This window comes from Cupriavidus sp. GW822-FHT03E04, assembly GCF_058801495.1.
In genome coordinates this window covers 115,344-227,436 of record NZ_JBXANI010000008.1, presented here as the reverse complement: position 1 = coordinate 227,436, position 112,093 = coordinate 115,344, and the positions used below count along the sequence as shown (strand labels likewise).

Genomic DNA, 112,093 nt, shown 5'->3' with positions numbered 1-112,093 from the left:
CCTTGCCCTGCCGGCGGCAGGGTGCGGATGGTCAGCCGATAGCCATCGCGGTATTGCTCGAACTCGATCGTTTGCGGGTCCGGATAGCGCACCTGCGCCACCACCTCGCCACCCGCGCGCAGCACGCGCCGGCCGGCCTCGACCTCCAGGCGCCAGCCCGCCGGCAAGGCCGCGGCAATCGCCTCGACCGGCCACAACGACAACTGCATTTCACTCAGGATACGCTCCGGCACCAGCTCGGCCGGCGCCCAGGGCGAGCGCACCACGCGCAGGTCCTGCCCATCCCAGTCGAGCCGCGCCAGCACCTGCCCGCCGGCCAGCGCGGCCAGCCGCGTGTGGGTGGCATCGGCTTCCAGCAAGGCCTGGATCTCGCGGCGCTCCTCCCCGCGCGGGGTCCGGTACACCACGGTGATCTGCTGCTGCAGCGCCAGCTCGCGGCCCAGCGATGCCGGCGGCAGGCGCAGCAACGGCACGGGCTGCTGCTCGGCGGGCAGGGTGGGCGAGGCAGGCGGCGAAGCGGAACCTGCCCCCGCTCCCGGGCCGGCGCAGCCCGCTAACAGCAAGGCACACGCGGCAACACCCAGCAGCATCCGCGCCGGCACGGCGCCAATGGAGGGATGCCTGGCGATCAGGCTTCGCAAAGCTGCTCCAGCACGCCAAGGCGGCGCCGCGACTCGGTGACGAACGGGTTGGTGCGGTCCCAGGCATAGCCCGCCAGGATGGCCGAAATCATGCGGCGGATTTCCGGCGTGGCATTGGGATGGAAAATCAGCTTCTGGAAGCGGCCTTCGTACCACGCTTCCACAAAGGTGCGGAAGCAATCCACGCCGTCCTTGAGCGGGCGGCCGTAGTCGGCCTGCCAGTCCACCGTCTCGCCATTCAACTGGCGCGCCAGGCAGGCCGTGGCCAGGCTGGCGGACTTGAAGGCAATGGTGACGCCGGACGAGAACACCGGGTCGAGGAATTCGCCCGCATTGCCCAGCAACGCATAGCCCTTGCCCCACAGCGATTTCACGTTGGCCGAGTAGCCGACGATCTGTCGGGCCGGGGTGTCCCAGCCGGCGTTGGCCAACAGCTTGGCAAGGCCGGGCTCCTCGCCCACCAGCGCCTGCAGCCGCTCGGTCTCGGTCCCTTTGTACTGGTCGAGGAAGCGCTTTTCCGCCACCACGCCCTGCGAGCAGCGGCCGTCCGAGAACGGAATGGTCCAGTACCAGACATCGACATGCTCCGGATGCACGCTGACGCGGATCTTGTTGCGATCGAAGGTGCCCAGCGGGATGCGGTCTTCCACGTGGGTGAAGATGGCGCTGCGCACGGGGAAGTGCGACGGCGACTCCAGGTCCAGCAGGCGCGGCAGTACGCGGCCGAAACCCGAGGCATCCAGCAGGAAACGCGCCCGCACCTGGTACGCCTTGCCATCCGGGTCGCGCACGGTGACGCAAGGCTGCTCGCCCTCCAGGTCGACGGCGCTCACCTGGTGCTTGAAACGGACCTCGGCGCCCTGCTTCTGCGCCTCGCGGATCAGCACGTCGTCGAAGCGCGCGCGCTGGACCTGGTAGGTGGTACCCCAGCCGGCGGAGAACTTGTCGCGGAAATCGAAATCCGTATAGCGGTCGCCACGCACGAAGGCAGCGCCGTTCTTGTACTGGAAGCCGGCTTCGACCACCGCCTGCAGCATGCCCGCCTCTTCGATGTAGGCCATGCTCTGCGGCAGCAGGCTTTCCCCGATCGAGAAGCGCGGAAAGGTCTCTTTCTCGATCACCAGCACATCAATGCCGCGCTTGCGTAAAAGGCCCGCCGCCACGGAGCCCGCCGGGCCGGCGCCGATGATAAGGACATCCACCTGTTCGGTATTCATTTGCAACCCTGTTTGACTCGTTGATCTTGTTGGTTTTATTTGTCTTGCTATTTGTCTTGCTGCGACTTCAACATGAAGCTAGTGCGCATGCCCATGCGGCGCGTGGGGCCGGAACCATGGCGACAGCACCCATACCGCCCCCACGCCGGACAGCATGGTCATGCCAAAGGCATGCAGCGCCGGCGTGGACGACAGCGCCAGCAGGCCAAAGGCCAGCAGCGTGCTGGCCGCGCCAAGCACGATCGCCGTCCATGACTCGCCATCGCCGGGATGCTCCAGCAGGAAGATGCCGTAGTCCACGCCCACGCCAAGCAGCAACGCCAGCGCAAGCACGGAGAACAGCTGCAGCGGCACATGCAGCCAGCCCAGCAGCGCCACGCTGAATACCCCCGCCAGCAAGGTCGGCACCAGCGCCCGCCACGAGGCCCTGCCATAGCGCCATGCCAGCAACAGCGCCACGCCCAGCGCGCCGGCGCCCAGCAGCCAGGTCATCAGCACGCGGTAATGCTTGAGCAGCGAGGACAGGTCGGCCACGCGGTCCACCCACTCGACGCCCGGCACCATGGCCGCCGCCGCCTCGATCAGCGCAATGGTGGTGGGCTTGTCCAGCCCGCGCAGCAGCATGACGCTGGCGTAGCCCTGGCCCTCGCGATCCAGCCAGAGGTGACGCAACGTCTCGGAAACCGGGCTCGCAAGCCACGCCGGCAACGTCAGCACGCGGTCAGGCGCAGCGGCATTGGGCGCGCCCACGGTGCCGCCCACCGCACGCGCCACGCGCTCGCGCACGGCGGCCTCCAGGCCGTCCGTCAGCGTGGCATCGGCATGCTGGCGGGACGCCGATGGCACCCAATCGGAGATGGCCAGGAAGCCCTCCAGCTCGCCGCGCGCCACCACGCCCGCCAGCGCCGCCTTGACCGCTTCCTCGCGCGCCAGCACCTGGTCCGGCGAGTCGCCGCGCACCAGCAGGAACTGGGCGGGGCTAGGTGTGCCCAGCAAGCGCCCGGCGGTGCGCTGCGCCTCGATCAGCGCCGGCGGCGAGCTTTGCAGCTGGCGCACGTCATCCGCCACCTTGACCTGCCATAGCCCCGGCACGATGAACAAGGCCAGGGCGCCCAGCAGCAGCATCGAAGCGCGATCCATGCCCACGCGCGGCCAGCGGGCCAGGCTGGCGGTCAGCCAACTCGACAGGCGCGTCTGGCGCAGCTGGCCGCGATCGAGCAGCGGGAACCAGAACACCACGGTCAGAAAAGCCGCCACCAGCCCCACGGCCGAGAACAGCGCCATTTGCCGCAGCCCCGGGAACGGCGCGATGCCCAGCGCCAGGTAGGCCACCACGCTGGTCGACAGCGCCAGCGCCATGCCCGGCAGCAGCCTGCGCATCACCTGCGGCGGCGACAGGCCAGGGCTGGCCTGCCGCGACACGAAATAGTGAATGCCGAAGTCCTCGGCCACGCCCACCAGGCTGGCCCCGAACACCAGGGTGATCAGGTGGACGCGGTCAAACACCAGCGCGGTGGCGGACACCGCGGCAGCCGTGCCGATCAGCAGCGACAGCCCCACCAAGATGATCGGGCGCAGCGAACGGAAGGCCAGCCAGACCAGCAGCAAGACCGCCGCCAGCGAGCCCCAGCCGATCACGTTCATCTCCAGGTTGGCCTGGGATGCGGCGGCTTCCGCGTGCAAGGGAATGCCGGCGGCCACCACGTGCACGCCGTCGTCGCCCTGCGCGGCGGCGCGCTCGCCCAGCTGCAGCACATCGCCGTAGTCCGTATTGCCGCTTACCGAGAACGCAGGCTTGGTGATGCGATACGTCAGCAGCACCCACTCCTTGCCCTCGGCGCTGAGCGCCGCGCGGCCATCACGCTCATGCACGCGCGTGATGGCCGCGCGCGACAGCCACCAGTCCTGCCAGAGCCCGATCGGGTCAGCCGCCCAGTCGGTCAGGCGCGGGCCGGTGGAAAGCTGGTAGAGCCGGGTCAGCGCCTGCTGGGACAGTACATCGGGATCCGCCTGGCGCAGCATGGCGCGCTGGCTGTCGGTAAGCAGGCGGTCGCGGTAAGGCCGGTAGAAGGCCAGCGCGGCGTCGAGGTCGAAACTGGCGATGCGGTCCACTGGCTGCAGCAAGCTCGCCTGCGGTTTCGCGGCCGTGCTGAAGCGATCGGCGGCGGCACGGGCGCGGGCCCAGTCGGGCGCGCCGACCAGCACCACGATCTCGCGCGAGACGCCGTCGGCCAGCCGGCGCAGCACGCGGTCGGCGGTGGCGGTGCGCTGGCTGGTGGGCAGCAAGGCCATCACATCGGTGTCGAGCCGCGAGGCGCGCCAGAACTGCAACTGGTGCGCCGTCAGCGCGATCACCAGCAACAGCCACGCCACGGCCAGCACCCGCTCCAGGGTGCTGAGCCCGTGCGCGGGCTTGCCAGTGGCCGCGGCGGCCTTAGCCACCTTTGCCGCCTTACTCAAAGCGCTTCTCCTCATCCGCACCGAGTTTGGCGGCCGCACTCGGGTCGATCATCTTGACGGTGGTGCTGTCGCCGCTGCCTTCTTCCAGGCGCACGTTGCGCACAAAGCGATCCCCGGCCAGCTCGATGCGGGTGAATACGCGCCGCATGCCGGCATCGGTCGGCGTCAGCGTCAGCGTCCAGCCGCTCTTGCCAACCAGCTCGCCGGCCACCTCGAAACGTGTGGACAACGCGCGCAGGTCGCCGCGCAGCACGGCAATCACCGATTCGCCCACGACCCGCATGGCGGGCTGGGCGTCTGCCTGCAACTGTTGCTGCACGCGGCCATCGGCACCGCGCATGACCAGCCGGTCCGGGGTGACCAGCAGGCTGGACGCAAACGGCTCACGCGTGCTCCACACCACGCCACGCTCGCGCGCGAGCACGAAGTCGCCGCGTGAGACCAGCGGATTGGCAAAGCCGGACAGGCGGCGGATCTGCTCGAAGCGTCCGTGGATGACCGGGGCATCGGACAAGCGCGCAGCCACCGAGGCCAGCAAATCCGGCGCGGCCGCGGCGGCGAGGCCCGGGCCAGCCAGCACGGCGCAGCAAAGCGCCTGCAACAGGCGGCGGCGCATCATGCCTGGCGATCCGGCTGCGCCCCGTCTTGCACGCCAAGGCACGCCAGCAGGACCGGCGGGCAGACATACTGCATCTCGCCATTGGCCATGTCCACCGCCACCTGAATGGTGTAGCCCTTGGTCAGGCGCCGGCCGCTGGCGGCATCGCGGACCACGTACTCGATCTTGAGCCGGTTCTCCCACTCGACGATGGTGGCGCGGACGATGAACGACTGGCCATAGGTAAGCGGCCCGACATACTTGACGCGCATGTCCACCACCGGCCACGCATAGCCCGAGTCTCGCATGGCGGGGTAGTCGTAGTGGTAGCGCGCCAGCAGCGCGCAGCGCGCCTGCTCGAAATAGCGCACGTAGTTGCCGTGCCAGACCACGTTCATCGGGTCGAGGTCGTGGAAGGCCGCGCTGAGCGTGATCTCAAAGCTGAAGTCCTGGGAGGCTTGGGGCATAAGGTTGGGTATCGCGATATCCGGATTCAGGTCAGCTTTCAATGGGCGCGGCGCTGGCGCGCGCCGCGTCCGGCACGGCGCCGCCCTGCCCCCAGAAATCGTAAAAGTTGAACCAGTCGTAGGGCGACTCCACCAGCAGTTGCGAAAGCCATTGCGCATAGCCGGCCGCATGCTCGGTCAGGATCGCGTCGCGCCGCGCGCGCGGCAGGCGCACTTCGCGGGCCAGTTCGGTAAAACGCAGCAGGTGGCCCTTGCCCGAACGCACGCAGCCCATGGCGAACAGCGGGCATTCCAGCAACGCCGCCAGCACATAAGGCCCCACGGGAAAGCGCGCGGGCGCGCCCAGGAACGGCACCGTCACGGCGCGGCCGCCATGCACCGGAACCCGGTCGCCCGCAATCGCCACGAACTCGCCCGCGCGGACCTTCTCGGCCAGCAGCAAGGCGGTGGCCGGCGAAATATCGTCGACCTGGAACAGCTGCAGCCCGGAGCGCGGGTCCAGCCGCGACAGGATGCGGTTGAACTGCGCCGCGTGCGCGGTATGCACCAGCACCGTCAGGCGCAGGCCGGCGCGCTGGTTGGCCAGCACCCGGCACAGCTCCAGGCAGCCCATGTGGGCGGTCACGATGATGCCGCCCTGCCCGCTGGCGATCTGCGCCAGCATCACCTCGGCGCCTTCGCGCCGCACCGCGCCGTAGCGGTAGCCGCCGCCGATGGCAAGCAGCTTGTCCAGCAGCGTGTCGGCAAACGAGAACAGGTGGCGCAGGCTATGGCGCAGCCCCGGCATCATGCCCGCCGGGCCGACCGCGCCCGTGGCGGCCTGGATGCGGCGCAGATAGTCGAGCGACGCATGGCGCGCCAGCGGCTTGGCAAGCCAGTAGTAGGTCACCACCGGGTACAGCACCGCGCGGAACAGCACGCGGCCGCACAGGCGATACAGCCAGTACAGGCTCCACACGCCCCATACGCAAGTGGATTCGCGGATCTGGCTCCAGTGACGGGCCATGCGTCCGGGTTGCGTCGCTTGGGCGCCTTGGGTGGCTTGGGGCGTGCTCATGCCGGCCGCACCTTGCGCCACAGCAGTACCGGCAAGCGCTTGAGCATGCCGAAGAAGAGCCGTGTATGCATGGAAGAGATCAGCGCGTTGTCGCGCCAGACCTGGAAATGGGAAACGCCGTCGGTGGGATACGTCACGCGCGTGGGTACGTTGACGATGCGCACGCCGCGCCAGACCAGGTGCACCAGCACCTCGGTATCGAACTGCATGCGCCGGCCCAGCTTGACCTGGCGCACCAGCGGGAGCACGTGTGCGAGAGGATAGACGCGCAGGCCGCACATCGAATCGCGCACGGCGAACGACAGCGTGTTGATCCAGACCCAGACGTGGGTCAGGTAACGCGCCAGCAGCCGCACGCGCGGCACCGATTCGTCGTAGACCGGGCAGCCGCAGATCATGGCGTGCGGGCTGGCCTGCGCCAGGGCCAGGAACTGGGGGATGCAGCCGGCATCATGCTGCCCGTCGGCATCGATCTGCAGCGCATGCGTAAATCCCATGCGCGCGGCCTCCTCGAAGCCCGCCATGATGGCCCCGCCCTTGCCCTGGTTCTGCGCCAGGCGGATCAGCTGGACCCGGTCGGCATGGCTTGCGGCAAGCTCGCGCAGCACACGCTCGCAGGCCGGGCTGCTGCCGTCGTCCACCAGCAGGCACGGCAACGGATGCGCGAGAATGGCCTGCACCATCGCGCCGATGGCACGTTCGTGGTTGTAGACCGGGACGAGCGCCACGGGCTTAAACATCCGCCTCTCCAAAGATGATGCGCCCGCTGGCGTGCGGGCCGCGCGCCGAGCTCAGGCGAAAGGCCAGCGCGCCGCGCTCGGGCTGCCACGCCAGCGTCATGTGCACCAGGGTGCCGGGCGTGATCACGGCCTGGAACTTCAGAATCTCGATCCGGCGAAAACGCGCGCGCGGCGGCACCGGCAGCCGCTCGGGCGCCAGCGCCATCACCCAGTCGACCTGCGCCACGCCCGGCACGATGGGGCTGCCCGGGAAATGCCCGTCGAACACGGCCAGGTCCTCGCTGACCTCCAGCTCGGCGGCGGCCGACAGCGCATCCTCCGCGGCCTGCCAGCGCACGGCCGGCAGCACGCGGCGGAACACGTCGCGCAGCATGGCTTGCGTGGTCTTGCCCTGCGCGTTGCAGGGCAGCGCCTCGGCAAAGCTCCAGCGCCGCGGCAAGGCCACCGCGTCCACGGCATCCGCAAGGCGGGCGCGCAGCGCGGCAAGCAGGGCCGCGCGGCCCTGCCCGGCCAGCATGGCCGCGCCGCTCTCGCTGGGCACCACCACGGCGCCAAGGCGCGTGCCGACATCCAGCTCCAGCAACACCACGCGCGCCTCGCGCACCAGCGGCGACGCGGCCAGCGCCTGCTCGACCTGGGTCAGCGATACGCGCTTTTCCTCGATCTTGACGATGCGGTCGGCGCGGCCCGCCAGGGTGAAGCCGCCATCCGCGGCGGGCAGCACATGGTCCGCGCACAGAAACCAGCCGTCGTCCGGAAGGTGCGCGGAGCGCACCGCCAGGAAGCCGTCCTGCAAGCGCCATTGCACGCCCGGCAGCGGAGTCCAGCGGTCTTCGTGGCGGGCACGCTGCCGCCAGGCGATGCCGCCGGTTTCCGAGCTCCCGAACACTTCGATGGGCGCTTGTCCCAGATGGCGCAACGCATCGGTCGCGGCCTCCGGCGGCAAAGGCCCGCCGGACGAGAACACGGCGCGCAGCACGCCGCGGGCGGCAGACCAGTCGAGCGCTTGCGGCATGCGCCGCAGGTGCGCCGGGCTGGTGACCAGCAGCGCCGGGGCATCACCGCAAGCGCGCACGATTTCCTCATGGAACGCGAGACGATCCGCCGGCATGGCGCGCGCCGCCGCGAGCGGCCACAACACGCAGAACAGCAGGCCGTAGATATGCTGGTGCGACACCGTTGCCAGCACCCTCACCTGCGCCGGCAGCTCCGCGCCGAACGCGGCCTGCAGCGCCTGCACTTCCGCGTCGAGCTGCGACAGGTGCTTGACGATGGCACCGGGCACGCCGGTGGAACCCGAGGTGAACATCGTCACCAGCGTGTCGCTTGGCGCCAGCGCAGGCCAGTCCATGCTGCCGTTGGCCGGCTCGATCGATGCTTGCGGCCACAGGCCATCGGGCAACTCGCCGGCGCAGCCATCGGCGCACTCGCGCAATGCCGCCAGCGTTTCGGCGCGCGTGTCGCCGGGCAGCACCACGTGCTTGCCCGCGTGCCAGGCGCCGAACAGCGCCGCCGCGAACTCGGAGGTCGATTCGATGTAGAGCGCCCAGGACTTCCCCGGCGCGGCGGTAAACGCTTGCCGCCAGGCGGCCACGCGCCGCACGAACTCCGGTGCAGTGGTCGCGCCGGCCGCGCCATGCGCGACCACGTGCGAGCGCTGCGCCAGCGCCGCCATCAACCCGCTTACGCCCAGCCACTCAGCCATGCCGCCCCCTTGCCATCACACGCTGGCGCACCAGCCATTCGCCGGCGAACATGGCGCCGATCAATCCGTAGGCGATGCCGCCGTTGTAAAGCGCCCAGATGCGGTCGCTGGCCAGCACGGCGGTCAGTGCGGCTACCGTGCCGTTGCACACGAAGAACACGCACCAGGCTTGCGTCACGCGGCGCGTGTACGCAACGCCCGACGGCGGCAAGTCCGGCTCGCGCAGCCGCGCCAGCCGCTCCACCAGGCTGGGCGGGTGCCGCAGGCTCCAGCCGAACAAGCCCAGCATCGCGGCATTGACCAGCACGGGATACAGCTTGAGGGGCAGCGCGTGATTGGACGCGGCCACGATCGCGGCCAGCACGGCGGCGGCCACGGCAAGCAGGCGCCAGCCGGCCTGGCGGCTGGTCAGGGCGCGCAGCAGCGCCAGTGCCACCAGCGCCAGCGCCATCACGCGCGGCGACCAATGCTGCAGGCCAAAGTAGATCGCCACCGGATAGCACAGCGTCAACACGCCGAGCAGCAATTTGCGCACGGGCATGCGCGCTCAGGCCGTGGCGGGCGAGTCGATCAGCAAGGCCAGCGCCTGCACCACGTCCTGCACGGTGCGCACGGCCTTGAACTGCTCCGGCTTGATCGGCTTGTTCAGCATCGGCTTGAGCTTCACCAGCAGGTCGACCGCGTCGATGCTGTCGATGTCCAGGTCGTCGTAGAGACGGGCTTCGGGACGAATGCGGGCCGGGTCGATCTCGAAGGTTTCCTCGAGCACCGCGGCCACCCGCGCAAAGATTTCGTCATGGGTCATGATGGGCTTCCCCCTGTTCGGCTATGACCGGCCGTGGTTGCCGGCCTGGCAAGTGGTATGTGGATCCTTGGTGTGTCGTGGGCGGGTTCAGGCAGAAGCCTGGCCAGCACGCTGAGATGCGACGAACGTGGCCAGCGCTGTCACGCTGGCAAAGCGCGCACGCATGTCTTCCTTGTCGCCGTTCATGGTCACGCCGTAGCGCTTTTGCAGCGCCAGCCCGAGTTCGAGCGCATCGATCGAATCCAGGCCCAGCCCTTCGATGAACAACGGTGCGTCGGCGTCGATATCGTCCACGCCGATATCCTCCAGCGACAACGATGAAATGATCAGTTCCTTGATTTCTTGCTCAAGCGCCTTCACGGCGGACCTCCCTGGAAAAAAACTCGGATAGCGATTGGGTCAGGTGCCGTACCGCCAGCGCGTCGTCCAGTCCGGACGGCACCATCTGGGCGACACTGACATCCTCTCGCACGTCAATGATGTAACGAGGCCTGCGGGCCGGCACGCGGTACCACTTCTCACCCTTGGTGAGCGTGGGCGGCTCGCACCGGATCACCACAGGCGTCAGCGCAAAGCCGCCGCGCACCGCGACATTGGCCGCACCCCGTTGCAGGCGCAGCGGGCCATGCAACGGCGTGCGCGTGCCCTCGGGGAAGATGACGAGATTATTGCCCGTGCGCAGCGAGGCAATGCAGTCATCCACCATGCCCGCGCCGGAGTCATTGCAGACGTAACCGGTGGCGCGCACCGGGCCACGGGTAAACGGGTTGCGGGCCAGGCCGGAGCGCACCACGCAATCGGCCTGGCGCGTCAGCGCGATCAGAAAGACGACATCGATCAGCGACGGATGGTTGGCCACGATCAGCAAGCCCTGGCGGCGCAGCCGCTCAGGATGCAGCACCTCGTAGCGGATCACCCCGACCGAGCGCATCAGCCACAGGAAAAGCCGGAATGCGTAATGCACCACGTTCTTGCAGACCCGCTGCCGGCGCGCCGAAGACCACAGCAAGACGGCAAGCAACGGGAACACCAGCACCCGCAGCACGAGCCCGCCGACGCCGAAGCTGGAAAAGCACAGCCCGGTCGCGCAGACGCGCCAGGCCCGGTCCAGGCGCTCAACCATGTCGTTGCCACCTCCAGCCGGCACGCTCGCCGGCGTGGCGCAACTCGGCGTCGCCGGAGAGCATGAAGCGCAGCACCTCCAGCCCATGCGGCAGCGTCACGCCGGCGCCGGCCGGCAGGGTCTCCCCCACCACCTCAAGGCTGAGCACCGGTTGCCCCGCCTGCGGCATGCCGACCCGCCACGCCCACCCGAACAGGCACTCCGGTTCGTCCGCGAAGACGGCATAGGCCTCGGGCAGCGGCGCCTCGTAATGCACCAGCAAGACTTCCGGGGCGCCGTCGGCCAGCAAACCGCACGCTTCCACCACCGCCGCTTCCACCGTATCGCGGCCCGCGGCCAGGGCTTGCAGGTTGCCCGGATCGCCCCGGTCGATCGAATACAGCGCGCCGATGGCGTTATGCACGGACAGGCCGAAGGCTGTGGGCGACAAGGGCTCGCCGTCGGCAAGGTCGCCAAGCATTTGCAGCGGGCGCAGGGTGTCACCGTGGCGCGATGCAAAGATGACGGGAATGCCGTCCACGCCCGGCTGGCAGGCATAGGCGGGATGCAAGGCAGCGCGGCCCAGCGCGGTGATCCTGCGGCGCAGCATCGGGGCCATGGCGGCCAGCGTGGGCAATGCGTCGCCTTTGGGCAGCCAGGGCGCGCGGCTCCAGGCCTGCCAGGCTTGCTGCGTTTCTAGTTGTGCTGCACATGCCGCCCATGCGCGAATACCAAATTCCATTGCCGTGCCGTTCGCGTAGGGTGGATGAAAAGGCGGGTCGCTGCCGGCCCGCGGGTGATGCACGCCGGCGCCAGCAGACACGCAGGCGTTTCGCACACATCACGAATCACGCCCGTTGCCGAATTTTGTGGGCAGATACCGCCTGTTTGCCCTGATTTTCCGCTCGATTGCTACTTGAATACTTTTTTTGCACTGACTCCGGGGCCGCTGCCGTGGCGGACATGGCTGCCTGCTGGCAAATGACGTTGCCCGTCAGCGAGTCGGTATTAAATCGGTGTTAAATAGGTGTTAACGACCGAAAACCCGCAAAACTGACCCCAGGCGACCCATCGGCATCAGCCGCGGGACAATCAAAACATCATTTTTGGCAGGAATGCCGAACTTTGACTCGCCCTTTTTGTCAGGGCCGAATTCTCGCACAAAGGCGCGGCAACAGGGGATGCAAGAAGGTTAAGAAGGTTGTCAATTGTAACGGCGCGCGCCTGCCGGCCATGCGGTGGCGTAGCCATGCCTGTCAAGGCCGGGAGGGAAACGGGGGGATGAGAGCGGGAGGGAGTGTGAGCGGGTTATCCCCCGCCCGGCGTAGCGCGGCGGGGGCCCGTGGCAAAACGAGCGTGATGCGGCTTACAGCGCGGGCAGGATCTTCCCTGCCACCTCGCCAAAGCCGACGCGATAGCCGTCGCCCTGGCACCAGCCGGCCATGACCACTTCGTCGCCATCTTCCAGGAAACCGCGCTTGCTGCCGTCCGCCAGCGTCAAGGGCTCGGCGCCGTTACGGGTCAGTTCCAGCAGACTGCCATAGGAATCCGGCGTGGTGCCGCTGATGGTGCCGGAGCCCATCAGGTCGCCCACACGGACATTGCAGCCGGACACGGTGTGGTGCGCCAGTTGCTGGACCATGGTCCAGTACATGGCCTTGAAGTTGGTGCGGCAGACGGTGGTGGCTTGCTCCGCGCCTTCGGGGCGCAGCGAGACTTCCAGTGCGATGTCATAGGCATTGCGCTCGGGCTGCTGCAGATACGCCAGCGGCTCGGGCGATTGCACCGGATTGTCGCGGCGGAACGGCTCGAGCGCGTCCATGGTGACCACCCATGGGGAGATCGAGGTGCCAAAGCCCTTGCTGTTGAATGGGCCCAGCGGCACGTACTCCCACTGCTGGATATCGCGCGCGCTCCAGTCGTTGAGGATCACCATGCCGAACATGTGTCCGGCGGCCGCAGCGGTGCTGACCGGCTCGCCCAGGGTCGACGGCTTGCCGACGATGAAGGCCATTTCCAGTTCGTAGTCGAGCTTCTGGCAAGCCGTAAAGACCGGGCGCGGCGCGTTCGGCGGCTTGATCTGCCCCTTCGGGCGGCGCAGTTCCGTGCCGCTCACCACCACAGAGCTGGCGCGGCCGTTGTAGCCGATGGGAATCTCCAGCCAGTTGGGCAGCAGCGCATTGTCCGGATCGCGGAACATGCGGCCGACGTTGGTGGCGTGCTCGCGCGAGGAGTAGAAATCGGTGTAGCCGGGGATGTCCACCGGCAGGTGCAAGGTAGCCCAGGCCATCGGCACCAGGGCCTGCTCATGCAGGGCCGACTTGGGATGCAAGGTGGTGTCGTCCGCCGCCAGCATGGACGTCAGGCGCTGGCGGGTTTCAGTCCATGCCGGCTTGCCGAGCGCGATGAAGGCGTTGAGCGTGGCGCCGCTAAACACGCCTTTGACGGAGGCAGGCAGCAGGCCCGCCTCGTCCAGCACGGACAGGTCGAGAATGAAGTCGCCGATGGCGACGCCTACGCGCGGGCCCTGCCCGTTCGGGGAAAAGATGCCGTAGGGCAGGTTCTGCAGCGGGAAATGCGTAACGCCATCATTGGCGGATTCGATCCAACTCTGCTGGACAGTGGTCATCGGGGGCTCCGGAGGGCAATGACAAGGGTGCCGGCGACATGCGCCGCGCGGGCACCCTGGATTCATGATGGTCGGCCGGGTGAAACCGGTCTTGGGACTTGAGGATCAGCGCTCGCTGGGGTTGAAATGCTTCTTCAGGCCTTGCCAGCACCTGTAGTAATCGTCCTGCAACTGCGCCGACTCCGCTGCATACGGCGTCGGCCGGATCACGGCCGGCGTCTCGAACATGAACGCCATGGTATCGCCGATGCGATGCGGCTGCGAGGTATCCGCGGCGGTGGCCTGGGCAAACGTCTCGGCATCCGGGCCGTGGCCGCTCATGCAATTGTGCAGGCTGGCGCCGCCAGGCGAGAAGCCATCGGCCTTGGCATCGTAGACACCCTCGATCAGGCCCATGAACTCACTGGCGATGTTGCGGTGGAACCAGGGCGGGCGGAAGGTGTTCTGCATCGCCAGCCAGCGCGGGCCAAAGATGACGAAATCGATGCTGTCCACGCCCGGGGTGTCGGACGGGCTTTGCAGCACCAGGAAGATCGAGGGGTCCGGGTGATCGAAGCTGATCGAGCCAATGGTGTTGAAGCGGCGCAGGTCGTACTTGTACGGCGCGTAATTGCCATGCCAGGCCACCACATCCAGCGGCGAGTGCCCGATCGCGGCGCGCCACAGGTTGCCCTGGAACTTCGCCACCAGCTCGAAATCGCCCTCACGATCCTCATACCAAGCATGCGGCGTGAGGAAGTCGCGCGGATTGGCCAGGCCATTGGAGCCGATGACGCCCAGGTCGGGCAGGCGGAACAAGGCGCCATAGTTTTCGCAGATATAGCCGCGCGCCTCGCCATCCGGCAGCTCCACGCGAAAACGCACGCCGCGCGGGATCACCACAATCTCCTGCGGCTCGACGTCCAGCAGGCCCATCTCGGTCGCCAGGCGCAGCCTGCCCTGCTGCGGCACGATCAGCATCTCGCCGTCTGCATTGTAGAAGAAGCGATCCGTCATCGACCGGTTGGCCAGGTACAGATGGATCCCGCAACCCGACATGGCCTCCGGGCCGCCGTTGCCGGCCATGGTGATGATGCCGTCGACAAAGTCGGTGGGCTCCTTGGCCATCGCCGGCGGGCTCCAGCGCATCTGGTTGGGCGATGGCGGCACCGCATCGAAATGACTGACGATGCGCGACTGCTCGACCCGCGTGAACGGCTCATGCATCGCCGCCGGGCGAATGCGATAGCACCAGCTGCGCCGGTTGTGCGCGCGCGGCGCGGTAAACGCCGTACCGGAAATCTGCTCGGCATACAGCCCATACGGCGCGCGCTGGGGCGAGTTCTGCCCCACCGGCAACGCACCGGGCAGTGCCTCGGTGGCGAACTCGTTGGCAAAACCGGATTGGTAGCCGGGCGTGCCGTGGTCGGGCGCCTGCCCTTTCACGTTCACAAGGTTCAATGGCGTCTGCGTCATATCTTGGGTCTTCCTCTTACGCTTGCGATTTCGCTTTCGATGAATCGAGCACGCCCGCGCGGGCTAGCTCCATGGCTTCCTGCAGAACAGCAAGATCGCCGATGTGATTGGCCAGCAGCAGGATCAGTTGCGCGTTGGCGGCCTGGCTCTGCGCGTCGGAGAGATCGCGATGCATGTCGATCAGCGCCTCGTAGAAGTCGTCCGGACGGGCAAGGTTGGGTTCGGTACTCAGCGGCATTGGCTTGTCTCCCTACTCAGGCCACTGCCGCAGCGGGCATAGTGGACGAGTGATCACACTGGCGGTGTCTTTCGAACGCCGGATCGTGAATTTCACAATCCGTAATTGATTTACTATATCGTAATCGCAGGCCTCGGACGTGTCAAACCAGTATCGGCCCTTATTTCTCCGCGGACGGCGAAAACCGGCGGACACCACGTTTGTAGGTTAGGCGCGAAGGACAGGGTGAGACAAAGACGTGACGCCAGACGGCGCACAAGCGCAGGCAGCCAGAGCAATGTCAGGCGGAGAAGAGAAACAAGTACGACAGGGAGAAAGCGACAGGCTCGACAGGCAAACGCACGACCCGGCCTCGGCGCGGGGCCGAGGTCGTCAAAGACAGACGGATGCCGCCAGGCGCGGCATCCGGCCATCCATGTAAAGCAGGCAAAACCCCAGCAGCAGGCACGTGGGGGCGTGCCCGCTGCTGGTATGACAAGCGCGCGCCAATCCGGCCGCAGACCCGGCCGGAACCAGCGCGAGTGCTCAGGCTGGCTTGTGACCTTCGCCCGGGCTCGACGCGAAGCCTGTGCTGACCGGGGTGGCCGGTGCAGGGCTTGCGGCGGTAGGCGTTGCGGCAGGCGCCTGCCCGGCCATGGAAGCGGCCGTGACGCCGCCATTGCGGCTGGCAATAAACGCGTTGACGTCGGCAGCAAGATGCTGGGGTGCCAGCACCACTTCCAGGCCAAGCGCCTCGCAAGCCGCTAGGAAAGTCGACATGCGGGGGTCGGCCTGACCCGATTCTGCCCGCAAGTAAGCTTCCCGGGAGATCCCGGCCTTACGGGCGACGTCTTCCTGCTTGAGCTTTCGCGCTCGGCGCAACGCCCGCAGTTGCCGGAACGGTTCGCTAGCGCCTCTAGGCACGGCTGTACTGTTCATGTCGGTCTCCAGTCACCAATGAAAAAAAAGTGCGCGGACGTGCATTCGAGTATAGAGCACGCAAAGCGTTCCGTATGTAATCAGGGCAACACTTTGTGCAGATTTCTTGTTGGCACCCTGCGCAGGCTAATCCTAGCCTGTCAATAGGTCCGATACAGCACAATTATCTGCCTCCGTGGTGACATAACGGGCGGCAGTGAAATAGGTTGACGAAAACGCACAAGCGCGAAGTTGACAATACGACCGGTCGTGCTATTCTTTCGACATGCAGAAAGGACAACTTACCCGCGCAGCCATCATCGAGCAGGCCCTGGACACCGCCGCCCAGATCGGGTTCGAGCAGTTGTCGCTCGCCACATTGGCCGCCGACACCAGCATGTCCAAGAGCGGGCTCTATGCGCACTTCAAGTCAAAAGAAGCCTTGCAGCAAGCAGTTTTGGCGCTCGCCCTGGAGCGCTTTTCGGACGTCGTCTTCAGGCCGGCCATGCGCCTGCCGCGCGGCACGCGTCGGGTGCAAGCTCTCTTCGAAGGGTACATGCTCTGGCTCGGTGGATCCGTCAATAAAGGCCGCTGCCTGTTCATGGCGCTAGGCCAGGAATACCGCGACCGCCCCGGTGCCGTTAGGGATCAGGTGGTGCAATCGCTGAAAGACTGGCATAGCCTTATCGCCAGGGCCGTGACCGACGCGATCGAGGAAGGCGATCTTTCGCCGGCACAAGACGCGCGGCAGTTCGCCTTCGAGATGGTCGGCATCGGCATGTCCTTTCAACAGTCTTACAAGCTGCTGGGCCGCGAAGACGCCGAGACCATGGCCCGCCGGGCGTTCGAGGCATTGCTCCGCCGGGCCGAGCTTGCGCAGCCCGTGCGCAAGTAGCCAAGGACGAGGAGGCACCTGCGCGAGGCGCCTCCCGCAAGACAGATCGGGATAAATTTCAAGACGGCAGGATGTCGTCTTTTTTTGAAATAAAAAATAGCACGACTGGTCGGTCTTACCGGAGGGGTATCGCCTCTCCCCGATGCCCCGGCCAGGAATGCCAGAAGTCTTCGCTAGAGGTGACCGCCGTGACGCAAGCGATTTACTCATCCACCAAAACCCGCCAGGCCGCGCCGATATCCGGGGCGCCAATGCGCTTGGGGCGCCTTGGCTGGCAATTGGCCGAGCTGCTTTATCCGGCCGGCGTAGCGCGCGCGCTCGAGCACGCATGGTTCCGTCCGCCCCATGGCAACGGCCCGGATGGCGCTGGCCGTGAACTGCTTGACCGTGCGCGCGCGGACTGGGCGCTCGTGACCGGCCAGGGAGCGAGCCGGCGCGTGCGCGTCTATCGATGGGGCAATACCGGGCCGACCGTCTTGCTGGCCCACGGCTGGGGTGGCCATGCCGCCCAGTGGCAACCGCTGGTTGCACCGCTGCTGGCGGCTGGCATGCGCGTGGTCGCCTTTGACGCGCTCTCGCACGGCGGCTCCGACGCGGGTGCACGCGGCGCGGGCCAGACTTCTGTTGTGGAAATGTCACATTCGCTGTTGGCCACGGCGTGGCACGCCGGCCCGGTCCACGCGGTGATTGCGCATTCGCTCGGCAGCGCCGCGCTGGCGCTGGCCGTGCGCGAAGGCTTGCATCTGCAGGCTGCCGTGATGATCGGCCCGCCGGCCGACATGCACACTGCCGCCGCGGCATTGGCCTGGCGGCTCGGCATTGGGCCCGGCGCACTGGCCCGCATGCAGCGCAACAGCGAGCGCTGGCTGGGCATGCCGTGGTCTGCCTTCAACGTCCCGGCCATCGGGCGCGCCCGCCCGGTGCCGCCCACGCTGGTGATCCACGACCGGCAAGACAAGGAAGTGGGCTGGGAGAGCGGCGCTGCCATTGCCGGTGCATGGCCTGGCGCGCAGTTGATGGCCACGGACGGACTGGGCCATCGCCGTGTCCTGCACGACGCACAGGTCATCGCACGGGCGGTATCGTTCATCCGCGGCGCCGCGGACGCGCCCGGGCTTGCCGAGGCAACTCGCAGGATGCAGGCCCAGGCCGATGCCTGAATCACTCCCAAACCCTGCTTGCGGCAGCGATTATGTGGCATGCCACATAATCGCCGCTGGCGGTGTGGGTCCGAGCTTGGCGGTTAATTGCTGATTAAACGAAAAAAGAAGACCGGCTGGCACCTCGCCAGCCGGCCTCCTCCTTGGAGACCTGTCAGAACCCTGCGTCAGAACCCTTCCAGCACCAGCTTGCCGATGGTCCGCCCGCTCTCCAGCATGGCATGGGCGCGGCGCAGGTTGGCCGCATCGATCCGCCCGAGGTTCTCGCCCAGCGTGGTCCGCAGCCGGCCGGCATCGACCAGCCGTGCCACCTCGTTGAGCAAGAGATACTGCTCGATCATGTCCGGCGTGCCGAACATCGAGCGGGTGAACATGAACTCCCACACAAAGGTGGCGCTCTTGCTCTTCAGGTCGCCCACGGCCAGCGGGCCGCTGTTCTCCACGATCGAGCAGATCTTGCCTTGCGGCGCAATCACGGTCGCCATGGCAGCAAAGTGGCGGTCCGTGTCGTTAAAACACAGGATGTAGTCGACCTCGGCAAAGCCGAGCTTGCGCAACTGGGCCGGCATGTCGCCACGGTGATCGATGGTGTGGTCAGCGCCCAGCTCGCGGCACCAGGCAGCGGACTCCGGCCGCGACGCGGTGGCGATGACCGTCAGCCCCGCCAGCGTCTTGGCCAGCTGGATGCCGATGGAACCCACGCCCCCTGCTCCGCCGATAACCAGCACGGAGCGCCCGGCATGCTTGCCCTGCGGCGAGACGCCCAGGCGATCGAACAAGGCTTCCCACGCCGTAATGGCGGTCAGCGGCAACGCGGCGGCCTGGGCGAAATCGAGCAATGCAGGCTTATGGCCGACAATGCGCTCATCCACCAGGTGGAACTCGCTATTGGCGCCAGGCCGGGTAATGCTGCCAGCGTAGAAAACCGGGTCGCCCACCTTGAACAGGGTGACATCCGGGCCCACCGCGGCCACTGTGCCAGCTGCATCCCATCCGAGCACGCGCGTGACAGGCTCGACCTTATCCTTGGGCGCGCGCACCTTGGCATCCACGGGATTGACCGAGATGGCCGCCACCTTGACCAGCAGGTCGCGGCCTTCGGGCACGGGGGTGGCGATGTCCACGTCGACCAGGGATTGCGGGTCGTCGATCGGCAGGTAACGGGTCAGGCCAACGGCTTTCATTGCGGGTTCCACCAAGTCAATCAAGCAGGTTCTGCGGCACGGGATTGCGCCATGGCCACAGCGTAGCCCCACTGCCGTGCATTGATTAGCCGGAAAATCCAACAATCAATTTCCCGATTTCCCGGAAAATCTAGCCGTCTCCTTGTTTGCTGCCAGCCGCAAGGATCTGTCCGCCCCCAAAACTAGACTGCCGCGGCACCTCGCCACCCAGCGTGATGCGGATCGCGCAGTACTTGAATTCCGGGATCTTGCCAAAGGGGTCCAGCGCCGCGTTCGTCAGCTTGTTGATGGCGGCCTCGTAGTAGCAGAACGGCACGAACACCGCGCCGCGCGGCGTGCCGTCGTCCACCCGGGCAAACAGCGATACCTGGCCCCGGCGCGATGCGAGCGTCACCACGTCGCCCGGCTGGCCACCGATGGCGGCAAGGTCGAGCGGATGCACCAGCGCCACCGGCTCCGGTTCGATGGCATCCAGCACGCCCGCGCGCCGGGTCATGCTGCCGGTATGCCAGTGCTCGAGCTGCCGGCCGGTGATGAGCACGACCGGGTACTCCTGGTCGGGCCGCTCGGCCGCGGGAATGATGTCGGCCGGGACGAATCGGGCCCGGCCCGAAGCCGTCGGAAACGCGTCCGTAAAGATGACCGGCTCCCCCGGGTCGCCCTCAGCGCGGCAAGGATAGGTCACCGCGTCCTCCCGCTGCAAGCGCTCCCAGGTAATGCCGCCGATGCTGGGCATGGCATGGCGCATCTCGTCGAACACGTCGGCCACGCTCGCGTACGACCAGTCCAGCCCCAGCCTGGCGGCCATCTGCTGGATAATCCACAGGTCCTGCCGCGCTTGCCCGGGCGGATCGATCGCCTGGCGGCCAAGCTGCACCGTGCGGTCAGTGTTGGTAAAGGTGCCCGTCTTCTCAGGGAACGCCGACGCCGGCAGCACCACATCGGCGAGGTAGGCGGTCTCCGTCAGGAAGATATCCTGCACCACCAGGTGGTCCAGCGCCGCCAGCGCCTCGCGCGCGTGCTGGGCATCGGGATCCGACATGGCCGGGTTCTCGCCCATGATGTACATCCCGCGCACTTCGCCCCGCTCGATGGCCTGCATCACTTCGACCACGGTCAGCCCCGGCTGGCGATCCAGCGGCATGCCCCACAACGACTCGAAGCGCGCAACAGCCTCGGGATCGTCGACACGATGGTAGTCCGGATACATCATCGGGATCAGTCCGGCGTCGGAGGCGCCCTGCACATTGTTCTGGCCGCGCAGTGGGTGCAGCCCCGTGCCCGGCCGGCCGATCTGCCCCGTCATCAGCGCCAGGGCGATCAGGCAGCGGGCATTGTCGGTGCCGTGGATATGCTGGGAGATCCCCATGCCCCAAAGGATCATCGAGGCTTTGGAACTGGCATATAGCCGGGCCACATAGCGGATGGTGTCGGCATCGATGCCGCAAACCGGCGCCATCAGCTCCGGGCTGTAGGCCGCCACATTGCGCTGCAGTTCCTCATAGCCGATGGTGCGCCTGGCGATGAAATCCTGATCGACCAGTCCTTCGGCCACGATCACATGCATCATGGCGTTGAGCAGCGCCACATCGGTATCGGGCTCGAACTGCAGGAAGCGATGGGCGAAGCGCGCCAGGTCGGAGCGGCGTGGATCGGCCACGATCAGCTTGGTGCCATTTTTTACCGCGTTCTTGATCCAGGTTGCCGCCACCGGATGGTTCACCGTTGGATTGGCGCCGATCACGATCACCACCTGCGCGCGTGCCACATCCATCACCGGGTTGGAAACCGCGCCCGAACCGATGCCTTCGAGCAGCGCCGCCACCGACGACGCGTGGCAAAGCCGCGTGCAATGGTCCACGTTATTGCTGCCGAAGCCGGTGCGCACGAGCTTTTGAAACAGGTAGGCCTCTTCATTGCTCCCCTTGGCGGAGCCAAAGCCGGCCAGCGCGCGCTTGCCGTACGTGTCGCGGATGGCCGACAGGCTGGTGCCCGCAAGCGCGAGGGCCTCATCCCAGCTGGCTTCGCGGAACACGTCCATCACGCGCGCGGGATCCATCACGAAATCGCCACGCTTGGGGGCGCCTTCGCGCCGCACCAGCGGTACCGTCAGCCGGTGCGGATGCTGGGCGTAATCGAAGCCATAGCGGCCCTTCACGCACAGGCGCATCTGGTTGGCCGGCCCAAAACGCCCTTCGACAAACAGGATGCGGTTGTCCTTGACGTTGTAGGTGAGCTGGCAGCCCACCCCGCAGTACGGGCAGACCGACTCCACCTGGCGATCCGGCACCGGCAACGCGGCGTCGCGGGCCGGCATCAGCGCGCCGGTCGGGCAGGCCTGCACGCACTCGCCGCAGGCGACGCAGGTGGAGGCGCCCATCGGGTCGCCCATGTCGAACACGATCGCGGCCTGGTCGCCGCGAAAGGCCAGCCCGATCACATCGTTGACCTGCTCCTCGCGGCAAGCGCGCACGCAGCGGGTGCACTGGATGCAGGCATCGAGATTGACGGCGATGGCCGGATGGGACAAATCGGCTGGCACGGCGGCGCGCGGCGCAAAGCGCGGCTTGCCGACGTCCAGCCGGGCGGACCACTGGTCCAGCTCATTGTTGCGCGTGTAACGCGCCTCAGGCATATCGGACTGCAGCAGCGCCAGCACCATGCGCTGCGCGCGCAGCGCGCGCTCGGAGGCGGTCTGCACCTCCATCCCCTGCGCAGGGTAGCGGCAGCACGACGGCGCCAGCACGCGCTCGCCCTTGATCTCCACCATGCAGGCGCGGCAGTTGCCGGCGGTGTCCAGGCCGTCCTTGTAGCACAGGTGCGGGATGTCGAACCCCTCGCGCTGCGCCACCTTGAGCAAGCTCTCGCCCGGCCCGGCGCACACGTCCCGGCCATTCAGGCGGAACGTCACCGTGGTATCCGAGGAGGCCTCCACTTGCGCGCGCTCGGCGCGGGTCAGTGCACTCATATCGTCCTCGCGGCTCAGGCCAGCTCCTGGGGAAAGTACTTGATCACGCAATCCACCGGGTTGGGCGCGGCCTGCCCCAGCCCGCAGATCGACGCATCCCGCATCACCGCAGACAAGTCCGCCAGCGCGGCCAGGTCCCATGCCGGCTGCGCGATCACGTCCAGCGCCTTGGCCGTGCCCACGCGGCATGGTGTGCATTGCCCACAGGACTCATGCTTGAAGAAGTGCATCAGGTTGCGCGCCACGGCCACCGCGCTGTCCTGCTCGGAAAACACCACGATGGCGGCCGATCCGATAAAGCAACCGTGGGGCTGCAGCGTATCGAAATCCAGCGGAATATCGCCCAGGGACGCCGGCAGGATGCCACCCGAGGCGCCACCCGGCAGGTAGCCGTAGAAGCGATGGCCGTCCTGCATGCCGCCGCAGTATTCCTCGATCAGCTCAATCGCGGTGATCCCCGCCGGCGCCACGTGCACGCCGGGCAGCTTCACGCGCCCCGACACCGAGAACGAGCGCAGCCCGTGCCGGCCATGGCGTCCCTGCGCGGCGAACCAGCCCGCGCCTTTTTCAAGGATCTCGCGGACCCAGTAAAGGGTCTCGAAGTTATGCTCCAGCGTGGGCCGGCCGAACAAGCCGACCTGCGCCACATAGGGCGGGCGCAGCCTGGGCATGCCGCGCTTGCCTTCGATCGATTCGATCATGGCGGACTCTTCGCCGCAGATATACGCGCCGGCGCCACGCCGCAACTGGATCTCCGGCATGCCCGGGATCGGTGGGTCGGCCTGCAGGCGGCGCAGCGCTTCGCCAAGCACGGCACGGCAGCCTGCGTATTCGTCGCGCAGGTAGATGTAGATCGCGCCGACCTGGGTCACCGCGGCGGCGATCAGCATGCCTTCGAGGAAGCGATGCGGATCGCGCTCCAGGTAGACGCGATCCTTGAAGGTACCGGGCTCGCCCTCATCCAGGTTGACTGCCATCAGGCGCGGCGCCGGCTCGGCCATCACGATCCGCCATTTGCGCCCGGTGGGGAAACCCGCGCCACCCAGCCCGCGCAAGCCGGAATCCTCCATCGTGCGCAGCAAGGATTCGGAATCACGCTCACCCGAGGCCACTGCGCGGAGCAACTGATACCCGCCTTGCGCGCGATAGTCGTCATAGCCCAGATGGGCTTCGGGCGCGTGATGCACGGCGCGTGCGGCCACCGTGTCCACAATGGTCTGCGCGCTCGCAAGATCCACCGGGTTCTGCCCGACCAGCGCGGCGGGCGCGCGCTCGCAGCGGCCGATGCAGGGCGCTGCCACCACCTTGACTTCGCTGCCCAGCAGGGCCGGCAGCCGGGCGAGCAGGTCGCGCGCCCCGCCCAGCTCGCAGGCGATGCCTTCGCACACGCGCACCGTCACCGCGGCCGGGGGCCGGATGGCGCCGTCCTCACCCTCGCGCACGACATCGAAATGATGGTAGAAAGTGGCGACTTCATAGACCTCCACCATCGACAATCCCATCTCCTGCGCCAGCGCCACCAGGTGCGGGATCGCCAACTGGCCGAAGTGGTCATTGATGGCATGCAGGTGCTCGATCAGAAGGTCGCGCCGGCGCGGTACGTCGCCCAGGACGGCCTGGACTTCGGCCAAGGCTGCCGGGTCAGGCTGCCGCCCCTTTGGCTGGCGGCGCTTGCGCGCCTTGCCGATATCCTGGACCGCGATGGGAATGACGACCTGGTTCATGGCATTCTCGAAAAGCTGTCTCTTGGGGGGGCCGGATGGAACGGGGCACGCGCTACAAGTGCTTGCCCGCCGCTCTGGTCTTATCTTGCACTGCACGCGCCTCGCAACATGCAGCGGGAGTCGCGGGAGGGGTTTCGTTTTTGCTTTCGCCTTCGATCATATCCCTATTCCCGCGGCGCATTGACCGCGCCGATCCACGCCGGCAAGCCCGTCAGGTCAGGTCCTCCGGCACCGCGCGATATCCCATCGGCGGCGTGGTACTGGCATGCACATACTTCTTGGCGTGGGCTTCGCGCATTGGCTTGAGCACGAACAGCGCCAGGAAGGCGGACAGCGCTGCCATGCCCGAGGCGAGCATGAAGACCGCGTGCCAGTCGCCGGTGGCGGCGGTGATGACGCTGGAGAACGGCACCAGCAGCGCAGCCGTGCCCTTGGCGGTATACAACAGGCCAGCATTGGTGGCGGCGAACCTGGGCCCGAAGGTGTCGCCGCAGGTTGCCGGGAACAGGCTGTAGATCTCCCCCCAGGCGAAGAACACGACACCGGTCAGCACCACGAAAGCGATAGGATCCTGCCCGTACTTAGCCAGCAGCAGAATGCCCACCGCCTCGATCGCAAAGGCCAGGAACATCGTGTTCTCCCGGCCGATGTTGTCCGAGATCCAGCCAAAGAAGGGACGCGTCAGCCCATTGAGCACGCGGTCGATGGTGAGGGCGAAAGTCAGCGCGGGCAACGTCAGGCCGAGCAGCGATACCGGCACGCCATCGAGGCCGAAATCCTTGGCGATCGGGCCCAGCTGGGCGGTCGCCATCAGGCCGCCGGCCGCCATCATCACGAACATGGCGTACATCACCCAGAAGATCGGCGAGGACAGGACCTGGCGCGGCGAGGCGTTGTAGGCAGCCGTCTTGACCGCGGACGTGACCTGGTTCAGCACCTTGGCCGAAGGGGGATAGAGCGCCATGCCCAGGAAGAAGACGATCAGGCCCTGGCCCAGGCCGAACCACAAGAACGTGGCCTCGTAGCCGCTGGTCTTGATCATGTTGGCAATCGGCACCACGGTCAGCGCCGAGCCCGCGCCAAAGCCGGCGGCGGTGATGCCTGCCGCCAGCCCGCGCCGGTTTGGGAACCACTTCAACGCATTGCCCACGCAGGTGCCATACACCGCGCCCGCCCCCACCCCACCCAAGGCTGCCGCGAAGTAGAGCATCGGCAGAGACGAGGCCACGGAGTTCAAGGCCCAGGCAATCGCGCACAGCAGGCCGCCACCCACCACGACCGGACGCGGGCCGTACTTGTCCACGAGGTAACCCTCGATCGGCACCAGCCAGGTTTCCGTAACGACGAAGATGGTGAACGCCACCTGGATCGCCGTGCGGCCCCAGTGGTACTTGTCGTCAATCGGGTTAACGAACAGTGTCCAGCCATATTGCATGTTGGCGATCATCGCCATGCAGATCACGCCAAAGGCGAGTTGAACCCAGGGTGAGGCAAAGCGTGACTCGGGCGCGTTTTGCTGATGTTCCATGGTGTCTCCTTATGGCGGGCGGGGCCGCCTTATGTGGAAAGGGCGTCTTCGGACACCTCTTTTGGGACGGCACCGCTTGTGCTGCATCCCAGATACTGCCGTCGTTTCAGTGCTATACAGTATGTGATATATCAATATAGTCAAGACGCTTTTAGCCCACTTGGCGGACCATGAAACTGCCCGGAAATGGCGATGGCAATGCACCGGAAAGCGGCACGAAGGTTACTCGTGCGCCACGCGCATCAAAGCGGGCGAGCAGTGCAAGCCGGCTTGCTGATGGATCAAGGACTTAGGGCGTCCCGCTTCATTAATGGCGCACGTGGACAAGCGGCTATCTGCCAGTACAAATGGGTCCGGGGAACCGGCCGGCGCAGCGCCTCAAAGACGATCCTCGGGAAAGTCCCTAGATTAAGTCAGGCAGACTGGGGCATCAATGTACTAAATGTCTGGCCCTTCAGGACAGAAGAGCGGAGGGAGCGAACAAGGAACTTGCGATCCGCAGAACAGCAAAAAGGTGCCTGGGAAGGCTTGGCGCAAGCGAACCCAGCAATCAAACCAAGGGAATCTGGCGGGGGATGGCCCCTATTCCAGCGCAGCGGCAGCGATTGGCGGCCATGCGGCCCGCCAATCGCACCACGCGAGCATCAGGCGCGGGCCAGGTTGGGTTGCGCGCTCACGCCAGACGGAGCCGGGCTGGCGCGGCCAATGCCGGCGGTTTCCTGCGAGGCGCCAAGGCCGGCAAAGCGGCCATGTTCCTGGGCACGGGCGAGCACAGGGGTCGGCACACGGGTAGCAATCAGGAAGGTAACACCAACGCCGAGGGCAATCAGACCAAAGGCAAGACCGAGAAGAAGTGCGCTGTCCATCAGAAAACTCCGGTAGGGATGGTGAGTAGGAGTTTTCATTATATGCTGCGGCGCACTATGTGTAAATATCCTGTATGTAATATATCATGAGATTTTGGGCGCTGACGCAACAGTCGTTCGCAACGCCATTCCCCTACCCTACGCGCGCCAGCAACGTCTGGTCCGGCTCCATGCCGCGCAGCGCGTCCCAGATGGCAGCAGCATTGGGCTTGAGCGACCGGCTCTTGCGCCGTACCAGCATCACCGAGGACGTGACCTGTGGCCGCAATGGCCGCATGACGGCGGCGGGGCCCAGCCCGGCTGCCTGGGCGCGCGATGGCACGATGCCGATGCCCAGCCCCAGCGCCACCATGCCGAAGATCGCGGCGAAGTGGCCAAGCACCTGCAGCGAGCCGGCGCGCACGTGATACACGCCAAAGGCCTGCTCTACGGCCGGCTGGATGCCCGAGTGCTGGTCCAGCATCAGCACATTGGCATCGTTCAGGTCGCCCCACCCTACCGTCTCGCGCGTGGCCAGCGGATGCTGCGATGGCAACACGGCATGGAACGGATCGACGCACAGGCCCTCGCAGTAGAGATCGTCCCCGGATTGCGGGTTCGTAGCGATGCCGAAGTCCACCTCGCCGCTGCGCACGCACTGCAGCACCGCCTCATGCGAGCGGTCTTTCAGGCTGATGCCGATGCCCGGCCAGGCCGCACGGCAACCCGCGAGCCAGCCCGGCAGCGACATCGACGACAGCACCGGATCGGACGCGATCTGCACCGCGCCCTGGCACGGCCTGGCCGCGCCCTGGCTCTCGCGCAGCGTCTGCTCGACTTCCTCGATCAGGTGGCAGATGCGCTGCGACAGGTGCTCGCCGGCGTCGGTGAGCTCGACCTGGCGCGTGGTGCGGTCAAACAGCCGCTGGTCGATCTCGTCCTCCAGCTCGCGCACGCTGCGGCTGATGGCGGACTGCGTCAGCCCGAGCTCAGCCGCGGCGCGGGTAAAGCTCTTCTGTCGCGCGACAGCCGCGAAGGCCTTGAGCTGGGGAAGCGAAATATTCATGGTCACCCCTCCTGCATGCATTGGGCATTGGGCGCGGAGAGCGGCTTTGCCATGCCCCGCAGTGCGCTGCGCATCGTGATAGACGCCGGGCCCGGATTTGCGTCAAGCGAGTCCGGGCCCGGCTGGTGATTCAGTCGCTCTCGCGGGCAGAGAGCCCCGCCAGGTACGCCGCGGGATCGGTCGCCGGCACCAGGGGCTCGGCATGCCCGGTGATAAACCGTCGTCGCATCGGGGCCAGCACGAACTTGGCGGACAAACCAGCCGCGATGGTCACGATCGCCGCCACCGTAAAGACGGCATCCCACCCGCCACGCGCCGACAGGATCGAGGCCAGTGGCACCAGCATCGCCGCCGTGCCCTTGGCCGTGTACAGCGTGCCGGCATTGGCCGCGGCGAACTTGCTGCCGAAGGTATCGGCGCACAGCGCGGGAAAGATCGAGAAAATCTCGCCCCAGAACAGAAACGTCAGCGCCGCGAACGTCATGAACAGATAAGGGTTATGCCCGAACTCCATCAGCCCGAGCAGCGACAGTCCCTCGCCAATGAAGATAAAGAACATGGTGTTTTCCCGACCGATGCGGTCCGAGATAAAGCCGCACAGCGGTCGCGTGAAACCATTGCACAAGTTGTCGATCGACAGCGTCATGGTGAGCAGCGGCAGCGTGAACCCCAGCATCGTCACCGGCATCGACGCGAAGCCGAAGTCCCGCGCAATCGGACCGAGTTGCGCAGTGGCCATGATGCCGCCCGCCGCGACCGCCACGAACGAGGCGTAGATAACCCAGAAGACTGGCGTCTTCACCATCCGGCCCGGCGTGAACTCGATGGGATTGGTCAGCACCGCCTTGGCCGCCACGGCGCCCACAGGCGGACGCGGCTTGACCAGCAGCAAGGCCATCAGCAGGATGCAAGCGCCTTGCAGGATGCCGAAGGTGATAAAGGCTTGCTCGTAGCCCGAGCGCTGGATCATGTTGGCGATAGGGATCACGGTCAGCGCCGAGCCCGCGCCGAAACCGGCGGCGGTCAGCCCGGCCGCCAGGCCGCGCTTGTCCGGAAACCACTTGAGCGCATTGCCAACGCAGGTGCCATACACGCCGCCGGCGCCGATGCCGGCGATCACCGCCGCCAGGTAGAGCTGCGGCAGGCTGGTCGCGTACGCATTGATGACCCAGGCCAGCCCCGCGCACACCGCGCCGCATGCCACTACCGGGCGCGGACCGATCTTGTCGACCAACCAGCCTTCAAGCGGAACCAGCCAGGTCTCGGTCACGATGAAAATGGAAAAAGCGACCTGGATGGCGGACTCGCCCCAGTGGTGCTTGGCATTCATCGGGGTCACGAATAATGTCCAGCCGTATTGCAGATTGGCTACCAGCCCCATGCAAACCACACCGATCGCCAGCTGGAACCAGCGGTTGTGAAGCCAGCCCAGACGGCTTGCGGCCAATGCCGCCGAATTGTCGTGCGCCATGTCGTGTCTCCTGCATAGTGCGTGTCGCGCTCTGTGGCCCGACGGGTAGGCTTCTCTGGAAGGGGAGCCCTTGGTCACTACTTGATTGAGCGCGCCTGACATTGCGGCACGTGCATCCGTGGACTGATGCTAGTTCAAACTAAGTTCGGCACGGCATAAAGTTTTTTATTATGATCATTCACGATCCTCTATACATGGGACGGACGAGTGCATGAAGAACGCCACGCTGCGCCAGCTGAAGGTTTTCGAGACGGTCGCCCGGCACCTGAGCTTCTCCCGCGCGGCGGAGGAGCTACACCTGACGCAGCCCGCCGTCTCGACACAGGTGCGCCAGCTCGAGGGCCATGTCGGCCTGCCGCTGTTCGAGCAACTTGGCAAGAAGATCTACCTGACCCCGGCCGGCATCGAGATGCTGCACTACAGCCGCAGCATCATGCAGCAATTCCGCGAAGCGGAAGACGCGATGTCGCAGCTCAAGGGCATCTCCGGCGGACGGCTCAATGTGGCCGTGATCAGTGCCGGCGATTACTTCTTCCCGCGTCTGCTCGCGGAATTCATGCAGCGCCATGACGGCGTGACGCTCAACCTCGCAGTGCACAATCGCGAGGAATTGCTGCACCAGCTTGCGGGCAACCTGACCGACCTGGCGGTGATGGTGCGCCCCCCCGAAGGCATGGACACCGTCAGCGAATCCTTCGCGCCCCACCCTTACGTCATTGTTGCCGCGCCCAACCACCGGCTGGTGGGCGAGCGCAACATCCCGCTGGCGGCGCTGGCCGACGAAGCCTTCGTCGCGCGCGAGAAAGGCTCCGACACCTGGAACTCCATGCAGGAAGGCTTTGCCGGGCGCTTGTCCAACCTGCGCATTGCCATGGAGATCAAGAGCACCGAGACCATCAAGCAGGCCGTCATCGCCAACATGGGCATCGCGTTCCTGTCGGCACACACCGTCGGGCTGGAACTGCAGACGGGCAATCTCGCCGTGCTCGATATCGAGGGCTTCCCGGTCATGCTCAACTGGTACGTGGTGCATCGCAAGAACAAGCGCCTCCCACCGGTGGCGCTGGCCTTCAAGCACTTCCTGATGGAAGAAGGCGCCACCCTGATCCAGCGCATCACCGGCGTGGACAACCTGATAAAACATAAACGATAAGTTATGGTTATTCAGTCAAACTTTAATTATCGTTAATTGATCGGCAAACCTATCCTCGTCTCAGGCCCAATCTTTTCAGGCCCAACCTTTCACTGAGAGCCCGAGGAGTCCGATCATGAACCAGGTCCAGTTCGAAACCCGCACCAGTTCCCATGCCGACACCGCTGCCAGCGCACCGCGCGGGGTCGACGAATCGCAACTCGCCGCCTACAACGCCGCGTTCACCGAGCTTGGCCTGCGCTTTCGCTGGGACAGCGAGATGTACGCCTGGCTATGTGGCATCGAATGCGAGCACAGCCGCATCGCGCGCTATATCGAGCAGTATCACGCGCACCTGCTCAAGGCCTACGATGCCGGCTTCCTCAGCCGGCTGATCCTCGACAAGAAGGCCGACTACCTGCGTGCGAAGGCGCTTAAGGCCAACTGAGCAACGACGTCTTTTTCCCCGGCGGGCCTGCGCCATGCACCAAAATTGCGCCGAAAGTGCGTCACCGCACATTTCAGGGATGCCAGGCTCGCTAATGTCTGCCTACCAATCAAAAACAAGGAGGCAGCCATGGGGTCACAGACGATGTTCGGCGCCGACGCGCCAGCCGGCACGCTCGCGCAGCAGCGCGAAGGGGCTTTCGCCAGCACCGGCGACTTGCCGATGCAGCATTGCCCGATCGAACCCACCTGGATCCGTACCGGGGCCCCGCAATCGCGCGCCGCGCAGCATTCCCGCGCGATCGACGGCCTGGCATCCACCAATGTGTGGGAATGCACGGGTGGCACGTTCGAGTGGTACTACGGCTGGGAGGAGACCGTGCTGATTCTGGAAGGCCAGGTCAGGGTCACCAGCGCCACCGGGCGCATGCATGTGCTGCGGGCCGGCGACATCGGCTATTTCCCTGCCAACACGACCTGGTTCTGGGAGGTCGATGGCTATGTGCGCAAGCTGGCGTTCTGCCGCAAGCAGGTCCCGGTCACGCTGCGCTTTGCCACCCGCGTGCTGGCACGGCTGAACTTCACCAATCGCGCTGGCGAGGCCTGCGGTGCCGCCACGGCTGCCCTGCGCCGCGCGATGGCGCGGATTGGCCTGCGCGATACGTCCGCCCTCACCCTGCTGATGACGCTGCCGCTCTGACACGGAACAACAGGGCGAGCACCGGCGAGAACCGGCGCTTGCCCTGTTCCTTGCCGGATGCCAGCGCCCGGACTATCGACTATCCGCGCATGTGGTTGACCAGCGATCCAATGCCCTCGATCGTGACCTCCACCACGGCGCCATCCTTCATCGAGCCGACGCCGACCGACGTGCCGCAGGCGATCACATCGCCAGGCAGAAGCGTGAGATCCTGCGAGATCAGGCTGACCTGCTGCTCGGGCGAGAAGATCAGGTCAGACAGCGGATAGTTCTGCCGCTGCGCGCCGTCGAGCCGCGTCACCACGCTGGCGGCGCGCCAGTCGAATTCCGTGACGATCACGGGGCCCAGGCAGCCGAAGGTGTCGAAGCCCTTGGCACGGCACCACTGCGGGAAATTCGGGTCCTCCGCGATCAGCTCGGCTGCGGTGACGTCGTTGACCACGGTGTAGCCGAAGATATGCGCCGCGGCATCGTCCGGCGCCACGTTGCGGCATCGGCGGCCGATCACGATGCCAAGCTCGCCCTCGTAGACGACCTTGCCGCTGTAGCTGCGGGGCCGCAGGATGGCATCCCCTGGCCCCGCCAGCGAACTCGCCGGCTTGATCAGGAATAGCGGATGCGCCGGCACCGGCTTTTCCAGCTTGCGCGCCAGCGCATGGAAGTTGTTCCACAGCGCCACGATCTTGCCCGGCTCGCACGGGCTCAGCAACCGCAGTCCCTCGTGCGGCAAGGTCGCGCCGGTGGGCTCCGGCCGCGCGTGGCCCGGGCCATCGTACTCGATGACATGATCGCCCTCGATCCGGCCAAAGCCGACCTCGCCGTCACCGGTCTGGAAGCGAATCCACGTTTGCATCGCAAGCTCCTTAGGCGAGAACGGCACACGCCCGTGTCCGCGCCTGTGCCGCATTGTCAAGAAACTGGCCCGCGCATGCGTGCATGGCGGGCCGGTTTTACCGCATGGCGCACCGATCAGATCTTGCCGGCGCCGCGGGCCCACTTGTACTTGGCCCCCAGCACCGCGACCGGGATCTCGGTCGAGTACGCGTAAGACGGCACGCCGTGCTCGTACAGGTATTCGGCAGCCTCCTCCACCTGCACGTCGCCCGCCAGCGAAGCCACGATCGGCTTGTCGATGCCGCGCGCCGCCATCTCCTCCTTCACCTCCACCACCAGCTTGGCAAACACCATCGGCGGCGTGATGATGGTGTGCCAGTAGCCCAGGATGATGGCGTGGATACGCGGGTCCTCCATGCCCAGGCGCAAGGTGTTCTTGTATGTGGTGGGCGGCTCGCCGCCGGTGATATCCACCGGATTGCCCGCCGCGCCAAAGGGCGGGATGAACTTGCGGAATGCCGCGTCGAGATCGTCCGGCATGGTCATCAGCGACAGGTTGTTGTCCACGCAAGCGTCCGACAGCAACACGCCCGAGCCGCCGGCGCCGGTGATGATCACCACGTTCTCACCCTTGGGCGTGGGCAGCTTGGGAATGCCGCGCGCGAACTCCAGCAGATCGCGCAGCGAGCGCGCGCGGATCACGCCGCACTGCCTGAACACGTCCTCGTAGATCTTGTCGTTGCCCGCCAGCGCGCCCGTGTGCGAACTGGCGGCGCGTGCGCCCATGCTGGTGCGCCCGGCCTTGAGCACGACCACCGGCTTTTTCTTCGAGACCCGTTTCGCCGCTTCGGCGAAGGCGCGGCCGTCCTTCAGATCCTCGCAGTGCTGGGCGATGATCTCGGTGTTGTCGTCCTGCTCGAAGAACGTCAGCAGATCGTCTTCATCGATATCCGACTTGTTGCCCAGCCCGACGATGGCCGACACGCCCATCTTGGCCGAGCGCGAGAAGCCGATGATGGCCATGCCGATGCCACCGGACTGCGACGACAGCGCGGCCTTGCCCTTGACGTCATACGGCGTGCAGAAGGTCGCGCACAGGTTCTTGGGCGTGTAGTAGAAGCCGTAGATATTCGGCCCCATCAAGCGGATATCGTGCTTGCGCGCGATGGCGACGATCTCCTCCTGCCCTTGCACGTTGCCGGTCTCGGCAAACCCGGAGGGAATCAGCACCGCACCCGGAATGTGCTTCTTGCCCACCTCTTCCAGCGCCCCGGCCACCAGCTTGGCGGGAATGGCGAAGACCGCCACATCCACCTCGCCCGGCACATCGAGCACGCTCTTGTAGGCGGTCATGCCCATGATCTCGCCGCCCTTGGGATGGATCGGGTAGATCTTGCCCTGGTAGCCGCCGTTGATCAGGTTCTTCATCACCGAGTTGCCGATCTTGCCGTCCTCGTTCGAGGCGCCGATCACGGCTACCGAATCGGGACGCATGATGCGGTTCATCTGTCTGACGATAGCCTCCTGGCTGGGGCGATAGCGCGCCGGCTGCGGCGCGAAATCCACCACGATGCGCACGTCCGCGGCGATGGCGCCGTCCTTGCTGGCAAACACCGGGTTGAGGTCAAGCTCCGAGATTTCCGGGAAATCGCTCACCAGTTCGGAGACCCGCTGGATCATGCCGGCCAGCGCCTCGCGATCGGCCGGATCGGCGCCGCGCACGCCCTTGAGCACATCGGCGGCGGCGATGCCATCGAGCATCGACAGCGCATCCTCCTGGCTGGCCGGCGCCATGCGGAAGGTGATGTCCTTGAGCACTTCCACCAGCACGCCGCCGAGGCCGAATGCCACCAGCTTGCCGAACGACGGATCGGTGACCGCGCCGATGATCACCTCCTGCCCGCCGGCGATCATCTGCTGCACCTGCACGCCGACGATGTTGACCTTGGCGTCGTACTTCTTCGCGTTCTCGATGATGCTCAGGTAACCGCTCTCCACATCCGCCGCGTTCTTCAGGCCCACCAGTACCCCACCCGCCTCGGTCTTGTGCAGGATGTCGGGCGACACGATCTTGAGCACCACCGGGTAGCCCATCTTGTCCGCCAGCTCGACCGCACCGGTGGGTGACTTCGCCACGCCCTCGCCCGGCACCGGGATGCCATAGGCGTCGCACACCAGCTTGCCCTCGGGCGCCGTCAGTGCGTTGCGGCCTTCTTCCTTCACGGCGGCGAGGATCTTCCGCACCGCGTCCTTATTGTGTGCCATGTCAGGTCTCCATCTGTTCATGGATTGCGTAGGGATGAACCGGCCCTCGCCCTCGCGTGAAACGCGAGGGCGGGCGGCTTGTGAACTCAGTTCGGGAGGTGCTTGAATTAATGCAGAGACGCCCGGGGCGTCAGACCGCCCCGGCGGCGCGCAAGGCGGCGATCTGCGAAGGCGTGCGCCCCAGCCAGTCGAGGATTTCCTCGGTATGCTCGCCCAGCAGCGGCGAACGCTCCACCTCCACCGGCGACGCCGACAGGGTAATCGGGCATCCCAGCTGCACGTACTGGCCGCGCTCCGGATGATCCAGCTCCACCAGGTAGCCGCGCTCGTACATCGACTTGTCCTCGATCAGGTCTTTCATCGACAGGATCGGGCCGCATGGCACGTCGACCTCGTTGAGCGCCTCCATCACCTCGAACTTGGTGCGCGTGCGCGTCCATTTCTCGATGATGGAGAAGCACTCTTCCAGGCATTTGAGGCGGGCTTCCGGCGTCGCGAACTGCGCATGCGTGATCAGGTCTTCCCTGCCGCACAGGCGCATCAGCGGCTCCCAGCCTTGCGGCTGGACGATCACGTAGACGTAGTCGTTGGCCCCGCCCGGGGCACAGCGCAGCGCAGCGCCGGGCTGGCCACCGCCCGAGGCATTGCCGGCGCGCGGCACGAAGTCGTCGAACGCCTGGCTGGGATATTCGCGCATCGGGCCGGCGGCCAGGCGCTGCTGGTCGCGCAGCTTGACCCGGCACAGGTTGAGCACGGAATCCTGCATCGCCACTTCCACCCGCTGCCCGCGCCCGGAATGCTCGCGATGCAGCAGCGCGGCAAGGATGCCCACCACGCAGTGGATGCCCGTGCCGGAATCGCCGATCTGCGCGCCGGTGACAGTGGGAGGGCCGTCGCTGGAACCCGTGGTGCTGGCCGAGCCGCCCATGCACTGGGCCACGTTCTCATACGCCTTGCAATCCGCATACGGCCCCGGGCCGAAGCCCTTGATCGACGCGTAGATCAGCCGCGGGTTGAGCGTGCGCAGGCGGTCCCAGTCGAAGCCCGCGCGGTCCAGCACGCCGGGGCCGAAGTTCTCCACCAGCACGTCGCAGCGCTGCACCAGGTCCTCCAGCAGCGCCTTGCCTTCCGGCGTCTTCATATTGAGCGTCATGCTGCGCTTGTTGGAGTTGAGCATCGTGAAGTAGAGGCTGTCGGCGTTGGGCACGTCGCGCAGCTGGCTGCGCGTGATGTCGCCGCGCCCCGGCAACTCCACCTTGATCACATCGGCCCCCAGCCACGCCATCAGCTGGGTGGCCGAAGGGCCGGCCTGCACATGGGTCATGTCCAGGATCCGCACACCTTCGAGTGCCTTGTTCATGGTCTTGTCTCCTCGCACCGGGGTTACTTGTACATGGTCTGGTTCTTGGTGCCCGGCGCGTACTCGCGCGGATCCACCCAGATATTGATCACGGCCGACTTTCCGGTGCGCTGCACCGCCTCGCGCCCGCGCTGCAGCGCGCCGGCGATCTTGCCCGGGTCGCGCACTTCCTCGCCATAGCCGCCGAGCATTTCGGCGAACCTGGAGAACGGCACGTCCGACAGCAGGTTGCCCACGTTGCCGCGCGCCTCGCCGTACTTGGCGAGCTGGCCGTAGCGGATCTGGTTCATGGCGGAGTTGTTGCCGATCACCGCCAGATAGGGCACGCCGAAACGGTTGGCGGTTTCCATGTCGAACGCCGTCATGCCGAAGGAGCCGTCGCCGTAGTAGCAGAGGATTTCCTTGTTGGGGTTGGCCAGGCCAGCGGCGATGGCAAAACCGGTGCCGACGCCCAGCGAGCCCAGCGCACCCGGGTCCATCCACTGCCCGGGACGGCGCGGGCGCACCGCTTGCGCGGAGATGGTCACCACGTCGCCGCCGTCGCCGATGTAGACCGTGTCGTCCGACAGGAACTCATTCAGTTCATAGGCCACGCGGTACGGATGGATCGGCGTGTTTTCCGAGCGGAACAGCGGCATCAGCTTCTCGGCCGCCACGGCCTCGGCTTCGGTCAGCTGGCCCATCCATTTCTGGCGCGCCTGGCGCTTGTCGTGCTTGATGCGCCCGCTGGCAGCCTGCAGCACCGCGCCGAGGATGGCACCGGGGTCGCCCACCAGGCCAAGATCGATCTCACGGTTCTTGCCGACCGTGCGGTAGTCCATATCGATCTGCACCAGCGTCAGCTCCTTGCTGATGCGCTTGCCGTAGCCCATGCGGAAGTCGAACGGCGTGCCCACGATGATCAGCACGTCGGCGTTGGCGAAAGCTTGCGTACGGGTGCGGTCGAAGTGATGCGGATCGCCCGGCGGCAGCAGGCCGCGGCTGGCGCCGTTGAAATAGCCGGGAATATCCAGGCCCTTGAGCAGCGCGATGGCCTCTTCATGACCGCGCGCGGTCCAGACCTGCTGGCCGTAGAGGATGGCCGGACGCTCGGCATTGACCAGGATGTCGGCCAGGCGCTCGATATCCCTCGGGTCGCCGATGGATCGGGTGGAGGCGCGATAGTGGCCGGGGCGCGGAATCACCGCGCGCGATACATCGACTTCGCGGTCGAGCACGTCACGCGGGATTTCCAGGTAGGCCGGGCCGGGTGCGCCGTTGAAGCATTCGCGCGCCGCCATCGAGATCATGTCCGCCACCCGCTCGGTGCTGGGGATGGTGGCAGCAAACTTGGTGATGGCCGACATCATGTCCACGTGCGGCAGGTCTTGCAGCGAGCCCATCTTGTGCTGGGACAGCGCGCCCTGTCCGCCGATATGGATGATCGGGCTTTCCGAGCGGAAAGCCGTCGCCACGCCGGTCACGGCATTGGTGCAGCCAGGGCCGGCTGTGGTCACCACACAGCCCAGCTTGCCGGTCTGGCGGGCGTAGCCGTCCGCCGCGTGCGCGGCAACCTGCTCATGGCGCACGTCGATGATGCGGATGCCCTCGTCCACGCAGCCGTCGTAAATGTCGATGATGTGGCCGCCACACAGCGTGAAGATGGTGTCGACGCCTTCGTTCTTCAGGGCCCGCGCTACCAGGTGGCCGCCGGAAATCACGCCGGCATCGCGGGTTTTCTGCTTCAGGGTGTCTTCGGCCGTGGTGGATTCAGGCCGCGTGGGTGCGACTGCAGACATGTCTTGGTCTCCTCGTTGACTGGGTTGCGACAGGCTGTGACGCGGACCTGGCCCGTTGTCACGACATCCTTTCGCCCTTTGCTGCTTGGCTGCCTGGCCGATGCCTGCCCTACATGTCACCTGGCCCTGCGACGCTATCGATCCTTTTCGCCGGATCTTGATGACATACGGTATGTGATATATCAACGAAGCTCAAGGAAAATTTCGATATCGGGAGAAGTGTTTCAACGACGCGATGCAGCAATTCAGCCCAAAAATGACAATGGATAAGCGAAATTGCTGAGTCCGAGCGCATTCATTCCGATTCCTCACGGGTTGGAACTGCTCACGGCTTCATACGGCCTCTTCAGGGAAAACGGCCTTGTTTATCTTTAATATATTACATACCATATTTTACATCGCATCCTGCCGGACCACCCGGTTCTGCGGCTCGCCGGCACGCGCATTACCAAGAGCGAGGAGACTGTGAACATTCACGAATATCAGGCCAAGGAATTGCTCAGGCGCTTCGACGTGGCCGTGCCACGCGGCGCGGTCGCCTTTACCCCCGAGGAAGCCGCTAGCGCGGCACGCAAGATCGGCGGATCCACATGGGTGGTGAAGTCCCAGATCCATGCCGGCGGCCGCGGCGCCGGCCGCTTTGCCGGCGACCCCGACGGCAAGGGCGGCGTACGCGTGGTGAAGTCCGTCGACGCGGTGCGTGCGCAGGCCGAGCAGATGCTCGGCAAAGTGCTCGTCACCAAGCAGACCGGAGAGGCCGGACGCGAGGTAAAGCGCCTATATGTGGAGGAAGGCTGCGAGATTGCCCGCGAGCTTTACCTGGGCATGCTGATCGACCGCGCCACCTCCCGCATCACGCTGATGGCCTCGACCGAAGGCGGCATGGAGATCGAGGAAGTGGCGGCCCGCACGCCGGAGAAGATCCTGAAGGTTGCGATCGACCCGGCCAGCGGCATCCAGCCCTTCCATGCGCGCCGCCTGGCCTTTGGGCTGGGGCTCGTCGGCAAGCAGGTGAGCGCCGCCTCGCGCTTCATCTTGTCCGCCTATCGCGCCTTTACCGAACTGGACGCGTCGGTCGTGGAAATCAACCCGCTGGTCGTCACGCGCGCGGGCGGCGTGATCGCGCTCGACGCCAAGTTCAATTTTGACGATAACGCGCTGTACCGCCATCCGGATATCGAATCCCTGCGCGACGAGACCGAGGAAGATCCCGCCGAGGCGGCAGCCGCCCGCCACGGGCTGAATTACGTCAAGCTCGATGGCAGCATCGGCTGCATGGTCAACGGTGCCGGGCTGGCGATGGCCACCATGGACATCATCCAGCTCTACGGCGGCGAGCCGGCCAACTTCCTCGACGTGGGTGGCGGCGCCACCAAGGAGCGCGTGACGGCGGCCTTCCGCCTGATCCTGGACGACCCCAAGGTCAAAGGCATCCTGGTGAACATCTTCGGCGGCATCATGCGCTGCGACGTGATCGCCGAAGGGGTGGTGGCCGCCGCGCGCGAGATCGACCTCACGGTGCCGCTGGTGGTCCGGCTCGAAGGCACCAACGTGGAACTCGGCAAGGCCATCCTGCGCGACTCGGGCCTGCCGATCCTGTCGGCCGATCATCTTGCCGACGCCGCCGAAAAAGTGGTCAAGGCGGTGAAGGCCGCGCAAGGTCACGTCCAGATACTGGGAGGGCATTGACATGGCCGTACTGATCCATCAAGACACCAAGGTGATCTGCCAGGGCTTTACCGGCGCGCAAGGCACCTTTCACTCCGAGCAAGCGGTGGCCTATGGCACGTGCATGGTCGGCGGGGTGACGCCCGGCAAGGGGGGCGATACGCATCTGGGGCTGCCGGTGTTCGACACCGTGGCCGCGGCGGTAGCGCGCACCGGCGCCGACGCCTCGGTCATCTACGTGCCACCACCCTTCGCCGCCGATGCCATCCTGGAAGCCGTGGATGCCGGTATCGGCCTGATCGTGTGCATTACCGAAGGCATCCCGGTGATCGACATGGTGCGGGTCAAGCGCGCGCTCTGCGCCTCGGGCAGCCGCCTGGTCGGACCCAACTGCCCGGGCGTGATCACGCCGGGCCAGTGCAAGATCGGCATCATGCCAGGCCATATCCACCGTCCCGGCAAGATCGGCGTGGTGTCCCGCTCCGGCACCCTCACCTATGAGGCCGTGGCGCAAACCACCGCCGCGGGGCTCGGGCAAAGCACCTGCATCGGCATTGGCGGCGATCCGGTCAATGGCACCAGCTTCATCGATTGCCTGGAGATGTTCCTGGCCGACGACGATACCGAAGGCATCATCATGATCGGCGAGATCGGCGGCTCGGCGGAAGAAGAAGCGGCACAGTTCCTGCAGGACGCGCGCAGCGGCGGGCGCGTCAAACCCGTGGTGGGCTTTATTGCCGGCACGACTGCCCCGCCGGGACGGCGCATGGGACATGCTGGCGCGATCATCTCGGGCGGCATGGGTACGGCCGAGGCCAAGATCGACGCCATGCGCGCTGCCGGGATCCGCATCGCGCGCTCGCCGGCCGAGCTGGGCAAGACGATGGTGGAGGCGATGGTGGAGGCGATGGAGGTGTAGCGGGTGGCTGCCGGATATAGAACGAGAACGGCGGACAATGTCCGCCGTTCTTGATTGCCAGAGTGCCAGAGGCGGGCGCCTCTGATTTCAGCCTTCAATCCAGGAAGTCGCAGTTCTTCTCGACATAATCCGCCAGATCCAGCGAATGCTGGCGCACCAGCTTCTCGGCCAGTTCGGTGTCGCGTTTTTCCAGCGCCTCGATGATGCGCAGGTGATCGACGATGGAGCGCGAAGCGCGATCGCTTTGCGAGATCGTCATCTTCCGGATGGCGCGCACATGGATAAAGATGTTCTTGATCGAATCCATGATGATCTGCGACTTCGACAACTGCACGATCGCCTGGTGGAAGGCGATGTTCGCGTCGGAGTATTCCTCGATATGCTCAGCCGGCGTGGCATCGCGGAAGCTATCGAACATATGGCGCAGTTGCGCGATCTCCTGGTCGCTGGCGTTCAGCGTGGCCAGGCGCGCGGCCATGCTCTCGAGCGCGGCCCACACCTGGATCATCTCGACGATTTCGCGCTTGGTCTTGCGCATGATGTAGATGCCGCGGCGCGGCACCGTGCGCAGGAACCCTTCCTGCTCCAGCAGCGTCATGGCCTCGCGGATCGGGGTGCGGCTCACGCCCAGCGCCTCGCTCAGGACTCGCTCGTCCAGCCGGATTTCCTCGGTCGACTGATAGATGTCGGCGTCGGCAATGGCCTGGCGCAGCATGGCGTACGCCTGGTCGCGCAGGCTGGCACCGGCGTTGATGGGTTGGAGGGACAGGGTCAGTGCAGCAGGCTGGACCGCGGATTGAGTTTGCGCAGACATGAATGGGCTCTTGTTGAAACCAGCGCCGCGGCGAACGGGACAGTCGCCTGCGGCTTCCCGCTTAGCTTACCAAAAGCAGCCATTGCATGAGCTGAATGCATAGGAAAATGCACAATTGATATAAATCGGCTGCCAGGGTGGCGGTTTTGCGTATATGGTATATCACATGGTGCGCCGCCGAAACCGGCCGGCGCCACCATTTCGTCCCGGCCGGCCCGGCACCCGCGCTCAAGCCACCTGCGCCATCCGTTCACGCTGCTTGATCAGGCCCAGCACCGCGTCCACCATCGGTGTGGGCTGCCCCACCAACCGGCCCATTTCCTGCACCACCGTCAGCAAGGGGTCGATCTCCATGGCCCGCCCTGCCTCCAGGTCCTGCAGCATGGAAGTCTTGTGTGCCCCAACCGCGCCGGCGCCGTCGATGCGGCGCTCCACATCTACCCGGAACCGCACGCCAAACCGTTCCGCAATCGCTTGCGCTTCCAGCATCATTGCGCGCGATAGTCCACGCGTGGCCGGATCGGCTGTGATGATATCCAGCGTGGCATGCGTGAGCGCGCTGATCGGGTTGAAGCACAGGTTGCCCCACAGCTTGAGCCAGATCTCGTCGCGGATATTGTCGCGGATGGGCGCTTCCAGTCCGCCGGCCACCATCATTTCGCTCAGGTGGCTCACGCGCGCCGAGTTGCTGCCGTCGGGCTCGCCCAGCGGGAATTTCTTGCCGTAGACATGGCGGATCACGCCGGGCGCCGCGATCTCGGCGGCGGGATAGAGCACACAGCCGATCGCCCGCTCCGGCCCCAGGCCACGCCACTGGCGCCCGCCCGGGTCGACGCTTTCCAGCCTGGTGCCCGCGAGCGGACCGCCGTGCTGATGGAAATACCAGTAAGGGATGCCGTTGACACCCGTCACCACCGCTGTCCTGGGACCAAGCAACGGCTGCATCAGGTCCACCACGCCCGGCACGGAATGCGCTTTCAGGGTGATGAAGACATAGTCCTGCGGCCCCAGCGTGGCCGGGTCATCAGTGCAATTGACCTTGGCCACCCTCTCCTCGCCCTCGCTCAGCAGCCGCAGGCCGTTGGCGCGCATGGCGGCCAGATGGGGGCCACGTGCGACCAGGCTGACCTCGGCGCCCGCCAATGCCAGCTGGACGCCGAGATAGCCGCCGATTGCGCCGGCGCCATAGATACACACTTTCATGATGTCGTCTCCCGGTGGTTTTATGGGCGTATGTTTTGATATATCACATACTATATTCCACAAAGACCGAACACAACCTCAATCTACCGCCGCCCTGGACCTGCCGCATGCCCAAGTCAGCACACGCCGATCACAAAATGGCACATCAGACACTTCCATCAACCGCTTTACGAACTTCCCGCGCCATGCCGCGCGCTGTCAAGATCCGCCCACTGAGCGCCTGTACCGCGTGGAACCGGATGCCCGGCAGGCAGCGGACGCCACCTCGATTGCCGCCCACGCGGCCGGTAACCGACATAGCGCAGGCGTGATGTTGCCAAGCCTGGAGCGGGTATCATGTGCGACGCAGATCAACGCACAACAATGCACAACAACGAACAATCACCACGGGATCCCACCCGCCTAATGATTTCCGCAGATCCAGCCGGCGCGGCCGGCACCGGCCCCGACGCCTCGCTGCCCCGTGCCGAGCGGGCCTACCAGCACCTGCGCAATGCGATCCAGGCCGGGCAGCTGCCCTCCGGTACCCGCCTGCGCGAAGTGGAGCTAGCCGCCTCGCTGGGGCTGTCGCGCACGCCGGTGCGCGAAGCGCTGTCGCGGCTGGAATCCGAAGGCCTGGTCGTCAACGAGCCTAACCGGGGCATGATGGTGACCCAGCTCGACGCCAGCATGGTGAGCGAGCTCTATGTCATGCGCGAGGTGCTGGAAGGCACCGCCGCCGCGCTGGCCGCGCGCCACGCTACCGATGTGGAAATCTCGCTGCTGCGCGACATCGTCCAGCGCGACCTGGCTATAACCGACCAGCCCGACAAGCTCGCCGCCAACAACCGGCTCTTCCACGAAACGCTGCACCGCTGCGCGCACAACCGCTACCTGCTCAAGACCTTGCGCTCGCTGCACGAGTCGATGGCACTGCTGGGGCGCACCACGCTGGCGCTACCGGGACGCGCCCGGGTCTCCTACGAAGAGCACATTGCACTTGTGGAAGCCCTGGAGCAACGCGATCCCGCGCTAGCCGAGCAAATCACGCGCCGGCACATCCAGCAGGCGTACAAGGCGCGGCTATCGATGTGGATCGAGGAACAATCCGAGGCCTGAGGCCTGAGTCCTGGCATGCGGGCAGCAATCTTCACTCAGGTGGCCGCAATCGCCCGCGCCCCGCGCCACGTCCCCAGGCTAAGCACCGCCAGCGCCCCCAGGATCAACGCCACCGCACCGAACGTCTGCGGCGCGATCTGCTCGCTGCCCAGCCACGCGCCCACCGCCAGCGCCACCGGCGGGTTCACGTAGACATAGCTTGAGGAAACCGTCGGCGATACGTTTGCCACCAGGTACATATAGGCAGAAAACGCCACCAGCGACCCAGCCACCACCAGGTAGACCCACGCCCACCACGCCTGGCTGCTGACCGTCCGCGGCCAGGGCTCGCCGAACGCAACGGACAGGACCAGCAAGATCGCCCCGCCCAGCAGCATCTCGGCGGCAAACGCCACCGCACCTTGCGGCAAATCCAGGCGCCTGGCGATCTGCGAACCAAACGACCAACTGCCGATAGCCACCAGCAAAGCCATGACGCCCGTGGCACTCGCGCGAAACTCCGCGCCGCCGGTCAGCACCAGGATGCCCGCGCTGCCCAGCGCAATGGCCAGCACTTCGTACCAGCGCGGCCGCGCGCCAAAGCAAATTCCCCAGAACAAGCCAAAGATCGGCATCGCACCAATCATCACAGTAGTCGCCCCGGACGAGATGGTCTGCTCCGCCACCGCCGTCAGCCCCATTCCGCCGACCAGCAGGAAACCGGCCAGCACACCGCAATTGCGCAACTGGCGCAAGGTCGGCATGGCGGCGCCGCGATAGCGCAACCACAGCGCCAGCAACACGCCGGCGCAGAGAAAACGCGAACCCATCATCAGGAACGGCGGAAAGCTCTCCAAGGTGAAACGGATGGCGAGATAGGTCGTGCCCCATACCAAGTAGGTAATCATCAGGCAGAGCAGCAAGCGGGGGGAGATGGTGGGCACGGGAAGACCGGGAGAAAGCACAGGGGGCCTTCAAGATAGCGCGATCCGGTGCGCCCGCAAAAGGAAAATGACTCGCAAGGCTTGTGAGGCGATCTCACAAAAGTGAGCAACGGAGCTAGCGCCAATAAAAAAACCGGCCAAAAGGCGCTGCGCTCCTCGGAGCGACGCGTTGGCCGGTTTTGCCGCGCGAAACAGATCCGCGCCGGTTTGACATGGCATCTGCCATCCTTCGCCAGGACAGATGCGTTAGCGCATCGCCGCGACGGGCAGCATGAAAGCCGTCAAACCAAGACTACATACATCAACAACAAACAACAACAGTTAACTACGACGCACTACGGCAGCATTCACTCTTGATTCTTGATGTCGGTGCTCGGGCGATCAGCCGTTCGCGAAAACGATCTTTGCCTTGCGAGCCTGGTTCTGAAGGCGGCCCAGCACGGATTGCACAGCGGCGATGGCGCTCTTCACGTCGTCGACGAAGGCCGGGCTGCGGGGACCAAGTTCGCGTTCGATCAGTTCACGCTCGAGTTGGTCGGTCATCTTGATGTCGGATTGGGTGTTCATGGCTTTCTTCCTTTCAGGGATAACCCTCATCGGGTTTTCCCTAATTGTAGCAAAAGAAATGACGCACAGCAGCATTAGGTGATAGTACGTACCGCGCACCGCAGCGAATGCTGAAAAACGCAACCATGAGATGTTGCTCAAGCCACTCTTGGCTAGCAGAAAAAGCGACGTACTATGCTCAACAATGAACTTATATGCGCTTTTGTATGCCTTTTTTGATCGCTATTGCGATTTAGCTCTCTCCGACACAACTTGCTACGTGCCCCATAGCCTGCCTGATATTGCGCTCTGTGACGCCCCGCCAACGGCGGCCAAGCCCCTCTCAACCGCTGCAGCCAGGGCCGTTACCTATTCGACGCACCTGAAAGCACCTCACAATCCGTGGAGTACGTGCTGCACCAGCAGAGCGGACAGGACGAACATGGTCGTACCGATGAGACCATCCAGCACCTGCCAGGCCCTCGGCCGGGCGAACCACGGCGCCAGCCAGCGCGCGCCAAAGCCCAGAAGCCCGAACCAGAATAGGCTGGCAAAACTGGCGCCCGCCACGAACCAGCCTCGCAGCGCTGCCGGTTGCTGGGCACCGATGCTGCCCACCAGCAGCACCGTATCCAGATAAACATGAGGATTGAGCAGCGTGAACGCTGCCGCCTGAGCCAACGCGGCACCCCTGCTAAGCCCCTTCCCACCGTCGGATGCTTTCAATGGATGAGCATGCCGCGCGCGGCGCAGCGCCTGCCATCCATATACCGCCAGGAAGACGGCACCGGCCAGTGCTAGGACACGCGCGAGGCCGGGGCGCTCCCCCAATGCCTGGGCCATGCCCATGACACCCGCTGCAATCAGCAATGCGTCCGCCATGGCGCACAACAGCACCACGCTGCCCACATGCTCACGACGCAGCCCCTGGCGCAGTACGAATGCATTCTGTGCGCCGATGGCAACGATGAGCCCCAGGCTCAGGGCCAGGCCTTGGAGGGAAACGGATAAGGCAAGAGAAGTATTCATACATCTAGCTTGCCTGCACTAGCGAATGAAGACAAACTACCTTTTCTTCATTCTATTTAGCCGAACTTAACTTATGCTGGATTACTCCGCTCTATCCGCGCTGGCTGCCGTGGTTCGGGAGGGTAGCTTCGAGCGTGCAGCCCGCGCTCTCCATGTAACGCCATCGGCAATTTCGCAGCGCGTTCGGCTGCTGGAAGAGCGCGTAGGCTGCGCGCTGGTGGTGCGCGATCAGCCCTGCCGGGCCACGGAGACGGGCCGCCGGCTTTGCCAGCACATTGACCGTGTGCGGCTGCTCGAGCAGGAGTTGCAAGGGGCGCTACCGGCGCTTGCCCCGGAGGGCATGGCACGGGTAGCGCTGCCCATTGCGGTGAATGCCGACAGCCTGGCCACCTGGGTCGCGCCGGCCATCGCCACCTTCGCGGCAGAAAGTCCCGTGTTGATGGAGTTGGCGGTGGACGACCAGGACCACACCACGGAGTGGTTGCGTAGCGGCGCAGTGCTGGCCGCCGTAACAGCCACAGCCCGTCCTGCCGCTGGCTGCAACAGTCGTCCGCTGGGCTCCATGCGCTACCTGGCGGCCGCCAGCCCGGCTTTCATCCAGCGCCATTTCGGCGATGGCGTGGGCGCCGGCAGCCTGGCGCAGGCGCCCAGCCTAATGTTCAACACCAAAGATGAGTTGCAGGCGCGGTGGGTGCGGCGTTTGTGCCATCGGCACGTGGAGCTTCCCCGGCACACGTTGCCTTCGTCCCACGCCTTTGTGACAGCGGCGTTGGCTGGCATGGGCTGGGGCTTGCATCCTGAGGCACTGATCGCCCCTCATCTTGAGGACGGTTCACTCGTCGAGTTGGTGCCGAACACCCAGCTTGATGTACCGCTTCACTGGCAACACGCACGCGCGGCGTCAGGGTTGCTCGAAGGTTTGAATCGCGAGGTTCTCGCCGCCGCTCGCGCCGCGCTGTTACCGCCCTGAGTGGCGCCGGGTCAAATGCGCGTTATCTGATTCGGATGCACGCCTGCTTTTGGCTTAACTCCGCCGAATTGCAGGCGTGCTGTGCTGGTCCGCAATTGAGCGGATTGACCTGCACCACTGGACGACAGAACTGTGCTCTTCCGATCTGACAGGGTTGAGCGCAAACCGTGGCAGGAAACCGTGGATAGCCCAGCTTTACAGGGCCACATTGAACCAGACAGGTGGGCTACAAGCCAGGACGAGAGTTTCGTCGTGATGAGGCCGCCAAAGTGGGCATGGCTGTATGCTGCCCTGCCGCCGCCTCTTAAGAGAAGCGAACTGTTCATCGTGCGCCGTCGAAACCGCTGCCCGCGGCCCTGAATGGCGCCTCTCGCCAAACCTGGTTCACGAATCCAGACCCATGGGCCAACCCACCCGACGCAGTTTGATCGTATGCAGAATTGGCGTGCTTTCGCTCCAGCCGTCTATCCGAACACCTTTACCGCGAAATCCAGAAAGCTGCGCAGCTTCGGCGTCATTCGGCGGTCCGGGGCGTAGAGGATATGGAGTGGACGGGTTGGCGGTTCGTAGTCCGGTAATAGGCGCACAAGCCGGCGGGCAGCCAGATCAGCCTCCACCAGTTCAAGCGGCTGCAGCAGGATGCCCTGCCCAGCCACCGCAGCCATGCGCAGGGCTTCACCGCTGTCTGCCATCAGCCGTCCGGTCACCGGCACGGTGACGCGGCCATCGGCACTACAAAAATCCCAATGTGTTCGTAGAGAGGTATGGGAGAAGCCGAGGCATTGATGTTGCTGCAGATCCATCGGGTGATTCAGCGCCGGACAATTAGTGAGATAAGTCGGCGCCGCACATAGTACGAGTTGATAAGGCCGCAAGGTGCGGGCCATCAGGCTGCTATCGGCCAATTCGCCCACCCGGAACACGGCGTCGTAGCCCTCATCAATCAGGTCAACCGTGCGGTTCGCGAGCGTGAGGTCCACAGTGACGTCCGGGTGGGCCGCCAGGTAGTCGGTCAGTGATGGCGTTAAGGCATGGATTCCAAAAGTGACCGGCGCGTTGACTTTGAGTCGACCGCGCGGTGTGGCGCGGGTCTCGGCGACAAGTGATTCGGCGGCTTCCACCTCGGCAAGAATGATTCTGGCCCGCTCGTAAAACGTCCTGCCGATTTCCGTCAGGCTATGGCGCCGGGTCGTGCGGCGAAGCAATCGAACGCCCAGGTGCTGCTCCAGCATCTGGACATGCTTGCCAACCAGTTGGGGGGAGGTCCGCAGAGCGTCTGCTGCCGCCGAGAACGAGCCGGCCTCGACGGTCTTGACAAAGATCTGCATGGCAGCAAGACGGTCCATTAGAAATATCTCGTTTGCAGTAAATCAGCGCTTTACCAATTTATCGCGTCTTGTTTGCTGCCGTACAGTGTGTCCATCACGCTTCACGGACAGGAAGACATAGTGCGGAGCGCGATTCTGGAGGCACTCGGCACATGAGTTTCCCATACTTTTTTTGAGAGGCCGAGCATATTATGACGGTAGAAACAAACAAACTAATCATGTCCCGCTTTGTGGACTTCATTAACACCGCCAGCGAGCAACTCGCCAAAGAGCTCATTTCTCCTGACGCAATATTCCATGTTCCGGGTCGGCCAGAGCCCGTGGTGGGTCCGGCCGGCTATCTTGAGATCATAGGCATGATGTGCGGTGGATTTCCGGATATTCAATGGACGCTGGAAGAGTTGGTCGCTGAAGGTGAGAAAGTGGCAGCTCGATTCACGATGCGTGGTACGCACCAGGGCACCTTCTTCAACATTCCTCCCACAGGCAAGAAAATTGAAGTTCAAGCGACGAACTTCTACCGGTTGTCTGGTGGGCAATTTGTCGAAGAGCGCGGGCAACCCGATCTGCTTTCCTTGCTTCAACAGATCGGCGCTGTTCCGACGTAACCCCATTGGAGCTATTCGTCACGATACGCAAGGGACGTGCCGATTAGCGTGCCCATTCTGCCGAACCATTGATGTACCTTGGTGACCATCTCGGTGATGGCCGGCTCGCTTCCTTTCAGTTGGGAACGGCGTAGTCCACCTGCTGTCGCCAAATACGGACACCCTCCAGTGCGTCGCGCACTGCGGTATGGGCGGGGTGATCGGCATAGGCGCGCAACGCGGACACAGACTCGAAATCGGACAGCAGCACGACATCAGCGGCGTAGTCGATACGGCTGATGTCCACGCCAACCTCGATTTGCAGCAGCCCGGGAACGCGGCCGGCCAGGCTCTCGAACTGGCGCCTCACCAGTTCGCAGGCGGCCTGGCGTTCGGCGTCGCTGCCGGCCGCGACCTTCCACATGACTATATGACGGATCATGCGCGGCTCCTGAAAGGTGGAATCACTGTGACGGGAATTAGCATCGGTTGAGGACAAAGTCATGGTGCAAGGTGTAGTAGGGTTGATCCAGTTCAGACCCGTCGGGGGCGATGCCGGCCGGGTGCGAGATCCAGTTGGAGACTAGGGTCGAACGGACACCGAACACGGCATCTGAGTCGAGATACGGGCCATCGCTGCGGAAGATATGTGTGATCAGCCGCTCATAGCTTTCGGCTTCGATCTTGAAGTGCAGGTGCGCCGGCCGCCACGGATGACGCTCCAGAGCCTGCAGCATGCGGCCTACAGGACCGTCATAGGGAATCGGATAAGGCACGGCCAGGATCGAGCGGAAATGGAAAGCACCCGTGGCATCCGTGCGGACCCTGCCCCTGCCCTGAAGGTGATCGAGCCCGGCACGCTGGACATCGTAGAAGCCTTCGTCATCGGATTGCCAGACTGCCACTTCCGCACCGGCGACCGGTTCGCCGCCGAGTCCCCTGACGGTCCCGGAAACGAAGCACGGGATGCCACGGGCTCCATTGGCGATATCCCCGCCGTTCTCCACGACGGGCGAGTCTTCCACGTAGAACGGGCCGAATACCGTGGCCTCGGTGCAGCCAGGCGGTTTGCGGTTGTTCAATGCAGTCACCAGCGTGGAGAGACCCAGTGTGTCGGAGAGCAGGATGAACTCCTGGCGCTTGTCGTCGCACATCTGGCCGGTTTCGGTCAGGAAGCGGATCCCTTGATGCCACTCCGCTTCCTTCAACTCCACTTCACGGGCAAATTCGTGGAGGTGCTTGACCAGACTCTCCATAATCTTGACCAGGCGCGGATTCCCCGACCGGTTGGCTGCGAGCACGGCCTGGGTGATGCTGACTTCGTCGATGTCTTTCATTGTCACCATGATCCCGATGAAGGTGTCGTGGCGTCCGCAGCGGCGGACGCCCACCGGCTACTTCAGTTTGAACAGCTTGATGGCATTGCCGCGGCCGATCTTCTCGCGATCCGCCTCGCTGATACTCGCGTGGTCAAACCACTTCGCGGCATGATCGACGTTCTCGAATGGCCAGTCCGTCGAGAACAGGATGCGGTCCGCGCCGACCTCCAGAATGGCATCGATCAGCGTCTGGTTGTGGAAATTGCCGGATGTGGTCAGATGGAAGTTCCGTTGGAAATAGTGGCGGAAGCTCTCCTGCGCGGGATAAGACTTGGGGGTGTCGACCCAGGCATTGCGGTTGTCCATGCGCCACAGGCTGTACGGCAGTCCCTCGCCCAGGTGGCCGAGGACGATCTGCAACGCGGGATGCCGGTCGAACAGACCGGAAGCCATCAGGCGCAAGGCGTGGACCGCGGTCTCCTGCCCGAATGCCCACGTCGGACCCAGCAGCCAGGGGTGACCTTCGTAGATCTGGGCCCATGATGCGATCGGGTTGCGCGGATGCAGGTAAAACGGAACATCCAGTTTTTCCACGGCAGCCCAGAACGACGCGTATTGCGGCGCGTCGTAGTAGACGACGTTCTCGGGTGAATCGATCTGCGAGAAGCCGTTGACCAGCGCCCCGCGCATGCCCAAATCCCGGATGCAGCGCGTGAGCTCCGTCGTGGCGAAGTCCGGATCCTGCAGTGGCAGTGCCGCCAGCCCCTGGAACCGGTCTGGACGCCGCGCCACCTGCTCCGCCAGAAAATCGTTGGCACGGACCGCCAGCTCGCACGCCTTCTTGCGATCGGGGATCGCCTGAATCGCTGGCGCATTCAGGGACAACAGCATCATCTCCATGCCGTTCTCGTCCATCTGCCGCAGGCGGTCATCCTGGATGTCGAGCAGCCGCCGGCTCAATTCCTTCCAATAGTCGCCAGGGACGAAGCCAGCGGAGTCGTTGAGCGTCTCGGGAATGGCGAAATGCTCTTCCAGTCCAATCTTTCCTTGCATGGTGTTCCTTATTGTCGAATCTAAGGTCCCGGGATAGGTCCGGTGAACGTGAGGGAGGCGTCGTCGATGCGGCTCAGTACTGCCCCTTGGCCTCCAGGCCAAGCAAATGCTGGCCGGCCATTGAAGACACCGCATCCCAATTCAGGCTGATGTGCTTGGCGATGGCATTGCCGTCACGCCAGAGGCGCTGGATCGGCTGCGACAGCGCCAGGCCGTTGCCGCCCGTGTTGTCGAAAATGGCATTGATCGAATCGCGAGCGAGCCGCGCGGCGAAGGCATGGTCGAGTCGGTTGCGGATACGTGTATCGACGTCGATTTCCTGGCCAGCCAGGGCAAGTCGCTCTACTTCGGCCACGTCGCGATAGATCAGCAGGCGGGCGGCATCAATCATCGCCGATGCTTCTGCGACCCGAGACTGGACCGGGAAAAACTCTGCAAGGCGGCTGCCTCCTCCCGCCACCGCGCCACGCGTGACGCGCGAGCCCGCGGCGGCAAGGAAGGCATCGATAGCGCCTTGCGCCGCGCCCAGTATCGGCGACACCAGACACACCGGCAGCGCCGACAAGAAAGGGATGCGGTAAAGCGGATTGGTGTTCATCACCGCGCCGGGCGGCAGGTTAGATGAGGCTTGAGCGAATGTCAGCTTCCGATGAGCCGGCACCAGCGTGGGGACCTTGATGTCGACAGCCTTGGAGCCGGTGCCCGCCTGGCCGGCCGTGAACCAGTCGTCATGGATTGTCCATTGCTCACGCGGGACGAGCAGGAACCCAGCATGTGGCACCGGTGTCTCGTCGTCCGGCGCGAACTGCACGCCGATCAACGCCCACTGGGAATTGTCGATATTCGAAGCCCAGTGCCATCTGCCCGCGACGACGTAGCCGTCCTGAACGCGCTCGGCCTTTACCGTCGGGGCATAGGAGCCGCACACGATAGCATCCGGATTGGTACCCCAGACGTCCTCCTGAGCCTGAGCCGGAAAAGTGCCGAGAAGCCACTGGTGGACGCTGCCCAACGAGCAGCCCCAGGCCGACGAGGGGCAGCCTCGCCCGAGCTCGCTGATGATGTCCACGAATGCCGAGAAACCGTACTCGTAGCCGCCGAAGCGCGCAGGCTGCATGAGCCGGAAGAAGCCTGCGTCGCGAAAGAGCGCCGTGGCCTCTTCGGAGACGCGCCGTGCCTCTTCAGTCCGCCGGGCATGCGGCCTCAGGAAGCCTTCAGAGATCTCCCTGGCGCGCTCCATCAACCTGGAGAGCTCGGGCGCACTCGCCACTGGCGAGTGCCTGCCTGGGGCGCCTGCCGTATCCACGCGGGAGGCCTGGGTGGGGTTGGGGGAATCGTTCATCGCTGCACTCGTTTCGGGACATGGCGTCGTTGCCTGCCTGAAATCTACGTCCAGTTATTTGCAAACGCAAATATTTTTACGTAAGGAGTTACCCTGGTTCGAGTGCTTTTCTAGGAAGTGAATGCGGCGTTGCGCCGCACCAGCACCAGGGAAAGCTGGAATTTGGCGCCAACATAGGGGATTCCCCCTTAGGAAAAACCCCGAGGCAAGAATTCTGCTCAGAGCAGGCGCGAGAATCTATACTCTTAATTAACTTGCAAACGCAAATATATAGATGCTAGCCGGCAAGCGGCGAAAGGTTGGAATACATGCGTACTAGCATCTGCTTGAGCACCTTAACTTCCTCCGCGCTGAAGCCAGCGATGACCACCCTTTCGAACAAGGCGCCAAGCGGGATGGTCTGGGAAGCGAGCTGGGCACCCGGGGCAAGCAGTTGAATTTTGATCGAACGCGCATCCGCAGTGTCGCGGCGGCGGGCAACCAGGCCCTTTTCCTCGAGCGAAGTGATCAGGCGCGACAGCGTGGAGACGTCGATGCTGGTGTGCTCCGCGAGTTCAACAATGGCCTGCTCGTCGCGGTGCGAGAGTGAGGCGAGTACGCGGTAACCGGGCAACGTAATGTCGAACTGCCGCAGGTACTTCGAGAAGGCTACGCCAATGCCTACACCAGCACGATTGAGGAGATACGGCACCGATTGCTCTAGGTCGAATCCCTCCGGAACGGCAGCAATAGCAGGCTCGATGCCCCGGGATTTCGGCTTCGCTTCTCGAGCAACGGACTGAGTACTTTTTTTGGTCGGCTTCATGCTGGCGGGTCGGTGGCTGTCCATACAGCGTCGCAGTGTCGGTGCGAAGTGAATTTTAGCATGCACATGCATGTAAGCCTGAGCGGCACCACCGTTTCGGGAACAAACTCTGAGGAGACTATCATGAGCTGGGAAAGTGCATGGGCCACTTCGCCGGGCGATCTGCCGAACGGCAAACTAGCAGCGCCGGACTTCGATCCGCGCGATCTGCGCAACGCATTGGGGCGCTTTGCTACCGGGGTATGCCTGATCACAACCATGGGATCCGACGGCAAGCGCGAGGGCCTGACCGCGAATTCATTCAGCTCCGTTTCGCTGGAGCCGCCCATCGTCCTGTGGAGCTTGCGTCGGGGCGCTGGCAGCCTGGCCACGTTTATTACCGCAGAACACTTCTGCATCAACGTGCTGCATGCCGATCAGATCGATATCTCCCGCCACTTCTGCCGGCCCCAAATGGACAAGTTCACGGAAATCGAGGACGCATTCGATAGCGGAATCGGGAGCCTGCCCACGCTCAAGGGAGCGCTGGCGACGTTCGAATGCAAGCGCATCTCCCACCAGGTCGTGGGCGATCACGTGATCTTCTACGGCCTCGTGCAGCGCTACACCTACTGCGATGCGAATCCCCTCGCCTTCCACGCTGGCAACTATGCCTGCCTGCAACCGGCTTGATGCCGCCATCGGCCCTTTACCTGGATAGAACCATGGACCGTACAAGTACTTCGTTGGCGGGGACGCGAGTGGCCACGCGCGCAGTTCCCGGTGAGGTTGCCTTCTGGTGCGCCCTCGTTGCACTGCTGGATGGATTTGATACGCAGGCCATCGCCTATGTCGCCCCCGTGCTCGCAGAGGCCTGGCGCATTCCTGCGGCATCTTTCGGCCTGGTGTTCGCGGCTGGCTTGCTGGGTCTGACCGTCGGCACACTCTTCGTCGGACCCTATGCCGACAAGATTGGCCGAAGGCCCGTGATCATTGGGTCGACTATCGTATTTGGCGGCTTCGCCCTGGCGACGGCCTACGCCGGCTCCATCGAGCAGGTGCTGGTGCTGCGCTTCCTGACCGGCATCGGGCTGGGCGGAGCCATGCCGAATCTGATTGCCCTGACCTCGGAGGTGTCGTCACCCACAGCCAGGGCGCGTATGGTGACCATCATGTTTTCGGGCTATCCGCTCGGGGCCGTGGTTGGCGGCTTCGTCAGCGCCGCGCTGATCGGGAAGTTTGGCTGGCAAGTCGTTTTCTACCTGGGTGGCGGATTACCGCTGCTGGTGGCCCTGGGTCTGCTTCTGCGGCTCCCCGAGTCTCCGAGCTTCGGCGCCATGTCGCAAAAGACCATCACGCAAGAGCCGACCTCCGGCGTAGTAACTCCCCCAAGCGTATCCGAGCTGTTCCGGAGCGACCACCGCCGGACCACGCTTCTGGTTTGGCTCGCCTACTTCTGCACGCTGTTGGTTGTGTTCACGATGACGGCCTGGCTTCCGACGCTCCTCAAGCAACGGGGGATGAGCGTGTCGCTTTCCATCGTTACCACTGCGCTCCTGAACCTGGGCGGGGTAGTGGGCGGCGCCCTGCTAAGTGCGTCCGTTCGTCGTTTCCACCCTTTGTCACTGATCGCCGCGTCCTACGCGGCCGCCGTGTTCGGAATCATCGTCGTCGCGGCAAGCGGTGGCAACAGCCAGTTGCTCATGATCGCAACCTTCCTGACGGGTGCCGGCCTGGTCGGCTCACAACTCCTGATGAACGGGGTCGTAACGGAACTCTATCCGACGCGCATTCGCGTTACCGCGGTGGGATGGGCTCTTGGCGTGGGGCGCGTCGGAACGGTGCTGGGGCCCTTGATTGGCGGGTTCCTCCTGTCACAAGGGTGGAGCTATCTGGCCATGGTCGCCTGGATGGCCGCGCCAACAGCAGTCGCAGCCCTGGCCGCACTCCTGCTTCGCCGGCAGGCCGCGGCCAAGCGCGAACACGCTGCTTGACACTTCTCTGAGTAACCAATGACGCAGTAACACACTGGTCGGCCACCGCGCCGGCCTGGGTCACTGCGTGCCTAAATCAACTAGAACAAGAATGGAGGAGACATGAAATTCAGCATTCTGGCGGCCAGCGTGGCCTTTGCAGTGCCTTGCGCCGTCAAAGCGCAAAATGTGACGCTATACGGCGTGGTCGACACTGGCATCGAGTACGTGAATCACATAGGCGCAGGCAACAGCAGCGTGGCGCGCATGGACAATCTGTCCGGCACGGTGCCCTCGCGATGGGGCATGCGCGGTACCGAAGATCTCGGCAGCGGCCTTAAGGCCGCGTTCGCGCTCGAATCAGGCTTTGCGCCAGACTCAGGTGTGTCGAACCAGGGCGGCAGGCTGTTTGGGCGCCAGGCTTGGGTAGGCCTTACCGGACCGTGGGGCCAAGTAGCACTTGGGCGGCAGTACACCATGCTGTTCTGGTCGACGCTCGACGCCGACATGCTGGGACCGAACACGTTCGGCTCCTCGTCTCTGGACAGCTACCTGCCGAATGCTCGCGCGGACAACGCCGTCTCATACAAGGGCACGTTTGGAGGCGTGACACTTGGCGCAACCTACAGTTTCGGGCGAGACGGCGCCAATGCTGGGCCAGGACCGGCCGGCACCAACTGCGCCGGCGAGAATCCCGCCGATCACCTCGCTTGCAGAGAGTGGTCGGCGCTGCTGAAGTACGATGCAAAAGCATGGGGCGCAGGCGTGGCCTATGATTCGCTACGTGGCGCGCCAGGGGCGTTCGCAGGTCTTACCAGCAGCGGGCTGAAAGACGATCGCCTGTCGGTCAACGGCTACGCCAATATCGGCGTGGCCAAGCTGGGCGGAGGCTGGATCCGGCGCGACAACAATGGCAGTACTTCCACGCCCCTCAGCGATCTCTGGTACGGCGGCATCTCGTACGCCGTGACACCAGCATTCAGTGTCGACGGTGAGGTTTTCCACCTGCGCTACCACAGCAGCGCCAATAAGGCCTGGCTATACGCGGCGCGCGGAACGTACGCGTTCTCCAAGCGGACCTCCGTGTACGCAACGGCTGGCTTCATCGACAACCGGGGGAGCCTGGCCTTGTCGGTCAGTTCGGGGGCGACGGGGTCGAATCCGGCGCCGGGCCGCAATCAACTCGGCGCCATGTTTGGCGTGAAGCATATCTTCTGAGGGGTGAATGACAGATGAGAAGAGCGGGCTCTCGCGCCAGCTCCTCTCGCTTCGGCTTCAGCAATCATTATTGGTGAACCCAGGGGGGCTTCTTGGCTGCGACGACTGCAGTTGCCCGATCCAACCATTGCGAGCACCGAACCGCGCAACCATTCTCGGTCATTTGCTCCGCAGCGAAGACCAGCTTTAGAGACGACCGCACGGTCATTCGCCAACGCGCCATGAAAAGCGACTTTCCAATCGCTCGTGGGCCTACCAAATGGGCGCCCATGCCAACACGACTGTGTTTGCTTTTCACCCAATGCGCAGCCGCTGAATATCACGCAATGGAGGCGCGCCGAAAAGGCGTGCATATTCTCGACTGAACTGTGATGCACTTTCATACCCAACTTGCAGGCTTGCACTTCCCGCGTCGAGGTTTTGGCTGAACATTAGCTGACGCGCTTGCTGGAGACGCAATTGCTTCTGGTACTGGAGCGGGCTCGTGCCAGTGATGGCGCGAAAATGCTGCCGAAACGTAGATGGGCTCATGTGCGCAGTCGCCGCAAGTTTGTCGACGTGCAGAGTCTGAGCGAAATTCAACTTGAGCCAGGCCACCGCCCTGGCGATCTGTTGACTCGGTGAACCTGTCGCTACCAGCTTTCGAAGTGCCGGGCCATTGCCTCCCGCCAGCAGGCGTACGGCGATCTCCCGTTGAATCAACAAGGAGACTTGGGGTATCAGCTTTGGCTCATCGAGCAATCGAACGAGGCGGATCAACGCATCCAGAACGTGCGCCTCAAGGTCACTGAATGAAATTGCCCGGTCCGAACTCTCCTTCGGGGGCTGCGCCAATTCCATCTCGGCCGCCAGTTGCACGATGACGCGCGGATCCATAGCCAGCATCAGGCCAAGAAACGGAGCGGCCGGCGTAGCTATGGTCACATTTGACACGACCGGCAGGTCGATAGTGGTCAACATGGATTGCCCGGGACCATAGTTGAATACGTCATCACCGAGCATGACCTGCTTGCCGCCCTGAGCGACAACACCCAGGCCGAACCCGTAGATGCACGGCATGGGTTCTGCGGCGGCGCTCCTGCGGTGGAGAGTCAAGCCTGAAATTGCAGTGGAGTAGTCGCCATCGCTTTGGGCAACCCGGCTGATTGCCTCCACGAGGGCATCAATGCCCGCAGCCTTGACGGGAATACTCTTGCTGTCGCTCGCGTTCATCGTCCTTTTCGGCCCTCGGTTTGCTGTTCGGAGTCTAGCACCGGGCTGAAGCCAACCTACCCTGATGGCGCGCTATTCGCCGGATTGTGCAAAAAGTGGCGCAAATCTGGCAAACGGTTTCGACGCCTGATCCCTCAGACTGGCTCCCGTTGATGCTTACCCGGAGCTTTCCAGATGCCGTCCCTTTTCTCGCCCTACACCTTGAAGGGCGTCACCCTTCGTAATCGTATCGTCGCCTCCCCCATGTGCCAGTACATGGCTGAGGATGGGCACCTCAACGACTGGCACCAAAGTCACTATGCGACGCTGGCCCGCGGCGGCGCTGGACTCGTCATCGTTGAAGCCACGGCCGTGTCGCCGGAGGGACGGATCACGCCTGGCGATGTGGGCCTGTGGGGAGATTCTCACATTGCAGGCCTCGCATCTGCGGCCAAGGCCATCAAGGCCGGCGGCGCCGTAGCGGGTATCCAGATTGGCCACGCCGGTCGCAAAGCCGGCTGCACTCCGCCCTGGGAGGGCGGTGCGCCGCTGAACGAGAAGGACCCGCGAGCCTGGCAACCGGTGGCGCCAAGCGCGTTGCCCTTCATGCCCGCCAGTGCGCATACGCCACGCGAGATGCGCGTTGAGGACATCCAAGACACGCAGCAGCACTTCGTAGATGCCGCACGCCGCGCCCTGCAGGCTGGATTCCAGTGGCTGGAACTTCATTTTGCCCATGGCTTTCTCGGGCAGAACTTCCTGTCCACTCACTCCAATGCGCGGGACGACCACTACGGCGGCTCGCTGGAGAATCGCGCCCGCTTTCTGATCGAGACAGTGGCCGCAGTGAGGAAGGTATGGCCGGAAAACCTTCCGCTAACTGCGCGCCTGGGTGTTGTGGAATTTGACGGCCGCGAAGACGAAACGCTCACGGATTCCGTTCAGGTCCTGAAGTGGCTCAAGGATGCCGGCCTGGATCTCGTCGACGCGGGACTTGCCCTGTCGATCTCGGAAGAACAAGTGCCATGGGGGCCCAATTTCTTGGTGCCCTACGCACAACGGATTCGCGCGCAAACCAGTCTGCCAGTTGCAACGAGCTGGCAGATCACCAGCGCGCAAGAGGCCGACACCTTTGTTCGTGAGGGGCAACTGGACCTCGTCTTCTTAGCGCGTACCCTGCTGGCGAATCCGCATTGGCCTTTCCATGCGGCGCGCGATCTCAAGCTCGAGAATGCGGCGTCGGTGCTGCCCACACCCTACGCCTTCTGGTTGCAGAACTGGGCCAACTGAGATCGGCAGGCTCGCGCGAATGAAAGTCTACGGAGAATCGAACCAGCATGAGCAAACTCAACGTCAACGGCCGTGAGCACACGGTAGACGCCGATCCCGGCACGCCCATTCTATGGGCCCTACGCGACACACTTGGCATGACCGGCACGAAGTTCGGCTGCGGTGCCGCGTTGTGCGGCGCTTGCACCGTGCATCTGGACGGGCAAGCCATCCGCTCGTGCATCACGCCGATCTCAGCCACTGAGGGCAAGAAGATTGGCACCATCGAGGCCGCCACCGATGGCAGCGACCGGCTCGGAACCGCTGTGCATGCGGCGTGGGTCAAGCACGACGTGGCGCAGTGCGGTTACTGCCAGAGCGGGCAGATCATGAGCGCTATCGCCTTTCTGAAATCGCTACGTCGCGGCAAGCAACCAACCGCCGCCGAGATCGATGCCGCCATGGCGGGCAATATCTGCCGATGTGGCACCTACGCCCGCATCCGCGCCGCGGTGGCCGATGCCGCCAAGTCCGTCGCCTGAAGGAGCCGCCATGTTGCCCAATTTTGACTACAGCGAAATGCCGCGCGCCCTTCTGCATATGCTGGAGCGAGACCACGCCGACAACGCCGCCAGGCTGTCGCGCCGTAGCTTCCTGAAACTGACGGGCACTGCCGGCCTGGCGCTCGGTGCCTTCCCGCATCTGGCGATAGGACAAGCTACCGGAAACGGCCACGCTACGAATGCCCTGAAGCCGACGCAGCAGCCCTTGGCCTTCGTGCAAATTTCCCCAAATGGCGAAGTCATGGTGACCATCAACCGGCTTGAGTTCGGCCAAGGCGTACAGACCGCGTTGCCGATGATTCTCGCCGAGGAGCTGGACGCCGACTGGAACCTGGTGCGTAGCCGGCACGGCTCGAACGACGCGGCCTTCGTCGACCCGCTATTCGGCATTCACCTTACCGGTGGCTCCCATTCGGTCAAGAACAGCTTCACGCAGTACCGAGAACTCGGTGCGCGAGCCCGCGCGATGTTGCTTTCTGCCGCGGCAGCACGCTGGAACATAGACGTGTCGACGCTGCGTACCCGGGCCGGGGCTGTGCTGGGCCCGGGCAGCAGGAAGCTGACCTACGGCGAGCTGGCCGAGGCCGCCATGGCCCTGCCCGTGCCCGAGAACGTCACCCTCAAGAGCCCGCAGGACTTCCGCATTATTGGGCGCCCCACGACACGCCTCGACGCGCGCGCCAAGAGCAGTGGGCGTCAGGACTTCGGCATTGACGTGCATCTCCCTGGTCAGCTCACCGCTGTGGTGGCGCATCCGCCAGTGTTCGGCGCCCGGCTGAACACGATGGACGATAGCGCCGCGCGCGCCGTCAAAGGGGTGAGGGCCGTGCTGCGCGTGCCGCTGGACCGCGGCGGCGAAGGCATTGCGGTGGTGGCCGACGGCTACTGGCCTGCCAAGCAGGGGCGCGACGCACTGAAGTTGCAGTGGGATACGGGCGCAGTGGAAAAGGTGGACAGCGAACGGTTGCTGGCCCAGTACCGCGACCTGGCCCGTCGTCCCGGGCCGCGCCAGTTCGACGCCGACATGGCATCCCTGGCCACCGCTGCGCACCAGCTCGAAGCCGAGTTCGTGTTCCCCTACCTGGCCCACGCACCGATGGAGCCGCTGAACTGCACCGTCCAACTGTCTGACGGGCATGCCGAACTGTGGGTCGGCACCCAGTGCCCGGGTCTCGACGGTATCGCCGCCGCGCGTGCGCTGGATCTCAAGCCCGAGCAGGTGAAGATCCATGTGCAAATGGCGGGGGGCGGCTTTGGCCGGCGTTTCGTGGGCACCAGCGACTATGTGGTCGAGGCCTGCGAGGTCGCGAAGGCCGCTCGCGCCGCCGGCATGAACGCGCCGGTGCGCACGCTCTGGAGCCGCGAGGACGACATAAAAGGCGGCTACTACCGCCCCATGCACCTGCACCGCGCGCGCATCGGCTTCGATGAGCGCGGCAAGGTGCTGGCCTGGGACCACGTCATCGTTGGTCAATCCATCACGACCGGGACTGTGTTCGGGGAATTCCAGATAAAGAACGGCATCGACGCCACGGCCACGGAGGGTATGCGTGCTCCCTACCCGCTACCGATGCGCCTGACTGTTCACCACCCCAAGCTAAACGTACCGGTTCTGTGGTGGCGCAGCGTGGGTTCCACCCATACCGCATACGTCATGGAAACCTTGCTGGACGAGATTGCGCGCGCCACCAAACAGGATCCGGTGGCGTACCGCATGGGCCTGTTCGGTGACAAGAATCCGCGGCACCGCGCCGCATTGCAACTGGCGGTGGACAAGAGCGGCTACGGCAAGAAGCAATTGCCTTCGGGCCGCGCCTGGGGTGTCGCTGTTCACGAGTCCTTCGACTCAGTGGTGGCTTACGTCGTGGAGGCCGCGGTGCGGGATGGCCGTCCGGTGCTGCACCGCGTTACCGCTGGCGTGCATTGCAACCTGGTAGTGAATCCTCGGACGGTGGAGGCGCAGGTGCAAGGTGCGGCGGTCATGGCTCTGTCCATGTGCATGGCAGGCTCGGCCATCACGCTAAAGGACGGCATCGTCGAGCAAAGCAATTTCGGCGACTTCACCGTGGCGCGCATCACGGATACCCCCGCATTCGATGTCCACATCGTGCCCAGCGCCGACCCACCCACCGGCATGGGCGAACCGGGCCTGCCGCCGCTCGCACCAGCGTTTGCCAACGCCATTGCGCGCCTCACCGGCAAGCCCCAGCGGCAGTTGCCCTTCAACTTGGCCTGACCGGACGTTATTGGGAGATTCCGGTCTCCTCTGTGTGCACACCCCGCTGGGCTGATCTGGCAGACGCCGGGGCTGCACGTCTGCCAGATCGCTTGGGCATCGTTTCGTCTTGCCCACCGTGCTTGCTTGCCGCTCTCGATGTTCTTCTTTCGACATCCCACCTTCAGAACACATCTGCAGCGAATTTTCAAACAGGCTCTCAGAACTTGTGGCGAATGCCTGCGGCGACACCGAGCATATTGCTTTGGCCGCTGGCAAGCGTGTAGCTATTGCCAAGGGAAAGGCTGTTCGCGTAGGCGATCATCGCGGAATCCAGTCCCAGGCCCGCGTTCTTTGCATATGCCGTGGTCAAGTAGACATCAGTCCGCTTGGAGAGGGCGTAGTCGGCGATGAAAGCAACTTGCCATGGGTTCGGGGTCGACGTGTTCGCGAAAAAGCGTTTGACGTGGTCATAGTTGTATTCGAGCGTCAGGCCAAGCGCCGGCGTCACCTGGTAGTTGGCGCCGATCCAGTAGAGGTCGTCGCGTTCAAGCAGGCTGCCATTCTGGTCCCTGTTCTGGCCCCAGCGGTAGCCGCCCATGATCTTTGCCTGGCCAAACGCATAGCTTCCCGCGATCGTCGCCTTCTTGAAGCTTCCACTCCCGAGGACAGCAGCATTCAAGGGGTTCGAAACGGTGGGATTGAACTGGTCGTAAGCAACAGCCACGCCGACAGGGCCGGCAATGTAGGTCAAAGCCGCACCATAGGCGGTATCGCGACGGAACTGGCCAGGGACTTCACCGTTGCCGCCTAGAAGCGGGCCATTGGCCACCGTCGTCGGCAACGCCAGGCCGGTACCGAAGGACCAGTGTGCCAGTGCGGTGACCGGGCCGAACCGACCTGTGTACTTGATGGTGTTGTCCTCGCGGAAGTTCGCGCCTGTCAGCATCACGATCGGCTCATACTGCGTGGCAAAAGCTGCGGGTACAAAGTTTGCGAGGCCTTCGAACATCGACGTGTACTGACGGCCAAAAGTCAGTTGGCCAAACTGCGAGCTTTGCATGCCCACATAGGCTTGGCGACCGAACAGGCGGCCGCCCTGCTGCGACGTGCCGGCATCCAGGTTAAAGCCGCTCTCCAAGACAAAAATGGAATTCAGCCCGTTGCCGAGATCTTCCACGCCACGCAAGCCCCAACGCGATCCAGACAGGCCGCCAGAGTCCATTCGGTAGACATTGTTTGACGGGCCCGCATTGAACTTGTTGGCTGCACTGGGCACCGCGCCAACATGGCTAGCAAATTCGACGTTCATATCCGCCACGCCATAAAGCGTCACGCTGCTCTCTGCGTATGCGCCGCCGGTGCAGATTGCGCCCGCAGCGATGAGTGCACCATGAAACGTGCTCCGCTTGCTGAATGATCCCATTGTCTCTTCTCCTTTGGTTTATTTCTGCGCCCCTGGCGTCCTCGTTGACCCGTGGCACCGCGACTACGGCAACGCTATGGGAGTGGGGTCGCGTACTAGATCCACTAGATCGAACGTCACATTCGCTGCCGCGATCACAGCGAACGAAGCGTTCGTGTCCAGCCCGGCTGTCCATAGGCCGGCCATCGCCACCAGAGAATCTCCGCGCGGGTCATCTTGTTCGATCCGCATCATGAAACGTTCGATCACAGCCAGCGCGCTTCAGTAGCGTTCCTTACCGATCAATGCCCTATTCCGGCCTCGGGTGCAGGCAATGATATCAGCCAGAAATCTTTCTTGTCGACATAAATAACATTGAATGAAATGCGTTGAACGCCGCAAGCGCGCGCAGTTGGCCTTCGCGCGGCTCTGAGGCGACCCCGCGGTCACTGCTATGCTTATTCATTGGGAGATTGCCCTGAGGTGGCGCGCATCGGCAGGTGCTTTGGCTCGTTCTCCCGCGTGCGCAGCAGGTGAATAAGCAGCCGGTCTTGCCGGCGCCGAGGAGCCCGTGCCGTTCTGAGGAATTCGATTCGGGTAAAGCCCCGTTCAACACACAGCGGCGCTTGAGACTCTGCTAACCCGCGCTGATTTCTCCCGTTGGCACAGCCGCAGCCTCGCGGGAGCCATACTTGCGAGCAGATATCGCGATCTTCGCTGGCAGCCTGCTGATAGAGAGGATAACTGGAGAGCGATGGCGGGCAGTCTTGCCCGCGCGCGCTTGGAAGGCCTACGCCGGCACAGCGCTGCGGCCGGCAGCGCCGCCCTTGCCTTTCTGGACGCCGGATGACAGGGCACGGACGGCAGCTTCGCGGGAATTTCCGATGCGCTTGTGCGCGGTCTGCAAGACCGCTTCGATGTCCCGCTTGATTACAGCGCGCTGCAGAGCACGCCAGGTCTTGAAGGAATTCTCCAGCGAGCCGGGATGGGCTGCGAGCCCCAGCCGCACATAGCGCAGGACCCGCAGCGAGATAGAGTTCAGCACCTCCCCTACCAGCCGGTTGCTGGACAGATCTGCCATGGCCATGTTTGCCAGGAAGGTCACGCTGATATAGGCGTCTACCGATTCCTCGGCGGCCTTGCTGAACTGCGGAATGAATTGCTCGAACAACGCTTCCAGCGCGTCCGCACGCTCTTCCATCAACTGCCTGAGCAGGATCTCGAACAGCGCGTCCCGCACGACGTAGATATCCCGCAGGTCCTGGGCATTGGGCTCGGTGACGATGGCGCCGCGCCGGGGACGGAACTCAATCAAGCGCTCCCGCTCCAGAATGCGCAAGGCCTCGCGCACAGGAGCGCGGCTGACCGCCAGGACCTCGCTGATGTCTTTCTCCAGCAAGCGCTGGCCTGCGTGGATCACGTCGATCGTAATCAGGCCCGCCAGCCGTACCGCAATCTGGTCAGCTACGGATGCCGACCAGTCGCGTCCATGCATAAGCGCCTGCTCGACAGCCAGCGTGACCGGATTCTGCGGTGTTTGCGGTGCAAGCAGCGACTGCAATTCCGGCGTGTTGGTAGTCTTGAGCCTGCCCATGAGTGGTAAGTCCTTCCGATGATTGGGGAACGGGTCGGGTGCTGCCCTTGGTCGGCATTGCACCGCTTGCAGCGCCCGAGATCTTACCTTACGTGGCGAATCGGGCAGATTGCGGATACTGCCAGAGCCAACGGGACCATTGATCCTGGCAGCCGCGCGTTCCCAAAACGACAAGGGCCTGCGCAGGACGACGTCCTTGCAGGCTCGCTACGGGCCCCCGGTACATCGGGCCGCCGCAGAAACAGGGGGCCGCACGCCAGGGCAGAGACAGGGGAAGCGGAGCCAGCAAGGAGGCGCTTGACGCCCGCCGTCGCTCGCGTATTCCGATACCGCGCCTACTCGTCGGCTCCGGGAAGCGCATCGATGTTCAGGTATTTGCGCACGACGTACCCGTCATGTTCCCACGCAATCAGATCGGTCAACAGCATCGCTGCCGTGGCATAGGACAGCCGCTCGGCGAGCCAGCAGAATCCCATGCAGATCGCCCCGCCCATCCGATGGAGGTACGGGCCATTACCGGCTGGCTGATCGTCTTTCATTGTGATATCTCCCCTCGCCCATGTTCTGCGCGCACGGCCCGCAGAACATGGAAGCTTGTCACCCTGGCATCCAAGCATGCGCGGCGCTTTCCGATGGCGCTCCAGGAAAGGCGTGCCGTCCCCATGATACGGTATTTTATTTTTGTCGACAATATAAGCGCTAGCCCGCACTGGTTCCACTGAGGGTTCCGCAGAGGCTGTGGGGTCACTGAAGGTTGCTCGAACGCCTATTCGCCACGCGCCGCGCGGCTGGCCAGACGGAAGCCCTGCGGAACCCGGCAAAGAGAGCGTCAATACAAGACATGGCCTGACGCGGCTTGCGCTCTGCCGGGATTATGCTCAGGTCGGTGCCGTCTGTCGGCGCAATGTGCCGCGCGCTGCCCTGCTCTCCTTGGGGCTGCAGCCAAATTGCACGTGATACCAGCGCGAGAATCCGCTCGGCGCGGAAAAACCGAGCAGGGTCGCCACCTCCGTCAACGGACGATCGCTCTCGGTGACATGGCGTATGGCGAGTTCCGTACGAACGTCGTTAACGATCGACGAGAAGCTCTGCCCGTGTTCCGCCAGCCGGCGCTGGACCGTGCGGCACACCACGCCCAGATGCTCCGCAACCTGTTCGATGCTGCAGCGCCCGCTGGGCAACAGCAGCAGGATCATGCGCCGCACATCCTCAAGCATTGTCGCCTGCTGCGACAGGGCTGACGCGTCTATCAGCCGCTGCGCGTAGCGCCCCATGGCCGGATCCGCGGACGGGTTGCGTGCATCGAGATCGGCCTTTGCGCAGATAATGCAATTGAAGTCATAGTTGAATTCGACGCAAGGGCCAAAAAACCGCCGGTGGATACTCAGATCGCGCGGCGCGGGGTGCTCAAAGCAAACACGCCGCGGCTCCCAGTCGGGCTTGTGGAGCTGACGTATCAACCGCACCATGACACCAAGCGCCAGCTCAACCCTTTGACGCGTGGGTTGATGTGCGCTGCCAGCCACTACCACCTCGCGAATAATGACCAGTCCATCGCACTCCTCGATCGCCAGCGACAGCGCACTGTTGAGCGACGCTTGATAGCGCACCAGCATGTGAAGCGACTCACGCAGGGTCGCCTGGTCGCGGATCAGCAATCCTACCGCCCCAAGATTGGACAATAGGCGCGACTCGGCCATGCACAGCCCGAAACTCTCGTTGCCTGACATGGTTGCGGACGCCTGAAGCAGCCGTCCGACACGTTCGACGGGAATCATGATGTCCGGCTCGCTCAGTACGCTCGGACTCAACCCCGCATCAAAGAGCATCCGCACTGGGTCCAGTCCAGCGGCTCTGGCGACCTCGTTGTAGTTGGTGAGGGCCGCGGCGCGGACAAGTGACGACATTAGAGTACTGAGTAGGACATTGACATGGAATGATAAATGCCTGTCATGTACTGTCAAGCGGGAGATACCCGCGACATCCAGACTCGCAAGGATCGATCGGCCAAACCGACAATCGGAGACACGCTCATGATTCAACACCTCAAGGCGGCACCCGCAGTGGTCCGCGCAACCTCTCTAGGCAACTCGATCCGGGTCGAGCCCATCACTTGCACGATCGGTGCGGAACTCAGCAACGTCAACCTGGGCGCGGCTGCCGAGGACGACCAACAGATGGCGGAGATTCGGGCGCTGCTCCTGAAACATCGCGTGGTGTTCTTCCGCGACCAGGACATCACGCGCGCGCAGCACGTGGCCTTTGCGCGCCGCTTCGGTGAGCTGGAGGACCATCCAGTGGTAGGCAGCCATCCCGATTACCCAGGACTGGTTCAGATCTATAAGACCCCGGACAGCCCCCCCGAACGCAACGAGAATTCCTGGCATACCGATGCCACCTGGCGCGAAAAGCCTCCGATGGGCTGCGTGCTGCGCTGCGTCGAATGCCCGCCTGTAGGCGGTGACACGATGTGGGTCAACATGGTCGAGGCTTACAACCAGTTGCCCGAGGATATCAAGACGAAGATCGCCTCATTGCGCGCGCGCCACAGCATCGAGGCGAGCTTCGGTGCCGCGATGCCGATCGAAAAGCGTCTTGCGCTGAAGGCTCAGTACCCGGACGCCGAACACCCGGTTGTGCGCATCCATCCCGAAACCGGAGAGAAAGTGCTGTTCGTCAATGGAAGCTTTACGACGCACTTCACAAATTTCAATGTGCCGGCCAACGTGCGCTTCGGGCTGGACAAGGCGCCGGGTGCCGGCAATTTGCTTAGCTACCTGGTCAGCCAGGCCAACATCCCCGAATACCAAGTGCGTTTTCGTTGGAAGAAGAACAGCGTTGCATTCTGGGACAACCGTTCAACCCAGCACTACGCAGTGATGGATTATCCACCGTGCCACCGAAAGATGGAGCGTACCGCCATCATCGGTGACGCGCCTTACTGAAAGATCGACATGACCTCTACGGCACCGACCGTTCTCATCGTCCCTGGCCTGCGTGATCATGTGCCGGAACACTGGCAAACCCTGCTGGCGGCGACGCTGCCTCGCGTCGTCAGCGTCGCTCCGCTTGAGCAAGACAAGCTGAGTTGCGCTGCTCGCGTCGACGCGATCGATCGCGCTTTGGCCACCATCGAGGGGCCGGTGATCATCGTGGCGCACAGCGCAGGCGCTATGATGGTCGCCCATTGGGCCGCCCGAGGCGCCACACGGGAGATCCTCGGCGCACTGCTCGCGGCGCCCGCGGACCTCGAAACGTCCATGCCGGCAGGCTATCCGACGCTCGGCACGCTGAGCGACCACGGCTGGCTGCCGATCCCTCGCGGCACATTGCCGTTTCCGAGCATCGTTGCGGCGAGCAGCAACGATCCCCTGACGCGCCTCGATCGCGCCCGTGGCCTGGCGAAGGCGTGGGGCAGCCGCTTTGTCGAACTCGGCGAGGTCGGGCATCTGAATCCCGCTTCAGGCTATGGCGAGTGGCCGCAAGCCAAAGCGTTCATTCGCGAACTCTCGTGACCGAACCGGCGGCGGAATGCCGCCGGCCGGGAAAAAAAGAGCGGGCCCGCGGGATTTGAAGATGGCGGCGCCCGCTATAAACGATCAGCCAGACTCGACGACCGCGATCCGTATCCGTAACTGACGGACGAGCCAGATCGACGATGCCGCATACACTGGCCAACGACTGCGCAAAGGCCATTCGGACTGCAATGGCGAGCTTGCGCAGAATAATCGCTTATTAATCCGGCTGGTAGTTAATGGACTTCAGCAGCGCGGCCTGTTGCTGGTATGCCTGCTTCAGGTCCGCCATCAACTCTTCCGACGTAGCGGCGCCCCCCTGCTCCATCCCCATGTCCTTGACGTGGTTCTGCACCGCGGGTTGATTGAAATACGCCAGTGTTATCTCGCGGATTTTCTCCTGGATTGCCGGAGCGACGTCCGGGCGGGACCACACTGCGAACCACCCTGCTTGCGCCAGTTGCGGGTAGCCGAGCTCCTTGAAAGTCGGCACATCCGGCAATTCGGCAATCCGGGTCGGATAGTTCAAGGCAATCGCCTTGATCTTTCCCGCTTTGATCAGCGGCAACGAGGTAGTCACCCCATCGAACATCAGGGGCACATGACCACCCATCAGGTCGTTCAACGCCGGGGGCGAGCCTTTGTAGCCCACATGCCGCATTGGTACATGCGTGAGCTGCCCGAGCAGGATGCCCGAGGTGTGGCCCTTCAATCCCGTAGCATAGGACGCGAAAACGATACCGTCCTTCTGCGATTTGCCGTAGTCCACCAACTGCTTCAGGTTGGAGATGGGCACATCCTTGTTGGCAACCAGCACCAGCCCCGTGCGACTGATCTGGGCCAGGGGCTTCAGGTCCGTAAAAGGCTTGTAATGGACCTTGTAGGCCAACGGCGCCTCGCTCACGACACCGCCCTGGATAACCAGGAAGGTATAGCCATCCTTGCCGTTGGACTGCAAATCGCTGATCGCCAGCGCACCGGCGGCACCAGCCTTGTTTTCTACGATGACGGGCTTGCTCAATTTTTGCTGCAGGCCTTGCGCCAGCAGCCGGGCCAAGGCGTCGGCGCTGCCGCCGGCAGGCCCCGCCACCACCAGACGGATCGGCTTGCTGGGCCAAGCCTCCTGGGCCTGGGCCACGGACATGCCCCCGGCGACACCAACACCGATTACCAAGGCGCAACCGCGCCACCCCAAGTGATTGGCCTGCTTCTTCATGTCTACCCCTTTTGATTTCGATTGCGGTGCTTTGCGTGTTTAGAAAGGCTTGTTCGTCTATTCTCGGATCGCACCGGGCCAACCGGCTTGACCATTCACGACAAGTTATTACCAACTCGCGCAAGCAAGGGGAAAACCCTGCTCAGATCTCCAGAGCGTGCAGGCTGGCCCCGGCCACGGCTCCCCTGCGCCTGCGGATGACTGTCATAAATAGCCAAGTTCAAGGCGTGCAAGGTAAAGCGGGAAGTAGCGCCAGGCTAGATGATCCGATGCAAGAAGTCATAAGGAGACAGAAATTGAACATGTCTACGAGTAACGCGATGCCGGCTCGGCCGGCTGCGGCTACCACTGGTGCCCGACCCTACGCGTGGGTGGTCTTTGCATTGATGTTTTGCTTGTTACTGTCTGACTACATGTCGCGGCAGGCGATCAATGCCTTGTTTCCACTATTGAAAGCGCAGTGGCGGATTTCCGATACACAGCTCGGTTCGATTAGCAGCGTGGTGCCGTTGATGGTCGGCGTGCTGACCCTCCCGTTCTCCATCATCGCGGACCGCTGGGGGCGCGTCAAAAGCATTGCACTGATGGTGGCGGTGTGGAGTGTTGCCACGCTCGGGTGCGCCATTGCCAGCACCTATCACGAGATGTTCGTTGCGCGCTTGTTCGTTGGCGTCGGCGAGGCTGCCTATGGAAGTGTCGGATTCGCTATGCTCGTGAGCGTCTTCCCAAGGCATATGCGGTCTACCATTGCCGGCGGCTTCACGTCTGCCGCTGCCTTTGGGTCCGTGCTCGGTGTTTCGCTTTCCGGGATCATTGCGACGCACTTTGGATGGCGATGGTCAATGGGTCTGATGGCGATCGTTGGTTTTGTGCTGGTGATCATTTATTACTTCGTGGTCACCGAGAAAAAACTCGCGAGTACGCAACCGGACAATGCAAACGGAACTCCGGTCCTCGGGCATGTGAAACTAACACCGCGCGCGTTTTTCTCTGGCCTGTTTCCGTCCCGTTCCGTCTTTTGTGCCTACCTCGGTTGCGCCCTGCAGATCTTCGTTCAAGGCACTCTGTTCGTGTGGCTGCCCAGCTACCTGAATCGCTACTGGGGCATGCCTGTCAGCGAAGCAGCCACATTGGCGGCAGGCCTGGTCCTTGTCAGCGGCCTGGGCCAACTCATATGCGGTGTGATGACCGATCGGATCAGCGGGGGTTCGTCGCTCAAAAGGTGGAACATGGCCATTGGCTATTGCCTCGTGTTAGGCGTTCTGCTGGCGATCGCGTTCCGTTTGCCACAGGGCAATCTGCAACTCGCGCTCCTTGCGCCCGGGGTGTTCTTCCTTGCCAGCTCGTTCGGCACATGTAGCGCGATCATTGCCGGGGCCACGCCGCCAGCCATTCACGGCTCGGCATTTGCCACGCTAACGCTGTTCAACAACATACTGGGCCTCGCAGCAGGCCCCTTTATCACCGGCATGGTAGCGGATGCGGTTGGTCTTCAAGTTGCCTTGCGCTGGCTACCGTTCGCGGCAATTCTGCCCTTCACCGTGTTCCTCATTGGCAGATGGTGCTACGTCGCGGAAGCGCGACGCGGCTGAGCGCGCTGCCGAGTCTACGATGCACGGCCATTGAGAGCCTCAGTTCCAAGTTGCACAAAGGCTCGTACCGCGGGGGATATTTCCCGACGCCTATACGCTAGCGCCAGGTGCACTGAGAACTTGAAGTCGGCGATCTGTGCGTAGAAGATGCCTGGCTGGGAGAAATTCTGCATTGACTCAGGCACGATGGCCACTCCGTATCCCGCGGACGCGAGGCAGATTGCGGAGATGAAATCCTGGACGCGATATTCCAGATGAGGCGTGAACCCTCCGGCTTTGCCCAGGGCGGATAGCGCATCCCCGAATCCTTCCTCGTCTGCAAACTGCGGGACGATGAAGGATTGATCTGCTAGCGCGCGCGCTGAAACGGTCCCTCGCCTTGCAAGTGGATGGCTTCCTGTCATTGCAGCCAGTAGACGTTCAGTCTGCACGACTTTCGTGATCACGCCAGCCGGATAGAGTCGTCTGGGCCTGACAATTCCCACATCAATCTGGCCATCGCTGAGCGCTTCGAGCTGCCTTGGCGTTTCCATTGGCACGACTTCAATCCGGACCATCTCGTGTGACTTCCGGAACTCGCTCAGCATCGTGGACAAAAGGCCGCTGCTTACGCCAGATGCCACATAGCCGAGCCGGATGACGCCAGCCAGCCCTCGGGCAGCCAGGCGTCCCACCTGGTCGGCTCGCTCAATGTGCCGCAGCGCAGCGACCGCCTCGGCATGGAACAGGCGCCCCGCGTCGGTAAGTGACACTGGCTTCCTTTTGTTGCGGTTCAAGAGCGTGACCCCCAAATCCTGTTCAAGGCGTTGGATCTGGGTGCTAAGCCCTGATTGTGCGACACCCAGGCGATCTGCCGCCTTCGCAAAGTGAAGCTCTTCTGCCACGGCAAGGAAGCTCTGCAACTGGCGAACGTCAATCATCGTTTTAATCTCAATTTCGGAACAAAGATTACTGTCTCCTATCTGGATCATATCAAAGAATCCAGATGAAATAGCGCCATACAACACCCCGGAGAACCATCGATGAATGCCCCGCTTCCTGCTGCCGTGCTTGCCAGCAATGACGAGTCCCGCTTCCAGTTTTCTGCCCACCCAGCTCACCATCGCCTCCTGCATGTGACCGTTGAGCGCAATGCCCTTCTTGGGTTCTTGCATGACGTACGCAAGATCGATGTTCAGAATCTCGAGTATGTTCCCTTCATGCGCTACGGGCTCGCGGATGTACTCGCGAAGCATGTCGGCGAAGACTTCGCGACAACCATCAACAGCATTGTGAAGGACCGGCAGCACGGTGGCTTTACGGTAGGCCTCCAGGGACTGACGACGGACGCCGACGATTTCGTTCGCTTCGGCACTGCGATTGGGCACCTCTTGGGGCCCGGCAACCACGATGCAATGTCGGGCACTTACTATGCTCGCTTCGTGGTCAAGCACACGGACGATAGCGACTCCTATCTGCGCCAGGCCTATCGACTCTTCACGATGCACACCGATGGCACCTTCGTTACCGAAGCGACGGACTGGCTGTTGATGATGAAATTCGCAGAACAGAATGCAAGTGGCGGCGAGTCCCGATTCTTGCATCTGGACGATTGGCAAGAGCGTGACCGGTTTGTCAGTCACCGCCTCGGGACGCAGCCTTTCCTCTACAAGGCGCCGGGGTCCAAGAATGTCAGCGATAGGGTCGAACGGCCGCTCTTCTTCCAGAACGCGTTTGGGCTGTCGATGTCCTTCATCGATCAGTTTGTACAGCCTCGCAATCGCGAGGAGGCCGCATTTCTCAACGACCTGTCGACGTCCATGGAAGCTTCGCCGGGAACAAAGGAAGTTTCACTGCCCGTCGGCGACCTGGTTGTCCTGAACAACTACTTCTACCTCCACGGCCGTGCGCCGTTCGAGAAGAATTCGGCGCTGTTCCGTGAGCTGATGCGCCAGCGAGGCACGTTCGCCTAATCATCAATGTGATCCGGCGTGGCTGATAGTGACAGCGGTTGGGCCTGATAGACGCTTCAAATCAACATGACACATCAAACAGAATTTGCAGATAGCCAGGCCGTTGCGAGCGCTGGAATGCCCGCCAAGCCGGCATATGGAGCCAATAGTCAAATTCATCGACGACTGCGACCGATTCTCTCGCTGGCCGATTTTGAAGTCGCGGCAAAGAGGGAGCTTCCGCGCCCGATCTTTGGCTATATTGCCGGCGCCGCGGAGGATGGAAAGTCGCTTGCCGCGAACAGGACGGCATTCGACGAGGTCAAGTTTCGTCCCAAAGTCCTTGTCGACGTGTCGGCAAGATCGCAGGCGACTGAGATCTTTGGGCAAAGTTACGCGTCTCCCTTTGGCGTGGCGCCCGTTGGTATCAGTGCGATTGCCGCTTACCGCGGCGATGTGGTTCTCGCGCAAACAGCGTGGGAAGAGCGGATACCGGCAATCATGAGCGGCACGTCCCTGATTCCGATGGAAGACGTTCACGCAGCCGCGCCAGGCACCTGGTTTCAGGCATACCTGCCGGGTGACGCCGCACGCAGGGACGCCCTGATTGAGCGGATTGAAGCGGCCGGGTTCGCTACGCTTGTCCTCACGGTTGATATTCCCGTTTGGGCCAACCGGGAGAATAACGTCCGTACTGGCTTCTCCTTGCCTTTGCGACCATCTCTGCGCTTGGCGTTCGATGGGATATCTCGGCCGCATTGGCTGGCCGGGACGTTCGCCAGAACGCTCATTTCGAGCGGGATGCCTCATTTTGAGAATTCCTTTGCGTCTCGCGGCGCACCGATCTTGTCGGCCTCCGCCATTCGCGATACGACGGGGCGCGATCACCTGAGTTGGACGGATATCGAGCGAATCCGGCAAAGATGGCGCGGCAACCTGATCATAAAGGGCATTTTGCATACGTCCGACGCCGAACGCGCTGTCGCCTTGGGCGCAGACGGCATCATTGTCTCGAATCACGGTGGGCGCCAACTGGACGGTGCCGTGGAACCGTTTGCTGTATTGCCGGAGATTTGTGAGGCAGTCGCGCACAAGACAACCGTCATGATGGACAGCGGTATCCGGCGCGGTGGTGATGTTCTGAAAGCGTTGGCGCTAGGAGCCCGCTTTGTCTTCCTGGGGCGACCTTTTATTTACGCTGCAGCCGTTGGGGGAGCCGAGGGCGTACGCCACGCTATCACGCTGTTGCGCGATGAGGTCGATCGAAACATGGCCATGCTTGGCGCGAAGACCATCGCAGACGTGAACAATACCGTCATCGTCCAGGGCCACAAAGCCGACCGGTTTGTGTCGCGTTTCCCCACTTCCATGTAGCCCGCATCGCCAAACGCATGGTCCTCGTGGCCATGCAGCAATGCAGACCATGCATGGCTGCATGGCGTCATGTGCCCGGGCATAAGCATGCGTGCCCAAACCGGCAGGCTCAAGCCAGGCGGAGTCATTCGGATCGGAAGGGGGGAGGTCGCAGGCGGATGAGCGGAAACCGTGCCTGCATTCTGGGTGGTGGCGGGATTCACATCGTGGGCGACGCCGAGGCAATCACCAACACCGCTGCCGCCACCGTTCGCGAGATGGCGGCTCTCTTGTGCGACGCACTGCGCTACGGCGTGGAATATGCGGATCCCGACATCGCGTACAACGAGGAGCGCTACCGGCAGCGGGTCCTGAACACCCTGACCCAACTGCCAGCTCACTAGATCACTAGATCACGTTCTGCAGGCCAAGGCAGCCTGACGGCTCGAGTTCCCCAGGCGGGGAAACCCTCAAATCACGAAAATGGACGAGCCCGTGGTCTTTCGAGCCTCCAGGTCCCGATGTGCCTGCACGGCGTCCTCCAAGGCATAGCGCTGATTGATCTCGATGCGGATGCGCCCTGCTGCCACGTGGCCAAATAGCTCGTCGACCAGCTCCGCCTTTTCGGCCGGATCGGCGATGTAGTCGGCCAGGCCCGGGCGGGTCAGGTAGAGCGAGCCCTTGCGGGCCAGGATTTGCGGATCGAATGGCGGAATTGTGCCGGAGGCGGTACCAACGCAGACCATCAGGCCGCGGCGCTTGAGTGAATCCAGCGAGGACATGAAGGTGGCCTTGCCGACGCTGTCGAAGACCACGGACACCCCCACTCCGCCCGTCAGTTCCCGCACGCGCTTGGCGACATCCTCATGGCTGTAGTTGATCGTGTGATCACAGCCGTGAGCGCGCGCGACCTCAGCCTTGGCATCGGTCGACACCGTGCCGATCACCGTCAGCCCGAGCAATTTGGCCCATTGCGAAACGATCAGGCCAACACCACCTGCCGCGGCATGCAGCAGCACGGCCTCGCCCGCCACGAAGGGGTAGATCCTGCGCACCAGGTAGGAGGCGGACAAGCCCCGCATGGTCATGGCCGCCGCGGCTTCGCAACTGATGGCATCCGGCAGCTTGATCAGGAGTGCGGCAGAAATCAATCGCTCAGTGCTGTAGGCGCCCAGCGTGTTGACAAAGCCCGTGTAGGTCACACGGTCGCCGACCGCCAGCTGGGTCACACCGGCACCGACTGCCTCGACCACGCCGGCCGCCTCGTTGCCGAGGCCGCTGGGCAGCGGAACCTGGTAGGTGCCACCGCGGAAGTAGGTGTCGGCAAAATTCAGGCCCACGGCCACGTGGCGAACGCGGACCTCTCCCGGTCCAGGTTCGCCAACCTCAGCGTCTTCAAAACGAAGGACCTCGGGGCCGCCCGTTTCGTAGAATTTAACGACTTTCGCCATGTTGTCTCCTGTTCTGTATCAAATAGGCTAGATGAATATCAAAGCCGTCCGATCGATGGGGGAAACTGCACCTTCAGCCTTAGTCCGCCCCCCCAGGAAATGCCGGGCGACTCATACGGCATATGATGTCAACTCCCCCAGAGGCCTTAGGCCGGCTTGCGCAGGAATCCCTGGTTGCCACCGTTGCGATTGGGTGCGAAGCCATTGGCCTGGAGCGTCTCTTCCGCCGTGTCGTAGAAGACCCCGATCTGCATGATCTCTCGTGCCTGTTTCGCCGTCGCGATGGGGCGACCAAATTCGCCGGCGATACGCACCAGTTGCTTGATCTGCTCGACAGAGGTGGCCTTTCCCGTGCGGGTCTGGTTCCAGAGTACATCCTCGATGCCGCACCGCACATGCAGGCCCAAGGCAATGCCGATCATATTCACGGGCAGCACATTGAGCACCGAACTCTCCACAGTGATCACCGCGCCGTCGGGCGCTGCACGCAGGAAATTGGCCAGGTTGTAGATGTTTGCTTGATCCATGCCGCCGCTGATAGCCACCCAGTTCATCACCAGTGGCCCCTTGTAGACGCCGCGGCGAATCATGCGTTCAATCGTTTCAAAGCTGTTGATGTTGTAGCACTGAAACTCACTTTGGATTCCAGCGGCTGTCAGGCGTCGGATGTGCTCCTCGACCCAGCTGGGGTTCGAGGGCACGATCATGTCCTTGTAGGTTGAATAGAGGTGCGGGAATCCCCGCGAAACCCCTTTGAAGTCATCCAGGCCAGCATGCTCTGTCACATTCATCTGCGTGGTGTTGACAGTCACCGTCACCTGGTCGGGCTTCGGATCGAGTTCGGCCAGCATATGCCGCGTGTCGTCGGAGAGCCATTTGGCCGCCGAGCCATCGTCCTCGGGCGCAAAGCTGATCGAGCCACCCACCTGGATGACCATCTCGGGCACGGCCTTGCGCACCCCGGCGATCAGCTCATTGAACATGGAAAGGCGCTTGCTGCCCCTGCCATCGGGTTCGCGCACATGCAGGTGCAGCACGGTGGCACCGGCTTCGTAACAATCCACCGCCTTCTGGATCTGCTCCTCCATCGTGACAGGGATATCTTCCGGGAAGTCGGAGGGAATCCAGCCCGGCGCATAGGGAGCGGCCGTGATGATCAGGGGCTGCTGGTTCTCGGGGTACAGGTGGCCGTCAAGGAAGTTCATGATGATGGATATCCAAGTTGAAATGTGAATATTGAGTATGTCGAACTAGATGAGAGAGCTTTGGAACCCTATTTACAGCGCCATCTTCGCCACGGCGGTGCGCAGGCGAGCATCTCCTTTAACCGGTGATGTCAGAGTGTCCTTCGCGACGAGTGAATCATCTGGCCTGGCGCCGCTTCCCGCTTTACCTTGCACGCCTTGAACTTGCCTTTTTATGACAATAGGCTGACGCAGGAGCACCGGACAAGGCGGCGGCCGCGCAGAGCTCGCATGCCGCCAAATCGAGAATCAGGAGCGGCCACCGAGCGAAGCCGCGGCGCTGCCGGGCTTGGCCTCGCTCAGCGCCTTCTCCAGATGGGTTCAGCGACCGTTTCGGTTGCAGCGCCACGAAATGGCAGGAGAGGCTGGACTTAGCCCATGCTGAAGCGCTGCCCATCATCCACGACCAGCGTCGAGCCACTCATGAATGAGCCGGCCGGCGAAGCAAGCATCAGCAGCGCACCATCGAGCGCCTCGGGCGTGCCGAGGCGCTGGCGAGGCAGGCCCTCAACGATCTTCCTGCCTGCGGGGCTCTGGAACATGGCGCGGTTGATGTCAGTCTCGATGTAGCCGGGATTGATGGCGTTGACGTTGATACCGTGGCTCGCCCATTCATGCGCCATCGTGCGGGTCAGATGCGCCAGCGCGGCCTTGCTGGCGCCGTAGATGCCGAGGTGCCGCGGGTGCGTCAGGGCGGCGAGAGAGCATATATTGATGATGCGGCCTGGCAGTTGCCGGTCGATGAGCCGGCGTGCGAAGGCGGTGGACATCAGCAACGCGGCCTTCGTGTTCACGTCGAATACCCGGTCGAACATCGTCTCGTCCACATCGAGCAGCGCCGCGCGCCCGCCGATGCCCGCATTGTTCACAAGTGCCCATAGCGGCGGCATGCATTGCAGGATGTCATCCAAGGCAAGGCGCACGCCTTCCTGATCGGCGACATCGACGGGAAAAGCCCGCGCTGTACCGCCGGCTTGTGCGATCAGATTCGCAGTTTCCTGCAGAGGCTCCGGGCGCCTGCCCAGCAGGGCGATATGCGCGCCGGTTGCTGCCAGCGTCCTTGCCGCTTGCCGCCCAAGTCCCGAGCCAGCGCCGGTGACGATTGCCGTCAGGCCGCGCAGGCCGAAGCGCTCGGCGAAGAACTCCGTATCGAACCCATTGGTCATCTTCATTCCTTCTCTTGACGCAGGTTAATGTCCGCCTGCTTTAGGGAAATCTCATTGATTGAGTTCTGGCGTACGTAGCCAGAGTTGCTTGTCCGCCGCAACGACCTCATAGGTGCGGATACGCAAGCTCGAAGACGAAATGCACTGGCCGTTGCGAATGTCAAATCGCAAGCCGTGTGAAGGGCAACTGATGACGTGCTCAACACACGAGCCTCCCGCCATGGAAGCTCCCGCATGCGGGCAACTGTTTTCCATGGCAAAGAACTGGCCGCCAAGGTTGAACACGATTGCCGATTGACCGTCTTGCAAGAAGACCAATTTGCGTGCGCCTGGAGCCAGTGACTCCGCAGGCCCGACCAGAATCCATTCGGGATCAGGCATTGGATTCGCACTCGCTGTTCAAACGCTTGGCCACCACGGCTTGCTTCATGATGCGAACCAACTCGCTTGCTGGAACCGCGCCAGTAACCGGCCACTGTGCATTGAAGACGAGATGAGGAACCCCTCCTGTATGCTCGGCCCCCATTGAGGACTGGGGCGCGGAGGATGCCCTGGCATCCCAGTTGAACCCAGACGCTTGAGCCAGGGCCTGCAGGGTCTGCGTTGAACCGATGTCTTGCCCTTGAGAGAAGAATGCGCGATAGATGGACTCTACCAACTGGTACATGGCCTCCGGCACCAAATTGGACTGGGCCGCATTGACCAAGGCACATGCCAGCGCCGAATTCGGAAAGGTCTCAATGCTCTCGAAGTTCAATGATAAGTCGACCGATTCAGCCACAGCGCAGATCTGTGCGCGGCGCATCGCCACAGCCCGTTGGCCGCCGAGCCGTGCCTCATAGAATGCCTGGTACGGAATGCCTTGCGCAGGAATCTGCGGCAGCAGAGCATTGGCATGCCATATCGTCTCCAGCGCCAATCCGGGATGCTGCTGTCGAAAGCTTGCCCATGCTGAACGCAGATTACGCAACCCGATCCAGCACCAGGGGCATATCAGGTCAAGGTAGAAGTCAACGCGCAGAGTTTGCGACGATGTAGAGGCAGGGACCGCACCCGAGCGTTCAGAGCAATTCACGCAATCATTCCTTAGCCCCCCCGGCGGGAGCCGTATCCTATTCTTCAAGCTTGATCCCTGCGTCGTTGGCGATTTTCGTCCAGACTTGCATATCGTCCCGGACAATTTCGCCCAACTGCGCGGAGGACTTTACCGGCGGCGGCTCGAAGTTCTGCCTCTTCATCAGGGCCGCGATCTCCGGCAACGCCTGTACCTTGTTGACCTCATCCGCCAGCCGCTTCACGATCACCGGACTAGTTCCCGCCGGCGCGAACATGCCGAACCATCCCACCGTGCCAAACTTGTAGCCCTGTTCACCCATCGTCTTGACGTTGGCAAGCTGGGGAGACCGCACGTTGCCCACAATGGCAATGCCGCGCACCTTCCCCGAACGCAGGAACGGAACCGCCACGCTGGGATCGGTCCAGCCGATCTTTAGCACACCCGAGGAGAGCTCGGTAAGCAGTTGACTGGAGGTCCGATATGCAACGTGTTCGGTCTTCATGCCGGTCTGCTTCTTCAACCACTCCATCGTCAAGTGCGCGGACGAGCCGGTGCCCCAGCTGCCATAGCTGTACTTATCCGGATTCGCCTTCACGAACTCGATAAGCCCAGGCAAGTCGTAGACCGGCAGATCCGGGCTCACCAGCAGCAACACCCCACCCACCGCTGTCTGTGCGATCGGCATGAGGCTCTTTCGTGCCTCCTGGGAAATGGACTTGATGACTGCCGGCGCAACCACCATGTTGGACGCCGTTGTGTAGAGAATCGTGTAGCCATCCGGCGCCGCCTTGAGGACGGCGTTGGTCCCGATCACCCCGCTGCCACCCGGCCGGTTCTCCACGACCACGGCCTGCTTCAGCGATTCGGAAAGGCGCTGCGCCATGACCCGCGCCAGCGCATCGGTTCCCGATCCGGCAGACGACGGCACGATCATTTGAATCGGGCGCGCCGGCCAGGCTTCCTGTGCCTGGACCAGGCCTGGCGCGCATAAGGCAATGATTGTCTCGGCGCACAACGCAGCTGCGAGCAGCTTTTTTAGTAATGACATCGTCTCCCCCATTTTTTTGACTGCTATCCAGCCTGCCAAGTGCTGTCGGCCTCACCGAGGCCAGCTGCGCGACGAGCCATCTCTACCTGCCCAGGCTATCTTCGGCACGATCATAGCAGTCATGTTTTTTATTGTCGACATAAACAAAATAACCGCAATGAGATTGTCTGTCTTGATATGCAGGCGTGCCCCTTGGCACCGCGCCGCGCAAGCGCGCGGACTCCCTCACCTGCCGGTCAGTTCCAACCGGCCTGAGTCAGGCGGCCTTGCGCAGGAAGCCTTGATTGCCGCCATTGCGGTTCGGCGCGAAACCATTGGCAGCCAGCGTCTCCTCGACCGTGTCATAGAACACGCCGATCTTCTGGATTTCGCGCGCTTCCTGGGCCGTTGCCACTTTGCGGCCGAATTCGCCAGCGATGCGCACCAGCTGCTCAATCTGCTTCACCGTGCTCATCTTGGCCGTGCGCGACTGGTTCCAGAGGCAGTCCTCGGTCCCGCAGCGCACATGCAAGCCCAAGGCAACGCCCATCATGTTGACAGGAAGCACGTTGCGCACAGAGCTTTCAACGGTAAGCACCGCACCATCCGGGACGGCACGAACAATATTGGCGAAATTAAAGATGCTGGGTGCATCCATACCGCCGCTGATTGCCACCCAGTTCATGACCAGCGGGCCCTTGTAGACGCCACGTCGAATCAACCGCTCCACGGACTCGAAGCTATTGATGTTGTAACACTGGAAGGCACTCTGGATGCCGGCTGCGGTAAGGCGGCGGATGTGCTCTTCGACCCAGCCGGGCTGGGCGGGAACCGTCATTTCCTTGTACGCGTCGAAGATCGCAGGGTTCTCACGCGAGGTACCCTTGAAATCCGCAAGTTCCGCATGCTCCGTCACGTTCATCTGAGACGTGTTCACCGTGACGGTCACCTGGTCCGGAACGGGATCAAGTTCGGCCAGCATGTGGCGGGTGTCGTCGGACAGCCACTTGGCGGCGGCCCCCTCGTTTTCGGGTGCGAAGCTGATCGACCCGCCCACCTGGATGATCATCTCCGGCACAGCGTTGCGCACCCCGGCGATCAGCTCGTTGAACTTGGACAGACGTTTCGAGCCTTTGCCGTCAAGCTCGCGCACATGCAGGTGCAGCACAGTCGCGCCGGCGTTGTAGCAATCCACGGCCTTCTGGATCTGGTCTTCCATCGTCACGGGGATGTCTTCCGGGAAATCGGACGGCAGCCACCCCGGTGCGTAGGGCGCCGCAGTGATGATCAACGGCTGCTGGTTTTCGGGGAACAGGGATCCATCGAGGTAGTTCACGGCATGTCTCCATTGATAAAGGTGGGGCAAGGCTTGGCGGCGGCTGGCGCGCCTCAGAACGGCTTGTCTCCGATGATGGCTGCACGCTCCATCTTGCGTGGGGCCGGCCAGTAGTCCTGTACCGCGTAGTGCTGGGTGCAGCGGTTGTCCCAAATGGCCACGCTATTAGGCTGCCAGCGGAATCGCACCTGGTATTCGGGGATCGCCGCCTGGCTGATCAAGTAGTTCAGCAGATGGCTCGCGCCCGGGGTCTTGTCCTGTCCGTAGCGCACGTTCTCTGGCGTATGGAAGTTTGCGAAATGCGTGGAGAAGCCGCAGACGTAGAGCACCTTCTCGCCGGTCTCCGGATGCGTGCGCACCACGGGATGTTCGACCATGGGGTACTGCGCGGCAAGCTTGGCGCGATTTTCCTGGCTCATCGCCGCCCCGAATGAATGTTCGATGCCATGCTTGGCGCGCAGGCCGGCGATGCGCTCCTTGATCTCTTCGGGCAGGTTCTCGTAGGCCGCGGCCATGTTCACCCAGATGGTGTCGCCGCCGACCGGCGGGCATTCGATGCAACGCAGGACACAGCCCATCGGCGGGGTTTCGCGCCAGCTGCCGTCGGTGTGGTAGCTGTTCTCGTAGTTCTCGCGCTTGTCGCTGCGATAGATCTGTACCAGGCCGGGATGATCCGGGTCGCTGCCAGCGACGGGGTGGTCCTCCAGGTCGCCAAAACGGCGTGCGAAGGCCACGTGATCGGCCCGGCTGATATCCTGGTCCCGCAGAAACAGCACCTTGTGCTTGAGCAGCAGCGCCTTGATCTCGGCAAGCAACGCGCTATCGCGCGCTGCATCGGCCAGGTTGACGCCGCCGATTTCGGCACCAATGGTGCAGGTAATAGGTTCTACGTGCATGGAAAGCTCCCTTTACACTACAAAGATTGACGAGCCGGTGGTCTTGCGCGGCTCCAGGTCCCGATGCGCCTGGACCGCATCCTGCAGCGCATGGCGCTGATGGATCCCGATGCCGTTGGGCTGCGGCACAGGGTCAGTGCCATTGGGTATCGGAGGACCTCTGCCCCCCCCACCTCGTACATGCGAGCGGCTTTTGCCAATTCCGTCTCCTGTTGTCGTCTATTGCTGCCGCCACTATCATTCGGTAGCCTGGGTTGATTGTCGGCTCTCGCATGCGCAGGACCTTTGACAAGCCACGCCAGAAGTTGACCATCCATGACAGTCGATTCCCGGCTTGATTCACTGCACGCAGACGCCGCGCCGGCGGCGTATGCAGTGCATGACCGACACTGGCAGCAAGGCGACGGTGGCTTCATCAGTAGATTGCGCAGGCCTTCGATCAACCTGACTATCCCTCTTCAGAAAGAGCCTCCTATGACGGTCCTGGTTCGCAGCGCCTCCCTCACGAAGTACTCCGGGATCGCTCGCGCCGCGGGTATCGACCCGGTGCAGATGGTTTCCCATGTCGGTCTGGACCGGGAATGCCTGCACACGCCCGACCTGCGCATCCCCGAATTCCGGCTTGCGGAGGTTCTGGAGACATCCGCGCGGATCACTGCATGCCATTCGCTCGGACTGCTCATGGGCGAATCGTGGCGGCTCTCCGACTTCGGCCCGGTCAGCCTGACGCTGCAGCATCAGCCCACACTGCGGGATGCACTGGCAGAGGTCGAGCGTTATCGCCACCTGCTCAGCGACTCTGTCGCGACGCAGTTCACCGAGCATGCGAATATCGCGGTCTTGCGAGTGACGTTGCTGACCGGCAGGCAGCAACCCGGCCGGCAGGCCATGGAGCTGACCGTAGGCGCGGTGCTTTGCCTGATCCGCGCCATACTTGGCGCCCAATGGAAACCCCGCTGCGTGCACTTTTCGCATGCGGCCCCTGCAGACCTGCGGGTGCATCGTCGCCTGTTCGGCCAGCAGGTCGAATTTGGCTGCGAATTCGATGGCCTGGTCCTGTCGAGCCAGGATCTGGATCGCGTGAACCCCCTGGCGGATGCCAGCCTGGCCAGATACGCCAGGGAATTACTTGACCTTCAATCGCCCTCGAAGGAGCACTCCCTAGCGGCTGACGTACGACGGGCAATTCACCTGCTACTGCCGCGCGGCCGCAGTGCGGTGGAACAGGTTGCGCAGAACCTAGGTGTCAGCCCGAGGACTCTGCAGCGCCAATTGGAGCAGCGTGGGGAAACATTCTCGGGCCTGGTCAATCAGGTGCGGCGCGAACTGGCCGAGCGCTATCTGCGGAGCCAGCAGCAGTCCATATCGCGTACGGCGGATCTGCTTGGATTCTCAGAGGTGAGCGCGTTCACGCGGTGGTTTGGGGTGCAGTTTGGGAAACCGCCGACGCGCTGGGTGATGGAGGGAAGGGGAATCGTCTCGCAGGAAGACGTCAATCGCCCAACGGGGGGATGAGCACCGGAGCTATCGGATGCGCCGCAAATGCAATGCGCGGGCGCAACGTCCCGCGGCGAATATGCCGCGGTTCCGGCCCGCGAGACACCCATAAAAAAAACCGGCCCACGCTGCGCTCCGGCGGAGCGGCGTATAGGCCGGTCTTGCTGTGCGGGAGACACCTCCCGCGATGCGATGCCGCTACCTGAACGATCAGCCGTTCGCGTAGACGATCTTTGCCTTGCGCGCCTGGTTCTGCAGGCGGCTCAGCATATGCTGGACGGCGAAGATGGCGCGCTTCACGTCTGCCACCAGGCTGGGGCTGCGGGGACCAAGTTCGCGCTCGATCAGATCGCGTTCCATTTGGTCGGTCATCTTGATGTCGCTTTGCGTGTCCATGGCTTTCTTCCTTTCAGGGATAACCCTTATCGGGTTTTCCCCAATCATAGCAAAGGAAATGACGCAACGCAGCATTAGGTGATAGTACGTATGCAGAAAGGCAACGCTTTGCAGGAAGCAAGCCTCGATCTCCTCAGCCCGCGCGACGCGCCGAGACCCCGTGCGCGGGGCGTCCATGGCTGCGGGCTTAGCGCAGGCGCCAGGATAGTCATGCGCCCCTTCAGCCTTTTGCCAGCACCTCCCGAATGGCATTCTCGAACGCCTCCACCGGCTGCCCGCCGCTCACCAGGTATTGGTCATTGAAGATGATCGAAGGCACGGAACGGATGCCCATGTCCTGATAGTGCTTCTCCATCTCACGGACTTCCGCCGCATACGCGTCGCCCGATAGCACCTTGCGTGCCTTGTCGGCGTCCAGGCCGGCTGCAGCCGCGGCCTCGACGAGGACCTCATGATTGCTGGAATCCTTGGACTCCGTGAAATACGCACGGAACAGCGCCATCTTCAACGGCAGTTGGCGCCCTTCCAGGTTTGCCCAATGCAATAGCCGATGCGCGTCGAACGTGTTGTATACGCGGGTCCGAGAGCCAAACTCAAATCCGACGTCGGCGCCACGCTGGCGGATCATGGCCTGGCTCTGCACGATTTCCTCCTCGGTGCGGCCATACTTGCGTGCCATGTAATCCTGGATCGACTCGCCTCCTGGCCCCATGTCCGGATTGAGTTCAAATGGGCGAAGCGTGATGTCTGCCGAAACGGCATCGCCAAGCCGCGCCAGCGCCTGCTGCAGCGAACTCAGGCCTACGGCGCACCACGGGCACGCGACGTCGGAGACAAAATCGATTTTCAGCGTCTTTTGCATTGTGTTTTCTCGGTGTCAGTCCATCACTGCGCGACAGGGTAGCTGCAATTCCCATTGACTGCAGGGCCGGGGGCAGTGCCTCACTCACAGCAGGGTTTTCCCGCAAGGCAGCCACGACCGGACGCCCCTCCCCGGCATCTGTCCGTGGCCCGCCAGCCACACGGCCCTGCCTCAGATCGGGAAACGTGCACCGCGCCCACTCCTCAAGCGGCGCGGCGCGCGGTACTATCTTTCCAACAGGTCATCGGTGCACGATGATCCATTCCCAGAGAAGGATTGAAGCGAATCATGGAAGAAGGCTCGGCAGCTCCACTTGAGATCGCCCCTTCCCTCCCCCTGGCACCGAGTGACGTTCACGGCGCCCCGTCGGACTTCCTCGCCAGTGCCAGCACAAACCTCGGCGCCAACGCACGGCAGCTCTTCCTGAACCGTGAGGCCAGCCAGCTGGAGTTCCACCGGCGCGTGCTTGCCCAGGCCGAGAACCACGACATTCCGTTGTTGGAGCGATTGCGCTTCCTCTGCATCTTCAGCAGCAACCTGGACGAGTTCTTCGAGATCCGCGTTGCCGGCCTGAAGGAGAAGATCAAGCTGCAGGCGCCGGCGACCACCGGCCCGGATGGACTGGACGTGCGGCAGATCTACGCGCTTGTCAGCGCCCGCACGCACAAGCTGGTCGCGGAACAGTACCGCCTGTTCAACGAAGTGCTGGTTCCGGAACTGGACCGAGAGGGAATCCGCTTCCTGCGCCGTCCGCACTGGACGCAGGAACAAGGCGAGTGGATCCGCAGCTATTTCTTCCGCGAGCTGATGCCGGTGCTCACCCCCATCGGCCTGGACCCGGCGCACCCGTTTCCACGTGTGCTCAACAAGAGCCTGAACTTCGCCGTGGAGCTCGAAGGCAAGGATGCCTTTGGCCGGGAGGCGAACGCGGCCATCGTGCAGGCGCCCCGGGCCCTGCCCCGCGTGATCCTACTGCCCAAGGAGATTTCCGGCTGCGAACACGGCTTCGTGTTCCTGTCGTCCATCCTGCATGCCCACGTCTGCGAGCTGTTTCCCGGCATGCGCGTGCGCGGCTGCTATCAGTTCCGCGTCACCCGCAACAGCGAACTGTTCGTCGACGAGGAAGAAATCAAGAACCTGCGCGATGCGCTGCAGGGCGAGCTGCCGCAGCGGCATTTTGGCGATGCGGTGCGGCTCGAGGTCGCGGACAACTGCTCCGAGGAGATGACCCGCTTCCTGCAAAACCAGTTCGGCCTGGAAGATGCCGAGGTGTTTTCGGTGAATGGCCCGGTCAACCTGGTGCGCTTGCTGCCGGTTCCTGACAGCGTGGACCGCGATGACCTGAAGTACCCGCCATGCCGCCCCGGCCTGCCCAAGGCGCTGCAGGACCAGCCCGACATGTTCCGCGCCATCCGCGACGGCGATATCCTGCTGCACCAGCCGTACCAGTCATTTTCGCCCGTGGTGGATTTCATCCGCCAGGCCGCGGAAGATCCGGAGGTGATGGCCATCAAGCAGACGGTGTACCGCGCCGGCAACGACTCGGCCCTGCTGGAGGCGCTGATCGGCGCCGCGCGCAGAGGCAAGGAAGTCAGCGTGGTGGTGGAGTTGCTCGCCCGCTTCGATGAGCAGGCCAATATCAACTGGGCAGCCCAGCTTGAAGAAGCGGGCGCGCACGTGGTATACGGCGTGGTTGGCTACAAGGCCCACGCCAAGATGGCCTTGGTGGTGCGGCGCGAAGGGAAAAAGCTCAGGCGCTACGCCCATATCGGCACCGGCAACTATCACTCGCAGACGGCCAGGAGCTTCACGGACTTCGGCCTGTTTACCTGCAAGGAAGCGCTCGTCGACGATGTGGCCAACGTGTTCTCACAGTTGACCGGACTCGGCCACCCCGGCACGCTGGCGCACTTCTGGCAATCGCCGTTCACCATGCACGCGGCGCTGCTCGATGCCATCCGCCGCGAAGGCAAGCACGCTAAGGCTGGCCGCAAGGGATTGATCATCGCCAAGATGAACGCCTTGCTGGAGCCCAAGCTTATCCAGGCCCTGTACCAGGCATCCTGCGATGGCGCGCGGATCGAGCTGATCGTGCGCGGGGCCTGCGCATTGCGCCCTGGCATTGCGGGCCTGTCCGAGAATATCCGGGTGCGCTCCGTGCTTGGCCAGTTCCTGGAGCATGCGCGGATCTTCTACTTCTACAACGACAAGGCCGAAGACGTGCGGCTATCGAGCGCCGACTGGATGGACCGCGACTTCTTCCGGCGCATCGAGGTGTGCTTCCCCGTGCTGGACAAAGCCCTCAAGGATCGCGTGATCGATGAGGGGCTGAAGGTCTACCTGAAGGACAACCGCGACACCTGGGAAATGGACGCGGACGGCAACTACCGGCGCAAGCGGGGCCGCCAGCCGGTATCCGCGCAGGACATCCTCAAGCAGAAGCTGGCCTGATCCCTGTTCGGCGCGCTAGCGCGCGCCTGGGGACGCGCAGCGATACACGTTGCCCGACAGGGTCACATTGGTTTGCTCCAGGCGATCCTTGCCGCCGGTCTGCCCTGCGCGCTGGGTGAGCAGGTACACCAGATTGCCGCCCATTGCCGCCGCCTTGTTCTTGATGTCGTTGCGTGCACCGGTTTCCAGATCCGCATTGGCCGTGATGGCGCCCCGCACAAAATCGCCCTGGCTGCCGGTCACGTCGCCAAGATAGGTGCATCCCGCGGCAGGCTCGTTGTGGGTGATCCTGACCGCCGATGCGGCCGGGCTGGAAAGCTGCGTTGGCGCACAGCCGGCCAGCGCGCAGCTTGCGGCGGTCCATGCAACGCCTGCGATTGTCCTGATGGTCATAGCCATTGAAGTATTGAAGTGTTGAAGTGTTGAAGTGTTGAAGTGTTGAAGTATTGGTAGCGCCGCGGGCCCGTGCGCCTGCCTCAGCGGAACAGGTAGTCCACGCCAAGTGATACGGCCTGGCTCTTGACCGAAGCATCGTTGCCCTTCCAACTGAGCTTGCCGTAATTCATGTACTGCATCCGCAAGCGCCAGTTCTGCGTGACCGCATAGGACGCGCCCACCCCCAGGCTGATGAGCCCCTGCGACTTGTTGCTCGATTCGAGATCGCCCGAGCGCCGGCCATGCATATAGTTGACCCCGGCAATGCCCAGCAGCGAAAAACGCTCGGTCAGGGGCAGGTGGCCCACTACGTTGACGGACAAGGCGTTCACGTCGAATTTGTCGTTGGCGTTGCCATTTTTGGCCACGACACGGCCAAGGCTGGCTAGCGAGCCTTCGACCGACACATAGGGCGAAAACTGATAGCCGCCCCGCAAGCCAAGTCCAACGTTGTTGGACGATCCGCCCGCCCAGCCGGGCGTGCTCGTACTGACTTTGTCGCGGGCAATATTGAGGTCGCCGCCGACGTACCAATAGTTGGCGGCAAGTTCCTCGGCTGCGGCATGCGCAGGCACAACCGACAAAAGCACCAACATGGCAGCAGGCGCGATGGGAAAGAGGCGGCCAGGGAAGGCTATAAAACGCATATAATTTAATCTCCGACGAATATAAATTACTGTAAAACGATAACACATTGCTGTTTTACAGTAATTTTTTGCCATGCGCAATCCCTTCAGAAGACCGGCATGCCGACCCCCCTTTCCCTTCCCTTGCCCGCTGATGGCGCGCTAACGCGCGTTAGCGTCATCGCGCGCCGCATGCAGTGGCTGACACTGTGCTGCGCCGTCGTGGTGACGGCGGCCCTGTTCGCCTTCTGGTTCTTGCTCCCCGATGCGGAGCTGGACCGGAACCTGCGCGCGTTCCTGGCCGGGCCTGCGCCAGGCGGGCAGTTGCTGGTGTCGATGCCGTACCGGCTGCTCGGGTTGGCCATCACGAGCGTGGCCACGGCTTTGCTGGTCAGTGGACTGATGCAAGCGCACAGGCTATTCGCGGCCCTGGCGGGCGGCGCGGTCCTTACCCTGGAGACGGGCGTGCGCCTGCGCCGCGTGGCGCTGGTGGTGACGGCGTTCAGCTTGGTGGTTCCGCTCACCAAGACACTGCTGGCCATGACCCTGGCCAGCACGGTTGCCAACGGCCCCTACATGGTGGTGATCATCACCTTCGGCGACGTGATGCTGGGCTTGCTGGGCGGCTTGCTGCTGGCCATCGCCTGGGCGATGGTCGAGGCCGCGCGCGTCGCGCTGGAGAATGAGAGCTTTGTTTGAGTTTGCGTTTGCGTTTGAGGCACCCTGACCCTATGACTATCCTCGTCCGGCTTGACGTCCTGCTTGCTGAGCGCAAGATGAAATCGCGCGAGCTCGCCCAGTACATCGGCATCACCGAGCCCAATCTCTCCTTGCTGAAATCCGGCAAGGTCAAGGGCATCCGTTTCGATACGCTGGAGAAAATCTGCGAGGCGCTGAAATGCCAACCGGGCGACCTGCTTGAGTACCGCGCCGATACGCCAGGCGAAGATCAGGCCTGAACTGCAAACAATTGTCTCTCTTCCCACTGCGGCATTTCCGCCAGATCGGCCACCCGCCTGGCCTTACGGCCCGCGCAACCACCGGGCTCCCCCCAATCGAGTGATACCGCATCGAGAGTGATCTTGCGCATACTCGCACTTTCTTGAACTACTCGCCCCCAAGCGGGCGCGAAGCAAGGTGCTTATGCTGATCCTCATCTACTGCAGTTATGCGGTTGCCTGCATCTTCGCGCTCTGGAGAGCGGCGCGCTGGGTGGAAAAGCACCATCCGGCCCTGCGCGACAACCACCCGCCGCGGCATGACGCGCCCCCAGCCGGCAAGCCCCCGGAAGATAACCTGCCTGTGAGCCAGCGCTGCCACCTGGAAATGCCGCCCGCCGGGCCCGCCTGCCTGGCGCAACGCGCCGGCGCCAGCGCTGCCGCCTGCATGGTCCTGTAGCCCCCTGGACGGTGGCCCGTATCTGGTCCTCGGCATTCATCCTTGAAAAAACCAGATTACTGTATATATTCACAGTAACTGTATGGATGAACAGTATCTACGGGAGCCGATCATGGAACACTTGGTCCGGGTACAGAACGAATACGACAGGCAGGTCCTGGCCTGGTTGCGCGAACGCGTAGGCGACGCGGCGGTACAAGCCGCGGCACAGCGGCTGGCGGGAGACCGCAAGCCCTACCTGTCAACGATCTGCCGCAGCCTGAACATCACGCCACCGGCCCGCCGCACCCTGCGCGCCCAGTCGAACCGGGCCAGCCGGGAGGTTGGCGACCGCTACCTTGCGTCGATCCGTGCGCTCCTGGCGCGGCCAGCACCGGCGCAACGGCATTCGCAGCAGCAACCCGCGCAACCCCAACCCTCGCAATACCAGGATCCGCATTAGTCCCGCGCCTTGGGTACACGGAGGGCCGGGGCATTGCTCGCCGGAATATGCTTCCCGCTTCGCCTCACCCCGCTGCCATCATGGCTTTCTTGACTTATCATTCCCTATCTATGATAGTTAATTGAAATTTGTTCTCTTTTTAAGAACCTATTTCAATCAAAGGATTGCCGTGGACCTGGCCGAACTTGAGATTTTCCGAGCCGTTGCGCTTGAAGAAAGCATCACGCGGGCGGCCAAGACCCTGGACCGCGTGCAGTCGAATGTCACCACGCGCGTCAAGCAGCTCGAAGAGGAGCTCGGCGTCGCCCTGTTCCTGCGCGACAGCAAGCGCATGACCCTGACGCCGCAAGGACAGCGCTTCCTGGGCTATACCGAGCGGCTGCTGGCGCTGGCCGAAGAGGCCCGCCAATCCATGCGCAGCGATGCGCCCTCGGGCACGCTGCGCGTGGGCAGCATGGAAAGCTCGGCCGCCAGCCGGCTGCCCCGCCCGCTGGCGCGCTATCACGGCAAATGGCCGGACGTGCGGATCGAGATCCAGACCGGCACCACGCAAGCCTTGATCGACGCACTGCTGGCGCATCGCATCGACTGCGCCGTGGTGGCCCATCCCTCCGAGGGCGCGCCGGACACGCTAGACATGGACGTACTCGGCCCCGGCCTGGAAGGCACGTTCCTGTTCTCTGAAGAACTGCTGCTGGTGCTGCCGCACAGCCATCCGCCAGTGCGCACGCCGCAGGACATCAAGCTGCGCAGCCTGGCCACGTTCTCGCGCGGCTGCACGTACCGCCTGTGTGCCGAGGACTGGCTCGCCAGCGGCGAAGGCCCACGGCTGGCGCTGAACGTGCTGGAACTGGCGTCTTACCACGCGATCCTCGCCTGCGTGACGGCGGGCTCGGCCGTGGCCATCCTGCCGAGGTCGCTGCTGGCGCTGCACCCCGATGCCGCAAGCCTGCAAACCGTGCCCGTGCGAGTCGCGCACACCTTGCTGGTGCGCCGTTCGGGTTTTGCCACGTCGGCATACGCGGCGTTTCTCCAGGAGCTGCAGCATGGCTAGGATCCGGACCGTCACAGCCGCGCCGCAATCCTTCGGCAAGACCATGGCGCCATGGATGCCCTCACTGGCCGCCGCGCTGGTGCTGGCGGTGGGCATGGGCTTCGGGCGCTTTGCATTTACCGGCATGTATCCGCTGATGGTGCGCGACGGCCTGCTGAGCGTCAGTGCCGGCTCGCTGACCGCATCCGCCAACTATGCAGGCTATCTCGTGGGCGCCCTCGCGGTCAGCCGCATGCCGCAGCGCGTTGCGCCGCGCTTTTGCCGCATCGCGCTCTTCGGCACGGCCCTGTGCCTGCTGGCGCTGGCCGTGCCGGCCGCGCCCTGGTTCTTTATCGGCGTGCGCTTCCTGGCGGGCGTGCTCAGCGCCATCGCGCTGATCTGCGCGTCCGTGTGGCTGTTCCAGGTGGTAGGGCATCCGCATGGCGCGCCGCTGTTGTTCTCGGGCGTCGGTGCCGGCATCCTGCTGTCCGCCGAGCTCATTGCCGCCGGCAACCTGGCCGGTTGGCACAGTCCTTTGCTGTGGCTGGCCATCGGCGGTGGCGCCGCCGTGCTGAGCTTGCTCGCATGGCCTTATCTTGCGGGCCGCGTGCCGGCACCCCAGCCGCATGCCGCTACCAGTGCCAGTGCCACGGACGAGGCCAATGCCAACGGCCCTGGTCCGTGGCCGCTGGTGGCCAGCTACGGGCTGGCGGGGTTCGGCTACATTGTCACGGCAACTTACCTGCCGCTCTTTGTGCGCGACGCGCTCGGCCACATCGACCCGATCCATATCTGGGCCGCGTTCGGGCTTGGCGCGGCACCTTCGTGTTTTCTCTGGCATGCGCTGCACGAGCGCCTTGGCACGCGGCGTGCGCTCGCGCTCAACCTGCTGGTGCAGGCAGTGGGCGTGATCCTGCCCGCGCTCAGCCACTCGGCCGTGGCCTACCTGGCTAGCGCGCTGCTGGTGGGCGGCACCTTCGTTGGCACCGTGACCATCGCCATGCCCGCCGCGAAACGCGCGGCCCACCGCGTGACATTCAACCTGCTTGCCATCATGACCGCCGCCTATGGCGTAGGCCAGATCGCCGGCCCGCTGGTATCCGATGCGCTGATGGCGCACAGCCATAGCTTCAGCGGGCCGCTTGCCGCCGCCGCTGCCGCGCTGCTGGCATCTGCCGTCTTCTGCTTCCTGTGAAGGCCAGCGCATGCCCGGCGCGCGGCACGGAACCCACCCCACAGAATCCACCCCCACAAGATCCACCCATTACCGAAGAAACGAGGAGCCCGTCATGACCGACCCCATCCACGCCACGCAACCACGCACGCTGCTCTCCCGGCTCGGCCTTGCCACCCCGATCATCCAGGCACCAATGGCAGGCGTCAGCACACCGGCGCTTGCCGCGGCAGTGTCGAATGCCGGCGGCCTGGGCTCGCTCGGCGTCGGCGCCATGGACGCCGAGGGCGCCCGCAAGACCATCCGCGAAACCCGTGCGCTGACGGAAAAGCCCTTCAACATCAACCTGTTCTGCCATGCGCCCGCCGTCGCCAACCCCGCGCGCGAGGCGCAATGGCTGGCCTACCTGGCGCCGAGCTTCGCCGAATTCGGCGCCACGCCGCCCGCCAGCCTGCGCGAGATCTACACCAGCTTTGTCGCCGACGACGCCATGTTCGCGATGCTGCTGGAGGAGCGGCCCGCGGTAGTGAGCTTCCATTTCGGCTTGCCGGCGCAGGCCTGGATCGACGCGCTGCACGCCGCCGGCATCTTCCTGATGGCCACGGCCACCAGCCTGGACGAAGCGCGGCAGATCGCCGCTGCCGGCGTCGATGCCATCGTTGCCCAAGGCGTGGAAGCCGGCGGCCACCGCGGCACGTTCAAGCCCGAAGGGCATGACGAAGGCCTCGGCACCCTGGCGCTGGTACGGCTGCTGGTCCGCCATACCGCCCTGCCCGTGATCGCCACCGGCGGCATCATGGACGGCGCCGGCATTGCGGCGGCCCTGGCGCTGGGCGCGCAGGCCGCGCAGCTCGGCACCGCCTTCGTGGCCTGCCCGGAGACCGTGGCCGACGCGCCCTACCGCGCCGCCCTGCTGGCGGACCGGCCTGCCAGCACCACGCTGACCCGCTCCATTTCCGGCCGGGCCGCGCGCGGCTTCGTCAACCGGCTGACGGAACTGGGCGAGGCAGCGGACCGCCCGGCGATCCCCGATTACCCCATCACCTACGACGCCGGCAAGGCCCTGCATGCGGCGGCCAAGGCGCGCGGCAACGCGGACTACGCCGCGCAATGGGCCGGGCAAGCCGCGCCGCTGGCGCGCGCCCTGCCGGCAGCGCAACTCGTGGCGACACTGCGCGAGGAGCTGGCGCAGACGATTGCGGCACTGAGCGGGGCGGGATTCGGGGCGAACTGAGCGGGGCCTGCCGAAGCCGGCGGCGCGTGCGTCTTGCTGCTACCATTTCGCCACGCGCAACGGCCTCATGCTGGCCCGCAGCGGATCCCCTCCTTCCTGACGAGACAATCCCATGGACGCACTCACATCCACATTGGCCATTGGCGGCGCGCTGGCGCTCGGCGCGGTCAGCCCCGGCCCGAGCTTTGTCATGGTGGCCCGCGCCGCCATTGCCCGCTCCCGCGCCGATGCGCTCTACATGGCGCTGGGCATGGGGCTGGGCGGCGTGGTGTTTGCGGCGGCTGCGCTGCTCGGGCTCAAGCTCTTGCTGACGGCAGTGCCCTGGCTGTACATGGCGATGAAGGTGGGCGGCGGCATCTACCTGGTGTATCTGGGCGTGCGCATCTGGCGCGGCGCCAGCGCGCCCCTGGCGATGGCGGCCGGCAAAGCAGAAGGCGGTGGAACGCCCGCCACGGGGCGCGGCCGTGTCCTGCTGAGCGGCTTCGCCACGCAGCTGAGCAACCCCAAGACGGCGGTGGTCTACGCCAGCGTGTTTGCCGCGCTGTTGCCCGCCCAGGTGCCGCCTTCGCTGCTGCTGGCGCTGCCGCTGATGGTCTTTGCCATCGAGACTGGCTGGTACGCGATCGTGGCGATCGCGCTCTCCTCCGCCAGGCCGCGTGCCTTCTACCTGCGCTTCAAGCTGTGGCTGGATCGCGCGGCCGGCGGGGTGATGGCGCTGCTCGGCATCCGGCTGCTCACGTCGCTGCGCCAGTAACGCCGGCAGCGGCCCCCTAAGACGCGGGATCCGCCAAGCTCGGCGGAAACAGCAACCTGAAGACTGTGGTTCCCCCGACTTCGGACTCCACCTCAACGTGCCCATGGTGCAAGTCCATGATGGACTTCACGATGGCCAGGCCGATGCCCGCCGACTCTCCCGAGTTGGCGCGGGCAGGATCGCCGCGAAAGAAGCGATCGAACAGCTTTGGCAGGTGTTCCGGCGCGATGCCGGCCCCAGGATTGCGCACTTCGATACGGCTACCTGCGGGGCCCGTGCGCGCCGCCATCACCACCGTCTGCCCGGCGGGTGTGTAGCGGATGGCATTGGCCACCAGGTTGCTGACCGCGCGCCGCAGCAGTAGCGGATCGGCCAGCACGGCGCCCCCGCCATCCACCGCGATCGCCACGCCGCTCGCCTCCGCCAGCCCCTCGAAATAGTCGGACAGCGCGCCCAGTTCGCGCGCCAGGTCCAGGCGCACCGGGTTGACCGCCACGCGGGCGTTCTCGGCCCGCGCAAGGAACAGCATGTTCTCGATCATGCGGGCCAGGCGTTCATATTCCTCGATATTGGACGCCAGCAGCGCCTGGTATTCGTCGGCGCTGCGCTCGCTAGACAGCGCGACCTGGCTCTGCCCGAGCAGGTTGCCGATGGGTGTGCGGAAGTCGTGCGCCAGGTCCGCGGAAAACTGGGACAAGCGTTCGAACCCATCCCGCAACCGGTCCATCATCTGTTGCAGGGCCGCAGCCAGTTCCGCCAGTTCGGGCGGCAGCCGCGCCGGGTCGATCGGCAGCTCGAGCCGGCGCACCGTGACCGACGATGCCCCGGCGGCAATGCGCCGCAGCGGCGCCATGCCGGCGCGCAGCACCAGGTAGCCAAGCCCGGCCACGGCCAGCGTGCCCAGCAGGCCCGTCAACAGCAGTTTCGCGCGGTATGCGCGCAGCAACGTGGTGCGGGAGATGGCGGTCTGGTAGAGCGTGAAGGCCAGCGTCTGCGTGACGGCGCCAGTGCCAGCAGTACCTGGACCGACTGGGACCTGCGCCTGCACGCCGTGCACCGGGTAGCCCTGCCGCGTGGTCCAGGCACGGATCGCTTCGGGCCCGAGCTGCGCATCCGGCGCCACCGGCTGCAAGGCGGGCGGCCCTTCGCCGGCATTGGCCGCAAGCAACACGGCGCCACCAGCGGCGCGCACCACCAGCGCAAACTCATCGTTGCCCGACACCACGCCGGCCACTTCCCGCCAGTCGCTGTCGGGCCGGGCGCCCTGCTCCATCAGCTCGGCCCGCGCGCGCGCCACCTTGCGCAGCAGTTCCGCGTCGTCGCGCTCTATCACCTGCATGGCCAGCGCGCGGTAGAGGTAGGCGCCCGCGCCGCCGAACACGATCGCGGCCACCAGGCCAAAGGCTAGCGCCAGGCGGGCAGTGAGCGAGAGCCTGCGCATCAGGGTTCCCGGCGCTCCAGCACATAGCCCATGCCACGCACGGTGTGGATCAGCTTGGGCTGGAAATCGTCGTCCATCTTGGCGCGCAGGCGGCGCACCGCCACATCCACCACATTGGTATCGCTATCGAAGTTCATGTCCCAGACATGGGAGGCGATCTGGGTACGGCTCAGCACCTCGGTGTGACGGCGCGCCAGGAAATGCAGCAGGGAGAATTCACGCGGCGTCAGCTCGATGCGCCGGCCGGCGCGCGTCACGCGGTGGCGGATCAGGTCGATCTCCAGGTCTTCGATCTCGATGCGGTCGGCCTCGCGCACCGGGCCGCGCCGCAGCAAGGTGCGCACCCGCGCCAGCAGCTCGACAAAGGCGAAGGGCTTGGCCAGATAGTCGTCGCCGCCCAGCTCCAGCCCGCGCACGCGGTCCTCCACTTCATCGCGCGCGGTCAGGAACAGCACCGGCGTGTCCTTGTGCTCGCGCAGTTGCTTGAGCACGTCCCAGCCGTTCATGCCAGGCAGCATCACATCAAGGATGACCAGGTCGTACACCACCTCCAGCGCCTGGTGCAGGCCATCGGCGCCGGTCACCGCCAGGTCGACCACGAAGGACGATTCGGTCAGCCCCTTGCGCAGGTACTCGCCCGTCTTGGGCTCATCCTCCACCACCAGAATTCTCATGTCCGTCCTCGCCTGGCCTGTACCGGCAGGGCGCGCTTCGGGCGCCTTGCATGCTCGGATGATAGCCGTTGGCGTGGCGCTCCTGAATGACAAATCTGTAATCGATTCGACAGCATTACCGGCTCCCCTGGCTTCCTAGAATGCGGCCATCGCACACCGCTGACGCCGCAACAAAGCGGTCGTCGCGGCCCCCACCCCTCATCCCGGAGTGCACACCATGTGGATTGTCAGGCTCGCGCTGAGCCGCCCCTACACCTTTGTGGTGCTGGCGTTGTGCTTGCTGCTTGCTGCCCCGCTGGTGCTGCTGCGCACGCCTACCGACATTTTTCCGGCCATCGACATCCCGGTGGTCAGCGTGGTGTGGACCTACAACGGCCTGTCCGCCGAGGATATGGCGCGGCGCATCGTCACCGGCTACGAGCGCTCGCTGACCAACAGCGTGGACGATATCGAGCATATCGAGTCGCAATCGCTCGCCGGCGTGGCGGTGATCAAGATCTTCTTCCATCCCGGCGCCGACATCAACCGCGCGATTGCCGAGACCTCGTCGGGTGCGCAATCGATGCTGCGCAACATGCCGCCGGGCACCACGCCGCCGCTGATCCTGAGCTACAGTGCCTCCACCGTGCCGATCCTGCGGCTGGCGCTGGCCAGCGACCAACTGCCGGAGCAGCAGCTTTACGACCTGGGCAATAATTTCATCCGCACGCAGCTAGCTACCGTGCAGGGCGCGTCGGTGCCGCTGCCTTACGGCGGCAAGGTGCGCCAGGTGATGGTGGATCTCGATACGCGCGCGCTGCAGGCACGCGGCCTGGCGCCACTGGACGTGGTCAACGCCATCAATGCGCAAAACCTGGTGCTGCCCGGTGGCACCGCCAAGATCGGCGCGCTCGAATACCGGGTCGACCTGAACGGCAGCACCGCCACTGTGGCCGGCCTCAACAACCTGCCGGTCAAGAGCGGCCCCGGCGGCACGGTCTATGTGCGCGACGTGGCCCAGGTGCGCGACGGCTACGCGCCGCAGACCAACGTGGTGCGCCGCGACGGCAAGCGCGCCGCGCTGCTGGAGATCGAGAAGAGCGGCAACACCTCCACGCTGTCCATCATCGCCCAGGTCAAGGCCATGCTGCCGCGCATCATGGCCGGGCTGCCGTCTTCGCTGCGGGTGCAGCCGGTGTCGGACCAGTCGGTCTTTGTTACCTCCGCCATCCACGGCGTGTTGCACGAAGCGCTGATCGCCGCCTGCCTGACCGCAGCGATGATCTTGCTGTTCCTGGGCAGCTGGCGCGCCACGCTGATCATCGCGATCTCGATCCCGCTCTCGGTGCTGGCCGCGCTGATGGCGCTCAGCGCGCTCGGCGAGACGCTCAATATCATGACGCTGGGCGGGCTGGCGCTGGCGGTGGGCGTGCTGGTGGACGACGCCACCGTGGCCATCGAGAACATCACCCACCACCGCGAGCTGGGCAAGCCGCTGGAGCATGCGATCCTGGAAGGCTCGGCGCAGATCGCCGTGCCCACGCTGGTATCCACGCTGTCGATCTGCATCGTGTTCCTGCCGATGTTCCTGCTCACCGGCGTGGCGCGCTACCTGTTCGTGCCGATGGCCGAGGCCGTGGTGTTCGCCATGGCGGCGTCCTACTTCTTCTCGCGCACGCTGATTCCCACGCTGGCGCACTACCTGCTGCGTGGCGAACGCGACGACGGGCACAACGACGCGGCGCAGACGCGCAGAACCGGCCGCCTGCGTCGCGCCTGCGCGCGGCTGCAGGCGCGCTTTGAACACGGGTTCGAAGGCGTGCGCACGCGCTACGCCGCGACCCTCGCTGCAGCACTGCGCCACCCCAGGCGGCTGGCCGCCGCCTTCCTGGCCTGCTGTGCCTCCTCGATGGCGCTGGTGCCCTTCCTGGGGCAGGACTTCTTCCCCAGCGTGGACAGTGGCGAGATCCGCCTGCACATGCGCGCGCGCACGGGGACCCGCATCGAGGAAACGGCGCGCATCGCCGATGCGGTGGAGAACCGTATCCGCGCGGCCATCGGCCCGGACCAGGTGGCCGGCATCATCGATAACATCGGCCTGCCTGTCAGCGGCATCAACCTGACCTATGACTCCGCGCTGCCGATCGGCACCGCCGACGCCGAGATCCTGGTGTCGCTGAAGCCGGGCCATGGCGCCACGGCGGCCTATGTCGACCAGCTGGGCGCCCTGCTGCCCAAGGCATTCCCGGGCGTGAGCTTCTCCTTCCTGCCGGCCGACATCGTCAGCCAGATCCTGAATTTCGGGCTGCCGGCGCCAATCGATATCCAGGTGGTGGGCAATCAGCTGGCAGCCAATCGCGCGGTGGCGCAGAAACTGGTTGGCCAGTTGCGCGCGGTGCCGGGGCTGGCCGATGTGCATATCCAGCAACCGGACGACCAGCCCGCGCTGACGGTGAATGTGGACCGCACCCGCGCGCTGCAGGCCGGGCTGTCGCAACGCGAGGTGGCGCAGAACCTGCTGATCTCACTCTCCGGCAGCGGCCAGACCTCACCCAACTTCTGGCTCAATCCGCGCAACGGCGTGAGCTATCCGCTGATGGTGTCGGTGCCGCAGTCCGCCATGGGCTCGCTGCAGTCGCTGTCCAACATTCCGATGGGACTTGGCGCCGCCTCGCCAGGCTCCGCCAGCGGCGGCGACCTGCTCGGGTCGCTCGGCAACGTGGTGCGGTCCAGCCAGCAAGGCGTGGTGTCGCACTACAACGTGCAGCCGGTGATCGACATCTTCGGCTCGGTGCGCGGGCGCGATCTTGGCGCGGTGGCGGGCGACATCGGCCGCATCGTCGATGCCGCGCGCAAGACGCTGCCGCCCGGCTCCGAGCTGGTGGTGCGTGGGCAGGTGCAGACCATGCACGCCTCTTTCGCCGGGCTGCTTGGCGGCCTGGCGATTGCGGTGGTGCTGGTGTATCTGCTGATGGTGGTGAACTTCCAGTCCTGGCTTGACCCGCTGGCCATCATCGGCGGCCTGCCAGGCGCGCTGGCGGGCATGGCGTGGATGCTGTTTGTCACGCGCACCACCATCAGCGTGCCAGCACTGACCGGCGCCATCATGTGCATCGGCATCGCCACCGCCAACAGCATCCTGGTGGTCAGCCTGGCGCGCGAACTGCGCGCGGCGGGCGTGGCGCCCCTCGAGGCGGCGCTGCAGGCCGGCATCGGGCGCTTCCGTCCGGTGGTGATGACCGCGCTGGCCATGCTGATCGGCATGATCCCGATGGCGCTTGGCGCGGGCGATGCCGGCGCGCAGAACGCCCCGCTCGGCCGCGCCGTGATCGGCGGGCTAGCCTGCGGCACCGTCGCCACGCTGGTGCTGGTGCCCACCCTGTTCGCGCTGCTGCACCGGTGGCTTGCCGCTCGTGCGCCGGCCCCTATCCCTGTCCCTGATTTGCATCCCGCTCTCGGTCTCGACCAGAAAGGCCCGGCATGACTCTCCCTGCTCCCCCCATGTCCCCATCCAGCGACGTCGCCGCCGCCCCAGGCATGGCACCCGCGCGCACGCGCCGCCTGCGAGCCAGCTTGCTGGGCTTGCTGGTATTGGCAGTGCTTGGCGGCGCGCTGGCCACCGGCATCCTCCCCAGGCTGCATGCCCATGCCACGCTGGCCGCGCGCACCGCCGAAGCCCTGGCCACCACCGTCTCGACGGTGCGGCCTGCCAGCGCGCCAGCGCTGCAGGAACTGACATTGCCGGGCGACGTGCGCGCCTTCCAGGACGCACCGGTCTATGCGCGCGTCAACGGCTACCTGCGCCGTTGGTACGCCGACATCGGCACCCCGGTCAAGCAAGGCCAGTTGCTGGCAGAGATCGACGCGCCCGAGGTCAGCGACCAGCTGCGACAAGCGCACGCCGACGAAGCCATCGCCGCGGCCAACTACGCGCTGGCCAAAAGCACCGCCGAGCGCTGGCAAGACCTGCTCAAATCCCGCTCGGTGCCGCAGCAGGACACCGACCAGAAGATGGCCGACATGCAGGCCAAGGCCGCCACGCTGGCCTCCGCCCGCTCCAACACGGCACGGCTGGCGCAACTCGCCTCGTACACGCAGATCCGCGCGCCCTTTGACGGCGTGGTGACCGCGCGCAACGTGGACACCGGCGCGCTGATCGATGCCGGCAGCGCCGGCGGACCCGGCCGGGAGTTGTTCCATCTCTCCGCCGGCACGCGGCTGCGTGTGTATGTGCAGGTGCCGCAGGATGCAAGCGGCATGGTCGGCCCGCAGATGCAGGCGTGGCTCACACTGCCGCAGTTCCCCGGCCAGCGCTTTGCCGCTGCCGTGGCGCGCAATGCCGGCGCCATCGACAACGTCACGCGCAGCCTGCGCGTGGAGCTGGACGTGGACAACGCGGGTGGACGGATCCTGCCCGGCGCCTATGCCGAGGTCCACCTGAGCGCGCCGCAAGCAAGGGCCGGCCTGACCCTGCCGGCCAACACGTTGATGTTCCGCCCGCAAGGCACCTGCGTGGCCGTGGTGGGCGCGAACGGCATGCTGGCGATCCGGCTGGTGACGCTGGGCCGAGACTTTGGCTCGCATGTGGAGATCACGGAGGGCTTGCAGGGCGGCGAACAGGTGGTGGTCAACCCCGGAGACGGCCTGCTGGCGGGCGATCGGGTCCGGGTGGCGGCGGATGCGCCCAATACGCCGGCCACGCCGGCCATCCAGCCGGCAACCACGGCCAGCCAGGCTAAGTAGGCCTGCCATGCAAACTCCCAAGCGTTCTCATCAAACCCGCGTGCCTGCAGCCCGGCCACGCCGCCTGGCGGCGTCGCTCGCCTCGTTGGCGCTGGCAGCGCTGCTCACAGGCTGCGCCACCGCGCCGGCCTACCAGCCACCCACTGTCGACACGCCCGCCGCGTACAAGGAAGCCGGCGCCAGCGCGGCGCATCCGGGCGGCCCGGCGGGCATCGCGCCGGACTGGTGGCACGTGTATGCCGACGCGCCGCTCAACGCGCTAGAAACCCGCATCGACGTTTCCAGCCAGACGCTGCGCAAGGCCGTGGCCCTGCTGGAAGACGCCCGTGCCCAGGCCCGGGCCGCGCATGCGGCTTACTTTCCCACCATCAACGCCGGGCTGAGCACCAGCAGCAGCCATACCTCGGCCAATGTGGTTGGCCGCTCGCTGGCCGGCAAGACCGAGCCCGACCACCTGCTAGGGCTCACCGCCTCCTGGGAACCCGACCTGTGGGGACGCATCGGCAATGGCGTGGATGCAGCCGAGGCGCGCGCCCAGGCCAGTGCGGACGACGTGGCGGCGGTGCGCCTCGGCCTGCAGGCCGAACTGGCCGCCGACTACTTCGGCCTGCGTTCGGCCGACCGGGAGATCGACCTGCTCAGGCGCACCGTCGACGCCTACGGCACGGTCCTGCAACTGGCCGACAACCGCTACCGTGGCGGCATCGCCACCGAAGGCGATGTGGCGCAAGCCAAGGCGCAGCTCGAAAGCACCAAGGCGCAGCTAGCCGACCTGCGCCTGAACCGCACGCAGCTGGAGCATGCCATCGCCACGCTCCTGGGCGAGCCCGTAGCGCGCTTCTCGCTGCCGCCACTGGCCGATACTGCCGTGCTGCCCACCCTGCCGGCCGCCTTGCCCTCGCAGCTCCTGGAGCGCCGCCCCGACATTGCCGCCGCCGAACGCCGCGTGGCAGCCGCCAATGCGCAGATCGGCGTAGCCCGCGCCGCGTTTTTCCCGAGCCTGCTGCTCGCCGTCGGTGGCGGGCTGGAGAGCACCAGCCTGGCCAGCTGGCTGACCGCGCCGAGCCGCTTCTGGGCGATCGGCCCCGCACTGGCCGCCACGCTGTTCGACGGTGGCCGCCGCCAGGCGGTGGCCGACAGCGCGCGCGCCCAGTTCGACGCCAGTGCCGCCGACTATCGCGCAAGCGTGCTGCGCGGCTTCCAGGAGGTAGAAGACAACTTTGCCGCGCTGCATGCGCTGCAGGAAGAGGCCACCAGCCAGCAAGCCGCCACCGAAGCGTCCGAGCGCGCTCTGGCGCTGGGGTTGGACCGCTACCGCAAGGGCGCGGTGGCCTACCTGGATGTCAGCGTGCTGGAGAGCACCGCGCTTGCCAGCGAACGGGCTGCCGAGCTGGTGCACCGACGCCAGTTGATCGCGAGTGTGATGCTGGTCAAGGCACTGGGCGGCGGCTGGCAACGGACTGCCGTGGCGCCATAGCGGCATAGCGGCATAGCGGCATTGGCAGCATCAGCGGTGCATGACGGGATTGTAATGAGATGGTAAGGCCGAGGTCACCGTGCCAAACCAATACTGGTCACAGCCTTTCATCATCTCGATGAAAGCGCAGCGGCCCCAGCCACACCGGGCCCTTCCAACTGAAAGAGGTAACGCACCATGAAAGCAATCGTTCGCACAGTCTTGCTGTCCTGCGCCCTGGCAGCGCCGGCTCTGTCCTTCGCCCAAGGCGAGCAGGTGCCACTCACCCGTGCCGAAGTCCGCGCCGACCTGATCCGGCTGGAGCAAGCCGGCTACCAGCCGGGCCACGGCGACGACGCGACCTATCCCCAGGACATCCAAGCGGCCGAAGCCAAGGTAGCCGCGCAAGCTGCCGCGGCAGCCAAGGGGGACGCGGCAAGCATGCCACCGCAGGCTCAGGCCAGCCTGCAACCGCAGATCGACGCCGTGCGCAGCGCCTTCTACTACGGCGCATGACGCGTCAACGCCGCTGCACACTACGCGTTCCGGCCGCGAATCGCGCGCCCGGAACGCGCTATGCGCCATGCGAAACACAAACGGCGGCGGCGTCAAAGCTTGCTCAACACACTGGGCCAAACTACGGAAGTACCTATCCTCGCGGCGGCAGGCCTTAAAATCGCGCTCATGTTCGTTTCGAGATCTCGAATCTCGCCAAAACCATGATGAAGAAGCGCCCCCTCCTCGCCGCCCTCCTGTTCGCGTCGATCGCCGCCCACGCACAACCGCCCGGCAAGGATGCGGCCCCCCTCGGCCTTGAACTTGGCAAGACCAAGTGCGCGCGGATGACGCCCGGCCCGAATCGCGTCAAGACAGGCACCACGCCGTGGGCCGGCGGGGACACGGTGGAGCTCAAGCACCTTGACCGTTTCAATCTGCCGGGCCTGACCCGCGCGATCGTGAACTGCGACGCGGGCGACACGGTGGCGCTCGTCACACTGACGTTCGATCGGTCCGCGCTGGATGACGTCAGCAAGAAGCTCGACGCCCGCTACGAGTCCAAACGCAAGACCGAGCCCAGTGCCGAGAACGGCTACGCCGAGTGGGAAGCAGCCAACGGCAGCCTCGAGATGCTCTACGCGCGCGACAGCAAGCAGTTCACCCTGGCGTATTGGGCCAAGGGCGCCAAGGCCAAGTATTTCGCCTACAGCGGCACGAACGACAAGAAGCCCGCCGCGCCAGCGCAGTCAACGCAGCCAGCGCAGGCACCCCAGACACAGCCCGCGCCGCTGTAACTGCCGCCCCGAAATGGGCTTTACGCCCCGCCTTCAACGCACTTGCTGCAACCGGCGCAGCAACCGCCGTCCTGCGTCGACCACGCCCGGATCGGCCGTCATCTGGTACCGCACGATCATGCCCTCCACGCAGAGCATCGCCTCTTCGGCAATGGCATCGGGCTCCGGCAGGCCAAGGCGCCTGGCCAGCGAACCGATAAAGGCCGCCAGTTCCGCCTTGTGCGCCACGGATTGCGCCACCTGAGTGCCCTCGCCGGAGGCGCCCGCCTCCGCCACCGCATTGATAAACGCGCAACCGCGAAAATCCTCGTCGGAAAACCAGTCGGCCAGCGCGTGCGCGATGACCTCCAGGCCGGGGCTGGCGGCAAAGCGCGCTTCCACGTCCTGCTCGAACCAGCGCATCCAGCTCTCGTGGCGCCGGTCGAGGAAGGCCGCGATCAACTCGTTCTTTGAGGCGAAATGCCGGTACAGGGACATCTTGGCCACGCCGGACTCGGCAATGATCTTGTCGATGCCGGTCGCGCGCAGCCCGTCCTGGTAGAACAGGCGGGCGGCGGCATCCAGGATGCGCTCGCGGGCGGAAGGCGTGGCCATGGCTGAAGTGTTCCTTGCTGCGAAAAGTGGCGCGAAAGTGGGGCGATTATCCCCGATCGGGCCGTGCGGACTAAGAGGCCGTTTCAACTTGAAGCGAAACGGTTCTGGCCAGGCGCGCGGCCGCAGACAGTACAAGTGGATCGGCCAAGGCCGCGCAACGACGCCAGAGTCTTTTTGTCTTTTTGAAATGGCCTTTAAAGGCCGAGATCGCTCAGGCTGGCGTGGTCGTCCGGCCGGCGCCCCAGGGGCCAGAAGAATTTGCGCTCGGACGCCTTGATCGGCGCATCGTTGATGCACGCAAAACGCCGCTGCATCAGGCCAGCTTCGTTGAACTCCCAGTTCTCGTTGCCGTAGGAGCGATACCAGTTGCCCGAATCGTCATGCCACTCGTACGCAAACCGTACCGCGATGCGGTTGCCGTCGAAAGCCCACAGTTCCTTGATCAGGCGGTAGTCCAGTTCCTTCTGCCACTTTCGCGCCAGGAAGCCGACGATGGCCTCGCGCCCGTTTACGAACTCCGCGCGGTTGCGCCACGCGCTGTCGACGGTGTAGGCGAGGGCCACACGCTCAGGGTCGCGGCTGTTCCAGCCGTCTTCGGCGCCGCGAACTTTCTGGATGGCGGTTTCACGGGTGAACGGGGGCACGGGCGGACGGATTTCGGGGTTGGACGACATCGACTTCTCCTGGCTGCGACAGCAGTGAATTGAAAAAGGCGGCCTGTAGCCTATTCGGCGAACCCAAAATGATACAGACCTGTCTACATTATTTTGGTAGACAGGTCTGTCTGTCAAGGCGAATCTGCAGGCGTGAAAAAGCCGGCGATCAGCCGGCCTGGAATCCGCCATCAGCGCCGAGGAAGTGCTCAGCGCGGGCGCCGCATGCGGAACAGCGCCTCGGGCCCGATCTCGAAGTAGTCGGCCGGGCCGCCGCCGCGCAGGATCGGCCGGGCTGCGGCAGTGTCATAGATGCCGTCCTTCAACAGCGCCTTGTCCACGTGCACGCCAACCACCTCGCCCAACACCAGCCAGGTCGGCACCTTATTGCCGTCGAAACCTTCGAGCTGGATCAGCTGGGTGAGCTTGCATTCGAACGAGACCGGGCTTTGCGCCACCCGCGGCACCGCGACCAGGCGCGACGCTACCGGCGTGAGCCCTGCCAGCTCGAACTCGTCGACCTCCGGCGGCACGGCCGCGCAGCTCGCGTTCATGGCGTCGGCCAGCGGCCGCGTGGCCAGGTTCCAGCAGAACTCGCGGGTCTGCTCGATATTGCGCACGCTGTCCTTGTAGCCAATGCTGGAAAAACCCACGATGGGCGGCGTGTAGTTGAAGGCGTTGAAGAAGCTATAGGGCGCGAGGTTGATGATCCCATCGCCACCGCGCGACGAAATCCAGCCGATCGGGCGCGGCCCGACGATGGCGTTGAAGGGATCATGCGGCAGGCCATGCCCGTTGGCGGGCTCGTAGAAATAGGGTTCGGCGGACACGAAGCGGGAGACTCGGGAAAACAGCGTTGAGAAGCGGAGGCAGCGCCGCCGCCTCCTTGACCAGATGTTGCCGGGCGCCCGCAGGTGCCAGACAAGCCGTCTGCGATGCTACCAGTTGCCGCGCCAGCGCGTTCGGCGCGGCGCGGTTGGCTCAGCGCCCTCCCGCGGTGGCGGCCGGCTCGTCATAAGCGTCCTGCGCCAGCAACACCAGATCGGCGACGGCCTTGCCACCCGCCGAAAGATGCGCGCGCATCGCGTCAGCCGCTGCGTCCGCATCGCCCGCCAGTACCGCCGCCACGATCACGCCATGCTCCTGGAAGGAACTCGGCACGCGAGCGGGGTTGATGAGTTCGCGATGGCGCCAGTAGATCGCCAGCCGCCGCCGCAGCATGCGAATCTGCTCGGCCAGATAAGGGTTGGCCGTAGCCTGATAGAGCACTTCGTGGAAATCACGGTTGGCATCCACATAGCCCGGCGTATCGGCCGCCTCCACAAAAGCCCGGCCATGCTCGAACGCCGACGACAGCGCCGCCCTGCCCGCCTCGCTGATGCGCTGCGTTGCCAGCCGGGCCACCACGCCCTCCATCTCAGCCAGCGTCTCGAACATTGCCACCAGTTCGGCCACGGTTGGCTTGTGCACGAAGATCCCCGCGCGCGGCACGATCGTCACCAGGCCTTGCGCCGCCAGCATCAGCAATGCCTCCCGCACCGGCGTGCGCGAACTGTCGAATTGCTCGGCCAGCGCGCGCTCGTCCAGCTGCGATCCGGGCTTGAGCTTGCCGGCGTGAATCTCTTCCTCAATCGCCTCCCGGATCCGGTCCTGGAGTGACTGCACGGGTAAACCTCGATTTGATGCTTCCTTTGGCATATCTAGAATAGACCTCAATATATCTAAACATCAATCTTATATGCAAATACACGGCGAACCCCGGCTCAGCATCGACGGAAGCGTTGCAACCATCACCTTTGAACGTCCCGAAGTGGCGAATCGGCTTAGTCCGCGTGATTTGCTGGTACTTCGCGAGCATATCAACTCCATCAATGCGATGGAGAGTGTTTTGGTTCTGCGCTTCACCGGTACCGGCAAGTATTTCTGCAGCGGCTACGACATCGGCGCGCTGGCCAATGCCGACGAGGCGGGGGCGCCGGCCTTCGGCGAGATGATCGACCTGATCGAAGCCGCTCGCCCGGTCACCATCGCGGCGGTCAACGGCGGCGTCTATGGCGGCGCCACGGATCTGTGCCTGGCCTGCGACTTCCGCGTGGGCGTGCCCCACTGCGACATGTTCATGCCAGCGGCCAGGCTCGGCCTGCATTTCTACCGGGGCGGGCTGGAGCGCTATGTCAGCCGGCTGGGCGTGGACACCGCCAAGCGCCTCTTCCTGACGGCTGACCGGCTCGATGCGAATGAAATGCTCAAGGTGGGCTTCCTGACCGAGATCGTCGCGGCCGACACCCTGGCGCATCGCGTCGACGCGCTCAGCGCCACGCTCGCCGGTATGGCGCCCATTGCCCTGCTGGGCATGAAGCAGGCACTGAACCAGATCGCGCGCGGCGCGCTGGACACGGCCGCGCTGGAACGCGAGATCGCGCGGGCCGGGGCGTCGGCGGATTTGTGCGAGGGCGCAGCCGCCTGGCGCGAGAAACGCGCCGCGGTATTCACCGGCAGGTAGGCGCGCCGCGGAAAGCAGAACACAGAACACAGAACACAGAACACAGAAAGCAAAAAACAAAACCCGGAGACAACGATGATCAAGCGGCACCCAACCCTGCTGTTCCTGCTAGCGTCCGCATCCGCTCTGGCCGGCCCCGCGCTGGCGGCGGACGCTTTCCCAATCAAGCCGATCCGCGTGGTGATCGGCTTTCCCGCTGGCGGCGGCGCCGACAACGTGGCGCGGCTGTACGGCGACGCGCTCTCCAAGGAACTCGGGCAGCCGGTTATCGTCGACAACAAGCCTGGCGCGGGCACCACCATTGCCGCCGAGACCGTGGCCAAGGCGCCGGCCGATGGCTACACCCTGTATATCGCCTCGGCCAGCCTGATGGGCGGCGACAAGGTGCTCTACAAGAACATCCGCTACGAGCCCACGGACTTTGCGCCCATCACGCGGCTGACCGTCTCGCCGCTGCTGCTGGCGGCCAACAAGGAATCCGGCATCACCAGCGTGGCCAACCTGCTGGCGAAAGCCCGCCAGCACCCCGGCGCGCTCAATTACTCGTCCTCCGGCAACGGCGTGATCACGCACCTGGCCGGCGTGCAGTTCACCAAGCTGACCGACGTCCAGCTTACCCACGTGCCCTACAAGGGCGGCGCGCCGTCCGCGCAGGCGGTGGCCGCCGGCGATGCGCAGTTCACCTTTGCCACGCCGGCTTCCGTGCAGGCCATGATCGATACCGGCAAGGTGGTCGGCATAGCCGTCACCTCCGCCAAGCGCTCATCCGTGCTGCCGAACTATCCGACCATCGCCGAAGCCGGCGTCAAAGGCTACGACGTGACCAACTGGTACGGCCTGTTTGCCCCGGCGCAAACACCGCCCGCCGTGATCGAGAAACTCTTCGCCGCTTCCGCCAAGGCACTGGCCAAACCGGAATTGCGGGCCAGGCTGGCCAGCCGCGGCGAGGAAGTCTCGCCGTCCGCATCGCCCGCGGAGTTCCGGCAGTTCGCGCAGCGCGAAGGCAAGACCGTGGCAGACCTGACTTTGAGCAGCGGCGCCAGGATCGACTGAGCCGCACGCCATTCCCGCACTCGTTCGATGTACCCCGGGCCTCCCGGCCCAAAAGGATTTCCATGATTCGCAATGCCGCAAACCTCCCGCTCGCGGGCTTTACCGTGGTGGACCTGACCCGTGTGCTGGCTGGTCCCTACTGCACCATGATGCTGGCCGACCTCGGCGCGCGCGTGATCAAGATTGAGAACCCCGCAGGCGGTGACGACTCCCGGCATGTAGGCCCGTTCGTGGATGGCGAGTCGGCGTACTTCGCCTCGGTCAACCGCAATAAGGAATCCATCGCGCTCGACCTGAAATCCCCGCGCGACCGTGAAGTCCTGGCGGCGATGATCGCCGGCGCCGATGTGCTGGTGGAAAACTTCCGCGCCGGCGTCATGGAAAAGCTCGGCTTTACATGGGAAGCCTTGCACGCCGCCAACCCTCGCCTGGTCTATGCCTCGATCTCGGGCTTCGGCCAGACCGGCCCCTACCGCGACCGGCCCGCCTACGACATGGTGGTGCAGGCAATGGGCGGCCTGATGAGTGTGACCGGCCAGACCGGCGGCGACCCGGTGCGGGTCGGCGTGTCCATCGGCGACCTTGGCGCGGGACTGTATGCCGCCATTGGCATTCAGTCCGCGCTGCTCAAGCGCAGCCGCACAGGGCTTGGCGAACGCGTCGATATCGGCATGCTCGATTGCCAGGTCGCGCTGCTGGAAAACGCCATCGCGCGCCACTCCGCCACCGGCGCCGTGCCCGCGCCGCTGGGCACGCGCCATCCCTCCATCACCCCGTTCGACATGTTCAAGACCGCTGACGGCTTCATCGTGATTGCAGCGGGCAACGACACCCTGTTCCAGAAACTCTGCGCCGCGCTCGGCCTGCCGGAGCTAGCTGCCGACCCGCGCTTTGCCACCGTGGTGGCGCGCAACCAGCACCACGCCGAACTCAAGACTTGCATGGAAGCGCGCCTGGCTGATGCGGACAGCGCCACCTGGTCGGCCACGCTGGAAGGCGCCGGCGTGCCGCACGGCCCGCTGCAAAGCGTGGCCGACATCGTGCAGGACCCACATGTGCAAGCGCGCGGCATGCTGCTGCAAGCCAGCATCGGCGAGGACCGCCCGATCACCCTGGCCGGCAACCCGATCAAGATCGGCAGCCAGGCAGGCGCGAGCCGCTTCCGGCGCTCGCCCAGGCTGGACGAGCATCGCGCAAGCCTGCTGGAGGAGTTTGGCCAGCATGCCAACATTGACTGACGTTGAATGGCGTTGGATGGCGTTGGATAGCGCTGGATAGCGGCGAATGAAGCAGGCATAAGCACGCCGCGTGCCGGCCAGACCGGTTAAGCTTGCGCCACCGCAACCACGCCGCTTGCCATGACCAAGCCGAGTACGGACCCGAGCGCGCCCGAAGCCGCGCTGGCAGTTGAGTTGGCCATTGAGCTGGAGGCCGGGCTGACGGCGGCCATCACGAATCTGAACCAGGGCAACATCGATGCCGCCGCCAGCTATGCGGCCGCGCTCATCGGCCGCTATCCGGCGCATCCCGCCGTGTGCCAGTTGAGCGCGCAGATTGCCCTGCAGCGTGGCGATGCCACGCTGGCGCGGCGCCATATCGCGCAGGGACTCTCGCTGCGGCCGGATCACCTGCCCTCGCTGCTGATCGCCGGCCGGGCGGCGCTGGCCGATGGCGCGCCGGCAGAGGCGCTGCCGCCCCTGCTGCGCGCCTGCGCACTCAGCGGCAATGCCCTGGAGCCGAGCTATCTCGCCTGCGTCGCCAGGTTGCAGAGCCGAGCGGCGGACGCCGTGGCGGAACTGGGCCTGCTGATCCAGCGGGCACCGGGTTTTGCGCCGGCGTGGATCGAACTGGCGGAAGCGATGCGCAGAGGCGGCGAGCTGCAAGCCGCGCTGGCGGCGCTGGACCGCGCCCTGGCGCTGGACGGCAATATCGCGCGCGCGCAGTTCCAGCGGGGCAAAGTGCTGCATGCGCTCGGGCGCAAGGCCGAGGCCGCCAGCGCCTTTGCCAGTGCCGTCGCGCTGGAGCCGCGCAGCCGGGAGGCGCGCCTGAACCTGGCCATCGCGCAGCAAGAACTCGGCGACCTGAGCGCCGCGCAAGCCACGCTGGAAGCCCTCGTCGGCGCGCATCCGCATGACTACGACGGCTGGATCCAGCTTGGGCTGGTGCGGCAAGACCGGCGTGACCTGCGCGGCGCGCAGGCCGCCTTGCGCAGCGCCCTGGCCTGCCAGCCGGACGCTGCGCCGGCGGCGGTCAACCTTGGCATCGTGCTGCAGGCAGACGGCCAGCCGGATGCGGCCCTGGCCGCCTATGCCCACGCCTACCTCGTTGCGCCGGAGACCTTCGGCCGCATTGCGCAGGCGCTGTGCTCGGGACCGCACGGCCGTCTATGGGCCGACCTCGGCGCCTTGCGTGCCTTGCTGGCCAGCCTCGGCAGCCCGGGCAACCCGGGCAGCACTCAGGAGTGACCGCCCCGCTCGCGCGGCGCGCGAAAGCGCTTGCGGTACACGCCGGGCGTGGTCAGCACCTCCGCCGCCAGCTTCTCGTAGCGCCCGGCGCCCTCGGCGTCGATCGTGCCGAAAGACAGCTCAAGCTCCGCGCGCGGCACTGGGCAGCACTGCGCGACAGGCGTGCCTTTGGGCAGGACGCCGTCGAACTCCGCGTCGGTCCAGAGCGCCGGGAAATTGATGCCCACGTCGTGGAAGCGGTCCGCATCGACCAGGCCGCTCAGCGTGTGGAACGGCAGATCCCAGCGGTTGGCCGGATGCATCGCCAGCAGCGACCACCCGGGCGGCAGCTCGATGATCCAGAAACTGTTGAATTTCAGGGCGACGGCATCCGAGTGCAGTGGCGTGCCGCCCAGTTGCTCCGGCACGTGAAAGCTCAGCGGCGCGCGCGGATGGCCGTCGATGCCCGGCTCAGGCAAGTCCCAATCCCACGAGAACACGCCCCGCTCCACGCGCACGTCGCATGGCAGCAGAATCACAAAGCCATGGGTCATGGCATCGATGAACGGCGGGCATTGCTTGATGGTGCGGATGTCCCTGCCGTGCAGGGGCGAGAACGCCTTGGGACGCATCGCCCGCACCCAGTCCGGCAGCGCCTGCTGGGCAGGCTGCGGGCGCGGGAGGTTGTCCTGCAGCAGCGGATCGCAACGGAAGGTCACTTGCATGGCGTGCATGGCTTGGCTAGGTGGAGGCGCTCGATGTGCCGGAGCGGCCATGCAGTGTAGGGGCGAAGAGA

106 protein-coding genes and 2 pseudogenes (1 of these 108 running past the window's edge) are annotated in these 112,093 nt (G+C 64.4%); 42 read left to right on the top strand and 66 right to left on the bottom strand.

The genetic code is table 11. The annotated features are described in order from the left end of the window. From AC1RQC_RS13550 to AC1RQC_RS13470, 17 genes are all read right to left on the bottom strand, one after another. A protein-coding gene (locus AC1RQC_RS13550) for a DUF3261 domain-containing protein (RefSeq protein WP_492373669.1) crosses the window boundary here: on the bottom strand, window positions 1–641 show its 5' portion. It extends 13 nt beyond the left edge of the window; the window shows 641 of its 654 coding nt (coding positions 1–641); it begins with the start codon at window positions 639–641; its stop codon lies beyond the left edge, outside the window. After that, a complete protein-coding gene (locus AC1RQC_RS13545; protein ID WP_492373670.1) occupies window positions 629–1,858 on the bottom strand; it encodes an NAD(P)/FAD-dependent oxidoreductase in 1,230 nt (409 codons plus the stop codon). Before AC1RQC_RS13545 ends, AC1RQC_RS13550 begins: the two co-directional genes overlap by 13 nt. A 78-nt stretch (window positions 1,859–1,936) precedes the next feature. Then, window positions 1,937–4,318: an MMPL family transporter gene (locus AC1RQC_RS13540; RefSeq protein ID WP_492373671.1), complete on the bottom strand. Its 2,382-nt coding sequence runs from the start codon at window positions 4,316–4,318 to the stop codon at window positions 1,937–1,939. After that, window positions 4,311–4,937, bottom strand: coding sequence for a LolA family protein (locus AC1RQC_RS13535; protein ID WP_492373672.1), 627 nt, complete (start codon window positions 4,935–4,937; stop codon window positions 4,311–4,313). The genes AC1RQC_RS13540 and AC1RQC_RS13535 overlap by 8 nt, the downstream gene beginning before the upstream one ends. Next, the gene (locus tag AC1RQC_RS13530) at window positions 4,934–5,383 is read right to left on the bottom strand and encodes an acyl-CoA thioesterase (RefSeq protein ID WP_492810635.1); all 450 of its coding nucleotides are present in this window, start codon (window positions 5,381–5,383) and stop codon (window positions 4,934–4,936) included. Before AC1RQC_RS13530 ends, AC1RQC_RS13535 begins: the two co-directional genes overlap by 4 nt. A 31-nt stretch (window positions 5,384–5,414) precedes the next feature. Further along, on the bottom strand, window positions 5,415–6,440 hold the full coding sequence (locus tag AC1RQC_RS13525) for a lysophospholipid acyltransferase family protein (protein WP_492883652.1): 1,026 nt from the start codon (window positions 6,438–6,440) through the stop codon (window positions 5,415–5,417). Then, window positions 6,437–7,180, bottom strand: a complete 744-nt coding sequence (locus AC1RQC_RS13520) for a glycosyltransferase family 2 protein (RefSeq protein ID WP_492883650.1) — start codon at window positions 7,178–7,180, stop codon at window positions 6,437–6,439. Before AC1RQC_RS13520 ends, AC1RQC_RS13525 begins: the two co-directional genes overlap by 4 nt. Further along, complete coding sequence (locus AC1RQC_RS13515) at window positions 7,173–8,885, bottom strand: ApeI family dehydratase (RefSeq protein ID WP_492883648.1); 1,713 nt, start codon at window positions 8,883–8,885, stop codon at window positions 7,173–7,175. Before AC1RQC_RS13515 ends, AC1RQC_RS13520 begins: the two co-directional genes overlap by 8 nt. Beyond that, window positions 8,878–9,426: a COG4648 family protein gene (locus tag AC1RQC_RS13510; protein ID WP_043355718.1), complete on the bottom strand. Its 549-nt coding sequence runs from the start codon at window positions 9,424–9,426 to the stop codon at window positions 8,878–8,880. The genes AC1RQC_RS13515 and AC1RQC_RS13510 overlap by 8 nt, the downstream gene beginning before the upstream one ends. A gap of 6 nt (window positions 9,427–9,432) precedes the next feature. Beyond that, window positions 9,433–9,690, bottom strand: a complete 258-nt coding sequence (locus AC1RQC_RS13505) for an acyl carrier protein (protein WP_043355719.1) — start codon at window positions 9,688–9,690, stop codon at window positions 9,433–9,435. A gap of 87 nt (window positions 9,691–9,777) precedes the next feature. Next, window positions 9,778–10,050: a phosphopantetheine-binding protein gene (locus AC1RQC_RS13500; protein ID WP_150986626.1), complete on the bottom strand. Its 273-nt coding sequence runs from the start codon at window positions 10,048–10,050 to the stop codon at window positions 9,778–9,780. Then, complete coding sequence (locus AC1RQC_RS13495) at window positions 10,037–10,813, bottom strand: lysophospholipid acyltransferase family protein (RefSeq protein ID WP_492373676.1); 777 nt, start codon at window positions 10,811–10,813, stop codon at window positions 10,037–10,039. Before AC1RQC_RS13495 ends, AC1RQC_RS13500 begins: the two co-directional genes overlap by 14 nt. Continuing rightward, a complete protein-coding gene (locus AC1RQC_RS13490) occupies window positions 10,806–11,534 on the bottom strand; it encodes a beta-ketoacyl synthase chain length factor (RefSeq protein ID WP_492373677.1) in 729 nt (242 codons plus the stop codon). The genes AC1RQC_RS13495 and AC1RQC_RS13490 overlap by 8 nt, the downstream gene beginning before the upstream one ends. Before the next feature lie 624 nt (window positions 11,535–12,158). After that, complete coding sequence (gene fahA / locus AC1RQC_RS13485) at window positions 12,159–13,421, bottom strand: fumarylacetoacetase (RefSeq protein ID WP_492373678.1); 1,263 nt, start codon at window positions 13,419–13,421, stop codon at window positions 12,159–12,161. Between the two features lie 105 nt (window positions 13,422–13,526). After that, window positions 13,527–14,876, bottom strand: a complete 1,350-nt coding sequence (gene hmgA / locus AC1RQC_RS13480; protein ID WP_492883646.1) for a homogentisate 1,2-dioxygenase — start codon at window positions 14,874–14,876, stop codon at window positions 13,527–13,529. A gap of 16 nt (window positions 14,877–14,892) precedes the next feature. Further along, a complete protein-coding gene (locus AC1RQC_RS13475) occupies window positions 14,893–15,114 on the bottom strand; it encodes a DUF2783 domain-containing protein (protein WP_441637595.1) in 222 nt (73 codons plus the stop codon). Window positions 15,115–15,639: 525 nt separating this feature from the next. Further along, on the bottom strand, window positions 15,640–16,032 hold the full coding sequence (locus tag AC1RQC_RS13470; RefSeq protein ID WP_150986631.1) for a helix-turn-helix domain-containing protein: 393 nt from the start codon (window positions 16,030–16,032) through the stop codon (window positions 15,640–15,642). Between the two features lie 343 nt (window positions 16,033–16,375). Between AC1RQC_RS13470 and AC1RQC_RS13465 the strand changes: the two genes are divergently transcribed. Together AC1RQC_RS13465 and AC1RQC_RS13460 are read left to right on the top strand one after the other, a co-directional pair. After that, window positions 16,376–16,906: a TetR/AcrR family transcriptional regulator gene (locus AC1RQC_RS13465; protein WP_492810647.1), complete on the top strand. Its 531-nt coding sequence runs from the start codon at window positions 16,376–16,378 to the stop codon at window positions 16,904–16,906. 188 nt (window positions 16,907–17,094) lie between these two features. Beyond that, entirely contained in the window at window positions 17,095–18,066 is a 972-nt protein-coding gene (locus AC1RQC_RS13460; RefSeq protein ID WP_492810649.1) for an alpha/beta fold hydrolase, read from the top strand. A gap of 167 nt (window positions 18,067–18,233) precedes the next feature. Here the strand turns inward: AC1RQC_RS13460 and AC1RQC_RS13455 are convergent, their stop codons facing one another. The 7 genes from AC1RQC_RS13455 to oxlT (AC1RQC_RS13425) all read right to left on the bottom strand — a co-directional run bounded on the left by AC1RQC_RS13455 (window position 18,234) and on the right by oxlT (AC1RQC_RS13425) (window position 28,852). Further along, the gene (locus AC1RQC_RS13455) at window positions 18,234–19,250 is read right to left on the bottom strand and encodes a zinc-binding alcohol dehydrogenase family protein (protein ID WP_492373682.1); all 1,017 of its coding nucleotides are present in this window, start codon (window positions 19,248–19,250) and stop codon (window positions 18,234–18,236) included. A 130-nt stretch (window positions 19,251–19,380) separates the two neighbouring features. Beyond that, window positions 19,381–22,218 carry a formate dehydrogenase subunit alpha gene (fdhF, locus tag AC1RQC_RS13450; protein ID WP_492810651.1) on the bottom strand — a complete coding sequence of 946 codons (2,838 nt, stop codon included), beginning with the start codon at window positions 22,216–22,218 and terminating at the stop codon, window positions 19,381–19,383. A gap of 14 nt (window positions 22,219–22,232) precedes the next feature. Continuing rightward, entirely contained in the window at window positions 22,233–23,942 is a 1,710-nt protein-coding gene (locus AC1RQC_RS13445) for an NADH-ubiquinone oxidoreductase-F iron-sulfur binding region domain-containing protein (protein WP_492883644.1), read from the bottom strand. Window positions 23,943–24,153: 211 nt separating this feature from the next. Next, window positions 24,154–25,470 carry an oxalate/formate MFS antiporter gene (oxlT, locus tag AC1RQC_RS13440; RefSeq protein ID WP_492810655.1) on the bottom strand — a complete coding sequence of 439 codons (1,317 nt, stop codon included), beginning with the start codon at window positions 25,468–25,470 and terminating at the stop codon, window positions 24,154–24,156. A gap of 644 nt (window positions 25,471–26,114) precedes the next feature. Beyond that, a complete protein-coding gene (locus AC1RQC_RS13435; protein ID WP_492373108.1) occupies window positions 26,115–26,336 on the bottom strand; it encodes a hypothetical protein in 222 nt (73 codons plus the stop codon). A 133-nt stretch (window positions 26,337–26,469) separates the two neighbouring features. Continuing rightward, window positions 26,470–27,381, bottom strand: a complete 912-nt coding sequence (locus tag AC1RQC_RS13430; RefSeq protein WP_492373109.1) for a LysR family transcriptional regulator — start codon at window positions 27,379–27,381, stop codon at window positions 26,470–26,472. Between the two features lie 130 nt (window positions 27,382–27,511). Then, window positions 27,512–28,852: an oxalate/formate MFS antiporter gene (gene oxlT / locus AC1RQC_RS13425; RefSeq protein WP_492373110.1), complete on the bottom strand. Its 1,341-nt coding sequence runs from the start codon at window positions 28,850–28,852 to the stop codon at window positions 27,512–27,514. Between the two features lie 211 nt (window positions 28,853–29,063). Here oxlT (AC1RQC_RS13425) and AC1RQC_RS13420 point away from each other — a divergent pair, with 211 nt between their 5' ends. From AC1RQC_RS13420 to AC1RQC_RS13410, 3 genes are all read left to right on the top strand, one after another. Further along, window positions 29,064–30,005 (top strand): LysR family transcriptional regulator, encoded by a 942-nt coding sequence (locus AC1RQC_RS13420; RefSeq protein ID WP_441637573.1) that lies wholly within the window; start codon window positions 29,064–29,066, stop codon window positions 30,003–30,005. 115 nt (window positions 30,006–30,120) lie between these two features. Next, complete coding sequence (locus tag AC1RQC_RS13415; RefSeq protein WP_043355743.1) at window positions 30,121–30,432, top strand: hypothetical protein; 312 nt, start codon at window positions 30,121–30,123, stop codon at window positions 30,430–30,432. A 129-nt stretch (window positions 30,433–30,561) separates the two neighbouring features. After that, complete coding sequence (locus AC1RQC_RS13410; protein ID WP_492883642.1) at window positions 30,562–31,131, top strand: cupin domain-containing protein; 570 nt, start codon at window positions 30,562–30,564, stop codon at window positions 31,129–31,131. A gap of 79 nt (window positions 31,132–31,210) precedes the next feature. Here the strand turns inward: AC1RQC_RS13410 and AC1RQC_RS13405 are convergent, their stop codons facing one another. From AC1RQC_RS13405 to AC1RQC_RS13390, 4 genes are all read right to left on the bottom strand, one after another. Continuing rightward, the gene (locus AC1RQC_RS13405; protein ID WP_492373112.1) at window positions 31,211–31,984 is read right to left on the bottom strand and encodes a fumarylacetoacetate hydrolase family protein; all 774 of its coding nucleotides are present in this window, start codon (window positions 31,982–31,984) and stop codon (window positions 31,211–31,213) included. 116 nt (window positions 31,985–32,100) lie between these two features. After that, window positions 32,101–34,230, bottom strand: a complete 2,130-nt coding sequence (locus AC1RQC_RS13400; RefSeq protein ID WP_492883640.1) for an acetate--CoA ligase family protein — start codon at window positions 34,228–34,230, stop codon at window positions 32,101–32,103. 130 nt (window positions 34,231–34,360) lie between these two features. Next, a complete protein-coding gene (gene frc / locus AC1RQC_RS13395; protein WP_492883638.1) occupies window positions 34,361–35,590 on the bottom strand; it encodes a formyl-CoA transferase in 1,230 nt (409 codons plus the stop codon). Between the two features lie 23 nt (window positions 35,591–35,613). Next, the gene (locus tag AC1RQC_RS13390; RefSeq protein WP_492810667.1) at window positions 35,614–37,368 is read right to left on the bottom strand and encodes a thiamine pyrophosphate-binding protein; all 1,755 of its coding nucleotides are present in this window, start codon (window positions 37,366–37,368) and stop codon (window positions 35,614–35,616) included. Window positions 37,369–37,833: 465 nt separating this feature from the next. Between AC1RQC_RS13390 and sucC the strand changes: the two genes are divergently transcribed. Further along, window positions 37,834–39,057 (top strand): ADP-forming succinate--CoA ligase subunit beta, encoded by a 1,224-nt coding sequence (gene sucC, locus AC1RQC_RS13385; RefSeq protein WP_492373116.1) that lies wholly within the window; start codon window positions 37,834–37,836, stop codon window positions 39,055–39,057. A 1-nt stretch (window position 39,058) separates the two neighbouring features. Beyond that, window positions 39,059–39,955 carry a succinate--CoA ligase subunit alpha gene (gene sucD, locus AC1RQC_RS13380; RefSeq protein ID WP_492828237.1) on the top strand — a complete coding sequence of 299 codons (897 nt, stop codon included), beginning with the start codon at window positions 39,059–39,061 and terminating at the stop codon, window positions 39,953–39,955. A 94-nt stretch (window positions 39,956–40,049) separates the two neighbouring features. On the opposite strand, the gene AC1RQC_RS13375 is transcribed toward sucD, so the two are convergent. Next, window positions 40,050–40,769 (bottom strand): GntR family transcriptional regulator, encoded by a 720-nt coding sequence (locus tag AC1RQC_RS13375; RefSeq protein WP_183034614.1) that lies wholly within the window; start codon window positions 40,767–40,769, stop codon window positions 40,050–40,052. Between the two features lie 228 nt (window positions 40,770–40,997). Then, entirely contained in the window at window positions 40,998–41,972 is a 975-nt protein-coding gene (locus AC1RQC_RS13370) for a 2-dehydropantoate 2-reductase (RefSeq protein ID WP_492373118.1), read from the bottom strand. A gap of 405 nt (window positions 41,973–42,377) precedes the next feature. Here AC1RQC_RS13370 and AC1RQC_RS13365 point away from each other — a divergent pair, with 405 nt between their 5' ends. Then, the gene (locus AC1RQC_RS13365) at window positions 42,378–43,070 is read left to right on the top strand and encodes a GntR family transcriptional regulator (protein ID WP_492373119.1); all 693 of its coding nucleotides are present in this window, start codon (window positions 42,378–42,380) and stop codon (window positions 43,068–43,070) included. 35 nt (window positions 43,071–43,105) lie between these two features. Here AC1RQC_RS13365 and yedA read toward each other — a convergent pair whose 3' ends face one another. After that, on the bottom strand, window positions 43,106–43,984 hold the full coding sequence (yedA, locus tag AC1RQC_RS13360) for a drug/metabolite exporter YedA (protein WP_492373178.1): 879 nt from the start codon (window positions 43,982–43,984) through the stop codon (window positions 43,106–43,108). Window positions 43,985–44,095: 111 nt separating this feature from the next. Here yedA and AC1RQC_RS13355 point away from each other — a divergent pair, with 111 nt between their 5' ends. Next, a complete protein-coding gene (locus tag AC1RQC_RS13355; RefSeq protein WP_492373120.1) occupies window positions 44,096–44,350 on the top strand; it encodes a hypothetical protein in 255 nt (84 codons plus the stop codon). A gap of 24 nt (window positions 44,351–44,374) precedes the next feature. Here AC1RQC_RS13355 and AC1RQC_RS13350 read toward each other — a convergent pair whose 3' ends face one another. Both AC1RQC_RS13350 and AC1RQC_RS13345 read right to left on the bottom strand, forming a co-directional pair. Continuing rightward, window positions 44,375–44,560 (bottom strand): hypothetical protein, encoded by a 186-nt coding sequence (locus AC1RQC_RS13350; protein ID WP_150986638.1) that lies wholly within the window; start codon window positions 44,558–44,560, stop codon window positions 44,375–44,377. Window positions 44,561–44,932: 372 nt separating this feature from the next. Beyond that, window positions 44,933–45,568, bottom strand: coding sequence for a LysE/ArgO family amino acid transporter (locus AC1RQC_RS13345; protein ID WP_492373121.1), 636 nt, complete (start codon window positions 45,566–45,568; stop codon window positions 44,933–44,935). Between the two features lie 73 nt (window positions 45,569–45,641). Here AC1RQC_RS13345 and AC1RQC_RS13340 point away from each other — a divergent pair, with 73 nt between their 5' ends. Further along, the gene (locus tag AC1RQC_RS13340) at window positions 45,642–46,538 is read left to right on the top strand and encodes a LysR family transcriptional regulator ArgP (protein WP_492373122.1); all 897 of its coding nucleotides are present in this window, start codon (window positions 45,642–45,644) and stop codon (window positions 46,536–46,538) included. Between the two features lie 464 nt (window positions 46,539–47,002). Here the strand turns inward: AC1RQC_RS13340 and AC1RQC_RS13335 are convergent, their stop codons facing one another. Beyond that, window positions 47,003–47,884 carry a LysR family transcriptional regulator gene (locus tag AC1RQC_RS13335; protein WP_492373123.1) on the bottom strand — a complete coding sequence of 294 codons (882 nt, stop codon included), beginning with the start codon at window positions 47,882–47,884 and terminating at the stop codon, window positions 47,003–47,005. A gap of 200 nt (window positions 47,885–48,084) precedes the next feature. Here AC1RQC_RS13335 and AC1RQC_RS13330 point away from each other — a divergent pair, with 200 nt between their 5' ends. Further along, window positions 48,085–48,474, top strand: a complete 390-nt coding sequence (locus AC1RQC_RS13330) for an ester cyclase (RefSeq protein WP_492883636.1) — start codon at window positions 48,085–48,087, stop codon at window positions 48,472–48,474. Between the two features lie 115 nt (window positions 48,475–48,589). On the opposite strand, the gene AC1RQC_RS13325 is transcribed toward AC1RQC_RS13330, so the two are convergent. The 5 genes from AC1RQC_RS13325 to AC1RQC_RS13305 all read right to left on the bottom strand — a co-directional run bounded on the left by AC1RQC_RS13325 (window position 48,590) and on the right by AC1RQC_RS13305 (window position 52,972). Then, window positions 48,590–48,895 carry a Dabb family protein gene (locus AC1RQC_RS13325; RefSeq protein WP_492373125.1) on the bottom strand — a complete coding sequence of 102 codons (306 nt, stop codon included), beginning with the start codon at window positions 48,893–48,895 and terminating at the stop codon, window positions 48,590–48,592. A 37-nt stretch (window positions 48,896–48,932) separates the two neighbouring features. Next, window positions 48,933–49,790, bottom strand: a complete 858-nt coding sequence (locus AC1RQC_RS13320; protein ID WP_492883634.1) for an intradiol ring-cleavage dioxygenase — start codon at window positions 49,788–49,790, stop codon at window positions 48,933–48,935. Between the two features lie 57 nt (window positions 49,791–49,847). Continuing rightward, window positions 49,848–50,825, bottom strand: coding sequence for an amidohydrolase family protein (locus tag AC1RQC_RS13315; RefSeq protein ID WP_492373126.1), 978 nt, complete (start codon window positions 50,823–50,825; stop codon window positions 49,848–49,850). Window positions 50,826–50,898: 73 nt separating this feature from the next. Continuing rightward, window positions 50,899–52,167: an acyl-CoA dehydrogenase family protein gene (locus tag AC1RQC_RS13310; RefSeq protein ID WP_492883632.1), complete on the bottom strand. Its 1,269-nt coding sequence runs from the start codon at window positions 52,165–52,167 to the stop codon at window positions 50,899–50,901. 277 nt (window positions 52,168–52,444) lie between these two features. Continuing rightward, window positions 52,445–52,972 carry a MarR family winged helix-turn-helix transcriptional regulator gene (locus AC1RQC_RS13305; RefSeq protein ID WP_492810679.1) on the bottom strand — a complete coding sequence of 176 codons (528 nt, stop codon included), beginning with the start codon at window positions 52,970–52,972 and terminating at the stop codon, window positions 52,445–52,447. 60 nt (window positions 52,973–53,032) lie between these two features. Between AC1RQC_RS13305 and AC1RQC_RS13300 the strand changes: the two genes are divergently transcribed. The 3 genes from AC1RQC_RS13300 (at window position 53,033) to AC1RQC_RS13290 (ending at window position 56,142) form a co-directional block, all read left to right on the top strand. Further along, window positions 53,033–53,644 carry a flavin reductase family protein gene (locus AC1RQC_RS13300; RefSeq protein ID WP_458766182.1) on the top strand — a complete coding sequence of 204 codons (612 nt, stop codon included), beginning with the start codon at window positions 53,033–53,035 and terminating at the stop codon, window positions 53,642–53,644. 32 nt (window positions 53,645–53,676) lie between these two features. Then, window positions 53,677–54,945, top strand: a complete 1,269-nt coding sequence (locus tag AC1RQC_RS13295; RefSeq protein ID WP_458766184.1) for an MFS transporter — start codon at window positions 53,677–53,679, stop codon at window positions 54,943–54,945. 102 nt (window positions 54,946–55,047) lie between these two features. Next, window positions 55,048–56,142 (top strand): porin, encoded by a 1,095-nt coding sequence (locus tag AC1RQC_RS13290; protein WP_492883630.1) that lies wholly within the window; start codon window positions 55,048–55,050, stop codon window positions 56,140–56,142. 294 nt (window positions 56,143–56,436) lie between these two features. Here the strand turns inward: AC1RQC_RS13290 and AC1RQC_RS13285 are convergent, their stop codons facing one another. Continuing rightward, window positions 56,437–57,354 (bottom strand): AraC family transcriptional regulator, encoded by a 918-nt coding sequence (locus AC1RQC_RS13285; protein ID WP_492373131.1) that lies wholly within the window; start codon window positions 57,352–57,354, stop codon window positions 56,437–56,439. Between the two features lie 174 nt (window positions 57,355–57,528). Here AC1RQC_RS13285 and AC1RQC_RS13280 point away from each other — a divergent pair, with 174 nt between their 5' ends. The 3 genes from AC1RQC_RS13280 to AC1RQC_RS13270 are packed head-to-tail and all read left to right on the top strand — an operon-like array spanning window position 57,529 to window position 61,401. Beyond that, window positions 57,529–58,623, top strand: coding sequence for an NADH:flavin oxidoreductase/NADH oxidase (locus AC1RQC_RS13280; protein WP_492883628.1), 1,095 nt, complete (start codon window positions 57,529–57,531; stop codon window positions 58,621–58,623). Between the two features lie 47 nt (window positions 58,624–58,670). Then, a complete protein-coding gene (locus tag AC1RQC_RS13275; protein WP_492883626.1) occupies window positions 58,671–59,144 on the top strand; it encodes a (2Fe-2S)-binding protein in 474 nt (157 codons plus the stop codon). A gap of 10 nt (window positions 59,145–59,154) precedes the next feature. Further along, on the top strand, window positions 59,155–61,401 hold the full coding sequence (locus AC1RQC_RS13270; protein ID WP_492883624.1) for a xanthine dehydrogenase family protein molybdopterin-binding subunit: 2,247 nt from the start codon (window positions 59,155–59,157) through the stop codon (window positions 61,399–61,401). 199 nt (window positions 61,402–61,600) lie between these two features. Here AC1RQC_RS13270 and AC1RQC_RS13265 read toward each other — a convergent pair whose 3' ends face one another. The 4 genes from AC1RQC_RS13265 to AC1RQC_RS13250 form a co-directional block, all read right to left on the bottom strand. Continuing rightward, on the bottom strand, window positions 61,601–62,806 hold the full coding sequence (locus AC1RQC_RS13265) for a porin (protein WP_492883622.1): 1,206 nt from the start codon (window positions 62,804–62,806) through the stop codon (window positions 61,601–61,603). Between the two features lie 769 nt (window positions 62,807–63,575). Next, on the bottom strand, window positions 63,576–64,379 hold the full coding sequence (locus tag AC1RQC_RS13260; protein WP_492373136.1) for a GntR family transcriptional regulator: 804 nt from the start codon (window positions 64,377–64,379) through the stop codon (window positions 63,576–63,578). Between the two features lie 335 nt (window positions 64,380–64,714). Further along, entirely contained in the window at window positions 64,715–64,918 is a 204-nt protein-coding gene (locus tag AC1RQC_RS13255) for a hypothetical protein (protein ID WP_492373137.1), read from the bottom strand. A 339-nt stretch (window positions 64,919–65,257) separates the two neighbouring features. Beyond that, window positions 65,258–66,286: an AraC family transcriptional regulator gene (locus AC1RQC_RS13250; RefSeq protein ID WP_492373138.1), complete on the bottom strand. Its 1,029-nt coding sequence runs from the start codon at window positions 66,284–66,286 to the stop codon at window positions 65,258–65,260. A 126-nt stretch (window positions 66,287–66,412) separates the two neighbouring features. Here AC1RQC_RS13250 and AC1RQC_RS13245 point away from each other — a divergent pair, with 126 nt between their 5' ends. Further along, complete coding sequence (locus tag AC1RQC_RS13245) at window positions 66,413–67,324, top strand: TauD/TfdA dioxygenase family protein (RefSeq protein WP_492373139.1); 912 nt, start codon at window positions 66,413–66,415, stop codon at window positions 67,322–67,324. 9 nt (window positions 67,325–67,333) lie between these two features. After that, window positions 67,334–67,894 (top strand): RBBP9/YdeN family alpha/beta hydrolase, encoded by a 561-nt coding sequence (locus AC1RQC_RS13240; protein WP_492373140.1) that lies wholly within the window; start codon window positions 67,334–67,336, stop codon window positions 67,892–67,894. Window positions 67,895–68,114: 220 nt separating this feature from the next. Here AC1RQC_RS13240 and AC1RQC_RS13235 read toward each other — a convergent pair whose 3' ends face one another. Beyond that, window positions 68,115–69,110, bottom strand: a complete 996-nt coding sequence (locus AC1RQC_RS13235; RefSeq protein WP_492883620.1) for a Bug family tripartite tricarboxylate transporter substrate binding protein — start codon at window positions 69,108–69,110, stop codon at window positions 68,115–68,117. 302 nt (window positions 69,111–69,412) lie between these two features. Between AC1RQC_RS13235 and AC1RQC_RS13230 the strand changes: the two genes are divergently transcribed. Further along, complete coding sequence (locus AC1RQC_RS13230; RefSeq protein WP_492883712.1) at window positions 69,413–70,702, top strand: MFS transporter; 1,290 nt, start codon at window positions 69,413–69,415, stop codon at window positions 70,700–70,702. A 14-nt stretch (window positions 70,703–70,716) separates the two neighbouring features. On the opposite strand, the gene AC1RQC_RS13225 is transcribed toward AC1RQC_RS13230, so the two are convergent. Then, window positions 70,717–71,856 (bottom strand): LysR family transcriptional regulator, encoded by a 1,140-nt coding sequence (locus tag AC1RQC_RS13225; RefSeq protein WP_492828213.1) that lies wholly within the window; start codon window positions 71,854–71,856, stop codon window positions 70,717–70,719. Here AC1RQC_RS13225 and glaH point away from each other — a divergent pair. The 3 genes and pseudogenes from glaH (at window position 71,749) to AC1RQC_RS13210 (ending at window position 74,390) form a co-directional block, all read left to right on the top strand. Beyond that, entirely contained in the window at window positions 71,749–72,654 is a 906-nt protein-coding gene (glaH, locus tag AC1RQC_RS13220) for a glutarate dioxygenase GlaH (protein WP_492883710.1), read from the top strand. The two genes, AC1RQC_RS13225 and glaH, sit on opposite strands and share 108 nt — an antisense overlap. Before the next feature lie 117 nt (window positions 72,655–72,771). Further along, window positions 72,772–73,953: pseudogene (locus AC1RQC_RS13215) on the top strand (alpha-hydroxy acid oxidase); the annotation flags it as partial. A gap of 212 nt (window positions 73,954–74,165) precedes the next feature. Next, on the top strand, window positions 74,166–74,390 hold the full coding sequence (locus tag AC1RQC_RS13210; protein WP_492883618.1) for a hypothetical protein: 225 nt from the start codon (window positions 74,166–74,168) through the stop codon (window positions 74,388–74,390). A gap of 66 nt (window positions 74,391–74,456) precedes the next feature. On the opposite strand, the gene AC1RQC_RS13205 is transcribed toward AC1RQC_RS13210, so the two are convergent. From AC1RQC_RS13205 to AC1RQC_RS13165, 9 genes and pseudogenes are all read right to left on the bottom strand, one after another. Further along, the gene (locus AC1RQC_RS13205) at window positions 74,457–75,437 is read right to left on the bottom strand and encodes a quinone oxidoreductase family protein (protein ID WP_006156180.1); all 981 of its coding nucleotides are present in this window, start codon (window positions 75,435–75,437) and stop codon (window positions 74,457–74,459) included. Between the two features lie 146 nt (window positions 75,438–75,583). Next, window positions 75,584–76,642, bottom strand: coding sequence for a beta-keto acid cleavage family enzyme (locus AC1RQC_RS13200; RefSeq protein WP_492373145.1), 1,059 nt, complete (start codon window positions 76,640–76,642; stop codon window positions 75,584–75,586). A gap of 410 nt (window positions 76,643–77,052) precedes the next feature. After that, complete coding sequence (locus AC1RQC_RS13195; RefSeq protein ID WP_492883616.1) at window positions 77,053–77,853, bottom strand: SDR family NAD(P)-dependent oxidoreductase; 801 nt, start codon at window positions 77,851–77,853, stop codon at window positions 77,053–77,055. Window positions 77,854–77,898: 45 nt separating this feature from the next. Further along, a complete protein-coding gene (locus AC1RQC_RS13190; RefSeq protein WP_492828205.1) occupies window positions 77,899–78,228 on the bottom strand; it encodes a Rieske (2Fe-2S) protein in 330 nt (109 codons plus the stop codon). After that, window positions 78,221–78,922, bottom strand: coding sequence for a DsbA family oxidoreductase (locus AC1RQC_RS13185; RefSeq protein WP_492810702.1), 702 nt, complete (start codon window positions 78,920–78,922; stop codon window positions 78,221–78,223). Before AC1RQC_RS13185 ends, AC1RQC_RS13190 begins: the two co-directional genes overlap by 8 nt. Before the next feature lie 37 nt (window positions 78,923–78,959). After that, window positions 78,960–79,952, bottom strand: a complete 993-nt coding sequence (locus AC1RQC_RS13180) for a Bug family tripartite tricarboxylate transporter substrate binding protein (protein ID WP_492883708.1) — start codon at window positions 79,950–79,952, stop codon at window positions 78,960–78,962. A gap of 256 nt (window positions 79,953–80,208) precedes the next feature. Further along, entirely contained in the window at window positions 80,209–81,267 is a 1,059-nt protein-coding gene (locus tag AC1RQC_RS13175) for a beta-keto acid cleavage family enzyme (protein WP_492373149.1), read from the bottom strand. 53 nt (window positions 81,268–81,320) lie between these two features. Continuing rightward, window positions 81,321–82,163 (bottom strand): TauD/TfdA dioxygenase family protein, encoded by an 843-nt coding sequence (locus AC1RQC_RS13170; protein WP_492883614.1) that lies wholly within the window; start codon window positions 82,161–82,163, stop codon window positions 81,321–81,323. A gap of 12 nt (window positions 82,164–82,175) precedes the next feature. Next, window positions 82,176–82,274: pseudogene (locus tag AC1RQC_RS13165) on the bottom strand (quinone oxidoreductase); the annotation flags it as partial. 363 nt (window positions 82,275–82,637) lie between these two features. Between AC1RQC_RS13165 and AC1RQC_RS13160 the strand changes: the two are divergent. Next, window positions 82,638–83,678, top strand: coding sequence for an AraC family transcriptional regulator (locus tag AC1RQC_RS13160; RefSeq protein WP_492373181.1), 1,041 nt, complete (start codon window positions 82,638–82,640; stop codon window positions 83,676–83,678). A 192-nt stretch (window positions 83,679–83,870) separates the two neighbouring features. Here AC1RQC_RS13160 and AC1RQC_RS13155 read toward each other — a convergent pair whose 3' ends face one another. After that, window positions 83,871–84,056: a hypothetical protein gene (locus tag AC1RQC_RS13155; RefSeq protein WP_492810766.1), complete on the bottom strand. Its 186-nt coding sequence runs from the start codon at window positions 84,054–84,056 to the stop codon at window positions 83,871–83,873. 220 nt (window positions 84,057–84,276) lie between these two features. Then, window positions 84,277–84,918, bottom strand: a complete 642-nt coding sequence (locus AC1RQC_RS13150) for a DsbA family oxidoreductase (RefSeq protein WP_492373151.1) — start codon at window positions 84,916–84,918, stop codon at window positions 84,277–84,279. Between the two features lie 288 nt (window positions 84,919–85,206). Here AC1RQC_RS13150 and ppk1 point away from each other — a divergent pair, with 288 nt between their 5' ends. Next, window positions 85,207–87,369 carry a polyphosphate kinase 1 gene (gene ppk1, locus AC1RQC_RS13145; RefSeq protein WP_492883612.1) on the top strand — a complete coding sequence of 721 codons (2,163 nt, stop codon included), beginning with the start codon at window positions 85,207–85,209 and terminating at the stop codon, window positions 87,367–87,369. Between the two features lie 15 nt (window positions 87,370–87,384). On the opposite strand, the gene AC1RQC_RS13140 is transcribed toward ppk1, so the two are convergent. Further along, window positions 87,385–87,762: a DUF4156 domain-containing protein gene (locus AC1RQC_RS13140; protein WP_492373153.1), complete on the bottom strand. Its 378-nt coding sequence runs from the start codon at window positions 87,760–87,762 to the stop codon at window positions 87,385–87,387. A gap of 83 nt (window positions 87,763–87,845) precedes the next feature. Next, the gene (locus AC1RQC_RS13135; protein WP_492810708.1) at window positions 87,846–88,526 is read right to left on the bottom strand and encodes a porin family protein; all 681 of its coding nucleotides are present in this window, start codon (window positions 88,524–88,526) and stop codon (window positions 87,846–87,848) included. Window positions 88,527–88,550: 24 nt separating this feature from the next. Between AC1RQC_RS13135 and AC1RQC_RS13130 the strand changes: the two genes are divergently transcribed. The 8 genes from AC1RQC_RS13130 to AC1RQC_RS13095 all read left to right on the top strand — a co-directional run bounded on the left by AC1RQC_RS13130 (window position 88,551) and on the right by AC1RQC_RS13095 (window position 94,465). Further along, window positions 88,551–89,129, top strand: coding sequence for a hypothetical protein (locus AC1RQC_RS13130; protein ID WP_492373155.1), 579 nt, complete (start codon window positions 88,551–88,553; stop codon window positions 89,127–89,129). A 32-nt stretch (window positions 89,130–89,161) separates the two neighbouring features. Next, complete coding sequence (locus AC1RQC_RS13125; RefSeq protein WP_150991403.1) at window positions 89,162–89,389, top strand: helix-turn-helix domain-containing protein; 228 nt, start codon at window positions 89,162–89,164, stop codon at window positions 89,387–89,389. A gap of 184 nt (window positions 89,390–89,573) precedes the next feature. Then, the gene (locus tag AC1RQC_RS13120; protein ID WP_492373156.1) at window positions 89,574–89,828 is read left to right on the top strand and encodes a hypothetical protein; all 255 of its coding nucleotides are present in this window, start codon (window positions 89,574–89,576) and stop codon (window positions 89,826–89,828) included. A gap of 112 nt (window positions 89,829–89,940) precedes the next feature. Continuing rightward, window positions 89,941–90,270: a CppA family protein gene (locus tag AC1RQC_RS13115; protein WP_174425005.1), complete on the top strand. Its 330-nt coding sequence runs from the start codon at window positions 89,941–89,943 to the stop codon at window positions 90,268–90,270. A gap of 169 nt (window positions 90,271–90,439) precedes the next feature. After that, window positions 90,440–91,324 (top strand): LysR substrate-binding domain-containing protein, encoded by an 885-nt coding sequence (locus tag AC1RQC_RS13110; protein WP_492373157.1) that lies wholly within the window; start codon window positions 90,440–90,442, stop codon window positions 91,322–91,324. After that, window positions 91,317–92,498, top strand: a complete 1,182-nt coding sequence (locus tag AC1RQC_RS13105) for a YbfB/YjiJ family MFS transporter (RefSeq protein WP_492810713.1) — start codon at window positions 91,317–91,319, stop codon at window positions 92,496–92,498. The genes AC1RQC_RS13110 and AC1RQC_RS13105 overlap by 8 nt, the downstream gene beginning before the upstream one ends. A gap of 94 nt (window positions 92,499–92,592) precedes the next feature. Beyond that, window positions 92,593–93,711: an NAD(P)H-dependent flavin oxidoreductase gene (locus AC1RQC_RS13100; RefSeq protein WP_492810715.1), complete on the top strand. Its 1,119-nt coding sequence runs from the start codon at window positions 92,593–92,595 to the stop codon at window positions 93,709–93,711. A gap of 112 nt (window positions 93,712–93,823) precedes the next feature. Next, window positions 93,824–94,465, top strand: coding sequence for a LysE family translocator (locus AC1RQC_RS13095; protein WP_492810717.1), 642 nt, complete (start codon window positions 93,824–93,826; stop codon window positions 94,463–94,465). Window positions 94,466–94,481: 16 nt separating this feature from the next. Here AC1RQC_RS13095 and AC1RQC_RS13090 read toward each other — a convergent pair whose 3' ends face one another. Together AC1RQC_RS13090 and AC1RQC_RS13085 are read right to left on the bottom strand one after the other, a co-directional pair. Next, window positions 94,482–95,906, bottom strand: a complete 1,425-nt coding sequence (locus AC1RQC_RS13090; protein WP_492373161.1) for a heavy metal sensor histidine kinase — start codon at window positions 95,904–95,906, stop codon at window positions 94,482–94,484. Further along, on the bottom strand, window positions 95,906–96,580 hold the full coding sequence (locus tag AC1RQC_RS13085) for a heavy metal response regulator transcription factor (RefSeq protein WP_150991420.1): 675 nt from the start codon (window positions 96,578–96,580) through the stop codon (window positions 95,906–95,908). The genes AC1RQC_RS13090 and AC1RQC_RS13085 overlap by 1 nt, the downstream gene beginning before the upstream one ends. 217 nt (window positions 96,581–96,797) lie before the next feature. On the opposite strand from AC1RQC_RS13085, the gene AC1RQC_RS13080 reads away from it, so the two are divergent. The 5 genes from AC1RQC_RS13080 (at window position 96,798) to AC1RQC_RS13060 (ending at window position 104,050) form a co-directional block, all read left to right on the top strand. After that, complete coding sequence (locus AC1RQC_RS13080) at window positions 96,798–100,043, top strand: efflux RND transporter permease subunit (RefSeq protein WP_492883610.1); 3,246 nt, start codon at window positions 96,798–96,800, stop codon at window positions 100,041–100,043. Then, the gene (locus AC1RQC_RS13075; protein ID WP_492883608.1) at window positions 100,040–101,302 is read left to right on the top strand and encodes an efflux RND transporter periplasmic adaptor subunit; all 1,263 of its coding nucleotides are present in this window, start codon (window positions 100,040–100,042) and stop codon (window positions 101,300–101,302) included. The genes AC1RQC_RS13080 and AC1RQC_RS13075 overlap by 4 nt, the downstream gene beginning before the upstream one ends. Window positions 101,303–101,309: 7 nt before the next feature. Continuing rightward, window positions 101,310–102,779 (top strand): efflux transporter outer membrane subunit, encoded by a 1,470-nt coding sequence (locus tag AC1RQC_RS13070; RefSeq protein WP_492883606.1) that lies wholly within the window; start codon window positions 101,310–101,312, stop codon window positions 102,777–102,779. A 177-nt stretch (window positions 102,780–102,956) separates the two neighbouring features. Then, on the top strand, window positions 102,957–103,274 hold the full coding sequence (locus AC1RQC_RS13065; RefSeq protein ID WP_492373165.1) for a DUF4148 domain-containing protein: 318 nt from the start codon (window positions 102,957–102,959) through the stop codon (window positions 103,272–103,274). A gap of 206 nt (window positions 103,275–103,480) precedes the next feature. After that, window positions 103,481–104,050 (top strand): hypothetical protein, encoded by a 570-nt coding sequence (locus AC1RQC_RS13060; RefSeq protein ID WP_492810768.1) that lies wholly within the window; start codon window positions 103,481–103,483, stop codon window positions 104,048–104,050. Between the two features lie 33 nt (window positions 104,051–104,083). Here the strand turns inward: AC1RQC_RS13060 and AC1RQC_RS13055 are convergent, their stop codons facing one another. The 4 genes from AC1RQC_RS13055 to AC1RQC_RS13040 all read right to left on the bottom strand — a co-directional run bounded on the left by AC1RQC_RS13055 (window position 104,084) and on the right by AC1RQC_RS13040 (window position 106,962). Continuing rightward, entirely contained in the window at window positions 104,084–104,644 is a 561-nt protein-coding gene (locus AC1RQC_RS13055) for a TetR/AcrR family transcriptional regulator (protein WP_492373166.1), read from the bottom strand. A 194-nt stretch (window positions 104,645–104,838) separates the two neighbouring features. Then, a complete protein-coding gene (locus AC1RQC_RS13050) occupies window positions 104,839–105,318 on the bottom strand; it encodes a nuclear transport factor 2 family protein (protein WP_174425015.1) in 480 nt (159 codons plus the stop codon). 188 nt (window positions 105,319–105,506) lie between these two features. Next, window positions 105,507–106,127 (bottom strand): flavin reductase family protein, encoded by a 621-nt coding sequence (locus AC1RQC_RS13045; protein WP_492373167.1) that lies wholly within the window; start codon window positions 106,125–106,127, stop codon window positions 105,507–105,509. 151 nt (window positions 106,128–106,278) lie between these two features. After that, window positions 106,279–106,962: a GntR family transcriptional regulator gene (locus AC1RQC_RS13040; protein ID WP_492810731.1), complete on the bottom strand. Its 684-nt coding sequence runs from the start codon at window positions 106,960–106,962 to the stop codon at window positions 106,279–106,281. 73 nt (window positions 106,963–107,035) lie between these two features. On the opposite strand from AC1RQC_RS13040, the gene AC1RQC_RS13035 reads away from it, so the two are divergent. The 4 genes from AC1RQC_RS13035 (at window position 107,036) to AC1RQC_RS13020 (ending at window position 111,318) form a co-directional block, all read left to right on the top strand. After that, window positions 107,036–107,800: an enoyl-CoA hydratase/isomerase family protein gene (locus tag AC1RQC_RS13035; RefSeq protein WP_492883604.1), complete on the top strand. Its 765-nt coding sequence runs from the start codon at window positions 107,036–107,038 to the stop codon at window positions 107,798–107,800. 75 nt (window positions 107,801–107,875) lie between these two features. After that, on the top strand, window positions 107,876–108,853 hold the full coding sequence (locus tag AC1RQC_RS13030) for a Bug family tripartite tricarboxylate transporter substrate binding protein (protein ID WP_492883602.1): 978 nt from the start codon (window positions 107,876–107,878) through the stop codon (window positions 108,851–108,853). A gap of 62 nt (window positions 108,854–108,915) precedes the next feature. Beyond that, window positions 108,916–110,091, top strand: coding sequence for a CaiB/BaiF CoA transferase family protein (locus AC1RQC_RS13025; protein ID WP_492373171.1), 1,176 nt, complete (start codon window positions 108,916–108,918; stop codon window positions 110,089–110,091). 120 nt (window positions 110,092–110,211) lie between these two features. Then, window positions 110,212–111,318, top strand: coding sequence for a tetratricopeptide repeat protein (locus tag AC1RQC_RS13020; RefSeq protein WP_492883600.1), 1,107 nt, complete (start codon window positions 110,212–110,214; stop codon window positions 111,316–111,318). Here AC1RQC_RS13020 and AC1RQC_RS13015 read toward each other — a convergent pair. Further along, window positions 111,309–112,022 (bottom strand): hypothetical protein, encoded by a 714-nt coding sequence (locus AC1RQC_RS13015; protein WP_492883598.1) that lies wholly within the window; start codon window positions 112,020–112,022, stop codon window positions 111,309–111,311. The genes AC1RQC_RS13020 and AC1RQC_RS13015 overlap by 10 nt on opposite strands. Between the last annotated feature and the right edge of the window lie 71 nt (window positions 112,023–112,093).

What these genes read in the sequence shown, in the direction of transcription:
- AC1RQC_RS13545 (WP_492373670.1), bottom strand. Translation starts at nt 1,858, where the DNA reads ATGAATACCGAACAGGTGGATGTCCTTATCATCGGCGCCGGCCCGGCG.
- AC1RQC_RS13535 (WP_492373672.1), bottom strand. Translation starts at nt 4,937, where the DNA reads ATGATGCGCCGCCGCCTGTTGCAGGCGCTTTGCTGCGCCGTGCTGGCT.
- AC1RQC_RS13530 (WP_492810635.1), bottom strand. Translation starts at nt 5,383, where the DNA reads ATGCCCCAAGCCTCCCAGGACTTCAGCTTTGAGATCACGCTCAGCGCG.
- AC1RQC_RS13525 (WP_492883652.1), bottom strand. Translation starts at nt 6,440, where the DNA reads ATGAGCACGCCCCAAGCCACCCAAGGCGCCCAAGCGACGCAACCCGGA.
- AC1RQC_RS13520 (WP_492883650.1), bottom strand. Translation starts at nt 7,180, where the DNA reads ATGTTTAAGCCCGTGGCGCTCGTCCCGGTCTACAACCACGAACGTGCC.
- AC1RQC_RS13515 (WP_492883648.1), bottom strand. Translation starts at nt 8,885, where the DNA reads ATGGCTGAGTGGCTGGGCGTAAGCGGGTTGATGGCGGCGCTGGCGCAG.
- AC1RQC_RS13510 (WP_043355718.1), bottom strand. Translation starts at nt 9,426, where the DNA reads ATGCCCGTGCGCAAATTGCTGCTCGGCGTGTTGACGCTGTGCTATCCG.
- AC1RQC_RS13505 (WP_043355719.1), bottom strand. Translation starts at nt 9,690, where the DNA reads ATGACCCATGACGAAATCTTTGCGCGGGTGGCCGCGGTGCTCGAGGAA.
- AC1RQC_RS13495 (WP_492373676.1), bottom strand. Translation starts at nt 10,813, where the DNA reads ATGGTTGAGCGCCTGGACCGGGCCTGGCGCGTCTGCGCGACCGGGCTG.
- AC1RQC_RS13490 (WP_492373677.1), bottom strand. Translation starts at nt 11,534, where the DNA reads ATGGAATTTGGTATTCGCGCATGGGCGGCATGTGCAGCACAACTAGAA.
- fahA (WP_492373678.1), bottom strand. Translation starts at nt 13,421, where the DNA reads ATGACCACTGTCCAGCAGAGTTGGATCGAATCCGCCAATGATGGCGTT.
- hmgA (WP_492883646.1), bottom strand. Translation starts at nt 14,876, where the DNA reads ATGACGCAGACGCCATTGAACCTTGTGAACGTGAAAGGGCAGGCGCCC.
- AC1RQC_RS13475 (WP_441637595.1), bottom strand. Translation starts at nt 15,114, where the DNA reads ATGCCGCTGAGTACCGAACCCAACCTTGCCCGTCCGGACGACTTCTAC.
- AC1RQC_RS13470 (WP_150986631.1), bottom strand. Translation starts at nt 16,032, where the DNA reads ATGAACAGTACAGCCGTGCCTAGAGGCGCTAGCGAACCGTTCCGGCAA.
- AC1RQC_RS13455 (WP_492373682.1), bottom strand. Translation starts at nt 19,250, where the DNA reads ATGAAAGCCGTTGGCCTGACCCGTTACCTGCCGATCGACGACCCGCAA.
- fdhF (WP_492810651.1), bottom strand. Translation starts at nt 22,218, where the DNA reads ATGAGTGCACTGACCCGCGCCGAGCGCGCGCAAGTGGAGGCCTCCTCG.
- AC1RQC_RS13445 (WP_492883644.1), bottom strand. Translation starts at nt 23,942, where the DNA reads ATGAACCAGGTCGTCATTCCCATCGCGGTCCAGGATATCGGCAAGGCG.
- oxlT (WP_492810655.1), bottom strand. Translation starts at nt 25,470, where the DNA reads ATGGAACATCAGCAAAACGCGCCCGAGTCACGCTTTGCCTCACCCTGG.
- AC1RQC_RS13435 (WP_492373108.1), bottom strand. Translation starts at nt 26,336, where the DNA reads ATGGACAGCGCACTTCTTCTCGGTCTTGCCTTTGGTCTGATTGCCCTC.
- AC1RQC_RS13430 (WP_492373109.1), bottom strand. Translation starts at nt 27,381, where the DNA reads ATGAATATTTCGCTTCCCCAGCTCAAGGCCTTCGCGGCTGTCGCGCGA.
- oxlT (WP_492373110.1), bottom strand. Translation starts at nt 28,852, where the DNA reads ATGGCGCACGACAATTCGGCGGCATTGGCCGCAAGCCGTCTGGGCTGG.
- AC1RQC_RS13420 (WP_441637573.1), top strand. Translation starts at nt 29,064, where the DNA reads ATGAAGAACGCCACGCTGCGCCAGCTGAAGGTTTTCGAGACGGTCGCC.
- AC1RQC_RS13415 (WP_043355743.1), top strand. Translation starts at nt 30,121, where the DNA reads ATGAACCAGGTCCAGTTCGAAACCCGCACCAGTTCCCATGCCGACACC.
- AC1RQC_RS13410 (WP_492883642.1), top strand. Translation starts at nt 30,562, where the DNA reads ATGGGGTCACAGACGATGTTCGGCGCCGACGCGCCAGCCGGCACGCTC.
- AC1RQC_RS13405 (WP_492373112.1), bottom strand. Translation starts at nt 31,984, where the DNA reads ATGCAAACGTGGATTCGCTTCCAGACCGGTGACGGCGAGGTCGGCTTT.
- AC1RQC_RS13400 (WP_492883640.1), bottom strand. Translation starts at nt 34,230, where the DNA reads ATGGCACACAATAAGGACGCGGTGCGGAAGATCCTCGCCGCCGTGAAG.
- frc (WP_492883638.1), bottom strand. Translation starts at nt 35,590, where the DNA reads ATGAACAAGGCACTCGAAGGTGTGCGGATCCTGGACATGACCCATGTG.
- AC1RQC_RS13390 (WP_492810667.1), bottom strand. Translation starts at nt 37,368, where the DNA reads ATGTCTGCAGTCGCACCCACGCGGCCTGAATCCACCACGGCCGAAGAC.
- sucD (WP_492828237.1), top strand. Translation starts at nt 39,059, where the DNA reads ATGGCCGTACTGATCCATCAAGACACCAAGGTGATCTGCCAGGGCTTT.
- AC1RQC_RS13375 (WP_183034614.1), bottom strand. Translation starts at nt 40,769, where the DNA reads ATGTCTGCGCAAACTCAATCCGCGGTCCAGCCTGCTGCACTGACCCTG.
- AC1RQC_RS13370 (WP_492373118.1), bottom strand. Translation starts at nt 41,972, where the DNA reads ATGAAAGTGTGTATCTATGGCGCCGGCGCAATCGGCGGCTATCTCGGC.
- AC1RQC_RS13365 (WP_492373119.1), top strand. Translation starts at nt 42,378, where the DNA reads ATGATTTCCGCAGATCCAGCCGGCGCGGCCGGCACCGGCCCCGACGCC.
- AC1RQC_RS13350 (WP_150986638.1), bottom strand. Translation starts at nt 44,560, where the DNA reads ATGAACACCCAATCCGACATCAAGATGACCGACCAACTCGAGCGTGAA.
- AC1RQC_RS13345 (WP_492373121.1), bottom strand. Translation starts at nt 45,568, where the DNA reads ATGAATACTTCTCTTGCCTTATCCGTTTCCCTCCAAGGCCTGGCCCTG.
- AC1RQC_RS13340 (WP_492373122.1), top strand. Translation starts at nt 45,642, where the DNA reads ATGCTGGATTACTCCGCTCTATCCGCGCTGGCTGCCGTGGTTCGGGAG.
- AC1RQC_RS13335 (WP_492373123.1), bottom strand. Translation starts at nt 47,884, where the DNA reads ATGGACCGTCTTGCTGCCATGCAGATCTTTGTCAAGACCGTCGAGGCC.
- AC1RQC_RS13330 (WP_492883636.1), top strand. Translation starts at nt 48,085, where the DNA reads ATGTCCCGCTTTGTGGACTTCATTAACACCGCCAGCGAGCAACTCGCC.
- AC1RQC_RS13325 (WP_492373125.1), bottom strand. Translation starts at nt 48,895, where the DNA reads ATGATCCGTCATATAGTCATGTGGAAGGTCGCGGCCGGCAGCGACGCC.
- AC1RQC_RS13320 (WP_492883634.1), bottom strand. Translation starts at nt 49,790, where the DNA reads ATGAAAGACATCGACGAAGTCAGCATCACCCAGGCCGTGCTCGCAGCC.
- AC1RQC_RS13315 (WP_492373126.1), bottom strand. Translation starts at nt 50,825, where the DNA reads ATGCAAGGAAAGATTGGACTGGAAGAGCATTTCGCCATTCCCGAGACG.
- AC1RQC_RS13310 (WP_492883632.1), bottom strand. Translation starts at nt 52,167, where the DNA reads ATGAACGATTCCCCCAACCCCACCCAGGCCTCCCGCGTGGATACGGCA.
- AC1RQC_RS13305 (WP_492810679.1), bottom strand. Translation starts at nt 52,972, where the DNA reads ATGAAGCCGACCAAAAAAAGTACTCAGTCCGTTGCTCGAGAAGCGAAG.
- AC1RQC_RS13300 (WP_458766182.1), top strand. Translation starts at nt 53,033, where the DNA reads ATGCACATGCATGTAAGCCTGAGCGGCACCACCGTTTCGGGAACAAAC.
- AC1RQC_RS13295 (WP_458766184.1), top strand. Translation starts at nt 53,677, where the DNA reads ATGGACCGTACAAGTACTTCGTTGGCGGGGACGCGAGTGGCCACGCGC.
- AC1RQC_RS13290 (WP_492883630.1), top strand. Translation starts at nt 55,048, where the DNA reads ATGAAATTCAGCATTCTGGCGGCCAGCGTGGCCTTTGCAGTGCCTTGC.
- AC1RQC_RS13285 (WP_492373131.1), bottom strand. Translation starts at nt 57,354, where the DNA reads ATGAACGCGAGCGACAGCAAGAGTATTCCCGTCAAGGCTGCGGGCATT.
- AC1RQC_RS13280 (WP_492883628.1), top strand. Translation starts at nt 57,529, where the DNA reads ATGCCGTCCCTTTTCTCGCCCTACACCTTGAAGGGCGTCACCCTTCGT.
- AC1RQC_RS13275 (WP_492883626.1), top strand. Translation starts at nt 58,671, where the DNA reads ATGAGCAAACTCAACGTCAACGGCCGTGAGCACACGGTAGACGCCGAT.
- AC1RQC_RS13270 (WP_492883624.1), top strand. Translation starts at nt 59,155, where the DNA reads ATGTTGCCCAATTTTGACTACAGCGAAATGCCGCGCGCCCTTCTGCAT.
- AC1RQC_RS13265 (WP_492883622.1), bottom strand. Translation starts at nt 62,806, where the DNA reads ATGGGATCATTCAGCAAGCGGAGCACGTTTCATGGTGCACTCATCGCT.
- AC1RQC_RS13260 (WP_492373136.1), bottom strand. Translation starts at nt 64,379, where the DNA reads ATGGGCAGGCTCAAGACTACCAACACGCCGGAATTGCAGTCGCTGCTT.
- AC1RQC_RS13255 (WP_492373137.1), bottom strand. Translation starts at nt 64,918, where the DNA reads ATGAAAGACGATCAGCCAGCCGGTAATGGCCCGTACCTCCATCGGATG.
- AC1RQC_RS13250 (WP_492373138.1), bottom strand. Translation starts at nt 66,286, where the DNA reads ATGTCGTCACTTGTCCGCGCCGCGGCCCTCACCAACTACAACGAGGTC.
- AC1RQC_RS13245 (WP_492373139.1), top strand. Translation starts at nt 66,413, where the DNA reads ATGATTCAACACCTCAAGGCGGCACCCGCAGTGGTCCGCGCAACCTCT.
- AC1RQC_RS13240 (WP_492373140.1), top strand. Translation starts at nt 67,334, where the DNA reads ATGACCTCTACGGCACCGACCGTTCTCATCGTCCCTGGCCTGCGTGAT.
- AC1RQC_RS13235 (WP_492883620.1), bottom strand. Translation starts at nt 69,110, where the DNA reads ATGAAGAAGCAGGCCAATCACTTGGGGTGGCGCGGTTGCGCCTTGGTA.
- AC1RQC_RS13230 (WP_492883712.1), top strand. Translation starts at nt 69,413, where the DNA reads ATGTCTACGAGTAACGCGATGCCGGCTCGGCCGGCTGCGGCTACCACT.
- AC1RQC_RS13225 (WP_492828213.1), bottom strand. Translation starts at nt 71,856, where the DNA reads ATGCAAGAACCCAAGAAGGGCATTGCGCTCAACGGTCACATGCAGGAG.
- AC1RQC_RS13210 (WP_492883618.1), top strand. Translation starts at nt 74,166, where the DNA reads ATGAGCGGAAACCGTGCCTGCATTCTGGGTGGTGGCGGGATTCACATC.
- AC1RQC_RS13205 (WP_006156180.1), bottom strand. Translation starts at nt 75,437, where the DNA reads ATGGCGAAAGTCGTTAAATTCTACGAAACGGGCGGCCCCGAGGTCCTT.
- AC1RQC_RS13200 (WP_492373145.1), bottom strand. Translation starts at nt 76,642, where the DNA reads ATGAACTTCCTTGACGGCCACCTGTACCCCGAGAACCAGCAGCCCCTG.
- AC1RQC_RS13195 (WP_492883616.1), bottom strand. Translation starts at nt 77,853, where the DNA reads ATGAAGATGACCAATGGGTTCGATACGGAGTTCTTCGCCGAGCGCTTC.
- AC1RQC_RS13190 (WP_492828205.1), bottom strand. Translation starts at nt 78,228, where the DNA reads ATGCCTGATCCCGAATGGATTCTGGTCGGGCCTGCGGAGTCACTGGCT.
- AC1RQC_RS13180 (WP_492883708.1), bottom strand. Translation starts at nt 79,952, where the DNA reads ATGTCATTACTAAAAAAGCTGCTCGCAGCTGCGTTGTGCGCCGAGACA.
- AC1RQC_RS13170 (WP_492883614.1), bottom strand. Translation starts at nt 82,163, where the DNA reads ATGCACGTAGAACCTATTACCTGCACCATTGGTGCCGAAATCGGCGGC.
- AC1RQC_RS13160 (WP_492373181.1), top strand. Translation starts at nt 82,638, where the DNA reads ATGACGGTCCTGGTTCGCAGCGCCTCCCTCACGAAGTACTCCGGGATC.
- AC1RQC_RS13155 (WP_492810766.1), bottom strand. Translation starts at nt 84,056, where the DNA reads ATGGACACGCAAAGCGACATCAAGATGACCGACCAAATGGAACGCGAT.
- AC1RQC_RS13150 (WP_492373151.1), bottom strand. Translation starts at nt 84,918, where the DNA reads ATGCAAAAGACGCTGAAAATCGATTTTGTCTCCGACGTCGCGTGCCCG.
- ppk1 (WP_492883612.1), top strand. Translation starts at nt 85,207, where the DNA reads ATGGAAGAAGGCTCGGCAGCTCCACTTGAGATCGCCCCTTCCCTCCCC.
- AC1RQC_RS13140 (WP_492373153.1), bottom strand. Translation starts at nt 87,762, where the DNA reads ATGACCATCAGGACAATCGCAGGCGTTGCATGGACCGCCGCAAGCTGC.
- AC1RQC_RS13135 (WP_492810708.1), bottom strand. Translation starts at nt 88,526, where the DNA reads ATGGCAAAAAATTACTGTAAAACAGCAATGTGTTATCGTTTTACAGTA.
- AC1RQC_RS13130 (WP_492373155.1), top strand. Translation starts at nt 88,551, where the DNA reads ATGCCGACCCCCCTTTCCCTTCCCTTGCCCGCTGATGGCGCGCTAACG.
- AC1RQC_RS13125 (WP_150991403.1), top strand. Translation starts at nt 89,162, where the DNA reads ATGACTATCCTCGTCCGGCTTGACGTCCTGCTTGCTGAGCGCAAGATG.
- AC1RQC_RS13120 (WP_492373156.1), top strand. Translation starts at nt 89,574, where the DNA reads ATGCTGATCCTCATCTACTGCAGTTATGCGGTTGCCTGCATCTTCGCG.
- AC1RQC_RS13115 (WP_174425005.1), top strand. Translation starts at nt 89,941, where the DNA reads ATGGAACACTTGGTCCGGGTACAGAACGAATACGACAGGCAGGTCCTG.
- AC1RQC_RS13105 (WP_492810713.1), top strand. Translation starts at nt 91,317, where the DNA reads ATGGCTAGGATCCGGACCGTCACAGCCGCGCCGCAATCCTTCGGCAAG.
- AC1RQC_RS13100 (WP_492810715.1), top strand. Translation starts at nt 92,593, where the DNA reads ATGACCGACCCCATCCACGCCACGCAACCACGCACGCTGCTCTCCCGG.
- AC1RQC_RS13095 (WP_492810717.1), top strand. Translation starts at nt 93,824, where the DNA reads ATGGACGCACTCACATCCACATTGGCCATTGGCGGCGCGCTGGCGCTC.
- AC1RQC_RS13090 (WP_492373161.1), bottom strand. Translation starts at nt 95,906, where the DNA reads ATGCGCAGGCTCTCGCTCACTGCCCGCCTGGCGCTAGCCTTTGGCCTG.
- AC1RQC_RS13085 (WP_150991420.1), bottom strand. Translation starts at nt 96,580, where the DNA reads ATGAGAATTCTGGTGGTGGAGGATGAGCCCAAGACGGGCGAGTACCTG.
- AC1RQC_RS13080 (WP_492883610.1), top strand. Translation starts at nt 96,798, where the DNA reads ATGTGGATTGTCAGGCTCGCGCTGAGCCGCCCCTACACCTTTGTGGTG.
- AC1RQC_RS13075 (WP_492883608.1), top strand. Translation starts at nt 100,040, where the DNA reads ATGACTCTCCCTGCTCCCCCCATGTCCCCATCCAGCGACGTCGCCGCC.
- AC1RQC_RS13070 (WP_492883606.1), top strand. Translation starts at nt 101,310, where the DNA reads ATGCAAACTCCCAAGCGTTCTCATCAAACCCGCGTGCCTGCAGCCCGG.
- AC1RQC_RS13065 (WP_492373165.1), top strand. Translation starts at nt 102,957, where the DNA reads ATGAAAGCAATCGTTCGCACAGTCTTGCTGTCCTGCGCCCTGGCAGCG.
- AC1RQC_RS13060 (WP_492810768.1), top strand. Translation starts at nt 103,481, where the DNA reads ATGAAGAAGCGCCCCCTCCTCGCCGCCCTCCTGTTCGCGTCGATCGCC.
- AC1RQC_RS13055 (WP_492373166.1), bottom strand. Translation starts at nt 104,644, where the DNA reads ATGGCCACGCCTTCCGCCCGCGAGCGCATCCTGGATGCCGCCGCCCGC.
- AC1RQC_RS13050 (WP_174425015.1), bottom strand. Translation starts at nt 105,318, where the DNA reads ATGTCGTCCAACCCCGAAATCCGTCCGCCCGTGCCCCCGTTCACCCGT.
- AC1RQC_RS13035 (WP_492883604.1), top strand. Translation starts at nt 107,036, where the DNA reads ATGCAAATACACGGCGAACCCCGGCTCAGCATCGACGGAAGCGTTGCA.
- AC1RQC_RS13030 (WP_492883602.1), top strand. Translation starts at nt 107,876, where the DNA reads ATGATCAAGCGGCACCCAACCCTGCTGTTCCTGCTAGCGTCCGCATCC.
- AC1RQC_RS13025 (WP_492373171.1), top strand. Translation starts at nt 108,916, where the DNA reads ATGATTCGCAATGCCGCAAACCTCCCGCTCGCGGGCTTTACCGTGGTG.
- AC1RQC_RS13020 (WP_492883600.1), top strand. Translation starts at nt 110,212, where the DNA reads ATGACCAAGCCGAGTACGGACCCGAGCGCGCCCGAAGCCGCGCTGGCA.
- AC1RQC_RS13015 (WP_492883598.1), bottom strand. Translation starts at nt 112,022, where the DNA reads ATGCAAGTGACCTTCCGTTGCGATCCGCTGCTGCAGGACAACCTCCCG.